Annotated in this window: 84 protein-coding genes and 1 tRNA gene (1 of these 85 running past the window's edge); 46 read left to right on the forward strand and 39 right to left on the reverse strand. The window is 42.6% G+C overall.

Features of this window, described 5'->3' with window-relative positions:
• Positions 1-300: 300 nt before the first annotated feature.
• Together H6541_08935 and H6541_08940 are read right to left on the reverse strand one after the other, a co-directional pair.
• Complete coding sequence (locus H6541_08935; GenBank protein ID MCB9015904.1) at positions 301-2385, reverse strand: hypothetical protein; 2085 nt, start codon at positions 2383-2385, stop codon at positions 301-303.
• A gap of 13 nt (positions 2386-2398) precedes the next feature.
• Complete coding sequence (locus tag H6541_08940) at positions 2399-3184, reverse strand: zinc-ribbon domain-containing protein (GenBank protein MCB9015905.1); 786 nt, start codon at positions 3182-3184, stop codon at positions 2399-2401.
• A 258-nt stretch (positions 3185-3442) separates the two neighbouring features.
• Between H6541_08940 and H6541_08945 the strand changes: the two genes are divergently transcribed.
• Both H6541_08945 and H6541_08950 read left to right on the forward strand, forming a co-directional pair.
• A complete protein-coding gene (locus tag H6541_08945; protein MCB9015906.1) occupies positions 3443-3931 on the forward strand; it encodes a hypothetical protein in 489 nt (162 codons plus the stop codon).
• A 253-nt stretch (positions 3932-4184) separates the two neighbouring features.
• Entirely contained in the window at positions 4185-4439 is a 255-nt protein-coding gene (locus H6541_08950) for a hypothetical protein (GenBank protein MCB9015907.1), read from the forward strand.
• 294 nt (positions 4440-4733) lie between these two features.
• Here H6541_08950 and H6541_08955 read toward each other — a convergent pair whose 3' ends face one another.
• The 5 genes from H6541_08955 to H6541_08975 all read right to left on the reverse strand — a co-directional run bounded on the left by H6541_08955 (position 4734) and on the right by H6541_08975 (position 11284).
• Entirely contained in the window at positions 4734-5219 is a 486-nt protein-coding gene (locus tag H6541_08955) for a hypothetical protein (protein MCB9015908.1), read from the reverse strand.
• 76 nt (positions 5220-5295) lie between these two features.
• A complete protein-coding gene (locus H6541_08960) occupies positions 5296-5775 on the reverse strand; it encodes a hypothetical protein (GenBank protein MCB9015909.1) in 480 nt (159 codons plus the stop codon).
• Positions 5776-6024: 249 nt separating this feature from the next.
• Entirely contained in the window at positions 6025-9270 is a 3246-nt protein-coding gene (locus H6541_08965) for a hypothetical protein (GenBank protein ID MCB9015910.1), read from the reverse strand.
• Positions 9271-9479: 209 nt separating this feature from the next.
• Complete coding sequence (locus H6541_08970; GenBank protein ID MCB9015911.1) at positions 9480-10220, reverse strand: response regulator transcription factor; 741 nt, start codon at positions 10218-10220, stop codon at positions 9480-9482.
• Entirely contained in the window at positions 10217-11284 is a 1068-nt protein-coding gene (locus H6541_08975; GenBank protein ID MCB9015912.1) for a histidine kinase, read from the reverse strand. Before H6541_08975 ends, H6541_08970 begins: the two co-directional genes overlap by 4 nt.
• A gap of 573 nt (positions 11285-11857) precedes the next feature.
• Between H6541_08975 and H6541_08980 the strand changes: the two genes are divergently transcribed.
• Complete coding sequence (locus tag H6541_08980; protein MCB9015913.1) at positions 11858-14290, forward strand: carboxypeptidase regulatory-like domain-containing protein; 2433 nt, start codon at positions 11858-11860, stop codon at positions 14288-14290.
• 139 nt (positions 14291-14429) lie between these two features.
• On the opposite strand, the gene H6541_08985 is transcribed toward H6541_08980, so the two are convergent.
• Positions 14430-14849: a DUF2721 domain-containing protein gene (locus tag H6541_08985; protein MCB9015914.1), complete on the reverse strand. Its 420-nt coding sequence runs from the start codon at positions 14847-14849 to the stop codon at positions 14430-14432.
• A 183-nt stretch (positions 14850-15032) separates the two neighbouring features.
• On the opposite strand from H6541_08985, the gene H6541_08990 reads away from it, so the two are divergent.
• The 5 genes from H6541_08990 to H6541_09010 all read left to right on the forward strand — a co-directional run bounded on the left by H6541_08990 (position 15033) and on the right by H6541_09010 (position 21801).
• Positions 15033-15308 carry a hypothetical protein gene (locus H6541_08990; GenBank protein ID MCB9015915.1) on the forward strand — a complete coding sequence of 92 codons (276 nt, stop codon included), beginning with the start codon at positions 15033-15035 and terminating at the stop codon, positions 15306-15308.
• Positions 15309-15541: 233 nt separating this feature from the next.
• Positions 15542-16504, forward strand: coding sequence for a transaldolase (gene tal, locus H6541_08995; GenBank protein MCB9015916.1), 963 nt, complete (start codon positions 15542-15544; stop codon positions 16502-16504).
• Positions 16505-16652: 148 nt separating this feature from the next.
• Positions 16653-17579: a sugar kinase gene (locus tag H6541_09000; protein ID MCB9015917.1), complete on the forward strand. Its 927-nt coding sequence runs from the start codon at positions 16653-16655 to the stop codon at positions 17577-17579.
• Positions 17580-17984: 405 nt separating this feature from the next.
• Complete coding sequence (locus tag H6541_09005) at positions 17985-20120, forward strand: elongation factor G (GenBank protein MCB9015918.1); 2136 nt, start codon at positions 17985-17987, stop codon at positions 20118-20120.
• A gap of 229 nt (positions 20121-20349) precedes the next feature.
• Positions 20350-21801, forward strand: coding sequence for a glycoside hydrolase family 30 protein (locus H6541_09010; protein MCB9015919.1), 1452 nt, complete (start codon positions 20350-20352; stop codon positions 21799-21801).
• Between the two features lie 141 nt (positions 21802-21942).
• On the opposite strand, the gene H6541_09015 is transcribed toward H6541_09010, so the two are convergent.
• The 4 genes from H6541_09015 to H6541_09030 form a co-directional block, all read right to left on the reverse strand.
• Positions 21943-23184 (reverse strand): 3-ketoacyl-CoA thiolase, encoded by a 1242-nt coding sequence (locus tag H6541_09015; protein MCB9015920.1) that lies wholly within the window; start codon positions 23182-23184, stop codon positions 21943-21945.
• A 19-nt stretch (positions 23185-23203) separates the two neighbouring features.
• Positions 23204-24541, reverse strand: a complete 1338-nt coding sequence (locus H6541_09020) for a 3-hydroxyacyl-CoA dehydrogenase family protein (protein ID MCB9015921.1) — start codon at positions 24539-24541, stop codon at positions 23204-23206.
• 164 nt (positions 24542-24705) lie between these two features.
• Positions 24706-25476 carry an enoyl-CoA hydratase/isomerase family protein gene (locus H6541_09025; protein ID MCB9015922.1) on the reverse strand — a complete coding sequence of 257 codons (771 nt, stop codon included), beginning with the start codon at positions 25474-25476 and terminating at the stop codon, positions 24706-24708.
• An 84-nt stretch (positions 25477-25560) separates the two neighbouring features.
• Positions 25561-26175: a hypothetical protein gene (locus tag H6541_09030; protein MCB9015923.1), complete on the reverse strand. Its 615-nt coding sequence runs from the start codon at positions 26173-26175 to the stop codon at positions 25561-25563.
• Positions 26176-26355: 180 nt separating this feature from the next.
• On the opposite strand from H6541_09030, the gene H6541_09035 reads away from it, so the two are divergent.
• From H6541_09035 to H6541_09065, 7 genes are read left to right on the forward strand one after another with little or no spacing between them, the layout of a single operon-like run.
• Positions 26356-26775, forward strand: a complete 420-nt coding sequence (locus H6541_09035) for a hotdog fold thioesterase (GenBank protein ID MCB9015924.1) — start codon at positions 26356-26358, stop codon at positions 26773-26775.
• 12 nt (positions 26776-26787) lie between these two features.
• Complete coding sequence (locus H6541_09040; protein ID MCB9015925.1) at positions 26788-27891, forward strand: isochorismate synthase; 1104 nt, start codon at positions 26788-26790, stop codon at positions 27889-27891.
• A gap of 10 nt (positions 27892-27901) precedes the next feature.
• Entirely contained in the window at positions 27902-29596 is a 1695-nt protein-coding gene (gene menD / locus H6541_09045) for a 2-succinyl-5-enolpyruvyl-6-hydroxy-3-cyclohexene-1-carboxylic-acid synthase (GenBank protein ID MCB9015926.1), read from the forward strand.
• Positions 29593-30417 carry a 1,4-dihydroxy-2-naphthoyl-CoA synthase gene (gene menB / locus H6541_09050; GenBank protein MCB9015927.1) on the forward strand — a complete coding sequence of 275 codons (825 nt, stop codon included), beginning with the start codon at positions 29593-29595 and terminating at the stop codon, positions 30415-30417. Before menD ends, menB begins: the two co-directional genes overlap by 4 nt.
• Positions 30418-30434: 17 nt before the next feature.
• A complete protein-coding gene (locus H6541_09055; GenBank protein MCB9015928.1) occupies positions 30435-31343 on the forward strand; it encodes a 1,4-dihydroxy-2-naphthoate polyprenyltransferase in 909 nt (302 codons plus the stop codon).
• Positions 31343-32395, forward strand: a complete 1053-nt coding sequence (locus H6541_09060) for an o-succinylbenzoate synthase (GenBank protein MCB9015929.1) — start codon at positions 31343-31345, stop codon at positions 32393-32395. The genes H6541_09055 and H6541_09060 overlap by 1 nt, the downstream gene beginning before the upstream one ends.
• Before the next feature lie 12 nt (positions 32396-32407).
• Entirely contained in the window at positions 32408-33508 is a 1101-nt protein-coding gene (locus H6541_09065; GenBank protein MCB9015930.1) for an AMP-binding protein, read from the forward strand.
• Between the two features lie 4 nt (positions 33509-33512).
• On the opposite strand, the gene tsaB is transcribed toward H6541_09065, so the two are convergent.
• The 3 genes from tsaB to H6541_09080 form a co-directional block, all read right to left on the reverse strand.
• On the reverse strand, positions 33513-34217 hold the full coding sequence (tsaB, locus tag H6541_09070; GenBank protein ID MCB9015931.1) for a tRNA (adenosine(37)-N6)-threonylcarbamoyltransferase complex dimerization subunit type 1 TsaB: 705 nt from the start codon (positions 34215-34217) through the stop codon (positions 33513-33515).
• Between the two features lie 11 nt (positions 34218-34228).
• Positions 34229-35581, reverse strand: coding sequence for an efflux RND transporter periplasmic adaptor subunit (locus H6541_09075; protein ID MCB9015932.1), 1353 nt, complete (start codon positions 35579-35581; stop codon positions 34229-34231).
• A 202-nt stretch (positions 35582-35783) separates the two neighbouring features.
• On the reverse strand, positions 35784-37217 hold the full coding sequence (locus H6541_09080; protein MCB9015933.1) for a TolC family protein: 1434 nt from the start codon (positions 37215-37217) through the stop codon (positions 35784-35786).
• Positions 37218-37545: 328 nt separating this feature from the next.
• Between H6541_09080 and H6541_09085 the strand changes: the two genes are divergently transcribed.
• From H6541_09085 to H6541_09100, 4 genes are read left to right on the forward strand one after another with little or no spacing between them, the layout of a single operon-like run.
• On the forward strand, positions 37546-39882 hold the full coding sequence (locus H6541_09085) for a T9SS type A sorting domain-containing protein (protein MCB9015934.1): 2337 nt from the start codon (positions 37546-37548) through the stop codon (positions 39880-39882).
• A gap of 3 nt (positions 39883-39885) precedes the next feature.
• Complete coding sequence (locus tag H6541_09090) at positions 39886-40578, forward strand: DNA alkylation repair protein (protein MCB9015935.1); 693 nt, start codon at positions 39886-39888, stop codon at positions 40576-40578.
• Entirely contained in the window at positions 40571-41119 is a 549-nt protein-coding gene (locus H6541_09095; GenBank protein MCB9015936.1) for a GNAT family N-acetyltransferase, read from the forward strand. Before H6541_09090 ends, H6541_09095 begins: the two co-directional genes overlap by 8 nt.
• A 37-nt stretch (positions 41120-41156) precedes the next feature.
• Positions 41157-41768, forward strand: coding sequence for a hypothetical protein (locus tag H6541_09100; GenBank protein MCB9015937.1), 612 nt, complete (start codon positions 41157-41159; stop codon positions 41766-41768).
• Position 41769: 1 nt separating this feature from the next.
• On the opposite strand, the gene H6541_09105 is transcribed toward H6541_09100, so the two are convergent.
• The 4 genes from H6541_09105 to asnS form a co-directional block, all read right to left on the reverse strand.
• Entirely contained in the window at positions 41770-42459 is a 690-nt protein-coding gene (locus H6541_09105; protein ID MCB9015938.1) for an outer membrane beta-barrel protein, read from the reverse strand.
• Between the two features lie 355 nt (positions 42460-42814).
• The gene (locus H6541_09110) at positions 42815-44941 is read right to left on the reverse strand and encodes a S9 family peptidase (GenBank protein MCB9015939.1); all 2127 of its coding nucleotides are present in this window, start codon (positions 44939-44941) and stop codon (positions 42815-42817) included.
• A gap of 249 nt (positions 44942-45190) precedes the next feature.
• A complete protein-coding gene (gene rpoN / locus H6541_09115) occupies positions 45191-46654 on the reverse strand; it encodes an RNA polymerase factor sigma-54 (protein MCB9015940.1) in 1464 nt (487 codons plus the stop codon).
• 155 nt (positions 46655-46809) lie between these two features.
• Positions 46810-48216: an asparagine--tRNA ligase gene (gene asnS, locus H6541_09120; GenBank protein ID MCB9015941.1), complete on the reverse strand. Its 1407-nt coding sequence runs from the start codon at positions 48214-48216 to the stop codon at positions 46810-46812.
• Positions 48217-48385: 169 nt separating this feature from the next.
• On the opposite strand from asnS, the gene H6541_09125 reads away from it, so the two are divergent.
• A complete protein-coding gene (locus H6541_09125; protein ID MCB9015942.1) occupies positions 48386-49477 on the forward strand; it encodes a bifunctional 3-deoxy-7-phosphoheptulonate synthase/chorismate mutase type II in 1092 nt (363 codons plus the stop codon).
• Between the two features lie 489 nt (positions 49478-49966).
• Here H6541_09125 and H6541_09130 read toward each other — a convergent pair whose 3' ends face one another.
• Positions 49967-50734: a hypothetical protein gene (locus tag H6541_09130; GenBank protein ID MCB9015943.1), complete on the reverse strand. Its 768-nt coding sequence runs from the start codon at positions 50732-50734 to the stop codon at positions 49967-49969.
• Between the two features lie 247 nt (positions 50735-50981).
• Here H6541_09130 and hflX point away from each other — a divergent pair, with 247 nt between their 5' ends.
• The 3 genes from hflX to H6541_09145 all read left to right on the forward strand — a co-directional run bounded on the left by hflX (position 50982) and on the right by H6541_09145 (position 53824).
• Positions 50982-52166 carry a GTPase HflX gene (gene hflX / locus H6541_09135; GenBank protein ID MCB9015944.1) on the forward strand — a complete coding sequence of 395 codons (1185 nt, stop codon included), beginning with the start codon at positions 50982-50984 and terminating at the stop codon, positions 52164-52166.
• A gap of 248 nt (positions 52167-52414) precedes the next feature.
• Positions 52415-52978, forward strand: a complete 564-nt coding sequence (locus H6541_09140) for an AAA family ATPase (protein ID MCB9015945.1) — start codon at positions 52415-52417, stop codon at positions 52976-52978.
• A 258-nt stretch (positions 52979-53236) separates the two neighbouring features.
• Positions 53237-53824: a hypothetical protein gene (locus H6541_09145; protein ID MCB9015946.1), complete on the forward strand. Its 588-nt coding sequence runs from the start codon at positions 53237-53239 to the stop codon at positions 53822-53824.
• Between the two features lie 227 nt (positions 53825-54051).
• Here H6541_09145 and H6541_09150 read toward each other — a convergent pair whose 3' ends face one another.
• From H6541_09150 to ruvB, 4 genes are all read right to left on the reverse strand, one after another.
• A complete protein-coding gene (locus H6541_09150; GenBank protein MCB9015947.1) occupies positions 54052-56901 on the reverse strand; it encodes an insulinase family protein in 2850 nt (949 codons plus the stop codon).
• Between the two features lie 62 nt (positions 56902-56963).
• Positions 56964-58226, reverse strand: coding sequence for an arginine deiminase (locus H6541_09155; protein ID MCB9015948.1), 1263 nt, complete (start codon positions 58224-58226; stop codon positions 56964-56966).
• The gene (gene queG / locus H6541_09160; protein ID MCB9015949.1) at positions 58219-59169 is read right to left on the reverse strand and encodes a tRNA epoxyqueuosine(34) reductase QueG; all 951 of its coding nucleotides are present in this window, start codon (positions 59167-59169) and stop codon (positions 58219-58221) included. The genes H6541_09155 and queG overlap by 8 nt, the downstream gene beginning before the upstream one ends.
• Positions 59170-59382: 213 nt before the next feature.
• Positions 59383-60405, reverse strand: coding sequence for a Holliday junction branch migration DNA helicase RuvB (gene ruvB, locus H6541_09165; GenBank protein MCB9015950.1), 1023 nt, complete (start codon positions 60403-60405; stop codon positions 59383-59385).
• A 222-nt stretch (positions 60406-60627) separates the two neighbouring features.
• Between ruvB and H6541_09170 the strand changes: the two genes are divergently transcribed.
• The 3 genes from H6541_09170 to H6541_09180 all read left to right on the forward strand — a co-directional run bounded on the left by H6541_09170 (position 60628) and on the right by H6541_09180 (position 63060).
• On the forward strand, positions 60628-61479 hold the full coding sequence (locus tag H6541_09170) for a universal stress protein (protein MCB9015951.1): 852 nt from the start codon (positions 60628-60630) through the stop codon (positions 61477-61479).
• Between the two features lie 100 nt (positions 61480-61579).
• Positions 61580-61987, forward strand: a complete 408-nt coding sequence (locus H6541_09175) for an SPOR domain-containing protein (GenBank protein MCB9015952.1) — start codon at positions 61580-61582, stop codon at positions 61985-61987.
• Between the two features lie 221 nt (positions 61988-62208).
• On the forward strand, positions 62209-63060 hold the full coding sequence (locus tag H6541_09180) for a universal stress protein (GenBank protein MCB9015953.1): 852 nt from the start codon (positions 62209-62211) through the stop codon (positions 63058-63060).
• Positions 63061-63166: 106 nt separating this feature from the next.
• On the opposite strand, the gene fbaA is transcribed toward H6541_09180, so the two are convergent.
• Positions 63167-64246: a class II fructose-bisphosphate aldolase gene (gene fbaA / locus H6541_09185; GenBank protein ID MCB9015954.1), complete on the reverse strand. Its 1080-nt coding sequence runs from the start codon at positions 64244-64246 to the stop codon at positions 63167-63169.
• Between the two features lie 140 nt (positions 64247-64386).
• Between fbaA and H6541_09190 the strand changes: the two genes are divergently transcribed.
• From H6541_09190 to H6541_09230, 9 genes are all read left to right on the forward strand, one after another.
• The gene (locus tag H6541_09190) at positions 64387-65268 is read left to right on the forward strand and encodes a hypothetical protein (protein ID MCB9015955.1); all 882 of its coding nucleotides are present in this window, start codon (positions 64387-64389) and stop codon (positions 65266-65268) included.
• A gap of 65 nt (positions 65269-65333) precedes the next feature.
• Positions 65334-65407: transfer RNA gene (locus tag H6541_09195), tRNA-Arg, on the forward strand.
• A gap of 443 nt (positions 65408-65850) precedes the next feature.
• The gene (locus H6541_09200) at positions 65851-67536 is read left to right on the forward strand and encodes a hypothetical protein (protein MCB9015956.1); all 1686 of its coding nucleotides are present in this window, start codon (positions 65851-65853) and stop codon (positions 67534-67536) included.
• Between the two features lie 20 nt (positions 67537-67556).
• Complete coding sequence (locus H6541_09205) at positions 67557-67970, forward strand: response regulator (GenBank protein ID MCB9015957.1); 414 nt, start codon at positions 67557-67559, stop codon at positions 67968-67970.
• A gap of 17 nt (positions 67971-67987) precedes the next feature.
• Complete coding sequence (locus H6541_09210) at positions 67988-69472, forward strand: PAS domain S-box protein (GenBank protein ID MCB9015958.1); 1485 nt, start codon at positions 67988-67990, stop codon at positions 69470-69472.
• Positions 69473-69938: 466 nt separating this feature from the next.
• Positions 69939-71438, forward strand: coding sequence for an acetyl-CoA carboxylase biotin carboxylase subunit (accC, locus tag H6541_09215; GenBank protein ID MCB9015959.1), 1500 nt, complete (start codon positions 69939-69941; stop codon positions 71436-71438).
• A 9-nt stretch (positions 71439-71447) separates the two neighbouring features.
• Positions 71448-71969, forward strand: coding sequence for a biotin attachment protein (locus tag H6541_09220; GenBank protein MCB9015960.1), 522 nt, complete (start codon positions 71448-71450; stop codon positions 71967-71969).
• Positions 71970-72109: 140 nt separating this feature from the next.
• The gene (locus H6541_09225) at positions 72110-73648 is read left to right on the forward strand and encodes an acyl-CoA carboxylase subunit beta (GenBank protein ID MCB9015961.1); all 1539 of its coding nucleotides are present in this window, start codon (positions 72110-72112) and stop codon (positions 73646-73648) included.
• A 277-nt stretch (positions 73649-73925) separates the two neighbouring features.
• Complete coding sequence (locus H6541_09230; GenBank protein MCB9015962.1) at positions 73926-75176, forward strand: M48 family metalloprotease; 1251 nt, start codon at positions 73926-73928, stop codon at positions 75174-75176.
• A 240-nt stretch (positions 75177-75416) separates the two neighbouring features.
• On the opposite strand, the gene H6541_09235 is transcribed toward H6541_09230, so the two are convergent.
• Both H6541_09235 and H6541_09240 read right to left on the reverse strand, forming a co-directional pair.
• Positions 75417-76931: a RagB/SusD family nutrient uptake outer membrane protein gene (locus H6541_09235; GenBank protein MCB9015963.1), complete on the reverse strand. Its 1515-nt coding sequence runs from the start codon at positions 76929-76931 to the stop codon at positions 75417-75419.
• 55 nt (positions 76932-76986) lie between these two features.
• Positions 76987-80103: a TonB-dependent receptor gene (locus H6541_09240; protein ID MCB9015964.1), complete on the reverse strand. Its 3117-nt coding sequence runs from the start codon at positions 80101-80103 to the stop codon at positions 76987-76989.
• A 242-nt stretch (positions 80104-80345) separates the two neighbouring features.
• On the opposite strand from H6541_09240, the gene H6541_09245 reads away from it, so the two are divergent.
• From H6541_09245 to H6541_09285, 9 genes are all read left to right on the forward strand, one after another.
• Positions 80346-81080 carry an NUDIX hydrolase gene (locus H6541_09245; GenBank protein MCB9015965.1) on the forward strand — a complete coding sequence of 245 codons (735 nt, stop codon included), beginning with the start codon at positions 80346-80348 and terminating at the stop codon, positions 81078-81080.
• 130 nt (positions 81081-81210) lie between these two features.
• Positions 81211-82827 (forward strand): MFS transporter, encoded by a 1617-nt coding sequence (locus tag H6541_09250; GenBank protein ID MCB9015966.1) that lies wholly within the window; start codon positions 81211-81213, stop codon positions 82825-82827.
• Positions 82828-82867: 40 nt separating this feature from the next.
• Positions 82868-85306 (forward strand): glycosyl transferase, encoded by a 2439-nt coding sequence (locus H6541_09255; GenBank protein ID MCB9015967.1) that lies wholly within the window; start codon positions 82868-82870, stop codon positions 85304-85306.
• Between the two features lie 81 nt (positions 85307-85387).
• Complete coding sequence (gene mgrA, locus H6541_09260) at positions 85388-86386, forward strand: L-glyceraldehyde 3-phosphate reductase (protein MCB9015968.1); 999 nt, start codon at positions 85388-85390, stop codon at positions 86384-86386.
• Positions 86387-86428: 42 nt separating this feature from the next.
• Positions 86429-87445: a glycoside hydrolase family 5 protein gene (locus tag H6541_09265; protein ID MCB9015969.1), complete on the forward strand. Its 1017-nt coding sequence runs from the start codon at positions 86429-86431 to the stop codon at positions 87443-87445.
• A gap of 81 nt (positions 87446-87526) precedes the next feature.
• On the forward strand, positions 87527-89839 hold the full coding sequence (bglX, locus tag H6541_09270) for a beta-glucosidase BglX (protein ID MCB9015970.1): 2313 nt from the start codon (positions 87527-87529) through the stop codon (positions 89837-89839).
• A gap of 246 nt (positions 89840-90085) precedes the next feature.
• Positions 90086-90985: an SMP-30/gluconolactonase/LRE family protein gene (locus H6541_09275; GenBank protein ID MCB9015971.1), complete on the forward strand. Its 900-nt coding sequence runs from the start codon at positions 90086-90088 to the stop codon at positions 90983-90985.
• Between the two features lie 79 nt (positions 90986-91064).
• A complete protein-coding gene (locus tag H6541_09280) occupies positions 91065-92123 on the forward strand; it encodes a galactose mutarotase (protein ID MCB9015972.1) in 1059 nt (352 codons plus the stop codon).
• Positions 92124-92306: 183 nt separating this feature from the next.
• A complete protein-coding gene (locus tag H6541_09285) occupies positions 92307-93908 on the forward strand; it encodes a glycosyltransferase family 39 protein (GenBank protein MCB9015973.1) in 1602 nt (533 codons plus the stop codon).
• Positions 93909-93989: 81 nt separating this feature from the next.
• Here the strand turns inward: H6541_09285 and fumC are convergent, their stop codons facing one another.
• The 12 genes from fumC to H6541_09345 all read right to left on the reverse strand — a co-directional run bounded on the left by fumC (position 93990) and on the right by H6541_09345 (position 109571).
• Positions 93990-95372, reverse strand: a complete 1383-nt coding sequence (gene fumC, locus H6541_09290; protein ID MCB9015974.1) for a class II fumarate hydratase — start codon at positions 95370-95372, stop codon at positions 93990-93992.
• A 42-nt stretch (positions 95373-95414) separates the two neighbouring features.
• The gene (locus H6541_09295) at positions 95415-95756 is read right to left on the reverse strand and encodes an arsenate reductase (GenBank protein MCB9015975.1); all 342 of its coding nucleotides are present in this window, start codon (positions 95754-95756) and stop codon (positions 95415-95417) included.
• A gap of 253 nt (positions 95757-96009) precedes the next feature.
• On the reverse strand, positions 96010-98895 hold the full coding sequence (locus tag H6541_09300) for a VCBS repeat-containing protein (GenBank protein MCB9015976.1): 2886 nt from the start codon (positions 98893-98895) through the stop codon (positions 96010-96012).
• A gap of 142 nt (positions 98896-99037) precedes the next feature.
• Positions 99038-99436 (reverse strand): response regulator transcription factor, encoded by a 399-nt coding sequence (locus tag H6541_09305; GenBank protein ID MCB9015977.1) that lies wholly within the window; start codon positions 99434-99436, stop codon positions 99038-99040.
• A 92-nt stretch (positions 99437-99528) separates the two neighbouring features.
• On the reverse strand, positions 99529-100182 hold the full coding sequence (locus H6541_09310) for a response regulator transcription factor (GenBank protein ID MCB9015978.1): 654 nt from the start codon (positions 100180-100182) through the stop codon (positions 99529-99531).
• A 5-nt stretch (positions 100183-100187) separates the two neighbouring features.
• Positions 100188-102653, reverse strand: coding sequence for a tetratricopeptide repeat protein (locus H6541_09315; GenBank protein ID MCB9015979.1), 2466 nt, complete (start codon positions 102651-102653; stop codon positions 100188-100190).
• Positions 102654-103146: 493 nt separating this feature from the next.
• Positions 103147-104242 (reverse strand): peptide chain release factor 2 gene (prfB, locus tag H6541_09320; protein ID MCB9015980.1). Its coding sequence is split into 2 segments (ribosomal slippage): positions 103147-104178 and positions 104180-104242, totalling 1095 coding nucleotides; the frame shifts between segments, so codons are not numbered across the junction.
• A gap of 3 nt (positions 104243-104245) precedes the next feature.
• Positions 104246-104716, reverse strand: a complete 471-nt coding sequence (locus tag H6541_09325; GenBank protein ID MCB9015981.1) for a RecX family transcriptional regulator — start codon at positions 104714-104716, stop codon at positions 104246-104248.
• A 108-nt stretch (positions 104717-104824) separates the two neighbouring features.
• On the reverse strand, positions 104825-105295 hold the full coding sequence (locus H6541_09330) for an FKBP-type peptidyl-prolyl cis-trans isomerase (GenBank protein MCB9015982.1): 471 nt from the start codon (positions 105293-105295) through the stop codon (positions 104825-104827).
• A 12-nt stretch (positions 105296-105307) separates the two neighbouring features.
• Positions 105308-106012, reverse strand: coding sequence for an NAD-dependent deacylase (locus tag H6541_09335; protein ID MCB9015983.1), 705 nt, complete (start codon positions 106010-106012; stop codon positions 105308-105310).
• 163 nt (positions 106013-106175) lie between these two features.
• Positions 106176-107120, reverse strand: a complete 945-nt coding sequence (mdh, locus tag H6541_09340) for a malate dehydrogenase (protein ID MCB9015984.1) — start codon at positions 107118-107120, stop codon at positions 106176-106178.
• A gap of 177 nt (positions 107121-107297) precedes the next feature.
• Positions 107298-109571, reverse strand: a complete 2274-nt coding sequence (locus H6541_09345) for an NADP-dependent malic enzyme (GenBank protein ID MCB9015985.1) — start codon at positions 109569-109571, stop codon at positions 107298-107300.
• 270 nt (positions 109572-109841) lie between these two features.
• Here H6541_09345 and ruvA point away from each other — a divergent pair, with 270 nt between their 5' ends.
• Together ruvA and sprA are read left to right on the forward strand one after the other, a co-directional pair.
• The gene (ruvA, locus tag H6541_09350; protein ID MCB9015986.1) at positions 109842-110426 is read left to right on the forward strand and encodes a Holliday junction branch migration protein RuvA; all 585 of its coding nucleotides are present in this window, start codon (positions 109842-109844) and stop codon (positions 110424-110426) included.
• Between the two features lie 130 nt (positions 110427-110556).
• Positions 110557-115343 carry the 5' portion of a cell surface protein SprA gene (gene sprA, locus H6541_09355; GenBank protein ID MCB9015987.1) on the forward strand. Its footprint extends 2455 nt past the window's final position, so the window shows 4787 of its 7242 coding nt (coding positions 1-4787); it begins with the start codon at positions 110557-110559; the stop codon falls past the right edge of the window.

Consider the following 115343-nt stretch of genomic DNA (forward strand, 5'->3'; position numbering starts at 1 on the left):
ATAAAATTCCGGGTTGATATGCGCAAAATGGCAGTATAAGACAAGCGTTTCCGCGCCCTGCGGTTACCGCTTCATGCATATATATTCACCGCAGCCTGCCGGGTTGGCAGCTTCTGACTTTAGTCTGAATATGATAAAGCATGGTTTAAACGACCTTTAAACGGCCTTTAAACCTCATTTAAACTGCACTTACATATCAGCATGAAAACTTATCTGTTGTTGTTGTAAGAAATATCCACATCAATAAAAGAGCGGGGAATCCATAAGTTTTTCCAGTCTTTATCTCGTTTCACAGATAAATTAGTTATCATATTTATATATCATGAGGCGAAAAAAAGAAGCAGGTATAAAAATACTATTCGGATTCAACCAATTCTTGCATCGCTCTACTTCCGAATGGTTGTAATTTATTCGATCTATGGATATTTCCTGTCCGGATGGGAAGAATTTAACCTTACGTTCCATTTTCACAATACTTTTCTGAAATTCAGGATCAGGTCTGAGATTGTCGCAATCCCAACCACGTCTGGAATAGTTATTATTCTCATCAATGGGAATATTTCTGACTTCAACATCAATCCATTCTTCTGAGTCTTTTACCCCATTATTATAATCGGTATAGTGAAAATGAGCCTTAAACCATAAAAGTTTCTCACTATTGTATTCCCCTTTCACCCAACCCTCACGCCCATCGTCACCAGGGAGTCTGCCTGAAAATAAATTGCCTTTTGAAATAACTATTGCTCTGGAAAGCTCAACAGAATTATAACCGTTTTTATACCAGGCTTGATGGTCATTTTTATAACCATTAACAGTAAAAGAAATATCAGCATAAAAAACAAATTCCAGTGTGTAAAAATCCCGTGTATCGGTTGTTGGCTTTACGGGTGCAGCCTGCATTTTCTTTTGCTCCGACTTCACCACCACACCCCCGAATTCAATTTCAGCATGAATCCAGGCATTGTCGGCGGGGGTAATTTTTCCCGAAAACCGGCCATTGCGGGCTTCAAACTTCCCGAGTTGGTCAAGCGTGGCTGTTTTAATCACCACCGGCCCATTGTAACGGATAGCTCTCGTGTACTCCTTGTCGGTTTTATGAACAATCTCGCCACTGATGCTTCCATCAGCAGCCAGCGAAGTGATTTTTACATTCAAATCAGGAATGTAAAGCCTGATGGCATTCAGGCCTGCTTCCTTTATGGCAGGAACAAGTACCGAAGCCAGCGATTTTACGCATGCTTCGTCAAGGTAGGGGTAAGTTTTGGAGATGGGATATTGGTTAAAAAACCAGGTATCGGTGCACAGCAATACCTCCTTGTTGCCCACATTGCGCCTGTAATAATTATTGGAATAGGTGGCAGCACTCAGTTTGGGCGAATTGTACACATAGTTTGGGTGCGTAATGGGTTTCACCACATTGCCCTTCCAGTCGGTGCCCGAAATGGTTTCATCGGTAAAAAAGTTTTCATTGGTAAAGGCTGCCAGTTTGTGGGCCACCTCCTGAATGGTAGTTGATTTCTCCAGCTTCAGCGCCAGGTCAGGATCAGCCTTGCCCGATTGAAATTCATCCAGCCCGGCCTCATTGTTGGTTTGAAATTCAGCCATCATTTCCTCATATGTGTCGGGGTTGCCAAAGTAAGACATTGTGCGGAAAGGGATGGAAGGATGGGCATCATTGCGCACATGAGAGGGGCAGCCATTGTCGGCAATCATGTGCAGGGTTTCGCCCAGCGACCGCCAGGCTTTGGCCATCAGGGCATTGCGCTTTTCAGGATCTTTTTCCTCCAAAGCTCCTTTCATAAATACTTTGCCGTTTTCCCAGGTATAATTGTGCTCCAGCGCCCCGAATGAACCTGCTTGCCCTACTGCCCACGAAACGCCATCGGTATGTGGATTGGTAAATTTAGTTTGAATCCAGTTGAGCAGTTTGCTGTTGACATCATCGGTCAGGTGTTTCTGGCCATCGGGGCGGGTGGGGTCGTAAAAGTGGCGAAAGCTTGCGGGAACCTCGGGCACATCGGCCGAATAACCACCATGCGCCATCCATTCAAGCGGTGTTTTCTCGCCTGCTTCTTCGGTGTAAGTAGTTTCACCATACAACCAGTTGGCCAAATCTTCGTGAAAACGGTCAATCTCAGAAGGATTGAACAGGCCGGGCTTGCTGATGTAATTGCCCCTGAGTTTCTGCTTATCGAATTTAAATTCATATAGCTTGAATTTCTTCATCGAAAAACTCTCTTTGTTATTTTTCTCAAGAAAAGCCTTGACAATAAATTTGTTGAGCGTAGGATGATTTTTTTGATTGCCGTAGCCCACAAACAAGGCCCACATTATCAATGCAGAAAGGATGACAACCGGCAGTGTGTATGTTTGAATATTTTTCATATCAGCTTATTTATCAAAATCTAACCAGTTTCCATTGTCCATCATCGCTCAGCGCAAACTCGGCCGTATATTTTTTCCCATTTACATCCATAAACTCATACAATGCATAAATAGGGGTTGAAATTTTAAGTTTGCGGGTGCTGAATGCTTTGGAATATTCACTCATATAGGGTTTGATTTCTTTAAATGCTTCTTTGTAGATTACCTGACTGCCCGGTGTAAGCATTTGCCTGAGCAGGGTGGTATCGGCACGGGCAAAAGCATCTTCCACCGTTTCAGCCGCTTGTTTCGGATCGCCTGTATCCACATTGGTTTCAGCAATGGCTGCTTCCGTAACCGTATCGTCCACTGAAACAATACCCGGAATATCAGTACCTGTCAGTTCTCCACTGCCCTTACCTGAAATACGCCCATCGTCGCCATAAAAATACAGGGCCGTTAGTGCAGCCACTATCAGCAGAACAAGCACCAGCAGCGATTTCCAGACACATCCGCCTTTCTTTTTTGGGCGAACCACCGGCGATACCGGCGGAGTGGCATAAACAGGAGGTGAAGAAGGGCCAGGCTTTGGCGCAGATTTAACCGGAGGATTGGCAGAATGAGCGGCAGGGGGTGTATGGCTGCTTACCTGACTTGCTGCAGAAGCACCGCAATGCGGGCAAAACTTTTCGTTTCCGGCAACAGGCCTGCGGCACACCGGACAGGCCCCTGAGTCTGGAATTCGCATTTGAGCACCACATTTGTTGCAAAATTTCGCCCCGGCCTTTAAAGTGTTGCCGCAATTGCTGCAAAATGACATATCAATAGTTTTATGAACTTACTTCTCTTACAAACTTGCGTGAGCAATTTATGAAAAAATAATGAAACCACACAAGCAACGAGAAGCGTTACAGCTTGCTGAACAGCACAATGCAGCTGAACAGCCCTTTCAGGTTGAAGTTACAAGCCTGAAAATGCCCCGGTTCAGCGCTTTCATGAAAAAAAAGCTTTATTATTGCAGGTATGCATCAAATTAATACGACCATGCTGATATTTATTTTCGTCACATCCGTTCACCATGTCTGACTCCTTTTCCCTCAACACCCTGAAAGGCCGCCTGGCCGAACACCTTGTTCAGGATTTGTTCAGCATGAACGGTTACAATGTGTTCAATTACGGGCTCGAAAGAACCCATCCGTTTTTGAGCAAAGAACTGAGAAATAACAACCATACCACCAGCCGGGCATTGCGTTTTATGCCCGACTTTGTGGTACAGAGCTCACTTACCGGCGATTTGTTTTATATGGAAGTAAAATTCAGGGCCAATGGCTGTTTTCGTTTTGACGATAAATTCAAGGACTACCCTTACAAAAACGCCTGGTTTGTGATCGTATCGCCCGACAAGATACAGTGCATGCACTATAAGCGGCTGAATGCAGGCTTTGGTATTGCTGCCGAAACCAACTACCGGCTAAGCAGTGTGCGCTCCTTTCACCTGAGCAAAGAGTCAATTGCAGAATACGAGGGCTATGCAAAGCAGGTGTTTCAGGGCTTTCAAAAAAAATAACAGGCCATTGCCTGGCTGCTATAGAGGTCGCCTGCATCATATGCTGAACGACAGGTAAAAAAACATTCATTCGCCGAAGGATTTCACATCCAAAATAACTATATTTGTATAATGCATCAGGGTTGACCATACCTGTACACCTGTTTTGTTTCAGGTGCTATAACACTTGCCGTTCCTGAATTTGCTGACTGAAGTTAATGCTGTATTCATCTGCCCTGCATTAAATATTTCTGCCTGTTTAATAGAAAGAACGATGAAAAAAACCTGCTTTGTACTTCTAGTGCTGGTTGCCGGCCCTTGCCACGCTGCCACCGGATCTGCCAGAGATGGCATTTGGGCTATACTTTCCGTTATCGGATTTTTATTGCTGCTGCTGGGCATCACTTCTCTTGCCGGCTTTGTGCGAAAATACCTGAAATCCACCAGGGCATCCAGGCTAAAACACCATGCTAACCTGACCGAAGACAAGGACTTACTGCTTCCTGAATCGGCCTTCACCCCCATATAAAAACACAGGCAAAGCGCTTGCCTCATGCCACACCTGAACTCTCCGGCCCTTTGGGCACTTGCGCATCAGCTCTCTGTACAAACACCAGCACCACAACCTCATTGCCGAACAGCCGTTTGGCATTTCGTTACTGCTCAAAAACACCACAGGTGAGTTTGAGAGATGACGTATGATAACATCCCTTCAAACCCACCTGAAAGATTGAATTTTGCCTGACTGCCTTTTAATGTGAAAAGGTCAGGGTAAATTACAGGCTTTAGCCTCGTCGGTTTCATTTACTTCAAATAAGCAGCATTATCGGTGGCTCTGGTCATTCACAATCTTTACGTTGAAGAGAGCCAGATCACTATTGCACGGCTCTGGCATCAGCTTAAGCTGCTTTCCACTCAGCACATAATACCGGTAAACGGGGTTGATAGGGGCAATTTCGCCGCTCAACGGGTCGTATTTGCTGCAATTGCTGCAATATCTGTAAAGGCGTTTCCCATTGCAAACACTGATAAGCTCCATAAAGGCCATACCGAGCGTATCTCCCCTGAGATTGATCAGGGGCATCACTTCAAATTGCCGTCCATTCAAACGATAAGCCTGAATGCTGTTGTTAGGCACTTTAATCAGCTGTCCTTCAGCAGTTAAAATACGGGTATTGGCAAATCCAGTCCGCATGGTCTCACATACATAAGTTTTGCCATCTGCCACCACGTAACCCTCTCTTTCAGATTCAGACATCAGCATCAAAGAGCACAAGGCCAATGCGATTGTTATCCATAAAGTTTTCATGATGTATCCTTTCCTTTCAGGTCAATTGCCTGATGATAATTGAATAAACACTTGCCCGCCAGTCAGCAAATGCGCTTCAGATAACGTCAATACCAAAGAATGGCAAAACGGTTGAGGCGTTCTTCTTGTTGATCTCAAGATAAAATCCGCCATCCTTAAACACGTAATAAGCTGTTTGTTGATGTGCCTTTTTATAGGTATTGTCCATCAAATCGCCACATTCACCGAACTCACAGTATTTGTAAAGTCTTAATCCATTGCGGGTAGTAACATATTCCATAAGGGCTGTTTGGCCGGTCATCTCTCCTTTGATGACTACGGGTAATCTTTCAAACAGGTGACCATTACAGAAGTATGCATCTACTTTTCTGAAGGGGATTTTAAGCGTGGTTCCATCTTCAAGTGTAATATTGGCACAAAACAATCCGGGGCGAACTTTTTCGCAGAAATACGTCTTGTCTCCGGATTTTACATAATTCAGGGTTTCATTTCCGGCATTGGCTTCCACCACAAAAGCGAACATAGCCAGCACCAGGATTGCAAATAACTTTTTCATGGTAAACTCCTCCGGTTTTTAGGTTGAACATTGAACATCATAAAATTACGCAACATGCACTGCCACAATCAAATGTATTCGTTTAACCAGCCAAAACAACCGCTTACCGACTCACCTGCCGCATCTGCTGACTTACAGATGAAAAACAGCTTTTGACCGAACAAAAGAGCACAAAACAGCACTCTTTACCCGGTAGAGGTAAAAAAAGTTTGGAAAAACTCCTTTACGGAAATGCAGGGGAAGCAGAGGCTAAACGATAACCGGAAAAAGCACCCTGAACTCGCTGCCTTTGCCGGCTTCGCTGTCAACCTGAATCATGCCGCCGTGTTTTTCGACCAGCTCTTTACACAAAATCAAGCCCAGCCCGGTGCCGGGCTCCTGATCAGTGCCTTTGGTTTTGCTGGAAACGTCGATATTGAACAGGTTTTTGGCTTTTTCGGCCGACATGCCAATGCCGTTATCTCTGACACTCAGCACACAAAAGCCTTTGCGCTCAGCAACAGAAATATGAATTTCGCCGTTGCGGTTGGTAAATTTAAGCGCATTGGTAAGCAGATTGCGCAGAATGGTTTTAACCATATTCACATCGGCCTGCACCGGCCGGCATTTGCTGTAAGAAGATTTAATGGCAATGTTCTTACGGTTTGCCTGAATCGTAACCAAATCAACACTTTCATCAACCAGTGGCTGAAGGTCAACCGCTTCAGGCATAAACACCATGGTTTCGGTTTGCGAACGCGCCCACAGCAAAAGGTTTTCGAGCAATTCATGCGCTTGTTGCGATGAAGTTCTGATATTTTCGAGGTTTTTCTGCAACTTGAGCGGATCAATGTTATTCAGGGTAATGAGCAGAATATCGGTCAGCCCGATAATGGTATTGAAAGGGTTGCGCAGATCGTGGCCAATGATAGAGAAGAAGCGATCCTTGGCTGCATTCAACTCTTTAAGCCGGGCATTTTTCTCCATGATTTCAGACTTCTGACGCTCAATCAGAAGGGTTCTCAGCCTTACCCGTTCTTCGAGCACCCGGCGTTGCCTTATCAGTTGCCTTTCGCGCAGCCTGATGTACACCCACACCAACAAAACCAGCAAAAAGACATAGGCCACATAAGCAACATTGCTTTTCCACCAGGGCGGGTAAACTATTATCTGAATGCTTACCCCTTTTTCATTCCACAGCCCATCGTTGTTACAACCTTTTACCCAAAGAGTGTAATCGCCGGGTGGCAGATTGGTAAACGAAACAAAATTGCGCGTTCCAATATCAATCCAGTTGTTATCCACTCCTTTCAGCATATAGGCGTAAGCATTTTTAGCCGGATTGGTAAATTCCATTGCTGCAAACTCAACTGTAAAGGTGTTATCGCGAAAGCTAAGTTCTACCGGATCAGCAGCCTCCAGGTTGAAGTAAGTTTTGACCCCTTCGGTAATTTTATAAACAGAGGTAATGGCTATCACCGGAATATGCGGATTGCTTTTGAGCGAATCGGGATAAAAAGAGTTAAAACCATTCATTCCGCCAAAAAACAGCTCCCCTTCTTTGCTGCGAAACGATGCCCTGAGGTTAAATTCGGGACTTTGCAAACCGTCTTCAACGGTATAATTGTAGAATTTATGGTGCGTGGCATCAAACCGGCACAAGCCATTGCCGGTGGCAAACCAAAGGGTATGATTTTTATCTTCAAGAATGCTGTAAACCAGATTTGCAGGAAAACCCTGTTCGCGCGAATAATACGTGAAAGTGCCGGTTTCTTTTGAATACCGGTTTACATAGGAATTGGTCCCTACCCAAATATCGCCATGCACATCCTGGCACAGGGCGGTAACAAAATTGTCGGACAATGAACCTGCTTTGCTCTCATCTTTCTTAAAATGTGTAATATCGCCTGTTTCAGCATCCATCATATCCAATCCGTTGATGGTACCAATCCAGATATCGCCCTCCCTGTCTTCGAGCACAGCGTAAACCAAACCAGCACTGATTTGATGGTCAGCCGGAGCATCAGTATAAAAATGCTCGGCAGGCTTCCCGTTTCGATAAAGTTTGTAAATGCCGTCATTGGTTGCTATCCAGAAATTTTCGTGCCTGTCCTGCATCATCATATTGATTCTGAGCCCTTCAAAATCAGGGAAACCAACTCCATGCAGCGCCACAGACGGACGGACAAAATTCCTGCGCTGTTTGTCAAAAACAACCAATCCGTCGCGTGTTCCCAGCCAGATGGTGTGCTGCCTGTCTTCAAAAATGGTGTGGACAAAGTCATTGGGAATATGGTTTCGGCCAGTGGCTTCAGCAGAATAATGCTCCACTTGGCCTGTTTCGCGGTTCAACAAATTAAGGCCCTGGCCCCAGTTGCCCACCCATATCAGGCCCTGTTCGTCTTTATAAATAGAGGCAATCACATTTCCGGCCAAATCAACTGAATAGGGAGAATCACTTTTACGGTAAAGCCTGAAATTGCGTTTCTTCAAATCAGTTTTATTCAGACCCGACAAAGTACCAATCCAGAGATTATCCGAATGATCAATCATCAGCGAAAGATTAATGTTATGATTCAACCCGCTTTTATCGGCGCTGAAGTTTTCGCACACCCATTTTCCGGCGGTGTTGCGGTGCATCCTGTTAAGCCCGCCCCCTTCTGTTGCAATCCAGAGATTGCCGCGCTTATCGGCAAGAATAGCCCGAATAAAGCTATGGCTGAGTGCAACATCGCTGTTCAAATCACTGTAATGACGAATCATTTTGGTGCTGCCCGGTTGTAATTGATTGAGCCCATCGGAGGTGCCAATCCATATATCACCGGCTTTATCCTGAAACAAAGCAGTAACCTGATCGTCAGAAAGACTTGCAGGATTTCCGGGCTGAGAGGTAAACACCCTGAAATTAGCCGATACGGGGTCAAACACGGCTAATCCCTTGGCAGAGCCCATCCATATATTTCCCTTTTCATCTTCAAGCAGTGGAATATTGTTGTCTTTGACACTTCCATCGAATGCAAGCGGACTGATAAAATGCTTAAACTGCATGGTTTCCGGGTTGCAAACAGAAAGCACCGGCGGTGTATTGATAAGTATATCGCCATTGCGGGCACAATCAACATCATAAACATAATCAGTAACCCTCAGGGCATAAGGAGTTTGATAAATTACCCGGACAAAGCGGTCTTCCTTTCTCAGATATTTAACCAATCCGCCCTTGGTCCCTATCCACAGGTCGGCATTTTTATCTTCAGCAATGGCAAAAATCCAGTTATTGGCGATGGAAGTGCTGTCGCCCGGAGCATAGGTATACACTTCAAACCCGTATCCATTAAACCTGTTAAGGCCGTTTTGCGTACCCACCCAAATAAAGCCCCTCGAATCCTGGTACATACAATTGACTACACTCTGTGAAAGTCCGTCGGCAATTGAATAGCCCAGAAATGTATATTGCTGCGCGCTGCACCATAAACATGACAGGAGAAAAAGCCCCGTAAAAATTGCTTTGATTTTCATCCTGTTTTCAGTGTTAAGCATTGCTGATTGGGCTGCCGGGTAGTTGCGCCTCACTCGCCGGCATAAACTCAAATCAAACTGGCGCAACCCGGGTTTACTTCATTCAAAAATACAAAACAGGAGGCAATATTCCTATTAAACTACTGCAAATAATACACTTATCAATTGAGGAATAAAGGCCAGGGGGAAAACAGAAAGACATCATAATTTCAAAAACCCTGGCGTTTGCCTTCAATCATATCAAAAAAATTCTTTTGATACGTGTCGCTGACAGGGATGGAACGATCGGCAATCTTGATATGCCTTCTTTCAACAAAATCAATTTTATCAATAGCCACAAAAAATGATTTATGCACCCTGCAAAAATGGGGCTCGGGTAAAACATCTTCAATTCCGCGGGCATTCATCAGGGTCATGATGCGGCGGCTGGTGGTTACAATACGCCAGTAATCGCCCATGCCTTCTACATAAAGCACTTCAGATGTCCGCACTCTTTCAATGCGAGTTTCTGTTTTAACAAAAAAATAATCTTTGACATTGAATTCCGGCTGATGGGCCGATGGATTTGTCTCAGCAAGCTTTTGCCCCTCATTCAACATGCGGTCATAAACCTTATCAATGGCTTTTAAGAACCGTTCGAATGAAATGGGCTTCAAAAGATAATCCGTCACATCCAGGTCAAATCCCTGCAGGGCATAGGCATCGTAGGCTGTAGTCAGAATCACAAATGGTTTAACTTTAAGTGCGTTCAGCAGCTGTATGCCGGTGAGCTCTTCCATCTGAATGTCAAGCAAAATAAGATCAACCTTGTTGTTGCGCAAATACTCGAGTGTATCTATGGCATTGCCAAAAGTATGCTGCAGGTTTAAAAAAGGCACTTTTTCGCAGTATTCCCTGATGATATCGAGGGCCAGGGGTTCATCGTCAATGGCTATACAATTTATTTTCATGTTTGCGGGGTTTTATTTGAAACAGGCCTTGCTGCTTCCTTCCAGATTTCAAGATTGACACTGAATTGTTCCTCATTCTGTGTAATGGTGAGCTTATGCCGGCCCGGATAGGTAAGTTCAAGCCTTCGCCTGATATTAGCCAGGCCGATGCCGCTATAAATTTCACTTTCAGGAAGTTTTGTCCTTTTCAGGTAATTGACCACACTGAAAACGATGCCTTCCTTACCGGCAAACAGGCGGATGATAATTCCGGGACTGTGCAATTTGCTGCTGTGTTTAAACGCATTTTCAACAAACGAAATCAGCAACATTGGCGCAATAAGGTGACCTTCAGGGTTTCCTTCAATCTGCAGCGAAACAAAATCGGGGTGACTGATGCGAAGTTTCTGCAGTTCAATAAAGCTTTTCAGGTAATCCAACTCCTTATCCAGCGGCACTTTATCAGCAGAAGCATCAAAAAACATATACCGCATAACCGATGACAGTTTCATAACCGCAGCCGGTGCCAAATCTGATTTTTTATAAACCAGTGAATAGATATTGTTGAGTGTATTGAAAAGAAAATGCGGATTAACCTGCGACCGTAAAAGGGCCAGTTCACTTGCCTGCCGCTGGTTTATCAACTCATCCTTTTGTTTCTGCGATTCAAAAGCGTGAATCATAAAACGGATAAGAACAGCATATATGCCGGTAATGATAACCAGCCGCAGATTATTCCAGACATACATCCATTTAAACACCAGTTCGGCTCCGTCCTTGTTGCCGGGAAGTTTCCAAAAGATAAGTTCAAGCGGTGTTCTGATGGCAGTGAGCAACAACAAAACAATCATCCCTGCCATGATGGCCACCAACTTATATCTGAATTTCATCAACACCGGAAACAAGAGATAAATCACATAAAACGACACAACATTGAGCATGGTGTTAATAAAAACATCCTTTAAATACTGATTGTTATATAACCAGGATGCTTCATACTGTCCGATATACAAAGGAAATAATGACTGGTTTACAATATAAAACCAGAAGAAGAAGTGAATGAGCAGGATATTTTTCCTTTTCATCAGTAAATAATTTTGATTTTAAAGGTCTGATGGAACCCACATGTTTGAAAATTAATTTCATCTGTGTTAGCGAACGCAATTCATGTGGGTTTCATTTTAATATTGTTTTGCCAATGATGGTTGCCTATCAAATTTAAGCAAAATAATGAATTTCAAGACCATAAACCACCATCAAATCGACAAAACACGTGGTTTAACCGCCAAAATGAAAGTCTGATTCTGTAAAAGGGGGTAACAGGCATATCGCATTTTCATTAAAAAATAATAAGCTTCTACCCAAAGTAAAGCACTATCGCGCTGTACTGCCAACGACCTGAATATTTTCATCACAACGCCTGTGATTCATAAAATTATTTTACTTAACGGCCATATTTAATGTCATAAATCTGTTTCCAAATGAATTTTGACCCGCATTTATAGTGGCTACAATACAATTAAATCTAACTTTGTACATTCATAAAAGGTAGTTGCAAATCAAAAGGATAGTGAATTAAAAGAAGATTTTCTTTCTGAAATCACATCGTCAGTATTTTGCAGCCATCAGATTTATTCATCATTCTAATTAACAATGGCATGAAAAAAACTTTTACTCTTTTACTTGTTATGGCCTGCCTTTGGGCGCAGGCGCAGTACAGCACTCCCGGCACCGGGGTATCGTGGAATCTTGACTCGCTGGTCACCAACTCGGCAGGTGCCGTTATTCTGAACGGCGATCACTACGAAGTAACTTCCACCATTCTGATTCTCCCCTCCGACTCACTCAGTATCCTGGACAATGTTACTGTATTTTTTCATGACCTGACTGGCATTGAGTCGTCGGGAATACTCACCATTGATGCACCATCCGAAGCATTGTTCACAGCCATCGACAGCACTTCTGCCAATAAATGGCGCGGCATAAAACTGGAGTCGGGGCATGTCACCAACATTAAAAACGCCAGCTTCAGATTTGGCGGAGGAATGCGCGTCATTGCCGGCACTTTCTCTATCGACGGAAGTACATTCTATAAAAATTACTACAAATCAGGCTCTACATCAGGCTCTTATGCTTCAAGTGCAGCCCTCGACATTTCAGGGCTGGCCAGTGTAACCAATTGTTCCTTTACCTACAATCAGCGCGGAGCTATTGCTTCAGGTTCAAACATAGCCTGCAGGGCCAATATTCGCAACAACTATATTTTCGGAAACACAACAGAGAATTCAAATCGCCCGCAAATCAACATGGGCCCGGCTGGCGAAAATGATACTACCTTTATTGTTGGCAACACAGTTATTGGCAACGGCAACACCTCATCGGGGGGCATTGCCTATTCATCGCTGGTGGGTGTAGCCGGCAATGTGGTGATTGAATCCAACGTGGTTGACTTAAACCGCTATGGCATCACCCTTACAGGAAGCCCCATCAACGGCGCCATTCGCTACAATACCATCACCAACAACAACATTCAGGGCGACCCGAACCTGGGAGGAAGCGGCATCAATTTTACGGCTTCAAGTGCTTCTTCTAACCTGCAGGCAATGGTTACAGGCAACATCATCAGTGGAAACCTGTGGGGCATTACCATTATCGGATATCCGCAGGTAAATATGGGCGACAGCACAGCAGCCACTTTTAATCCTGGCGGCAACCAGTTTTCCGACAACGGAAACGGCGGCATCCTTTACGACCTTTACAATAACGGCCCGGTTATACAAAAAGCCATGTACAATTGCTGGGGTGTAGCAACACAGGATTCGGCCAGTATTGAAACCGTGGTGGTACATGCGGTTGACAATGCCACACTCGGACTGGTAAAATTTATGCCTTCATGCGCCTATCCAACCATTTTTACTGTTGAAAACGCATCAGGCTCACCGCTTCAGCAGGTTGAAATCAGCATCGAAAACTTTGAACAAACCCTCTATACCAATGCCAGCGGAACGGCAGAAGCAATGTTATCACCGGGCAATCACCTTTTTACAGCCTCACTTGCAGGATACAATACCTACAATGGCAACTTTACCGTTACTGCCGGCACCAACCATGTAAATGTTACCCTGACCAACAGCAGCAACTATTTGCTGACTTTTCATGTAACTGATACAGATATGGCTCCGCTGGCCGGCGCCGAAATTTCCGTTGCTTCTCAAACCCTCACCACCAACAGCGAAGGAATGGCAACCATTACCCTGGGCAATGGCACATATCCTTATACCGTTTCGAAAGAAGGATATATCAGTGAAAACGGAAGTGCAGTTATTGCCAATGGAAATACTGACGTAAATGTTCAGCTCACTGCCGTTGTAATACCCACCTTTGTCCTTAGTTTTCAGGTAAACAATGCAGATGGACAACCCCTTGAAGGAGTTTCAATTGAAATAGAAGGTCAGCCTGAACCATTGCTCACCAACAGTGCCGGAACAGTTACCATTGAACTGCCTGACGGCACATATAGCTATAACGCTTCACTGCAGAATTACGAAACCTATACCGGCTCAGTTGAAATTGCCGGAGCCAATGTAACTGAAAACATTGTACTTCAGCCCGACACCACCAGCCTTTATACTGTGACATTCACCGTTGATTCCAACATGGGTTTACTCAGCGGCGCCGAAATTACCATCAATGGTGAAACACTTACAACCAACGACAATGGTGTGGCTACTATCCAGCTAACCAACGGCACCTGGCCATATACGGTTACGGCCATTGATTTTATCACAGAAGAAGGCTCACTCACCGTATGGGGTGCTGATGTAAATGAATCTGTTTACCTTCTGCTCACAGGCATCAGCCAGCCTCAGCACGAAACATTCACCATTTACCCCAATCCGGTAACCAACCGCCTTTATATCAAAGGCAATCAAGCAGATGCAGTTGAAATTTATTCACAACAAGGTACTCTTTTGCAACAATACAAATCAGTAAAAGGCTCCATCAACCTGAGCGGACTGGGGCAGGGAACTTATCTCATCCGCCTTATTTCAGGCAGCGAAGTGGTAAGTAAAACCATTGTAAAACAATAGATTTGATAACATAAACCGAAAGGGGACTCTTCATATCAGAGTCCCTTTTTTTTTATTTTTCCTGAAAACAGTAATAAAAAACGAGCCGTTGTATTGCGGACCAGGTACTTTGCGAGCAATTTTTATAATTCAGGCTGAATTAAGCTTCTGAGTGTTTCGTTTGCTCCTGCTCCATATCGCCAAGATGCAAATCAAGCGCTTTGACCGAAATCTGAATCTCATAAATTGAAATTGCCAAAGAAACAAGCATCATAATCAGCGCAACGCCAAAAATAAGAATGGCCACCGACAATTCTCCCACAAAGATGAGAAACATGGTGCCCACGCATAAAAACAGGCTGCCCACACCCAGCATCTGCATGTACTTTGTCAGGTACAACCGCTTCCTGAGATTGGCAATCTGGCCTTCGAGCAATTCATTTGGATCTGCGCTGAACTTCTCGTGAAGACCTCTGATAAGGCTGGCATAGCCCAAAAAACGGTTGGTATACGCCAGTAAAATAAGTGAAATAGCTGAAAACAGCAGGGCCGGTGTCGTAAGTGTAATTTGTTCGTGCATGATACATTTTTTGTGAATCAACAATCAAATCCATCATTCCTCTCTGGTTCTTCCGGTAAATGTACAAAAGAAATCCAGCCTGACTATTGCCTTTAGCCATTGAGTGCATCATCATGCAAAAACATAAATATTGACTGGCAGGGCTCACAAAAATTGCTTATATTTGTGTATATCAGCTTATAAATGATGGAAAACGCACATTCAACACCTCATCCTCATGCCAATGGAAGCGACTTTTCCCGGTTTATGCAGATGGGCGATGATTTTATGAAAATTGAATTGCTCAGACCTGCCATTAAATGGTACAACAAAGCGCTTGCATTGGGCATAGAAACCGAAAAAGTTAATCAGCGCCTTGATGAATGCCAAAGGCAACTGGCATTTGAAAACAGGGTAATTGCCATTCTATGTGCCATTGCAGCCCTGCTTTCGGGACTCTGGATGGTGTTCGGCCAATAGGCTGTTTACCATATTCAGGTATTCGGTCCTCACCCGTAATGAACTTCCTGTCAGGCCAAACAAACCGGTAAATCTCAGTAATACCTGCACTCTTTCTGTTTGAAGACACGTGCATAGCAGCACAGCCATTGTATAAAAAACAGGATTCCTTGACATTAAAAAAAATCAAAAAGGTCATTATCCTTCCACTTTTTCACAAGTTGTTTACCTTTGCACCGCAAAACAACAAGCTTATGAACGCCCTTGAACAACTAAAAAAATTCACCCGCGTGGTGGCCGATACCGGCGATTTTGAATCGATGATTGCTTACCGCCCTGTAGATGCAACGACCAATCCTTCGTTGATTTACGCTTCGGCGAAAGATGCAAAATACCGTCATCTGGCAGCTCAGGCAGCCGCCGAAGCCAAAACACTTAGCCAGGACAAAGCCACGCAACTTTCGCTTTGCCTCGATCGTGTTGCTGTGAATTTCGGACTTGAAATCCTGAAAATTGTTCCGGGTCGCGTCAGCACTGAAGTAGATGCCCGCTTATCGTTCGACACCGAAGCTACCATTGCCAAAGCCCGGGAACTGATAAGGCTTTACGAAGCTGCAGGAATCTCGCGTGAGCGTATCCTGATTAAAGTAGCTGCAACCTGGGAAGGCATCCGTGCCGCCGAACAGCTTGAAAAAGAAGGCATCCACTGCAACCTCACCCTTTTGTTTTCAAAAATACAGGCCATCGCTTGTGCAGAAGCCGGCATTACATTGATTTCGCCTTTCGTAGGCCGTATTCTTGACTGGTACAAAAAAGAAAAAGATCTTACCGGTATCACGCCCGACCAGGATCCCGGCGTTATTTCCGTTACCGAAATATTCAATTATTACAAAAAGTTTGGATATACCACCGAAGTAATGGGAGCCAGTTTCCGCAACAAAGGCGAAATTACCGCACTTGCCGGATGTGACCTGCTCACCATTGCCCCTTCGCTGCTCAAAGAACTGGAAGAATCAAATGAAGTGACCGAGCTGAAACTCGACGCGAACAAAGCCTCAGGCCTGCCCATCACCCGCATTGATATCAATGAAAAATCATTCCGCTGGCTGATGAACGAAGACGCCATGGCCACCGAAAAGCTGGCCGAAGGAATCAGAAAATTCACGGTAGACCTTTTAAAGCTGGAAGACTTTCTGAAACAGGAGTTTCTGAATTAGGTTACCCGGATTATTTATATACCTTTGCATCCGCTGAAAAACAAGCTATGAAATCACTTCACTTCTTGTTTTTCAGTTTGTTGCATGACTTTTAGCCTCAAGCTACAGGTCTGTTTTTTTTTATTTTTTACCTCTTATTTTTAAAACCATGAGCTTAGTCGTTGTCGGAACAGTTGCTTTTGATGCCATTGAAACCCCTTTCGGAAAAACCGATAAAATTCTCGGCGGTGCAGGAACCTTTATCGGACTTGCAGCCGGAAAACTTAAAGTTGATGCAAAAATTGTCTCCGTAATCGGTGGCGATTTCCCTCAGGAATATCTTGATTTGTTAAATGCCAACGGCGTTGAAACATCAGGAATAGAAATCATCAGGGAAGGCAAAACATTTTTCTGGTCGGGCCGCTATCATAACGACATGAATTCGCGCGACACACTGGCCACCGAACTCAACGTACTGGCCGATTTCAATCCGGTACTACCTGAATCATATAAAAGTGCAGAGTTTCTGATGCTGGGCAACCTGACCCCGCAAATTCAGAAAAGCGTAATTGAACAATTCCCGGTAAGACCCAGACTCATTGTAATGGACACCATGAATTACTGGATGGACAGCGCCTGGGACGACCTGATTGAAGTCATTGGCATGGTTGACGTTCTTACCATCAACGACGAAGAGGCGCGTCAGCTCTCGGGAGAATACTCGCTTGTAAAAGCAGCCCGTAAAATACTCACAATGGGACCTCAATATCTGGTTATAAAAAAAGGGGAACACGGAGCCCTGCTTTTCCACAAAGACAGTGTATTTTTTGCTCCTGCCCTGCCGCTTGAAGACGTATTTGACCCCACCGGGGCAGGCGATACATTTGCCGGCGGATTTATTGGCTATATAGCCAAAACAGGTGACATTTCATTCGAAAACATGAAACGTGCCATCATCTGCGGTTCAGCAATGGCGTCATTTACTGTCGAAAAATTCGGCACCGAAGGCCTGCAGTCCATTCACAACGGAGTACTGAACGACAGAATCAGACAATTCTCCGACCTGGTACAATTCGACATCGATCTGGTAGATTAACAAAACCAACGGGGCATTTACCATTTAAACAGTTACAGGAAAGCCTGACAGCATCAAGCCTTCCTGTAACCAAAATATTCAGCTCCCGGCCAACCTGTATTTCATCTGCATCATACCGCCCGAAAAGTGCTGTACCGGCGCCCTAGACCTGCCTTGTGAAACGACCGGAATAAATCATCAGGAAATACAAAGGCAGAGGCACGCCGGATGACAGTTCAAAACTGGCGGGCAATCAGTTATTTATCTTTCAGCTACACCCTGAGCCTTTCATTTATAAGGACAGTCAGGGTGTAAAACGCTTGTGCATAATCATTCTATTTTAATCATACATTTTGTTATTATGAAGATTTTTATAACTTTGTCGACCTTTCAGATAAGAAATAATTATCATAACTTGCTAAAAACATGAAGGTTTACAAAACAAATGAGTTAAGGAATGTTGTACTCATAGGTGGTGCAAAAACCGGCAAAACGACCTTGTCGGAATCCATGCTGTTCGAGGGAGGCCTGATAACCAGGCGCGGAACTGTTGAAGATAAAAATACTGTATCGGACTATCGCGAAATTGAGCTGGAGCGCCAGAATTCAGTTTCGTCAACTGTCTTATATCTTGAACATAAAGGCAATAAAATTAATATTATAGACGCCCCGGGTTTTGATGATTTTATAGGTGAAGTTGTTACCGGCCTGAATGTTGCCGACACTGCATTTATGGTAGTTAATGCCCAGAATGGTGTTGAAGTTGGTACTGAAATCAACTGGAGACAAGCCGCAAAAATCGGCACACCCATTGTATTTCTGGCCAACCATCTTGAACACGAAAATTCAAGCTTTGAAGAAACCCTTCGCCAACTGAAAACTCAGTTTGGAGGAAGTGTTATTCCTGTTCAGTATCCTGTAAATGAAGGTACCGGATTTAATGCCATTATCGACCTGCTTCAGCAGAAGATGCTGAAATACCCCAGTGGTGGTGGAAAAGCTGAAGTTCTTGACATTCCTGCTGATCAGAAAGATAAAGCAGAAGAAATGACAAATGAACTGATTGAAGCTGCTGCTGAAAATGACGAATCACTCATGGAAACATTCTTTGAGAATGGCACCCTGACAGAAGAAGAACTCAAACGCGGACTTAAGCTCGGTATTCAAAATCGTGGCATGTTCCCGCTGATGTGCGTGGCTTCAAAACCTAATTTTGGCGTTGACCGTCTGCTCGATTTCACCATTGATTATCTGCCCGCTCCGGACGAAATGCCCGGCCGCAAAACAAAAGATGGCCAGGAACTGAAATGCAATGCCACAGAGCCTACATCTGCCTTTATTTTCAAAACTTCAATTGAAGAACACCTGGGCGAAATTTCCTATTTTAAAGTTTACGCTGGTGAAATTACTGAGGCAATGGACCTCGTAAATGGCGTTAGCAATTCGAAGGAACGCATCCCTCAGCTATTTGCTGTAGCCGGTAAAAAACGCGAAAAACTGGAAAAAGCAGTTGCCGGAGATATCGCAGCTACCATTAAGCTGAAAAACAGCCGTACCAACACTACACTGAACAATCCCAAAAATTCAGGTGTTGTGATTGAACCGATTGAATATCCTGCACCACGTATCACTATGGCTTTAAGGCCAAAGAATACAGCAGATGATGAAAAACTCGGCGCTGCCCTTACCGAAATTCAGAAGGTAGACCCTACCCTCTCTGTTGAATACTCAAAAGAGCTCAAACAAATCATTATGCGTGGTCAGGGTGAATTGCACCTGAACATCGCCAAATGGCATCTCGAAAATATCGAGAAAATCATGATTGAGTTTTACGCTCCGAAAATTCCATACCGCGAAACCATCACCAAGAGTGCAAAAGCCATGTACCGCCACAAAAAACAATCAGGTGGTTCAGGTCAGTTTGGAGAGGTTCATATGCTTATCCAGCCTTACACCGAAGATATGACTCCTCAGAAAGAGTTCCCTATCAGAGGTACTGAAGAGCACAGCCTTCCATGGGGCGGTAAGCTTATCTTCAACAACTGTATCGTGGGAGGTTCTATCGATGCACGCTTCCAGCCGGCCATTCTCAAAGGTATTATGGAAAAAATCGAAGAAGGCCCACTTACCGGATCTTATGCCCGTGATATCGTTGTGAATATTTACGACGGTAAAATGCACCCGGTTGACTCCAACGAGCTTGCATTTAAACTTGCTGGCCGTCAGGCATTTAAAGAAGCATTTAAAAATGCAGGACCTAAAATCCTTGAGCCAATTTATGATGTGGAAGTCATGGTTCCAGCCGATCGCATGGGCGATATCATGACCGACCTTCAGGGTCGCCGCGCCATCATTATGGGAATGGACAGCGAAGGCAATTACCAGAAAATCAGAGCAAAAGTGCCCCTTGCTGAAATGAACCGCTACTCCACCGCCCTGAGTTCACTCACCAGCGGAAGCGGAACATACTCACTCAAGTTTGCTGAATATGCCCAGGTTCCCGGAGATGTTCAGACTGCCCTGCTCAAAGCCTACGAAGAACAGGAAAAAGAAGAAGAATAAACGACTTCTTGCCATTATACTCAAAAGCCATCCTTCCCCGGATGGCTTTTTTTTATTACCTTAAAATACCCCTCAATTATCAACACACCTTTAGCAATCAAAATAAGCAAAGTGCCAACAAAGTAATTTAAAAGATGTTATCTTTGCCTTATGATTGTTAGTGTTCATATAACACCAAGCCGTTGCTCCCAATCAATCACCAATAGTTTTAAAGACAAACAGACCATTTATGAAACACTTAATTTCAGGGATTGTGCTCATCGCGCTGGCACAATTTGCGATGGGTCAGAACAGCCCTCAAACAAAACCAGCAGACAATTCCTCTGCCGTAAAAGTATACACCACAGCTGAAAACAGCCAATACAGGCTTTCGCAAACAGCTACACTCGCGTTTGAGAAAACAGGACAGCCGCTTGAGACAGAAATCTGTGTATTTGTTGATCCTGAGCGGACTTTTCAAACTTTCCTGGGAATTGGTGGTGCCATTACGGATGCATCAGCCGAAACGTTTTACAAGCTTCCGGCCGAAAAGCAAAAAGAGGTGCTAACGGCTTATTTTGATCAGCAAAAAGGCATTGGCTATACACTTTTGCGCACCAACATGAACAGCTGCGACTTCTCAAGCGAAAGCTACACCTATGTCAATGATGGCGACACAGATTTAAAATCATTTTCAATTGACGTGGACAAACGGTATAAAATTCCGCTTATCAAACAGGCCATGGTTACTGCCGGAGGTACTCTTCCCCTGTTTGTCAGCCCGTGGAGCCCCCCGGCCTGGATGAAAACCAACAACAATATGCTGCAAGGCGGGAAACTCAAGCCTGAGTTCTATCAGAGTTGGGCCAATTATTATGTAAAATACATCAACAGCCTTGAAAAAGAGGGTGTACCGGTGTGGGGATTGAGCATTCAGAATGAACCTATGGCTAAACAGACCTGGGAGAGCTGCATTTACACGGCCGAAGAAGAACGTGACTTCCTTAAAAAATACCTCGGCCCTACTATGCACAAAGCCGGACTGGCTGAAAAAAACATCATTATGTGGGATCATAACCGCGACCTGATATACCAACGCGCACAAACCTACTTTTCGGATCCTGAAGTTGCCTCATATGCATGGGGCATAGGCTTCCACTGGTATGAGGACTGGAGTGGCGGACTGCCTGTATTTGAAAATGTACGCAGGGTACAGGAGGCTTTTCCTGATGAAAACATCCTTTTCACCGAAGGCTGCGCCGAAAGTTTTAATGCTGAACGTTACGAAGCATGGGTGTTGGGCGAAGAATATGGCCGCTCCATGATACATGATTTTAATAACGGTTCTGTTGGCTGGACTGACTGGAATATTCTGCTGGATGAATTCGGCGGCCCGAACCACGTGGGTAATTTCTGCTTTGCCCCTATGCATGGGAATACCAAAACAGGAAATTTAACCTTCACCAATTCATATTATTACATTGGTCATTTCTCAAAATTTATCAGGCCGGGCGCCAAAAGAATTATAGCCTCACCCAGTCGCAGCCAGTTGATTGCCACTGCTTTTAAAAACACCGACGGCAGCGTGGCCGTGGTTGTGATGAATGAGAGCGACAAGGCACTGGATTACAAGTTGTGGGTTTCTGGCAAAGCTGTTCAGGTAAACAGTTTGCCCCATTCAATTGCCACGCTGGTATTCTGAAACAAGCATAGAAACGCTCTGAATAAAACCGCAGTAGTAACATCTTAAAATAAAACATCCGGCACGATACGTACCGGATGTTTTATTTTAAAGCCAATAATTATCAGCAGTGTATAACCAAATCTGTCTTTTAAAGAAGCCCTATACTGTTTTCCTGTAAACAATGGCCACCACTGTTTTATCATCGCCACCCATATTGATGGATAAACCATAAGGCTTATCAGCCGGGATGTTGATTTGTGCAGCACCAGCACGGCCGGTCATCTGCTCCCAAATAGTTACGGCCTGATGAACGCCGGTAGCTCCGGTAGGATGTCCCCAGCCAATCAAGCCACCGGTAGTATTCACGGGAATTTTTCCGTTACGTGCTGTATGTCCTTCAAGCACAAAATCGGCGCCTTTTCCATCTTCAGCCAGTCCGATAGCTTCCATTCCTAAGATTCCGGCAATACTGAAACAGTCGTGGGTTTCAACGGTAGCAAGCTGGCTGGCTGTAATACCTGCCGATGCAAGAGCTATTTTGGCAGCCTGAGCAATGGTGGTGAGTTTGGTTAAATCCCCGGGCAGCGAAGTAATATCATCAACGGCATGACCAATAGCCACTACCTCCACTGCATCCTTAAGCGCAATACCAGTTCGTTTCAATCCCTCTTCTGTTACAATGGCAATGGCTGAGGCGCCATCTGAAACTTTAGAGCAATCAAACACATTCAGGTGATCGGTAAATGTTTTAGGATTGGGTTCCATCAACCCCTGGGCTTCCAAATCAGCAACTTTATTATCAAACTCCTGGGCTGTTGGGCAAAGTCTGGCATTTTCAACAGCATTGCTGTACCACTTTGCCATAGCTTTGCGGGCCTTTTCGCGCCCTATTTTCTGATAATAAGCACCCGCCCTGTCGCTGAACTGCCCCGGAAAAAAGTAAGCATGTCCGGCTTTGCGACGTGCGAACCAACCGGCACCGGCAAGAATATCAGCGCCGTAAATGGCTTTCACCGTGTTTTGCACTTCAACACCCAGGGCAAGCACAACTTCGGCTGAGCCTGACAGCACCGACTTGATTGCGCTCACCAGTGCCAGGCCTCCGGAAGCACAGGCCCCTTCCACACGCAACGAGGGTTTATATTTCAGACCTTCATCAATCATTGGCATAAACGCACCCAAATGTGCCTGCTTGTTGAAGCGCGAGGCCATAAAATTACCAACCACGCCTTCGTCAACACGGGCAGCTCCTCCAATCTGGCTTAGCGTTCCTTGTCCGGCCTCTTTGATATAGTGCTCCAGACCAGGGCGTTCTTTTTTAGGATTAAATTCTTTGCGTCCGGTTCCCATTGAAATGGTATTGTATCCGGCAACCATATATATTTTTTTGTGTGGTTTCATCGAAAATTGATTTTAGAAACTAATTAACAAATTCGTTCACAGGACCATAGGCATGAAAGAAGCCGGTAAGCAGCACCGTATTTACATCGGCAGATGTAGCAGCTACCCCGTCGCTCACCAGTTTCAGGCCGATTTCTTTCGACCGGCGGGCATAAGCCAGTGCGAGGACTGCTCCGTTTTCGGCTGAATTTTTATAATCGGCAAATGCCAAAGCAGCAACGGCATCGCGATCGGCTGCCTTTACCAGATTTTTCCAGGGAATGGCTGTTGCCGGAACAGCGCCAAGCCATTGATCAGCCTTGCCGGCAAAAGTGCTTATGGCCACATATTCAGCAGTTTCTGCACAATAAACTGCAACCGGCCGTCCTTTTTCATATTTCAGGAAACCATCTTTCTGGCTTCCGTCAGAAAACTGACCACCTTTCACCTCTTTGGCAAAGAGCTCATCAAGAAGCGCACTGTGCAAATCTTCGTCAGGCATATATGGGTTCATCACGTTCAGGATAAATCTGACCACATCCACGCCCACATAATCAATCAGTTGAAAAATGCCCATCGGCCGCATCAGGTAATCCTGACTAATTTTGTTCATCACATAAACAGCTTCATGCAAAGGCATGATGGATGATAGTTTGGACGCTTCCTGAATGGCATAAATAGCATCGCGCATAAAATGGCCATTACCGATAAAACCAGCGATATCGTTAGATGAAACAATAACCTTGCGCATATTTTTGGCGAGCTGAAGCGCAAATTCCTTCATACCTTCAGGGTTGGCTTCAATGGTAATCAGTTCCACCAGCTTCTGTACAGCCGGAGGATTGTAAAAGTGAAAACCAAGAATTCGTCCGTCAAGTGCAGCATCCTGGTTCAAACCACCGATGGGAACGGACGATGTATTGGTAAAAAACCAGGGCTGATTCGGATTGTTTTCGTTAATCTGCCTGAAAAGCTTGGTTTTGAGCGCTGCGTTTTCGCTTACCGCTTCAAATACAAGTGTACTTTCATAGGCAACTTCCATGCGTGTTCCGGGTCTTATGAGGCTCATCACATCATTGACATAAGCGTCAATAATATCCCCGTTTTCAATTAAATCCTTCCGTTCAGCATAAAGATTACGAAGTAAAACAGTCTTTTTCTCGGCAGCTTTCAGCACCTGAGCCCTGATGTACTTCATCAGCCCGGGAAGTGCAACGGAAGTCACATCTACGGCATTTATAACAAAATGTTTGTCTTTATTGGCAGGCTGCAGCATCTGATCAGCAGCCTCCAGAGCCGTCAGGAGCAGAATGCCACTTCCCATTTTTCCGGCAGCTCCCAGCACGGTTACATTTGATAGTCTTTCGGTGTAATTCATTGGTGTGTTTATGTGTTGTTTATATTAATAACTATAATCTTGCAGAACGAACAGCTTTTTAAAAACCAGCAAGAGAAAAAGCCTTACCATTGATTACAGGATACAGTCAAATAAAGCTTCATCACACGATTTGATTTTTTAGGCACATTTCTGGCTGGCGATGTTTACTTCCACTCTGGTTTTCGTTTTTCAAGAAATGCTTTCATACCGAGTTCTCCTTCGTTGCCAAAAGGATCACCAAAGTGGGTTTGCTCCAATTCTTCGCCGGCAGCATAACTCATTTCCACTCCCTGACGGGTAACTTCCTTCACAAGTTTCACTGCCAACGGGCCTTTTGAAGCAATCACCTCGGCCAGGCGACGGGCTTCGGTCAGAAGATTTTCAGGTTCGGTTACCTTTTGAACCAAACGCATGGAAAGAGCTTCGGCTGCAGTAATCGCTTCGCCGGTGGTAAGCAGGTAAAGGGCATCTGCCAGATTGGTAAGCCTGGGCAAACGCTGAGTACCAGCATAACCTGGAATCAACCCCAGGTTAACCTCGGGTTGTCCGAACCGGGCATTAGAAGCAGCGATTCTGAAATCACAGGCCATCGCCAGTTCCATACCTCCGCCTAAAGCAAAACCATTTACAGCAGCAATTACCGGAAAGGGCAATTGCCCGAGACGGTTAAACACAGCCTGCCCTTTGGCAGAAAAACCTCTTGCTTCGTTCGGGTGCATATGAACCATTTCGGCAATATCAGCGCCGGCCACAAAGGCTTTTCCTTCGCCGGTAATAATAAGAGAGCGAATGCCAGGCACTTCTGAAATTTCGGTAATAAACCGATCCATTTCATCAAAAAAAGTTGAATTGAGCGCATTGAGCGCCTGTGGTCTGCTGATGGTTAAAATGGCACAATGGCCATCTATAACCGGCTTAAGGATTGAATATTCCATAATCGATATCGCGCCTGCAGCGCTTTGGGTTTAGATTTAATAAATATGAACACAGACTGATTTAACAAGCATCCAACGGCACCTTTAATGGAAGTGCTTCCGGTTTTCGGGTATCTGCCTGTAAAAATTACAATCTTCAATTTCTTTGCTAAATGCCAGCCAATCAATCATTTCAAGCGCTGCTTCATGACTCAGACTATCCATTTGGGTACGACAAGTTACATGAAACTTTTTGCTTTTTGCTGACTTAGCCTGATCTGATTCCAGGTCAGCCTTACCCATCTCACGTTGTAAAATATTTTCCTTCAGCTCAATATCAGCCATCGCCTCAGTATCAGAAACATAGATAAAAATAACCCTCACATGTTTAAAGTAGCCGGATTGAAGGAAAGGCAGAAATCCCCAGAAACTAGATCGTTTGAGACGCCTGCTGCTTGAAAAGATATTCAGCCGGTTATTCAATTTTGACTCTTTTTCGCGTCCTTCCATTTTTCCGAAAGGTTGCCGCTGTGCAGCCGGCAAAAGATTGACCCGGGAAATCAGGCCATGAAGGTCTTGAACAAACGCCAGGTACAATTCGCCATATTTGGCAAAATTCTCCTGTATCCTGGTGTACTTCTGTTGAATCCTTTCCGATCTTGAAATGGATTCATCCGGTGGCTTTTGAAATTTTTCGGCTTCTTCTAACCAATGTGGCATCGTAAACAGAATTGGTTTTCAAACCTAATACAAATTCTGATGTTAACATATAAAAAGACGAAAAAATATATGCACCTGGTGCTGTTTTTCCCCGGATAATTGATAGTTTATGCTTAATTTTCGTGCAACTAAGCAACAATTTTATTGTTTTCAGTATCACCCATTAACTCATTCAAACTCATGCTTACCACTTTAACACTTGAACAAATGAATGCCCTGTCGGAAGGCACCCTGATGCAACAACTGGGCATTGTATATACTGAAATAGGGCCTGATTATCTTTGTGGTTCCATGCCCGTTGACCGCCGCACCAAACAGCCGGCCGGCCTGTTGCATGGAGGCGCCTCTGCAGCGCTGGCCGAAACGCTGGGAAGCATGGGTTCCATGTCAATAGTTGACCTGGAAAAACAGTCTATTGTGGGTATTGAGGTGAATGCCAATCATATCAGAAGTGTAACAGAAGGTCATGTGCACGGGAAAGCCACACTGGTCATGCGTTCGAGAAAACTGCATGTATGGGAAATAAAAATCACCAATGATGCAGGCAGCCTTGTTTGCCTCTCCAGGCTAACGATTATGGTTTTGAATAAAGACAAATAAGCCCGTTTTTCTATGTTGGAATCAAAAAAAAGAAGCATAACAGGTTTAAGAGAATCATTTCTTGAAACCGGACGTGCGTTTGTGACCTATCGTTTCCCGGGGACAACGGAACAGATGATTATGTCGGGCCATGTTAATTTATTGCCCGAAAACAATTTCAGCCATCTGATATCAGGCAGGCTTGGTTTTCTGATGGCTGGCTTTAACAGCTCCACACCGCCACTCTGGCTGGAAGCAGATTATTTCAGTCGTTATCCTGCAAGCGAAAAACTTCAACCGGCACCAATTTCCGAAACTTTACCGCTATTGCCCCTGATTGATGTTTATGAAGTATCTGAAACAGACTATATTCAACAAGTTGAAAAGGTCACAACTGAGTTAAAGAGCGGTAAAGCCGGAAAAGTAGTTTTATCCCGAATGATGACTACCCCTTTTGAAAACCCCTATTCTGCCCCTGCTTTGTTCGACTGGCTTTGTCATACACACCAGGAGGCTTTTGTTTATCTGGCATTTTTACCTCCGCATGGTCTCTGGATGGGCGCTACACCGGAAAAACTCCTGACTTATAAAGAACAAACCGTATCAACCATGGCCCTTGCAGGTACACGCAAAGTACAATCATCAAACGAGTGGACCAGAAAAGAATATTCAGAGCACGCCTTTGTATCCAGTTATATTCAAGAAAAACTCGAAAAAACACACTGCATTAACATTGAGCATTCAGCGCCATACACGGTGAGGGCAGGCAAGGCTGAACATCTGAGAACTGATTTCACCGCAAAATGTTCACGCCATCAGGCCGCTGAATTGATAAAAGAGCTGCACCCGACACCGGCAGTTTGTGGCATGCCTGTGAATGAAGCCTTAAGAATTATCGGCCAGACAGAAAGCCATGAGCGATCTTACTATACCGGCTTTCTGGGCCCGGTTGGGAATGAAACCATCAACCTGTTTGTTAACCTTCGCTGTATGCAGCTTATCAAAGAAAAAGCCATTATTTATGCCGGAGGAGGCCTCACTGCCGATTCAAATCCACAGGCAGAATGGGACGAAACCGTACTTAAAAGCGGAACCATGATGGCTGCAATCGAAAAAATGCGGAATTTAGCAAACTGATTTCAATGCCATGAGTAAAGAAAAGGAACAAATAAGCCTGCTTGCCGTTTTAATGGCAGAAAAAGGCATTTCAAACATTGTAGTCTCACCCGGCTCGCGCAATGCGCCAGCAATTATCATGTTGGCACAACATCAGAAACTCAACCTTATCAGCATTGCTGATGAGCGTAGTGCCGGATTCTTTGCCTTAGGCATAGCGCTGAAATCTCAAAAGCCGGTTGCATTGCTTTGTACCTCGGGCAGTGCCGCACTCAATTACGCCCCGGCCATTGCTGAAGCATATTACCAAAAAGTCCCGCTCCTGGTAATTACTGCTGACCGGCCTGTTGAATGGATAGATCAGGGAGATGGCCAAACCATCAGGCAGGAAAGAATTTTTGCCAATTATATCCGAAAAAGTTTCAATCTGCCGGTCTCAACGGAGAAGCCGGAAAATATCTGGTTTGCGACACGTATCATTAACGAAGCCATTGACAGATGCTTATTTCCGGCAGCCGGGCCGGTGCATATAAACCTGCCTTTGGCCGAACCACTTTATCAAATTGATGCCAGTAGTTATCTGACTCAGGCCGCTATTATCAGCATGGCCGGTATTGAAAGCAAACTCCCAGCCAAACAGCTTGCCGTCGTGGCTGAAACCTGGAACAATGCCGCATCTAAACTTATACTGGTCGGGCAGCTGCAACCTTCTGAGCTTTTACAGGACAGTTTAAACCATCTGGCTAATGATCCATCGGTCATTGTACTCACCGAAACAACATCCAATCTTTCAAACCAGGGCTTTATTGCATGCATCGATCAGGTAATTGACGGCCTGAATGAAACAGAGAAAGCCCAGATAAAACCCGAAATACTTCTTACATTCGGCGGAGCCGTAGTTTCAAAAAAGGTAAAAGCACTGCTGCGCAAATTGAAGCCAGCTGCACACTGGCATATCAGCAACGACCCTGAAGAATTTTATCAGGACACTTACCAGTCGCTTAGTTTACACATACCCGTTTCAGCTGAATCATTTCTGACACAACTTTCAGCCAATACACAACAAAAAGAGAGCCCTTACCGTGAGCGGTGGAACAGCTTAAAGCTTATAAGAAATAAGAAACACCTGCAGTATATAAATTCTCTTGACTTTTGCGACATGCAGGTTTTTGACATGCTCTTCAAGCACATACCTGCCGGCACTGATATACATCTGGCTAACAGCACTCCTGTAAGATATGCGCAACTTTTTGAGCACAAAAACAAATACTGCTTTTTTGCAAACCGGGGCACAAGCGGAATTGATGGTTGCGTATCTACAGCGGCAGGAGCTGCCTATGTGGCAGATAAACCAGTTAGTGTGATTACAGGCGACATTGGCTTTTTTTATGACAGCAATGCGCTTTGGAACCAAAATCTGAACACCTGTTTCCGCATCATCATTATCAATAACGGAGGTGGAAATATATTCAGAATAATTGACGGACCATCTGATTACGATCAGCTCGAGACTTTTATTGAAACCGCGCACCAACACACAGCAGAAGGGCTGGCTCACAATTTTGGCCTCCGGTATTTTAAGGCTGACAGTCAATCTTCGCTCAGCCTTGCTTTGAATGAGTTTTACAATTACAATAATGCCGGAGCCGCAATGCTCGAAATAATAACACCAAACATATTAAGTGCTAAAGTGTTAAAAGATTACTTTAAATACATGCATACATGACAACAACAAGAAACTGGACAACAATAAAGACTTACGAAGAGATCAAGTTCGATTTTTTTGAAGGTATCGCCCGTATCACCATCAATCGCCCACGCTATCATAATGCTTTTACCCCTGACACGGTAAATGAGATGATTGACGCCATGCGATACAGTCGCGAAGCAGATGAGATTGGAGTAGTCGTCATTACCGGCGAAGGAGACAAGGCCTTTTGCAGCGGTGGCGACCAAAACATTAAAGGAGTTGGCGGCTATGTGGGCAAGGATGGCATCCCGCGCCTCAATGTTCTCGACCTTCAGAAACTCATCAGATCATTGCCCAAACCGGTAGTGGCCATGGTTAATGGTTATGCCATCGGCGGCGGCCATGTATTACATGTCGTATGCGATTTGAGTATCGCTTCAGAAAATGCCATTTTCGGCCAAACCGGGCCAAAAGTAGGCAGTTTTGACGGTGGATTTGGATCATCTTACCTCGCCCGTATAGTTGGTCAGAAAAAAGCGCGTGAAATCTGGTTTCTGTGCAGGCAATATTCAGCCCGGGAGGCACTGGAAATGGGACTCGTAAACAAAGTTGTACCTTTCAGTCAACTCGAAGACGAAGTAGTAGACTGGTGTAAAACAATGATGGAAAGAAGTCCGTTGGCTTTACGCATGCTCAAAATGTCGATGAATGCAGAACTTGACGGACAAACCGGTATTCAGGAGCTGGCAGGTAATGCCACACTTCTCTATTATCTTACCGAAGAAGCCCAGGAAGGGAAGCATGCATTTCTTGAAAAACGCAAACCTGATTTCAGCAAGTTCCCGAAGTTCCCTTGATTACGGGCCATAATAAGATGACAAAAAATAAATTAAATGCCTGGGTTCACGCCATTCGGTTGCGTACGCTGCCTTTGGCTTTTTCAAGTTCGCTGCTCGGAAGTTTTATCGCTTATTTCGACCAGTCCTTTAAGTGGAGTGTACTTTGGATGGCTTTACTTACCACGCTGTTTTTACAGATTCTGTCTAACCTGGCCAATGATTACGGTGATTCTAAAAACGGAGCCGACAACAGCGAAAGAGTTGGTCCGCAAAGGGCAGTGCAGAGTGGCATTATCACAGCCAAAGAAATGCGCATTGCAGTTATCATGACCAGTTTACTTGCATTTATATCCGGCATTTTGCTTATCGGAGCCGGCATCGGATTTTCTGTATCGCTCAAGTGGCTTATGTTTTTGCTGCTTGGCATAGGGGCACTCGGTGCGGCCATCAATTACACAGTAGGCAAAAAACCATACGGCTATATGGGGTTTGGCGATTTATTTGTCTTTCTGTTTTTTGGATTAACAGGTGTTTTAGGCACTTACTACCTGCATACCGGCCAGTTTTATGCAGGCCTGTTACTCCCGGCAACTGCCATGGGGTTATTAAGCACTGCAGTACTCAACCTTAACAATATGCGCGATGTTGAAGGTGACGGGCGTGCAGGCAAACGCACGCTGGTTGTAATCATGGGACCTTCAATGGCCCGCGTTTATCATCTGCTGCTGATCATCGGAGCTCCGCTTGCTTTAACGGGCTATACCCTGCTGAATTATCGCGGGCCCGGGCAATTTATCTTCCTGATTACTTTGCCGGTTCTGTTGTTGCATCTGAAGGTGGTTTTCAGAACCAAAGAACCTTCAGCGCTCGACCCTCAGCTTAAAAGACTGGCACTTACTACTTTTGCAACAGTCATTATTTTTGGTTTCGGTATGATTATCTGATGATAAACGCAAGGTACACAAAGTACAGTCTTCATTTCAGGACGCCCGCAGGTACGTCCCGGGGTACACTATTGAGTAAGGACAGTTGGTTTATCCTGGTGAATGATGATATGCATCCTCAAATAACCGGAATAGGTGAATGCAGCATCCTGAAAGGCCTCAGTATGGATGACCGGCCTGATATTGAAGATATGCTGAAGCTGATTTGTGCCGCACCCCTGGAAATATGGGAAAGAAGAGATAGTGCTCTTGCTGAATGGCCGGCACTTCGCTCAGGCCTTGAAATGGCCCTGCTCGATTTGAAAAACGGTGGACAACAATTACTTTTTCCCTCTGCATTTACACAGTCCCTAAAATCAATTCCCATCAACGGGCTGGTGTGGATGGGCCAACCGGATTATATGCTTCAGCAGATTGATGAAAAAATAAACAGTGGTTTCAGGGTCATTAAAATGAAAATCGGAGCCATTGATTTTAATGAAGAGCTCCATTTGCTCAGCTATATCAGGAATCAGTACAATAAATCAGCGATTGAAATCAGGGTTGATGCCAACGGCGCCTTTGCTCCGGAAGAAGCACCTGACAAGCTCAATCAGCTGGCACGTTTCGACATTCACTCCATTGAGCAGCCCATCAAAGCCGGCCAGTTTGCAATAATGGCTGAATTATGCAGGCAATCACCCATTCCCATAGCTCTTGACGAAGAATTGATTGGTATTCCATCCCATCATCAGGCGAAAGCATTACTTCAAACAATTCATCCACAATATATTATCCTTAAACCTTCATTATTAGGCGGCTTCGAAGCATCAGAAAAATGGATAAAACTGGCTGACGATTTGGGTATTGGTTGGTGGGTAACCTCAGCCCTTGAATCAAACATTGGATTGAATGCCATTGCGCAGTGGACAGCCACGCTTAACAGCTCCATGCCGCAGGGGCTGGGTACCGGCAGTTTGTTCACCAACAATATTCCAGCGCCTCTGAAAATAAAAAACGGCGCTTTACATGCCGAAAGCAGCATCTCATGGGATGTATCAGCCATACTTTAACCCGAATCCACCATGTTTGATATTCCTGACAAACTTATTTTAAACGGGCAGACCTACAAGGGGAAAACACTGCTGCAACTGGCAGCAGATCTACAAGCCAAAGAAAAAACAGAGCAGGAAAAATCACTGGGAAAATTCATCAGCCATTGGGTTGACAAGCAAGATTTTGTTAAAGTGAAAACATCAGGTTCTACCGGGAAGCCTAAAATAATTAAGCTGAAGAAAAGCGCCCTGTTGGCCTCAGCCTCCATGACCACGGGCTTTCTCCGGCTCAATTCCGGACAAACAGCACTGCTGTGCCTGAATACACATTTTATTGCAGGTATCATGATGGTGGTGAGGGCCATGCAAATGGAATTAAATTTAATAACAGTCGCACCCGATGGATTCCCGCTAAACAACCTGCCCGACAACCAACCGGTTGACTTTGCAGCTATGGTGCCCGCTCAGGTTTTTAACTCAATAAACCACCCCGCATCAAGGCGCAAACTGGAATCTATTGGCACGCTGATTATCGGCGGCGCGCCAATAAGTCCCTCACTTGAAGAATCAATAGCGGGCTTATCCGGCAAAATTTATGCAACGTTTGGCATGACAGAAACCATTTCGCACATTGCCCTTCGCAGAATTAATGGCCCTGAAAGGAAAGAAACCTACACCTTATTGCCAGACATCACCATGGAAACCGATGAGCGGGGATGTCTTATTGCCTGTGTTCCATACCTTGATGAGAGCAGGATTGTAACCAATGACCTTATCAGAATAGAAACGCCCACAACGTTTCAATGGCTGGGGCGGGCCGACAATGTCATCAACAGTGGTGGCTTAAAGTTGATACCTGAAGAAATTGAAAAAAAAATAACGCCCTTTTTGACTTCGCGTTTCTTTATTGCGGCTCAGCCCGATACCAAGCTTGGCGAAATACCGGTTCTCATCATTGAATCTGCAACGCCGGTTTCAGCATCTGAAAAAGAAGCCTTGCTGAGCAGAATAAAAACAGTGCTTGCCAAAAGTGAATTGCCAAAATACATATGGCAATCCAGTCAGTTTGCTGAAACAAGCAACGGAAAAATTAACCGCTCGAAGAGCGTTGAGAATCTGCAGGCCAGGTAAACAATTAAAACAGCCCCTTCACTTTAGGCTTGCCGGCAATAAAATCTTTGAGATAAAAAGGCTCAAAATAAGCCACATCTTCAAAAGCACCTGAATGAAATTGTCGTTGCGCTATCTGATTCATATATGCCGACGACACTGTAAAATTATCTTGAAAAGTGATGTTCGGGTGATGGAGCACTTCGCGACATTTATCAGCGCCATCTCCTGCAATAATCAAATGATATCCGGCCAACAAATCGTTAAACGAATCACCTGTAATAACACTGGCGGCAGTTTCACTTACCACTTGCAGTTGTTCGTCAAAAACAGCGGTGTACACTTCCATGCGGCGGGCATCAATCATGGGAACATACAAAACCGGCAACTGAAAACTGAGTTCCTTTGATTTCTGCTTCATCCCGCAGGCCATGCTTTCAAGAGTAGAGATACCAATAAGTGGTTTATCAAGCGCATAACATAAACCTTTGGCTGTTGACACGCCAATGCGCAAGCCTGTGTACGAACCAGGGCCTTTGCTTACAGCTACAGCATCAAGCTGACGTTTGTCCACGCCTGTTTCTTTCAGTATCTCATCAATAAAAACAGCCACCACTCGTGCGTGAGAATTTACCTCGCTGCTTTCTCTGATGGCGAGAATATCATTTTCATTTGTTAAACTCACACTGCAAACTGAAGTTGCAGTTTCAATATTCAGGATCAAAGCCATTTTCTTACCAACTATTTTTTCTTAAACAACTCAGCTTTATCAACCACTTTTACTTTATCGCCATCTTTGAGCGATTTGGAGACTGCGCGGTAAGGACCACTCACTACTTCATCACCAGCCTTTAAGCCATCAGTAATAATAATGTATGTATTATCCTGAATGCCTGTTTTCACCTTCTGAAGAACAACAGCACCTTCTTTAACCAGGAACACATATTCCTGAACGGGCTCATCATTGCGTGCCATTTCTTCTGACTTTTGCACCTGCTTATCGTCCTGCTTGCCACTCATTGAAGTTGTATCATTGCGGGTGGTTACTGACTGAATAGGCACAGTTAACATATTAAGGGCCGTTTCGGTTTGAATATCAACGGTAGCCGACATGCCCGGCCTGAAGGGTGACGCATTGGGCGATTCTTCAGGAATCAGGTCGCCATACGACTCGGGCAGCATTCTGATTTTGACATCAAAATTGGTGACCTGATCAGCTGTTAAACCTGTAACATTGGCCGAAGTTGCAATCTCGGTAACAATTCCCTTAAACTTGCGATTAAGGTATGAATCCACTTCAACCAGTGCAGTATCGTTCAGTGCAACGCGTACAATATCGTTCTCATTCACACTCACAATCACTTCCATCATAGCCAGATTGGCAATACGCAAAATCTCGGTACCGGCAGAAAACTGTGAAGCACCGGCTACACGTTCGCCCTTTTCAACATTCAGTTTCGAAATGGTTCCTGACACTGGAGCGTATATATTTGTTTTATATAAATTTTCGGCAGCTTCTTTCACAGATGCTTCAGCACTTTTAACCGAAAAATCAGAAGCTTTCACATTCTCTTCGGCAGCTGTAACTTCGGCTTTGGCAACTTCAAAAGCCGATTTTGCCGCATCATATTCAGAGGCAGAAATTGCCTTTTCTTTCCACAAACGCTCATTGCGTTCAAAACTGGCTTTTGCATTGATAAACTGAGCCTGAACCTGTGCTACACGCGCCCGTGAATTGGCAAGATTGGCCTTTTGAGTATTCAGACTGGCCAGAATACGATCGTAGGTTGAGGTGTAAATTTTCGGATCAATCTTAGCCAGCAAGTCACCTGCCTTTACCTGATCTCCTTCCTTTATATATACTTCAATCACTTCGCCGCTTACGTCAGGTGAAATTTTGACTTCGGCTTCAGGCTGAATCTTCCCGTTGGCCGAAACCGTTTCAATAATGGAACGCAACTCCGCTTTTTCAGTTGTAACTTCAGTTATATCTTCTTTGCCTATAAGGCCCTGCTTACGGGCAATGGCCAAAAAAATAATCACCAGTACAATTGCGGCAATACCAATTCTGATCAGATTCTTCCTTTTTTTCATCGATCTGTAGTTTCCTTTGTTGATGTATTTTTATGCTCTTGTCCTGTCCATCTCTCAACTGGCCGGAACAGAGTATTCTTTCTTTTCTTTTCAAACAAAATTAAAGCACTTAAGTTAATCTTAACAGCCCTATTGCATGAAAAGTAAAAACCGCCCGGCAATTAGCAGGGACGGTTAAATAAATTATCGACAAACCATTACGCTATTTGAGTGAAAGTGGTCTGCCCATGTAAAAGTCCAGAACTGTGGTTTTAAAAATAAAGTCAAATTTACTTTGTAATTGCTCTGATTCAGCATTCGACAAATCTTTTTTGGCATTATTGTAATCAACAGAGTTCATGATGCCCACATCAAATTTTTGTTCAGCATAGCGGAAAGACTCCCTGGTAGCATTCACTTTCTTTTCGGCAGCATGATATTGTTTAAGCGAAGCCCTTGCATCGGCCCAGGCCTGTTGAATGGTCTTGCGCAATTGCAGTTTCTGAACTTCAAGATCAATCTTTGAATTATCGAGCGCAATTTTAGCCTTGCTCACATTGGTGCGACTTTGCCAGCCGTTTAAAATCGGAATGGTCAAATAAAGTCCGATTGACTGGTTATTGTTATCAGATATCTGGTCGCTCCACGCTTTTGTTTTATAGGTATAATCAAACGAATTGGCATAAACATCGAGGTTGGCTGCATCGGGATTTAAGGCATACCCAATCAACTGTGGCTGCCCCGGAAGTACCTGATCAACAATCTGACTGGCTCCTGAATAACCTGTACCCCAGCTTCCGCTCAACGAAAGTGACGGGTAATAACCACCCTTTGCACGGGCCAGTTGTTTTTCGCTGCCAAGCAAGCGATATTCAGCAGCTTTGATTTCGGGCATGTTAGCCTGAGCGTAAGTAAATATCTGGTCAGGATTTGCAACCAAAGAAGGCTCGCCATCTATATTTAAAGCCGGAACCTCTATATCAAAACCATCAGCAGAGGGCAAATCGAGCAACTGACTTAGGGTAAGCAGTGATAGTTCCAGGTTATTCTCAGCCTCAATCAGGCTTGATTCCTCAACGGCATATTGCGCCTCAATGGTATAGGAATCGCCTTGCGCCATGGTACCGGCATCCACCAGCTTTTTCATTCTTTCCACCTGCTGACGGGTAATGTCAAGCTGGTTTGTACGGATTAAAACCAATTCCTTGTAGAACAAAACCTGCATGTAAAAAGTAGCAATGTTGATAGACATATCATTCATGTACTTGTCTGCATCCTGCTGACTGGCCATCAGGTTTAACTGGCTTTGCTTTATGCTGTTAAGCTTTTGAAAGCCATTAAACAAAGTAACTCCACTTTGCAGGTAAAAGTTATTGGATTGCGTTCTGCTTGTAGCAAACTGATTGGTGTAACGGTCAACCGTTTGCCCGTAGTTATAGGCGTGCGTGGCATTTCCGGTGATACCAGGCAGCAAATCGAGTTTCGACTGCAGCAAATCGGCCTTTGCACTTTCAACAAGCAGCATTTGCTGTTTTACCTGTAAATTATTGGTGAGTGCATGGTTTACGCATTGTTCAAGTGTCCACACCTGTTGTGAACTCGCACTTAAGCTAATCAGCGCAAATAGTATTGCAAAAAAGGCATTTGGTTTTCTCATCTCCTGTTGATTTTCCTTGGTTGTTGCTGTTTATTGCCCTGGTTAAGGGTAACAAACGAAAATGCATTGTATAAAGACCGTGCCACACATGCTATCATACTGATTCAACGTGTATTACAAAATAATAACCGCATACAAATTGTTCAGTATCGCTCAGTGCGGGTTCATTTCTGAACACCCGGCGAGGGCTGTTTGTTTTAAACGCTTTGTAATCTGCTAAAGTATTGATCAAATTTATACTTTTGAATTCTTTAATTGGATTAAATTTACAAAAATTATTAATTCCCTGTTTTCAGGGTCTATATTGCACTATCCCACCCCTTTGATTATGAAAACAGTTTTTAGGATTTCAGTAGCTTTGACGCTTATCCTGCTTACAGGGTTACAACTGACAGCGCAAAAAACACAGGCTCCGGCGCTGAGCGATACAATTGATGTTACACATTACGGCCTGCACCTGACAGTTACCGACTTTACCAACCATATAATCACCGGCCAGGCACAAGTAACATTTACCACACCACTGAACAATATCCATTTTCTGCCGCTTGAACTCAAGCAACTACAGGTTGATTCAGTAAAAAATGCCGATAACATACAACTGAGCTTTACCCACACAGGCGACCTTTTAAGGATAAGTCTGGATGAGGCGATATCGGTCAACGACACATCCATGGTTGTCGTTTATTATCATGGCACTCCTTTCCATGAATCATGGGGCGGTTTTCACTTCTCGGGAAGTTACGCCTTTAACCTGGGAGTAGGATTTGTTTCTGTGCCACACAACCTGGGCAAAGCATGGTTTCCCTGTATTGATGATTTTATTGATCGCGCTTATTACGATTATTACATCACTGTTGAAAACGACAAAACGGCTGTATGTGGCGGATTACTGCAATCTGTAGCACCTGTCAACGATCAGACCAGGCTTTTTCACTGGAAATCAGACCGCACTTTACCCACTTATCTGGCGTCGGTAGCCGTTGGGCCTTATTCGCTGGTATCCGACTCCTTTTCAGGAATGCAAGCTGAAATACCTGTTACCTATTATGTAAGGCCTTCTGACACCACCCGCGCGCGGGGCAGTTTCCTGAATATGCCCCTGATTGCAGGAAATTTTGAAGAAGCCTTTGGCCCTTATCCTTTTCAGCGCATTGGAATTACCGGAACATCGCTGGGCGCCATGGAACATGCTGAAAATATTTTTTATCCAAATGGAAGTATCAATGGCAATTTATCTGACGAATGGCTTTACACCCATGAACTCTCTCACATGTGGTTTGGGAACAAGGTAACCTGTTCGTCAGATGCTGATATGTGGTTAAATGAGGGATGGGCCCGCTGGTGCGAAACCCTATACCGCGAAAAGCTTTACGGAACAGAATCTGCCAAAAACAATATGCGTTCGCTCATGCGAAACGTGCTTCAATACATTCACACGACCGAAGGTGGATACCGGCCATTATCGCCCATGCCATCAGAATATACATATGGCGATAATGTATACGACAAAGGTGGAATGACAGTGCATGCCCTTCGCGGATATATGGGCGATAGCCTGTTTTTTAACGGCGTGCAAACCTACCTCAGCACATTTGCCTTTAAACCAGCGTCATCCTATGATTTACGCGATGCGCTTTCGGCTTCATCCGGAATTGATTTAACTGACTTCTTCAACTTTCATGTTTTCGGGCCGGGATTCAACCAGTGCTCAGTTGATTCTTTCAAAGTATATCCGGCCGGAAATGAATTCGACATTGAGGTCTTTATGAAACAGCGACTGAAAGGCACCGATGTTTATGCAATGGACTGCCGCTCTGAACTTGCCTTTATGAATGATTTGTGGCAAACTGAAACCCGCAAAATCAGCTTCCAGGGTTCGCATGGTTCAGCCCTATTCAGGCTCCCTTTTATCCCGGCTTTGGTCATGACCGACCTGAATGAAAAATCGGGTGACGCTACAACCGACCAATACAAAATCATCAAAACCACCGGACTTTATGACTTTACTGACACTTTTTTCAAACTTGACGTAACCGAAATAAGTGATTCAGCTTTTGTAAGAATAACACACAATTGGGTGCCACCCGACAGCCTCCGCATACCACAGTCAGGATTAAAGCTGAGCGACTACCGCTACTGGAGTGTTGAAGGCATTTTCCCTGAAGGATTTCATGCTACCGGCAGATTTTCATATAACAGAAACGGATATCTTGACAACACTTTGTTAACCAATTCGGCTGATTCACTGGTAATCCTTTACCGGCCTGATGCTTCTTCCGATTGGATGCCGGTTTCATTCACAAAAACGGGACCCTGGCAAATTGGCACCATTTATGTTCCGCAGCTCAGACCCGGTGATTACACGCTGGCCGTTTGGGATGCTGTTTATGTGGGAAGCAACCTTATACCTGATGATGATCAATTATTCAGGGTATACCCCAACCCGGCAACAGGCGTTGTGAATATCGAAACAAATGCCAGGCACACCGGCGTTCTTTCAATACATGACACATCGGGAAAACTTGTTTATTTAACTGATGTTGCCGCTGAAAATCAGCATTTTCGCTGGAACTGCTCCCTCAATAACCGGGGCACATATTTGGTCTCCCTTATTTCCAGCCAGGGATGCACATCCAGTAAAAAGATTCTTATTCAGCCCTGAACCATGAATCCAGAAAAATACGCCGGGTTACTGCAACAGCATTTTGCATTTCATAAAAATGAATATAATGCAGAGCGCATGAGTAAATATATGCTCAATAAGTTCGAATTTTTTGGTATTCAGTCACCTCTCAGAAAACAACTAGCCGCCTCATTTATACACGAGCATGGCATTCCAGCCCCTGAACAGCTTGCCGAAACAGCAGGCATTATCTGGCAATTGCCTCAGCGTGAGCTGCATTATGTTATCATGGAGATATGTTCACGTAAACCCTATATGGCCGACAGCAACCGATATGAACTTTACAAATTTATGATTACCACCCATTCATGGTGGGACACTGTTGATTATATTGCCTCAAACCTGGTCGGAGCCTGGTTGATAAAACATAAAGACAAAACAAACGTTGTAACACATGACCTGATGACATCAGGGAACATGTGGCTTCAGAGAACTGCTTTACTTTTTCAGCTTAAATACCGCCAATCGACTGACAGCAGGATGTTGTTTGAATTTATTGAACAACTGGCCGTTTCCAATGAATTCTTTATCAGAAAAGCCATTGGCTGGGCACTGCGCGAATATTCCAAAACCTGTCCGGAAATAGTTCTGGCTTTTGTCAATAATCATGAATTATCGGGGTTAAGCAAGCGCGAGGCCCTCAGAATAATGAATAAAAACCAAGGAAATGAATGAAATAGCAGCAACCACATGGTGGATGCAAATGACCCAAAAACCAGCCGCTGGAACAACTGTTCCATTGCCTGAAGGCTGCACAGTAATACGTGCTTTAAACCCCAACAGGGCTTACTACCTTTATCTGTACACTTCGGTTGGCCGGCCTTACCAGTGGTATAACCGGCTGATGATGCCTGCAGATGAGCTTCAGGGATTACTTGAAGATAAAAACACTGAGATTTATGTACTTTATTTAAACGGCGTTCCGGCTGGTTTCGCTGAGTTTGATGTGGCTGCTGAAAAAAGTACCGAAATGGTTTACTTTGGGTTGGGCTGCGACTTTACCGGACGCGGACTTGGCAAACCGTTTTTACAGTGGTGTATTGACAAAGCCTGGCAGAGGCCTATCAACCGTCTGTGGTTGCACACCTGCAACCTTGATCATGCAGCTGCACTCTCGCTTTACCAGAAAGCAGGGTTTATAATTTACGATCAGGACACCATCATGCAACAAACACCAGATCCTGAAGATGACCCCTACCGCCTCCTTCCCTGGTAAAATGATAACCGCAATACATTATGCTAAAACAAACTGAATGGAAAACAAAATAGCACAATTTTTCTCCTGGGTATTGCACCCGATGATGATGCCAACCTACGCCATGTTATTGCTTTTTAACCAGAATGCATATTTTGTATTGATATTGCCTCAAAAACTAAAGCTGATGCTGGCCGGTCTGATTTTCGCCAACACATTTATATTACCGCTCATTTTTATCTGGATGATGCGCAAAAGAGGCATCATCAGCAGCCTGCAAATGCCATTGCGCAGCGAGCGTACATTTCCGTTTGCCATAACTGCGTTGTTTTACATTGCCACATTCATCATGATGCGTAACCTCGGATTGCCTAACCTTTATGAATTATTCATTATTGGCGGAACCGTGTTGATTATCATTGCCCTGATTGTGAACCTCTTCTGGAAAATAAGCATTCATATGCTGGGTATGGGCGGCCTGCTCGGAGGCTTTATCGGGCTTTCGTTGCTATCGTATATTGATGCCCGCGGACTGATTGTTTCATTGATGGCCCTGTCGGGCGCTGTCGGGTTTGCCCGCTTAAAACTGAACACCCACAACTCAGCCCAGGTTTATGCCGGCTTCGCTGCGGGTGTAATTATCATGTTAAGCGTTTTGTCTTTTCTGTAAATCAGAAAGGCCGAAGTGATATTCCAACAGAAACAGGATAAATCTGAGGTCCGAAATTTTCTTCAAAAACCTTGGTAATAGAATAAAATCCTGTCACACATATCCATTTGTAACCAATCTGAATGGTAGGACCTATGCGCCACGACTGAAAGTTTGGCAAACTGCTTTCTTTTACTTTCAAATCACTTCCATCGGCAAAATCATCGCCTTTATATTTTGTATGGGCATTGAGCAAAAAACCGGCTTTGATTCCGATTGCCACTTTAAATCCACCTTCGGTCTTAAACCTGAGTTCAGCAGGAATGTCAAGATAAGTTAGTGAAACCTTATTTTTCTTGTATTTAAGACTCTGTTCGGTATCTGTAGTTTTCTCAGGTATTTTAGAGAAAAAAGAAACCCCCGATGTATCGCTAAGCATGCCGTCGCTAAATAAGTTATGCATCCCCAGGCCAGCCCCGATAGCAAAAGCAAAATTGCTCTCTTTGATAGGATAAGTGTACATCCCATAAATATTTGCGCCCTGATTGATGGTTCTGAAACTGATATCATCCGGTGCATCCATCACAATATCATTAAAAATGTCGACACCCATTGAGAATTTCTTACTAAACAGGTTGTCAGCACTTTTCTGAGCCTGCGAAGCCATCGAAAAGGCTATGAAAGCCATCATTATAAATAAGGTACGTTTCATCGTTATTTTTTTTTATGATTTGCCCGGTTTTCTAATCTTACATGCATAAGACGGCCAGCCAGGAGTGACGAAATCAAAAGTCCGTTACAAAGATAGGAAAAATGATGAAGACTGCCCGATAAAGCAAATCAGGGAAACCCGGTATAAATGATAAAAAATCATAAAAACGCCTTCTTTGTCCGGAATCAATTCATTTACAAAACATTAAACTACCATTAGAAATAAACCTCAGGCTGAGTTTTCTTCAGCCAGTCCACAATAAAAAGAAACCCTGACGGATTATTGATAAATCCGCCAGGGTAAATAACAGGTTGCAATACAACCTACAACATGGAATAACCGTTTTTAGGCAGAGTTATTCTGTAATCCCTACCCTGTTCAGGATAAAAGCGACTTCAAAGGCTGTTTCTTTAAGCGCATCAAACCGGCCGGTTGCGCCACCATGGCCGGACTCCATATTGGTTTTAAGTAAAAGAATATTGTCATCTGTTTTCAAGGCTCTGAGTTTGGCCACAAATTTGGCAGGTTCATGGTAGCCAACCTGAGAATCGTTAAGTCCGCCTGTTACGAGCATATTGGGATAATTCTGTGCTTTTACATTGTCGTAAGGTGAGTATGACAGCATATACCGGTAATACTCCTCCTCATTTGGATTTCCCCACTCTTCATATTCCTGAGTGGTAAGCGGCAAGCTGCTGTCAAGCATGGTATTGATCACATCTACAAAAGGCACTTGCGCCACCACAGTATTGAACAGGTCTGGTCGCATATTCACCACTGCTCCCATCAGCAAACCACCTGCGCTTCCACCCATAATGGCCAGCTTTGAGGAGGTAGTGAGCTGATCAGCAATCAGTTTTTCGCCGCAGGCAATAAAATCAGTGAAAGTGTTTTTCTTATTCAGCAGCTTGCCATCTTCATACCATTGTTCGCCCATATCACTTCCACCTCTGATTTGAGCAATGGCAAATACAAAGCCCCTGTCAATCAAACTATAAAAACTTGAGATAAAGTATGCGTCAGAGCTGGCTCCGTATGAACCGTAAGAATAGAGCAGTGCCGGATTGCTACCGTCTTTTTTCAGTGATTTTTTATACACTACTGACATCGGTACTTTTACGCCATCAGTTGCTGTAGCCCAAATACGTTCAACGGTATAATCATCGGGATGAAAACCTCCGGGAATTTCCTGCTGTTTAAGCAATGTACTTTTACCACTTTCCATGTCATAGTCGTACACACTGGCAGGCCGGTTAAGTGAAGTATATCCATAGCGAAGGTTAGTGGAATTGTACTCAGGAGTTCCACTGGTGTATGCAGTATAAACGGGTTCAGGAAAACTGATGGTATTCAGTTTGCCATCACGCAAACCCAGCACTTTAATCTCAACCAGTCCGTTTTTGCGGATTTCAGCAGCCAGATAATGCTGAAACACCTCAAGACCTTCAATTTTAGCATCTTTATCATGAGGAATCATCACTTTCCATGTGGCTCGATTTTCAAAACCTTTCAAGGGTGCTTCATACACCATAGAATTCAGATGCTCTCTATCCTTATACTGAATAAAAAACTTATCCTTGTGATGAAAAACATGATATTCAACATCTTTTGTCCGGGGCACAAAAACTTTAAATGCCCCCAGGGGTTCACTGGCTGGTAAATACAAATATTCAGATGTTGTAAAACTGGCCGATGAAATAAAAATAAAGTCATTGGTTTTACTTTTCTCAACATTGAGGATAAACTGCTCATCAGGTTCTTCAAACACCATCACATCAGCTTTTGTGTCGCCTAAAGTGTGACGGTATACCCTGTAAGCTCTGAGTGCATCATTTCCTATTGTATAAAACAGCGTTTGGTTATCATTGGCCCAGGCAAAGCTCTGCACTTTGTCAATGCTCACCGGCAAATCCTGACCGGTTTTCAGGTCACGTACTTTAAGGGTAAAATCAGCATATGAACCTGTTTCATTTGCCAGATAAGCCACCAGATTGTTGTCAGTACTCACATCATAACCGGCAAAAATATAAGCCTGTTTCCCTTCAGCCAGTTTGTTTACATCAAAAATTACTTCTTCGGGAGCCGACACACTCCCTTTTTTACGGCAATAAATCCGGTATTGTTTCCCTTCTTCGGTACGCGAATAATAAAAATATCCATGATTGAGCTGCGGCACTGTTTCATCCGTCTCTTTGATGCGACCTTTCATTTCGGCAAACAATTTTTCCTGAAGCGGCACTGTTGATTTCATTACAGTATCGCAATAGGCATTTTCAGCATTCAGATAATCAATCACTTCCGGATTGGTTTTATCTTTTAGCCAGTAATAATTATCGGTACGGGTGTTGCCAAATTCGGTAAATAATACCGGTTCTGTTTTGGCAACCGGTGCAGGAGGAAAATCGCTTTGGTTGGTTATTTTCACAGTGTTAACGGGTGTTTGTTTGCAGGCTGCCAGGCTGAGCGCCAGGGCAAAAACCATTACTGGCAGAGATACTATATGTCGTGTATCTGCGTGAAGCCTGTTAAAATAATGAGCTGTTTGTGACATAAAAAGAAGGTTTGCTTTACAAGATGTAAATTTAGATAAAAGATACATCACAAACCGCCAGGTATTTGCACAATTTTGAGAAAGGGAACTTACAACAACACAGGAAATTTGTAATAGAAAGATAGCCCCCTGTTGATTTTGACAACACAAATTGCATCCCTGACCGGTTTAAAACAAATTTTAGAGCTCCTTTCTAAGCCTGGCAACCGGAATATTTAATTGCTCGCGGTATTTGGCAACGGTGCGGCGGGCGATGTTATACCCTTTTTCTTTCAGGATATCGGTTAATTGTTCATCGGTTAGAGGCTTTCCCTTTTCTTCACCCTCGATACAATCGGAGAGAATTTTCTTGATTTCGCGGGTGGAAACTTCCTCGCCCGAATCGGTTGACATGGATTCCGAAAAGAAACTCTTGAGCAGAAACGTGCCAAAAGGTGTCTGTACGTATTTTGAATTGGCCACGCGCGAAATGGTTGAAATATCCAGCCCGACAATCTCCGCGATATCCTTCAAAATCATGGGGCGCAACCTTGTTTCGTCGCCAGTCAGAAAGTAATCGCGCTGATATTCCATAATAGCACTCATGGTGACATACAAGGTATTTTGCCTTTGTTTGATGGCATCAATAAACCACTTGGCTGAATCTATTTTTTGCTTGATAAACATAACCGCATCTTTCTGGCTATTGCTTTTCGATTTGCTTTCAGCATAAGTTTCGAGCATATCAACATAGGTGCGGCTCAAGCGCAACTCAGGCATATTGCGCGAATTAACCTGAAGTTCAAGCTCTTCATCTTTGCTGTAAACAAAGAAATCAGGCATGATATATTGATTTCCGCGGGTAGTTTCGCCCACAGAGTTACCGGGTTTAGGATTCAGTTTGAGGATTTCGTTAACTGCTTCACGTAAATCCTCTTCACTAACGCGGGCTTTTTTCGAAATTTTGTCGTAATGCTTTTTGGTAAGTTCATCAAAATAACGCTCAATCAGCAGGATAGCCAGCACAACAGACGGGGTAGGCTCAATGCGTCTTAACTGAATAAGCAGGCACTCGCGCAAATCGCGTGCCCCAACACCCGGCGGGTCAAATTCCTGCACAACCTGCAACATTTGATTTAACTCCTCGGGGGTTGTCATGATATTCTGACTAAAGGCCAGGTCATCAACCATCGCATTGAGAGGCCGGTTCAGATAGCCGGAATCATCGAGATTTCCAATGATATAAGAAGCAATCTGCATCTGCGTTTCGTTCAGCCGCCGCAACCCGAGCTGTGAAATCAACATTTCGTGAAAACTAATACCAGAGGCATAAGGCACATCGCGGCGCTCATCATCGGCACTTGAATTATTGGCATTCAGGCGGTAAGCCGGAATATCATCATCATCCAGATAGTCGGTAATATCAAAATCATCGCGCTCACGTTCCAGTTCATCAACCGGATCGGGCTCAGTATCAGGAATCTGTTCATCAGCATCGGTACTCATCTCAGGGTCTCCGGCGTCTTCAAGAGCAGGATTTTCTTCAATTTCCTGTTTGATTCGCTGTTCCAGAGCAATAGATGGAATCTGCAGCAATTTCATAAGCAGAATCTGCTGCGGCGACAGTTTCTGAAGTAGTTTCTGCTGAAGTTTCTGGGTTAACATCTGATTCCTTTATTAGTCCTGAAAATTACTGAAAAGTTACAAAAATAATGCGTCAGATTAAAAACGCAAAAAATTGTTGTTTAGTACCGCTTTATATTCGCTTTTGATTACTATTTATAACAGTTACAGCCAGGAAGTAACCCCCTGACTACTACTTAAAATTCAGCATTCATCGGTGTTCTTGGGAAAGGAATTACATCACGGATGTTGGCCATGCCTGTTACAAACAAAATCAGGCGTTCGAAACCGAGACCAAAGCCAGCATGTGGCGCTGTACCAAACCTGCGGGTATCCAAATACCACCATATATCCTTTTCAGGAATGCCCATTTCGCTGCATCGGGTAGTAAGTTTTTCGAGAATTTCTTCGCGCTGCGAACCGCCGATGATTTCACCAATGCGGGGAAATAAAACATCCATTGCTCTTACTGTTTTCCCATCTTCATTTTGTTTCATGTAGAATGCCTTGATGTTTTTGGGATAATCAGTCAGGATTACCGGACGTTTAAAATGCTTTTCAACCAGAAAACGTTCATGCTCACTTTGTAGATCTGTACCCCAATCAACCGGGTATTCAAATTTCTGACCGGAAGCTTTCAGAATCTCAATGCCTTCGGTATAAGTAAGACGTTTAAAATCATTGTTCACCACAAATTTCAGCCTTTCAATCAGCTCATTGTCATACATTTTATTGAGGAACTCAAGGTCGTCGAAGCAATGTTCGAGTGCATAGCCTACCAGATATTTGAGAAAATCTTCGGCCAAATCCATGTTATCCACAATGTCGTAAAAAGCCATTTCAGGTTCTATCATCCAGAACTCGGCCAGATGGCGTGGTGTATTTGAATTTTCGGCCCGGAAAGTGGGTCCGAAAGTATAGATGTTTGACAGAGCCAGTGCGCCCAGCTCACCTTCAAGTTGCCCCGAAACAGTAAGATTGGTGGCTTTACCGAAAAAGTCCTGTCCAAAATCCACCTCACCGGTTTCGGTAAGTGGTGGATTTTTGGCGTCAAGTGTAGTAACGCGAAACATGGCTCCGGCACCTTCTGCATCAGAACCGGTTACGATGGGTGTGTGCAGATAATAAAACCCGTGGTCGTTAAAATATTTATGAATGGCAAATGCCATGGCATGACGGATACGCAAAACAGCACCGAATGTGTTGGTACGGGGCCTGAGGTGAGCAATTTCGCGCAAAAACTCCAGTGTATGACCTTTTTTCTGAAGCGGATATGTTTCAGCATCAGCTGTACCATAAACTTCAATTTCTTTGGCCTGAATTTCAACCGCCTGGCCCTGACCTGGTGATTCGACCAATAGCCCGTTTACCGAAATACAGGCTCCGGTTGTAATCAGTTTCATCGTTTGCTCGTCAAAACCAGCCAGGTCAACAACAATCTGAATATTATGAATAATGGAACCATCGTTCAGTGCAATAAAAGCCACATTTTTATTTCCGCGTTTGGTTCGCACCCATCCTTTCAGGTTAACCATGTTACCAGCGCCTATCTGTTCCCACTGGCGAAGTACATCCGCAATTTTTGTTCTTTTGAGCGATTCCATTATTGGTTTATTATTGATTGTCAATATGATAAATTTACCCGGCCTGAATCTTGCGGCAAGGAGGTGGCAAAGTTAAGAAAATTCCGGTTCTGAAAAGCGAGCTTTACTGACATGTACTGCCCTGCCTGTGAGCCGGAAAGATTTATTACTTTTGCAAAAAAAACGCCCTATGGACTTTCAGCCACTGCATGTATGGATACCCGGCAGCACCCAACCACTGGTCATTGCTGGCCCTTGCAGTGCCGAAACCGAAGAGCAGGTGATGATTACAGCCCAGGCAATCAGTCAGATACCACAGGTAAAAGTATTCAGGGCCGGAATCTGGAAGCCCAGAACACGCCCCGGTACCTTCGAAGGCGTTGGCGTTGATGGGTTGCGCTGGCTTAAAAGAGTAAAAAAGGAAACCGGACTTTTAACCACAGTTGAAGTAGCCAGCCCCCAGCATGTACAGGAAGCTCTTGCACATAATATTGATATTCTGTGGATTGGAGCCCGTACCGTTGTTAATCCATTTTCCATGCAGGAACTTTCAGAAAGCCTTGCCGGAATTGACATTCCGGTTATGGTAAAAAACCCGGTAAATCCTGACCTGGGACTTTGGATAGGCGCCATTGAGCGGCTTTACAAAAACGGACTTCACCGGATTGCTGCCATTCACCGTGGATTTTATCAATTTGAAAAAACGCAATACCGCAATGCTCCGCAGTGGGAAATTCCCATTGAACTGATGCGGCAAATGCCCGGCCTGCCGGTAATTTGTGATCCGAGCCATATTGGCGGCAACCGGAAACTGCTGCAACAAATATCGCAACAAGCCCTTGACCTGGAAATGCAGGGACTGATGATTGAAACCCACCCTAACCCTGATCTTGCCTGGACTGATGCTGCGCAGCAGGTTACACCTGCAACATTAGATCAAATTCTTAATCAGCTGATTTTACGCGACCAGACAGGCAGTCGTGAATTTGAACGTTCGCTTGAAGAATTGCGCCTCGAAATTGACCAGATTGACTACGAAATGATTCAACTTCTGGCCAAAAGAATGCATATTGCCGAAGAAATGGGCCTTTATAAGTATACCCATAACATCACCATCCTTCAACTGCAACGCTGGAAAAAACTATTTGCCGACCGTATCAAAAAAGGCCGCAAAGCAGGCCTCGATACCAAATTTCTGGCAGCACTGCTTCAATTGGTACACGAACAGTCTATTCAAATTCAGACAGAGGTGATGAACCAACCCTCCTCAAAAAAACATTAGAACCCAAGGGCATGTCTGCATTATTTACTGCACATTAATCATGTGACTTATTTCATTTATATACACACACTTACCTACTATAAGATTATCCATTAATTGCACATTTCTAACATTTGCTTTATTCGCATTACAATATAATTACTTAAAAAGAAGAATATGAAAAACCTATTTTTAGGATTGTCATAGAACGGATGAACGGCATTTACATTCCCAAAAGAGGTAAGCGCAGAAAATGACCCGAATACTGCAATCATTTTGGCGCCAACAACCATTTTATGTACCTTTTATACAGGTAAACCATGACCAGTTGCAAAATTGATATGGAATAAAATGCAACAACATTTTTAACACCCAAACTAACACTTTGTATTACTCAAATGCCTTCTCAGTAAAGGAAACAGACTTGCGACTACGTCCGTTTCAGATTATTATATCTGCAAAGATGATTTTCTAACACGGGTGAAGCATTCTCACGGATTCCGAAGCACTTCAGAACACATACCCTATTCCGCCTGACAATCTGAAAGAATACATTTTAATTCCCCGGCCGTTTGCTGAATAAGCCGATTCTTCCTGCATATGAAACCGGCCCGTTGAACCGATAAGAGTGGATGGAAGGTCAGAAGCCAGCCTCAGGGTAAGATACACGCCCGATTTTGTGATTCTTGCATTCCAGCACCCTTCAAGGCTGAAATGCAACTGAGGATGTGGCACAACCTTATCAATCCCGTACAAAGCACTTATATTTTGATCCATTGAAAACCTGATTGGATAAAGACAGCCTGCCGAAAGCCCTATAAAAAAACCATAAGGAAGATTTTCATCATAATTTCCCAAATATAGCATGGCCATCAGGCTTGTAGAAATGGTGGACACATAGGCCAAATGGAATTCTTCATCACTGTTAAGCCGTATCAGGCCAATATCCTGATAAAAGTAACCAAGCCGGCCTTCAAGCCTCAATCTGCTATTCCGGTAATATCCAACAACCATTTCAACAGGTATTGTGGTTTTAAATCCCGGCCTGAAATGCTGCAAATGATTAAAGTACAAAGAATCATATCCTCCTGATATCTCTGCCTGATGGTCAAAAGGCCCAAAGTGCGATTGGGAACCTATATTGATTTCGTAATAGTATAATGGCAAACTTTTGGATGGTTGTGCAAACAGGAGCGAACTATACAGGATTCCCCACAGGAATATCACACCTGCAACGGGCAAATATTTGCGGAAGCTGAACAAGGTTTTTCTGTTCATTACCTGCAAATCATTCAGTTTTTGAAAGCTGATTGATTGATAATCAAATATAATGAATAATCAGGGCAATTCCAATAATCAGGCAGAATAAAACCCCAAAAGCTCAAAAGACCATCCGTGCTTCCAGCCTGAACCGTCCATCCATGATACACGAAAAATTGAATTGAAATTGTATTCTCACTATTCTTGATAAACATCAAACCATTACATTATCTTTGCACCGCTTTATTTTATACATAATTTATTGATGTTTAACACTTCCCCTGAAATTGAAACTGCTGTACTTGTCGGACTTATTACTAACCGGCAGGATGAAACCCTGGTAAACGAAACGCTTGACGAGCTCGATTTTTTACTTGAAACAGCCGGAGGCCTTTCTGTAAAACGATTTGTTCAAAAGCTTGATAAACCGGACTCACGCACATTTGTTGGTTCAGGAAAACTGGAAGAAATCAGTGCATTCATCAAGGCCGAGAAGGTAGCAACCGTTGTTTTTGATGACGAGCTAAGCCCGTCGCAGCTGCGCAACATTGAACGTGAACTCGGATGCAAGGTGCTTGACCGCACCACCCTTATTCTGGATATTTTTGCCAAACGGGCCCGAACTGCTACTGCCAGAACCCAGGTAGAACTTGCACAGCTACAATATCTCTTACCCAGGCTTTCGCGCATGTGGACTCACCTTGAAAAGCAACGCGGAGGTATAGGAATGCGTGGCCCGGGTGAAAAGGAAATTGAAACCGACCGCCGCATTATCCGCGATAAAATATCACTGCTCAAAGAAAAGCTAAAAGATATTGACAAACAAAAAGTTACGCAACGCAGTGGCCGCGAAAAGCTGGTAAGAGTCGCTTTAATTGGTTATACCAACGTTGGAAAATCAACCCTGATGAATCTTCTGAGCAAATCAGAAGTATTTGCTGAAAACAAGCTATTTGCCACCCTTGATACCACCGTTCGGAAAATGGTTATAGACAACCTGCCCTTTTTACTTACAGATACGGTAGGATTTATCCGCAAACTTCCCCATAGCCTGGTTGAATCGTTTAAATCAACCCTTGATGAAGTACGTGAGGCCGATTTGCTCCTGCATGTGGTTGACATTTCGCATCCCGGATTCGAAGACCAGATTGAAGTAGTAAACCAAACCCTGGCCGATATCAAGGCTTCTGACAAACCCGTGATGATGGTTTTCAATAAAGTAGATGCCTATTCATTTGTTGAAAAGGAAGAAAGCGACCTGAGCCCGGCAACCCGCGAAAATATAACACTTGACGAGTTAAAGCGGACCTGGATTGCCAAAGTAAACAACCCTGCCCAGTTTATTTCAGCCACCAAAAAGTTGCACATCGACGAGTTCAGATCGGCCCTGTACACAGCTATCCGCGATATTCACGTGGTCAGATACCCTTACAATAAATTGTTGTATTAATTCTCCGGTTAAACGCTTTATGCGCTTTTACTAACTGCAGCACATCTTCCTGTTTAGCTGAAATTAATCTCAGGTAATAGTAAAAATACACCCCTGACTTTCCGCCCATATCAGCAAACCTGACTTCTGTTATCATCAGGTTATTCCGGTTTGTAAACGATGTTTAAAATATCCGTTGCCTGTATGAAGAATATCTGCATAAAATCCGCTCAATTTATACCTTTGCAGCGAAAAATAATGAATTGAATATGATTATTATAGGAATAACAGGAACATTGGGCGCCGGCAAAGGAACCATTGTTGATTATCTGCTCAGAGAAAAAGGATACAGCCATTTCTCTGTCCGTGAATTTATAAGCAAAGAAATTATCCGTCGGGGGCTGCCGGTAAACAGAGACAGTATGGTAATAGTAGCCAACGATCTGCGCACATCCCATTCTCCCAGCTATATTGTAGATTGTTTGTTTGATGAGGCCCTTGCAACCGGGAAAAATTGTGTAATTGAAAGCATACGTACACCAGGAGAGGTGGTCTCATTAAGAAAAAACGGTAATTTTCACCTTTTTGCAGTGGATGCCGAAGCGAAAGCAAGATATAACAGAATTTATCTGAGGCAATCAGAAACTGACACCATTGATTTTGAGACATTTTTGGCCAACGAAGCCAGGGAAATGAATTCTGATGACCCCAACCACCAGAACCTGAAGAAATGCATTGAAATGGCCGATTTTGCTTTTAATAACGATGGAACCGTTGAAATGCTTGAAAATCAGGTTGAAATGGCACTGGCAAAAATCAAGGAAGTTGAATAAATAAAAAGCTGTTCCACTTTTTTGGAACTTGCTCGGAAGGCACACATTTTCTGAGCCTGCAGAAGTAACACAAAGACACCAGAATGTTCAAATGAATTATAACCTGGCATGTAAAATGAGTAGATTGTTTATAAAGGTCCTGCCTAAATATTGTTTCACAGGCTTTTAAGAAAACAACATTCACAAAAAACAAGCCTGACAGAAAATTACTTTTCGGAGGAGACCCACACATAAATACTTCTATAACCCAGAAATACTATGAAAACCTTTTCCATTCTCAGCGTCTCTTTCCTTAATCTGGCCATGGCCATTTATTATTATTGGCTTATTTACAATAAAAAAATAAAGCCGGCCCTGGCCATGTGGGTTTTCTTCACCCTTGCTGTGGGCATAAGCCTAATGACTTATATGAAACAAGGGAATTACAGTTTGTGGGATAATGTACTCAACACGACTGACTTATTTTTTGTAAGCTCAGTAGCACTTTCAATATTACTATTCGGTGACCGCAGCACCCGTTTCAACAAATTTGACCTGGGGTGTGTTCTTGTCGTTATTTTAATCCTCATATTCTGGCTGTTCACCCAAAACCACCTGATTACCAACCTAATGGTTCAGGGCATACTGGTCATTGCTTATTTCCCGGTATTAAAGCGAATGGCCACTACCAAAGAAAATAATGAAAGCTACCTGATTTGGGCCGGAATGCTCCTGACATCCTTGCTGGCTTTGATTTCAACAAAAGGCGGACTGGCTTTGATATACACAGGGAGAGCAGTTGTCTGCATTGTGCTGCTGATGATGTTCATGATTTGGACGGATAAAAATGCCGGGAAAAGGATATAAAATATTTCATCCGGCGTTAATAGCAGCAATAAAGAAAAGTTATCAGTAAACATTTAAAAGCTGACCGTTTACAAAACCACCAGAATTTGCTTTATTCACAGAAGCAATTTTCATTTATAGATGTAAATTGAACAAGACAGCGTTTATGCTGAGAATTAACACGTTAATATAGTTTGGACAGGGTCACCTGCAACGGTGCCCCTGTCCATTCAAAACAAGCAGATTTGTCACTTAACAATACGGTTGCCTTCCATATCAACCAGAACCGGTTCGCCCAGTCCGGCTTCTTTCAGACGATCAAACTGGGTGCGGGCATCTCCCACAATAACATAAACCATTTTTTCAGGATTTACATACTTGCTGTAAACCGATTTTGCTTCCTCAATATTGATTTTTTCAGCCTTCAGTTCTTCCTGTTTAACATAATCAACCGGTAATCCGAAGCTGCTGATTTCCTGAAGCATACCCATGAGACTATTGATGGTTTCAAATTTACCGGCATTGGAACGAATCGTTGCATTACGCGTAATTTCGAGATCTTCAGCCGAATAGTCATTACCAAAGCTTCCCAGTATCTGATTGAAAAGCTGAACAGATTCGAGCGTATACATCGATTGTACACTTGAACTGGCCACAAAAGGACCCGGGATTGTTCGTGGCATGAAAAACGAATATGCTCCGTAGGTGTAGCCTTTTTCAAGACGAAGAACTTCAAATAATTTTGAGCCGCTGCCATCGCCAAGTTTGTAATTAACAAAAGTGGCCGGGAAATAATCAGGGTTGTTGCGCGACATTGCCAAGGAACCAATCATAATCACTGATTGTTTGGCATTCGGAACATCAACAAAATAAATCTGTGCCTTTTCCGGAGTCGCCGGAAGCTGGTATTCAGGAAGGCTGATTTCCCGTTTAGCCCATTTCTGCTCGAGGTTGGCAATTGACTTTAAGGCTGATTCACGCGTTACATCACCTGCAATATGAAAACTGGCCACTGACGGTGAGAAATAAGCGTTATAATAATCCTTCAAATCCTGCAATGTAATACTTTCAACCGACGCGATAGTTCCGGTAATGGGCTTTGAGAAAATATGATTCTCGCCATAAAGCATTTTATAGAAAACATTGCCGGCAATTGCATTTGGATTGGCATTGCGTTGGGCAATACCGCTGATGGCAGCTTGCTTAAGGCGACTAAATTCCTTTTCGTCCCAACGTGGCTGCATCAGAATTTCTTCAACCAGTTGCAACACAGCGTTATAATTACGGGCAAGGCAATTGGCGGTAATGGTCATGTTCTCAGCTCCGGCACTCACATCCACACTGGCGCCTAATTGTCCAATAGCTTCTTCCAGTTCTTCAGGTGTTTTAGCAGCTGTTCCTTCCATCATCAAATCAGACAACAGCCTGGCAACACCGGGTTTTGCAGGATTTTCGCACAACTGCCCTCCGTTAAAACGTATACTGAATTGAACCAGTGGCAGCTCATGGCTTTCAATGCCATAAACTTTCATTCCGTTTGATAAGGCGGATGTAAAAACAGCCGGTGTATTCAACAAAGGTTTAGGCCCAAGGGGTGGTTCAATTGTACGATCAAAAGTAGTTTTGGTGCGCTCAAACTTTTCTTCAACCTCTTCCATTCCTTCGGCTTGAGAACCTGAATTTTCAATCGACTCTTCCACAACTGCAGCTTTTTCGGAGCCATCGAGAGCCAATTCGGGCTTTCCTTTAGGCACGAAGCTGGTAGCTAAGAAATTATGGCCTTTGATATAGGTATTATAAACCCTGATTACATCTTCACGGGTCACAGCATTGAGCAATCTGACATCATCCATCATACGGGCAGGGTCGCCTCCAAAAACGTTGGATTGAACCAATTGAAATGATTTGCCCAACAAACTGGCAATGCTGTTATAAAACGATGTTTCGCGCAGGTTTTTGATGCGCTGCATATCCTGATCAGTAAAACCGTTCTTTTCAAACTGTCTGAAACCTTCATTGATGGCTTCGTTTACCTGATCAAGGTCAACGCCTTCAAAAGCTCTTACAACAATGTTGAATTTGCCGGCAAGCTCCATCGGATTATTATATACCATTACTTTAGGCGCAAGTTTCCTGTTTTCGACAATCTCTTTGTAAAGGGGAGCTTTTTTACCATCGGCCAACAGGTCTGCTAAAACCTCAAGAGCATATGAATCAGGATGATACGTTTCTACTGAAGGAAAAACCATATTAAGTTCAGGAAGCCTGGCAAAGTTGTCTTCATGATAAAATTTCTTTGTTACAGTTAGCCTGGCCGGCATGGGATTCATCGTTTCGGGCTTGGTGCGTGCTTTAAACTCGCCAAAATATTTCTGCACCAGACTTTTGACTTCACGCTCATCAAAGTCACCGGCAATCACCATGGTAGCGTTATTAACACAATAATATTTATCATAAAACTCGCGTACATCGTCGAGGGTGGCACTTCTGAGGTCGTCCATTGAACCTATAACCTGCCATGAATAAGGATGCCCCTGACCATACAGGTTTTGATCAATCACATAGCCCGTATGTCCGTAAGGCTGATTATCAACACGCTGACGTTTTTCGTTGATCACAATATCCTTTTCACGTGCCAGCGCCAGCTCGGTAACAGTATTGATTAGAAAACCCATACGATCGCTTTCCATCCACATGATTTTTTCCAGCGCATCTTTAGGAACTACTTCGTAATAAACGGTACCATCATTCCAGGTGCCGCCGTTAAAAGTTCCGCCGAGGTCGTCAATTTTCTTGAAAAACACGCCTTTTCCAACATTTTCCGAGTTTTGGAACAACATATGTTCAAAGAAGTGTGCAAAACCGGTTTTGCCCTGCTTTTCGCGGCTTGAACCTACATGGTAAAGTATAGCCACCGAAACCACCGGATCTGAATGGTCGGGGTGCAGCACCACTTCAAGGCCATTATCAAGTTTATACTTGGTAAAATCAACGCTGAAATCACCAGCGCCACGTGTTTGTGCTTCTGTATCGGATATTCCGAACATCATTGAGCCGGATAGCATTCCCATAGTCAGTAGTTTTGAAAAAAGCTTCATATCGGTGAGTAATTGATGTATATATGTTTGGCTATTAATTTTTGCTTAAAAGTACACTTATTTTACCAATCGACCGATGCCCTGCGCACAGGCATGGTCATACAGCGGCAACCACCGCCACCACGCGAAAGCTCAGCACCTTCAATGGCGATAACACATTTTTCATAAGCATTGATATCAGCCTTTCCATTGACAATATCTTTGGCTTTGACGATAGAGAACCCGTTTTTATTCATTTCTTCCAGGGTATAAACATTTCGGCCATAGCCCATTACTTTACCCGGGGCAATGGCGAAAAAATTGGCGCCGCTGTGCCATTGCTCACGCTCCTGCGTAACAACATCACGTGAACCTCCGCAGTTAATGGTTTTCAAATCCATGCCCAATCCCCTGAGGGCAGTTGGTATATCCTTCTCTTCTGTAATTTTGACCTTACCATTGTCAATTGTAATATGAATGGTAAGGAATCGGCTCGAACGTAAAATAAGCGGTTCGTAAATCATACAGGTATCCTTATCGAGAAAAGTAAAAACCATGTCGAGATGGATAAATGATTCAGGTTCATAAGGCAATTCCTGCACGATAATATGGCGGGTTTTACGCTCTTTTTTATAGTGGTCAACTAAAAAATCTATTCCTTTGGGAGTTGAGCGCAATCCGGTACCAACCAGTACAATATCCTCGCGGGCTATCAGAAAATCACCTCCTTCAAAACTAAAATCCTTACATAAATTGCGACTTGACAAAGGGTTAACCGTTTGCGTAATAAATGTGGGATGATAATCAAAAATGGCTTCCATTATAATGGATTCCCTGTCGCGCACACGGCTGGCCATTTTACTGATAAACACCTGGTCGCCAATGGATATGGAGGCATCGCGGGTAAAAAAGAAGTTATGAAGCGGTTCCATTTCAAAACGTTCCTTGCTCAGAAATTTTGACAGGTTGTCGCGGTCAAGTTCCACCCCTTCGATAAAGGCACTGGTAAGAGCCGCAGGATCCATATCCAGCAATTTTTCGCGGATATTGTCAACCCTTTCATGATCGGCAATACGGTTTACCAATCCGGTTTTTACCTTATCATTTTTCAGAATATCTGTCAATAAATCGCGTACCTGAAAAGTACGTGTGACTTTATCGAGCACGCCCCTGAACTGAGCATATTCATTGCCTGCAACGCTCAGGTTTAAAATATCGCTATAAAGCGCTTTCTGCACAGTATTGGGCGTCATGTTTTCTACTTCATTTCCGGGTGTATGAAGCACAACACCTTCAAGTACACCAATCTCAGACCTTACATCAACGCTTAATTTCTCACTATTCATTTTGTTCCTTTTCATTATTGCCGGCAAAGCTAATGCTATTTTTTAGTTTAAGAAAACCAGTCCGTTTCAGAGCAGAACGTCCAAATATCTCATTAAACAGGGGTTTATCCATTTTTTCCCACTCTTCAACGCTCCACTCCAACCAGTTAGCTTTAGCATGAAATTGAGGTTCAGCGTGAATAATGGAGAATTTGTTCCAGGGACAAACGTCCTGACAAATATCGCAGCCAAAAATCCAGTTGTCTGTTTTACCCTTAAATTCTGCCCCAATTTCATCTTTCAGCTCAATGGTAAGATAAGAAATACATCGATTGGCATCGAGTTGCCTGGGGCCAATAATGGCTCCTGTCGGGCAGGCATCCATACATCGGGTACAATCTCCACAATAACTTCCGCCAAAAGGCAAGTCATATTCCAACTCAAGGTCGGTAATCAGTTCAGCCAAAAAAAAGAAAGATCCATTTCGCCGGCTGATGAGCATGGTATTTTTCCCTATCCATCCTATACCAGAATTAACAGCCCATGCCCTGTCAAGGACAGGGGCAGAATCGACAAAAATGCGGTAATTGATTTCACCTGCTTCGGCTTTCAAATCTTCAGCCAGGCGTTGAAGTTTTTCTTTTATCACAAAGTGATAATCAGCTCCTCTGGCATACTTCGAAATTTTCAGCGGCGCAGGTTGATTCACAACAGGCTCCGGAAAATAACTATACATAAATGAGACCACTGATTGGGCATTGTCAACAAGCAGCCGGGGGTCAAGTCGTTTGTCAAAATGATTTTCCATATACCGCATCCGGCCATGCATCCCCTTTTTCAACCAGTCTTCAAGTCGTGATGCTTCTTCGTCAAGCCTTCGTGCCTGGCTGACACCGCAAAACGAAAAGCCCAGAGATGCGGCATTTTGCTTAATAAAGTGTGTAAGCCGGGCTTTTTCCTGCATAACAACCGTATGAATATTGTTTTAACGAATTAAATGCTCATATTTAAGCGATTAATACGATAACCGACACTCAATGAAATGCATAAAAAAGCCAATAGCACCAAATATTTTCACCATAGCCATTCATTTGAGCCCAGTAACTTCATTAAGAAATCATTCACATTCAATTATTCAGTCACAAAAGTCACAGCATAAATATAGCTGTTCATTCAATCAGAATAGTTCAGACTGGCTTCCGGGCTTTATTTTGCCCAGGTGAGAGTATGCCATAGGCGTTACTTCTCTGCCACGCGGGGTTCGCATCAGATAACCTTCCTGAATCAGGAAAGGTTCATAAACTTCTTCAATTGTACCGGAATCTTCGCCAACAGCAGTTGCAATAGTGGTAAGGCCAACCGGCCCTCCCCTGAATTTATCAATAATGGTAGTCAAAATCTTGTTGTCCATTTCATCCAACCCGTTTTTATCTACCTGTAGGGCAGCCAAACTGAATTGCGAAATAGCCAAATCTATATCGCCATTGCCTTTAATTTGTGCAAAATCACGTACTCTGCGCAAAAGCAGATTAGCAATACGAGGGGTTCCACGGCTGCGCCGGGCAATTTCAGAAGCCGCATTGCTGCTGATTTTCACGCGAAGGATTCCGGCCGAACGAACAATTATCCGTTCAAGGGTGGCAGCATCATAGTATGAAAGACGTGCATTTATACCAAAGCGCGACCGGAGCGGTGCTGTAAGCAGTCCTGACCGGGTAGTGGCTCCAACGAGCGTGAAAGGGCTGAGGGCAATCTGCACACTTCTTGCATTGGGGCCGGTTTCAATCATTATGTCAATGCGAAAATCTTCCATTGCCGAATAGAGGTACTCTTCCACTACCGGGCTAAGTCGATGTATTTCGTCAATAAATAGCACATCATTGGGTTCAAGATTGGTAAGCAAACCAGCCAAATCTCCGGGCTTATCAAGCACCGGCCCTGAAGTAATCCGGATATTAACACCCAATTCATTGGCTATGATGTGAGAAAGGGTTGTTTTTCCCAAACCGGGAGGGCCATGCAACAATACATGGTCAAGAGACTCGCCCCGAAGTTTAGCCGCCTGAACAAAAACCCTCAGATTTTCTACAACACCGGGCTGCCCCGAGAAGTCAGTAAAATCGGAAGGACGCAATACCTTTTCGATCTCTTTTTCAGCCGGGCTCAGGTATTCATTCGAAGCATCGAGGTTTTGATTCATAATTACTGAATTGAAAAGCAAAGATAAGAAAATAGGTTGATGCAGAGAACTCCCTCTGTACGCTCGGTCTCATTGTGATTTGGCTTCTGTTGTCTCACATTCAGGCCTTGAGCATTTCAGACTACACTCATTTCAAAAATGTTAAACTACTTAAGCCTCTGATGCTCTGATTAAAGAAAAAATTAATACATTAGCCCTCTGTATCACCAACACCAAACCGCCATGAAAGACATCGTTGTAGCCATTGATTTTTCAAAGGGCTCCCTCCATGCCCTTGATTATGCCATTGAGTTTGCCAATCATATAAAAAGCAGTGTTGTGATGGTTTGGGTTGACAGCCACACCAACCAGGACTTTGCTTTTTCGTCTGAGGTAAATGAGTTTCGCGAAGAGGCCAATAAAAACCTTGATGAGATTTTAAAGGCAAACAAGGGCAGACTTAAATATGGCAAGTTGAGTTATAAACTCAGGAAAGGCAAAGTTTATCAGGAGATGGCCAATCAGGCCAAGTTCAGCGATGCTTCACTTATCATTGCCGGAACACATGGAGTTACCGGCTATGAAGAATTTTGGATTGGCAGTAATGCCTACCGGATTGTGTCCTATGCCCCCTGTCCTGTAATTACAGTAAGACACGACTTCAATATTACCCCGCAGGGTATCAGCAGCATTGTACTTCCGGTAGACAGTACGCTTGATACATTACAAAAAGTGCCTTTTACCATTGAGATTGCTAAAATTTTTGGTGCTGACGTCCATTTGCTCGCGTTGAACACCACAAGCATAAAAACCATGCAACGCAAAGTTGAAAATTATGCCAGGCAAGCTCAGAAATTCATGGAAGAGGCAGGTGTAAACTACAGTACCGAAACCATTCTGTCTGATAACATTACCAATGCAGCCATCGAATATGCACAAAAAGTGGAAGCAGACATGATCGCCATTATGACCGAACAGGAAACAACGGCTTCTAATATTCTGCTTGGCCCGTTTGCGCAGCAAATGGTAAACTTTTCACCAATTCCGGTGTTAAGTATTCAGCCACGTGAAATATATGCTATTTCAACCCGTTAATCCTACGTAATCCCAATTGTATAATTTTGCAGGTAAATGCCTGAAAAAGGTTTTCCATCAGGCAAGCATTGTAAAACCATAAACTGATTTCAACTAACGAATGAGAAAATTAGGTGCTTTATTCTTCCTCATATTTGCCGGCATATATTCCTTCGCACAATCCGGGGAAGTAGAGGTTATTTCAGATCCACGCATAAACCAGCTTGTTGAAAAGCATATTTATCTGAACCAGCATCAAAGCACCCTGGAAGGCTGGAGGGTTCAGATCTTTTTTGATTCAGGAGCCAACTCAAAACGCAGGGCCAGCGATGTACTTAACCGGTTTTCATCTGTTTACCCTGATACACAGGCATATCTTTCATTTAAAGAGCCCTATTACCGGGTAAGGGTAGGCGATTTCCGTTCGAGGCTCGAAGCCGAAGGGTTTAAAAAAACAATACAAGCAGAATATCCCAACGCATTTGCAACCTCTGACATGATTAACCCTCCAGTTCTGAAAAATGAATAATTCGGCTTTTCGAATTATTTGCCTGAATCATTGAATAAGTTAATAAGCATACAATATAATTTTAACCGTTTGCCAGTTTCGATTTGATTGATTATAAATAAGTGACGCTTGAGCCAAATGCAGGAAAGGTAAATTATTCTCCTGATTTAGTTTTGCAAGAGTAAAGTAATTTGGTTAAATTAGCAGTAACATTGCCTGACAGCCACTTAATACGCCTAGCCATGAGAACCATCATTTCAGCCGTCGATTTTTCTGACTGCTCAATCAATGCCCTGGAGCATGCAGTCAATATTGCCAGGCATTCAAAAGCCAACCTTCTTATGTTATGGGTTAATAATCCATATACGACCAAAACCATCCTGTCTTCTGATTTATCAGATGATTTGGTGGAAGAAGTTGAGCATCAGTTCACCAGATTGATCAACAAGTATAGTCCGCAACTGCCCGACTCAAAAATTGATTACATCATCAGAGAAGGTAAAGTATACAAAGAAGTGGTAAACCAGGCCAGGGAATCAGATGCCTGGCTGATTGTAGCAGGAACACATGGTTCTTCCGGCTTTGAAGAACTCTGGATGGGCAGCAATGCCAATCGCATTGTTACTGCAGCCCCATGCCCCATTATTACCATTCGTGCAGGCGTAGAAATCAGCCGTGACCTGAAACTTATCGTTATGCCCATCGACAGTACAATGGAAACCCGGCAGAAAGTACCATTTACGGCCGAACTTGCCCAGGCATTTAATGCTGACATTCATGTACTTGCCGTATATACCACTACGGTTGATGATGTGAGGGGAAGAGTGCTTAGCTATGCCAAACAAGCCTGTAAATATCTGAAAGAAAGCGGTGTTAACAACCAGCTGATTGAAGTTGATGCTGAAAATTTAAGCACAACTACCATGGAATATGCAAAACAGGTAAATGCCAATCTTATTTCCATAATGACCGAACAGGAAAAAACCGCCATTAATCTTTGGCTGGGACCATACGCCCAGCAAATGGTGCATCATTCTCCTATTCCCGTATTAAGCATCCATCCAAAAGAGATTCTTATCTCAATGGGTTATTAAAAAAGGCTGCTTTCGAAAAAAAACAATTGAAAATATTTCGTTTAAAAAGACCATAACACAAAAAAAGCCCCGTTCAGTATCAGAGCGGGGCTTTTTTATTATCAGGTTAGTTTCTGTCAAGACTATTCAGGTCTTCAAAAGCAATTTTCAACCTTGCAATCATGGTTTTCTGAGCTTCATTTAACCATTTACGCGGGTCGTAATACTTTTTATTGGGTTTGTCGTCGCCTTCCGGATTGCCAATCTGGGCCTGAAGATAACCTTCATTCTTTTTATAGTAATTCATAATGCCTTCCCATGTAGCCCATTGGGTATCGGTATCAATATTCATTTTAACTACCCCATAAGAAATGGCCTCACGAATTTCTTCGCGGCTTGAACCGGACCCCCCGTGAAAAACAAAATTCACCGGCTTTTCTGTAGTATTGTATTTCTTTTGAATATAATCCTGTGAATTTTTAAGGATAACGGGCTGAAGTTTCACATTTCCGGGCTTATACACACCATGTACATTGCCAAAAGAAGCCGCAATGGTGAAACGATCGCTGATCTTACTCAGGGTTTCAAAGGCATAAGCCACATCTTCAGGCTGAGTATACAGCTTTGAGCTATCCACGCTGGTATTGTCAACCCCGTCTTCTTCGCCGCCGGTAACACCCAGCTCAATTTCAAGCGTCATGCCCATTTTGCTCATCCGCGCCAGATATTTGCTGCAGATTTCGATATTTTCTTCCAGGCTTTCTTCCGAAAGATCAAGCATGTGCGAGCTGAAAAGGGGTTTTCCAGTTTCCTTAAAGTGCTTTTCACCAGCATCGAGGAGCCCATCTATCCAAGGTAGCAGTTTTTTGGCAGCATGGTCAGTATGAAGAATAACCGGCACTCCATAAGCTTCGGCAAGCAGATGTACATGTTTCGCTCCGGAAACAGCACCTGCTATTGCAGCACGTTCGCCTTCATTACTCAGAAACTTACCGGCATAAAAATGGGCACCACCATTAGAAAACTGAATAATAACAGGCGAATTCACTTCTTTTGCAGCCTGCATTACTGCATTTACCGAGTCGGTACCAACAACATTTACTGCCGGCATTGCAAAACCATTGGCCTTAGCAATACGGAAGATCTCCTGTACATCATTTCCTGTAGCCACACCTGGCTTTACCTTATCGAAAATTCTTTCTGACATGTTAATGTTTGATTTAATTGAACTGAATGATTTATCTTCGCAAAGGTAATCATAATTGAACAATTTTATTTTCTTTGTGCGGATAAAACCAGCTTATTTTATTGCCTAACGCTCTATTTTTCCGCTATATACTTCATAATATGTCATTTCAGATTAAAATACGCGAACTTATTTCCGACAACTATTCGGGTTCGGCTGCCATACTCGAAAAAATCATTAAAAGCATTCAAACTTACATTAACAGTCGAGATATTGATCCTGAGTATCTGCGTTCAAACCTCAATGCTGTAGTTACTCATTTCCCTGATTTGGCAGTGCTTCATCACTTTATGCAGCAGTTTTTCGATCTGCTCGATCAGGCTGAACACAACGCATGGAGCAAAGAGAGGATGATTATCAGAATTGAGCAATTTATCAAGGAATATAATCATACCTGGAGCGAAAGCATTGGTCAGGCTGCCGAAAAAATGGAACGACTGGTTAAATTTCAGAATAAAAAAATCCTGCTGCACAGCAACAGCTCAAGTATTCATGTATTGTTTGAACATCTGGCAACTCACAACATATTCCCATCTGTATATCAAACCATGTCAGGCCCGGTATTTGAAGGAAAGCTACAGGCAAGAGCTCTCAGCGATTTAGGGTGCAAAGTCCATTTTATCAACGAAGCAGCTATCGGAAGATTTATTCATGAAGTAGATTTTGCTGTTATGGGAGCCGACAATGTATTTACCGACGGCTTTACAAACAAGATAGGAACCTACCCTATTGCGCTGGTTTGCCGCGAAGCAAACAAACCCTTTTATGTCATCTGCGATTCACGAAAACGCTCGCCAGTTGATTTTAAAAGCCGGATTGCATCACTTTTTGAACCACAACAGCCCGGTGGCGACCTTTGGAAAAACCCGCCAAAAGCAATCACACCGGTTAATTATTACTTCGAATTTACACCCAAAAACCTGGTAACTGCCTGTTTCTTTGAAGATACATGGTGGAACTTATCAGAAGAAGGAAACCAATAAAAAACGATATTAACAACTTGATTTGCTACAGAAGCTCAAAAGATGTAAATTTGCAGCCTGAATAAGGCCCCGTAGTTCAGCTGAATAGAATGTCAGATTCCGGTTCTGAAGGTCACAGGTTTGAATCCTGTCGGGGTCACGCTCAAAAGCCACCAAAATCTGGTGGCTTTTTTTTATCTTTTTCTGTTAAATATACCGGCTTTAAACCTCTGTTACCACAAAGCTTTTCAGGAAAACCCAAGAGTTTTTTCCGGCAAGCAACAGGCAGATACTAACTTTATTTCCCTTGTTTGATAAAACCATCCGGTGAAACCCCAAGTGAAACCCCTCAAAAAAACAAGCCGAATCCGGCCATTATAATTTTGGATAAACGTCACGCAAAGCCAATAGAAATATGTTAAATTTCAGGAAAAATCATGAAGAGAATCATTTTCAGGCCTCATCAAACAACATTAGATTTATAAGTTTTCATGTAATCGCTTTTTTGAGGTTACTTTCTTTAAATAATGACATTATTATGCAAGGAAGCCCCCTGAAAATGAAACTTTTTAAATTTACTCCTTGAACGACTAAAGCCTGAATATGAAAACTCAGAATAAACTGCTAATCATTCTGCTTATTACAGCCTTAATACTTTTTGCAGGATTTTTAACCATCATGCAAATTCAAAAAAAGCAAAACTCAATTCTTGTAAATTCAGGAATTGAACAACAAAATTCGATTCTTAGAACAGCCATTACAGCAAAATCTGAAACCATCTACTCCACTCTCTATGACTACACTTATTGGGATGATTTAGTCAATTATCTGAATGATCGAAATGAAGCTTTTGCTCAGGATAACATTTATACCTTATTCAATTCCTTTAATGTAAATGAGGTATTAATGTATGACAAATCATTGCAAACAGCTTTTGAAGCAGAGCTATACGATACCATTGAATCGATTCCTGAACCAATATCTGCCGAGGTTTTCCCTACACTATACCACGAAAATTTTATTAAATACTATATAACCACCAAACGGGGCGTACTGGAAATGCAAGGCGCTACCATGCACCGTTCAAACGACGAAGCCCGCAAACAACCCCCTCAGGGTTATTTCTTTATGGGAAGATTATTGGATAGCACCTATCTGAGCAGCCTTGAAAATCTGACAGGAGGAAAAATCAGCATTTTGTTGACCAGCGTTGATTCTGTAAGCCTGAACGGAAATAAAATCACCACAAGTTATCCGTTAAATGGATTTGACGGGCAGCCTGTTGCCTGGTTGCAACTTGAAAAAGAATATAGCATTGTAACTGTCTTTCGTCAATTAACCAGAATATCAACCTGGTTTCTGGCTACACTTATAACTGCCATCCTCATTATTTTCTTTTTTGCATTCAACTCACTTGTAAACAAGCCCTTGAACATAGTATCACAGGCGCTTCACCTGAAAGGCAAAAACGAAAGACTAAAACTTATGAGCCTCAAAAGTGAATTTAAACAGATAGGGGCAATGATTGAAACCTATTTCGAGCAAACTGAAAAACTTGAAACAGAAATTGAAGTGCGTAAAAAAGCAGAAGCACAGAAAGAAAAGCTGATTGCCGAATTAGACAATGCCAACCGCGAACTAAAAGACTTTGCCTACATTGTTTCTCATGATTTAAAAGCCCCTCTGAGGGCAATAGGTTCCATTTCGCAATGGATATATGCCGATTATGCCGATAAAATTGACGATGATGGCAAGATGCAACTCGACTTGCTGTTGAATCGCGTAAACCGGATGCAGGCTTTAATCGAAGGGGTCTTGTCCTATTCAAGAGTTACCCGTGTAAAAGAGGAGAATGAATTAATGGATCTTAACAAGGTAGTTCATGAAGCCATTGAAATGATTGCCCCTCCTGAAAAATTCAAAATAACGGTTGACAAAAACCTGCCTGTTGTTTCGTTTGGACCAACCCGTATTTTACAGATTTTTGAGAATCTGCTCAGCAATGCCGTAAAATACAATGACAAAGAAGTCGGAGAAATCCATATCCGGTGCCAAGATTTAGGAAACGAGTGGGAATTATCAGTATCTGACAACGGACCGGGCATTGAGGAAAAGTATTACGATAAAATTTTCCAAATCTTCCAAACCCTGAAAGCACGCGATGAATATGAAAGTACAGGTATTGGTTTAACAATCGTAAAAAAAATAATTGAAAGTAATGGAGGCAGAATTACAGTTAAATCTGTGCCGGGTGAGGGAATTACTTTTAATTTTACCATCTTAAAATAAAAACAAATCCAGATTGACCCATGATAAAGAATAAACCAATTTTGTTGGTCGAAGACGACATGATTGATGCCATGACAGTAAAAAGGGCACTGAAGGAACTCAATATTCTAAATCCTGTTGTAACCGTTGAAAACGGTGAAGAAGCGCTTACCTACCTCAGAGATTCTGAAAACGAAAAGCCAGGCATCATTTTGCTTGATTTGAACATGCCCAGGATGAATGGCATCGAATTTTTGGGAATTGCAAAAAAGGATGATAACCTGAAACTGATTCCGGTTATTGTACTAACGACTTCACTTGATGAAATTGACCGGGTCGACACCTTTAATCTTGGCGTAGCCGGTTATATGGTTAAACCTGTTGATTACAAAAAATTCGTCGAGGTGATAAAGGCCATTAAACTTTATTGGTCGCTTAGTGAATTGCCGGGATAATTGAAATTTAAACTAAAATGACTGACAACAAACTCAAGGTACTTTATATTGAGGACGATTTGGTTGACCAAATGGCCTTTAAAAGATTTATGAAAGAACAGGATTTGCCGTATTTGCTCACCACGGCAGGTTCTGTCAAATCAGCGCGTGAAGTATTTCAGAATAATGAATTTGATGTTGTTATCTCTGACTTTTTACTGGGCGATGGCAACTCATTTGAATTTCTTCCCGAGTTTATTAAAACAGGCACGCCGGTTATTCTGGTAACAGGAACCGGCGATGAAGATATTGCCGTTAAAGCAATTAAATTAGGGGCCAGTGATTATGTCATTAAAGACATTGAGTATAACCACCTGAAAATGCTCCCTTTAATTGTTGAAAGCACACTGCGTAACAAAAAAACTGCTGAGCAAATCAAAAAACTCAGCATGGCTGTTGAGCAAAGCCCTAGTATGCTTATAATGACCGATGAAAATGGCATTATTAATTATATAAATCCACGCGTTACAGAAATTACCGGATATATACCCCAGGAACTTATTGGAAGCAGCTTACTGGAACACCTCCAAACATACAATACAGCAGAAATAATTCAGGAAATGAGAGACATCCTGAATAGTGGTGGCAAGTGGCATGGCACTACACGTCATCAGCGTAAATCCGGCGAACTTTTTTTTGAAGCAACCACCATTTCACCATTTTACAATGATGAAGGGCATCTCACTGGCTACATAAAAGTGGCGGAAGATATTACAGAAAAAAAGAAGGCTGAAGAAGCAATAAAAAAATACTCGGATGACCTTCGTGAAAGCAATGCCAGCAAAGATAAAATGTTCTCTATCATAGCACATGACCTGAGAACACCGTTTAATGGACTGATGGCATTCTCCGACATCCTTTCAACCGATTACGATTCGTTGAGCAAAGAAGAGGTTCAGGAGTATATTGAAGTAATCAGAGACCTGAGCCGCAACACTTTTAATCTGCTTGAAAAACTGCTGCAATGGTCAAGGTTACAAACCGGCCGAATGGAATATAAACCTACAAACTTTAATTTCAACGATCTGGTAAAGGCCGTAATTGAGCTGCTTATTGCCAATGCCATGGGAAAAGGCATTAAATTAACCAGCCATATTGAACCTGAACTTAATATTTTTGGCGACCTGAATATGGCACATGCTATTTTGCGCAATCTAACCTCAAATGCCATTAAATTCACCTCTCAAGACGGAACAGTTAATATAACTGCACATTCAATCTCTGAAAATGAGGCAGAAATTACCGTGTCTGACACTGGCATTGGCATGAATCAAAAGCAAATAGACAACCTGTTTAAGGTTGATTATCAACACAGTACCAAAGGAACAAAAGGAGAAGAAGGAACAGGATTAGGGCTCTTATTGTGTAAGGAATTTGTTGATAGAAATGGCGGAAATATAAGAGTTGAAAGCGAAGCCGGAGCAGGCTGCAAGTTTATTTTTACGCTACCTAAAGCCCAATAAAACTTCCCTGTTTCTTTTGATTTTCCTCGTGTCGTTCAATTTTCTGCAATTGTTGGAAATTCAGGAAAGCCATTCCTTCAAATTATGATGACTGGTTCAATGAAAAACAATTTCCAATCGTAGCTCCCTCTATATTTTTCTTTCATCACCTTCAAAAATTCACCATAACAATCATTACTTTGTTCGAATGCCTGATAAATTAATATATCCGGTTATTCTTATACTCCCATCTTTATACATACATATTCCTGTATTTCAAGCATTAAAGGTCGATATTAAATCAAATAAACGCCCTGCAAAGCCCGAATTCGAATGATGTTTTTCGGTAAATAATAAAAAAAATGTTGATTTCCGGAATTCATTTGTTAAATTTGATTTAACAAATGAGCGGTTTATCTGTTTAAAAAACATCCGAAGCCGGAAAAATTCTTTAGCTAAATCAGCAATAAAGTTATCATCAGTTTCTATGATAAAAAAAGTTCTTGTTGCCAATCGCGGTGAAATAGCAGTTCGCATCATGCGTTCCTGCCGCGAAATGGGCATTCCCACTGTAGCAGTATTTTCTGATGCCGATCGTTCGGCCATGCACGTACGTTATGCCGATGAAGCCTGGCATATAGGGCCAGCACCATCGGTAGAAAGCTACCTTAACATTGATCGGATTATTGAGGCAGCAAAAAAATCAAAAGCTGATGCCATACATCCCGGTTATGGGTTTTTATCTGAAAACGCTGCATTTTCTGCACGTTGCAAAGCGGAGGGGATTGAATTTATAGGCCCCAATCCGGATGCAATCCTGAAGATGGGAGATAAAATTACAGCCCGCAAGACGATGATTGCAGCAGGTGTTCCTGTAGTACCCGGCACCGTCGATAAAATCACCGACTTTGAAGCTGCCAAAAAAACCATTCATGAAATAGGCCTTCCTGTGATGATAAAGGCCTCAGCAGGGGGCGGCGGAAAGGGGATGCGACTCGTTAAGCAGGAAGAAGAAATAGAAAGTTCGCTGCGAGGAGCCCGCTCTGAAGCAAAGTCAGCTTTTGGCGATGATGCAGTTTACATCGAAAAATACATTGAATCGCCCCATCATATTGAGTTTCAAATACTGGCAGATAAACACGGCAACGCCATACATCTTTTTGAACGCGAATGCTCAGTACAACGACGTCATCAAAAGGTGATTGAAGAAACCCCTTCGCCCTTGTTAACCCCGGCCATCAGAGCCGAGATGGGAGCTCATGCAGTAGCTGCTGCCAAAGCAGCGCATTACCATGGCGCCGGAACAATTGAGTTTATTGTAGACGATAACCTCAACTACTACTTTCTTGAAATGAATACCCGCCTTCAGGTAGAGCACCCTATTACTGAACGTGTAGTTGGCGTTGACCTGGTAAAGGAAATGATAAACATTGCCAATGGCTTAGAACTACCATTTAAACAGGAAGATCTAAAACAAAACGGCCATGCTGTTGAATGCCGGATTTATGCAGAAGATCCTGAAAAGAATTTTATGCCAAGCCCCGGAACTATTCGTCATATATCTGAACCTTTGGGCCTTGGTGTCAGACATGATGGCTATGTATATGAAGGCTATACCATTCCGATTTATTACGATCCCATGATTTCAAAACTGATTGTGTGGGCTGGCACGCGTGAAGAAGCCATTAATCGTATGAGCAGAGCATTACAGGAGTATAAAATTACAGGTGTCAAAACTTCCATCCCATTTCTGGCCCGCATTATGGAAGCACCGGTTTTTCGCTCAGGAAAATACAATACTCACTTTATTGAAGAAAACAAAGAATTCCTTTTTGGCCAGCATGATTGCGATGGAGTATGCGAAGATATCGCCCTGATAGCCACATATCTGGAGCATACCAGCAAACTAGAGAAAATTAAAACGGGTGCAAACGCTGTAACTACCACCAGCCGCTGGAAAGACCCGCAACGTCAGGCCTACATATAAACTATTCTTATGGCACTAGAAATCAATATTGACGGGCGAAATGCCATTGTCACCGAATTAAGCAGAAACGGCAATCTGGTAACGATTCAGGTTGATGATGAAGTGTATGAAATTGATGCACTTAAGGTTGGAGAAGGAATTTATTCAATGATTTACAAGGGGCGCTCTTACAACATTGAAATGATTGAAAGCGGTTCCCCCAGACACTACACCGTAAACTCATTTCATAGTTCTTATGATGTTGAAGTGATTGACGCACAAACACGATACCTCAGAAGCCGTTCAAAAGGCGACACTGGAGATTCAGGAAACACCATAGTATCCCCAATGCCAGGAAAAGTGGTGAAAATACCTGTAAAACCGGGCGAAACCGTAGTTGCCGGACAAACTCTGATTATTGTTTCAGCCATGAAAATGGAAAGTGAGTTTAAAGCCAAAAGCGCAGGTGTAGTTAAAACAATAAACACAGCAGAAGGTGAAACCATTGAAGCGAATAAAGTGTTGGTTGTGGTTGAACCAGCAATAGACTGAGTGTCTGAAACAGGCAATCTGCAAATGAACAGATAAGAAAACATTGATGCTCAATGGCTTTATAAAACCTGCCAACCCCAAACAGCCAATCAATTACCTGAACTCTTTGATTTATTAATTCAGCATTTATACTTGAGTTTATGTCAAATCTGGATGAAATTTACCGCAAACTGGAAGAACGTAACCACCAGGCCGAGCTTGGAGGAGGTAAAGAACGCATTGAAAAATTACATAAGACCGGACGGAAAACGGCCCGCGAACGAATAGAAATGCTGCTTGACCCCGGCACATTTGTAGAGTTTGATCGCTTTGTAGTTCACCGGGCCCGGGACTTTGACATGGAGAAAAACCTGATCTCAGGTGACGGCGTAGTCAGTGGCCATGGGAAAATTGATGGACGACTGGTATATGTCTTTGCTCAGGATTTTACCGTCTTCGGAGGAACTCTGAGCCGCGCCAATGCGGATAAGATTATTAAGATAATGGATTTAGCCCTTAAAATGGGGGCTCCAGTTATTGGGCTCAACGATTCAGGCGGTGCCCGGATACAGGAAGGGGTGGAAAGCCTGGGCGGATATGCCGACATCTTTTACCGGAATGTAATGAGCAGCGGTGTAATTCCTCAAATTTCAGCCATACTTGGCGCATGCGCCGGCGGGGCAGTTTACAGTCCGGCTATCACCGATTTTATTCTGATGACCAAAGACACCAGTTACATGTTTGTTACAGGACCTGACGTCATCAAAACGGTAACTCACGAAGAGGTTTCAAAAGAAGATCTTGGCGGTGCCATGACGCACAATGCGAAAAGCGGTGTAGCCCATCTGATTGCAGATGACGACGAACAGGCCATGATGATGATTCGCGAATTGATGAGTTTTTTGCCCTCCAATAACATGGAGGAGCCTCCGCGCATAAAGTCAACAGACGATCCAAACCGTGAAGACGAAAAACTTCAGGAAATTGTGCCGTTTGATCCCAACAAACCATATGACATGAAAGAAATTATTCATAGTGTGGTGGACGACGGTAATTTTATGGAAACCATGCCCCACTATGCCGGCAATATCCTTACAGGATTTGCCCGTTTTGACGGGAAACCAGTTGGTATAGTCGCCAATCAGCCCGCTTTTCTGGCAGGTGTACTCGATATCAACAGTTCCGTCAAAGCAGCCCGTTTTGTGCGCTTTTGCGACGCTTTTAATATTCCATTGGTTACTTTTGTTGACGTTCCCGGGTTTTTGCCAGGCACTGCTCAGGAGTTTGGCGGCATCATTAAACACGGCGCCAAACTGCTCTACGCCTATGCTGAAGCAACCGTTGCCAAGATAACGGTGATCACCCGCAAAGCTTATGGCGGAGCGTATGATGTGATGTCGAGCAAACACATTGGGGCAGATGTAAATTTCGCATGGCCCACTGCCGAAATTGCCGTAATGGGCGCAGACGGGGCTGTGAATATTATTTTCCGCGACAAACTTACCGATGAAGATAAAGCCAAAGCAGTGAAAGACTATCGCGATGTGTTTGCCAGCCCATACAAAGCTGCTGAATTGGGATATATCGACGAAATCATATACCCCAGACACACCCGCCGCAAACTAATTCAGGCGCTTGAAATGTGTGCCAATAAGCGAAAATCAAACCCGCCAAGAAAACATGGCAACATTCCTTTGTAAAACGCCACATTTGCAATGATATAAAAACTCCCCGTAACAAAATTTACCGGGGAGTTTTTTTTATACATAGCCTCCTTTTCCCAAAAGACACTACATCCCTTCCACATGATACAACAACTAAAAACACTGTTTCAATATTCCTGACAAGTCAACCCTATATTTTATGTTTGTATTCAATAAATTAATTGCTGTTTAACAAATATTGAACAATCTCTTATCCTATCTTTGGTTAGTAAAAACAACCAACAGGTTTTCAAAACTAAAATACAGGACTGGCATGGAACAACTAAGCATTGGCCTCGAAATGGAGGCGTATCTGAAAGACCAGATTTATGAAGCGTTGCAAGGCGATGTAATTCAATCAATCTTGCATGAAGCAAAGTACAATCCCACCAACAATTACCTGCGTAATATGCTCGAAGGAAACAGTTTTAAAGTTGACAGCAGTATTTCGCCCAAGCTTTACAGCATTTTCAATGCAGTAAAAGATCAACTTGGGTTTGAAGAAGCTGTTGATTTTTATGTAACCAGCGACGCACAATTGAATGCTTTTGCAGTATCGCGCAATGAAGAAAACGAGCCTCACATCATCAACATCAATTCTTCACTATTAAACCTGATGAGCGACGATGAACTGAGATTTATCATCGGCCACGAAATGGGGCATCTTATCAGCAGAAATGCCGACCTGCTCAAACTGATTTATTTTATATTTCCGCCAAGTACCGAAATACCGGGTATGCTTCAGCATAAAATCAGACTTTGGAAACAATTGTCAGAACTTACTGCCGACCGGTATGGATTTATGGTTTGCCCTGATGTACCTGTTTGTGTTTCCGCCTTCTTCAAACTTGCGTCAGGCGTTGATTTGCAGAGGGTTGACCTAAACATTGAAGCTTTTATTGCCGATAATGAAAAACGACTTGAATACTTTAAAAAAGACAAGGGAATCAACATTGCCTCGCACCCGGTTAATCTTATCAGGGTAAAAGCAATACAGCTGTTTTCACGTTATGAAGTTTTCAACACAAACACTGTTACAGAATCCAGGCTAAATTCAGAACAGCTTGGCGCTGAAATGAACGAACTGACCACCATTCTTGAAAAAATAAAGGAATCTGAGCTCGATCTTTATCTCTACCATTTTATCGCTGCAGCCGGAGTTATTATGTCGGGCGCAGACGAAAACTATGACGAAAAGGAAGTAGAAGCCATTCTGCAGGAACTTTCTGAGTTTATTATTTTTCCAAAATATTTTATGGACCAGATAATTGAAAGTGGCAAAGTGATGGACATTTTTAACGATTCAATCAATAAAATACTGAGTATCAGCCCCGGCTCACGTGAAAGCATGCTGTATTATTTGGTTAAAATAGCCTTATCCGATAAAAAGATAATGGACAATGAGATAGGATTTATTTTTGATGTGGGCACCAAAGCTTTTGGTTACTCACGTACCGAGGTGGCCCAGATATTTGCCAACACCATCCAGCAACGCTTTATGCCAGGCATTCAGGCATTGAGTTAATAGCACCAATGGATATCACGTTGAGTATTGCATGATGACAAAAGCTCAAATTGATCTATACGAGAAAACGAGTGATTAAATGATAATTCAAAAAATAAACCGTGTCTTAAAGGTAAGACACGGTTTATTTTTTTTGCACATAACAATTGGTTTCCATTGCTTTAAAAAAAGAAAGCGGGATTACTATAAAGTAACCCCGCATTTCTAACACCAACCTACCAACATTAATTAAACATAATACTAATAATTGTTATTCTGAGTAGCCTGTGCATTGTTTCTCATTTCATCCTGTGGGATTGGATAAAACTCATGTTTCCCTGCTACAAATCCTAAAGGACCTAATACAGATGGAGCATCACCCCAACGGATAAGGTCGAGATAACGAACACCTTCAAAACACAACTCAAGTTTACGTTCATTTTTTATTGCAGTCATAATGTCACCCTGGAAAGGACCCAAGTGGGCTCTGTTTCTAACACGGGTGAGATATTGAGCAGCTTTTGTATCATTTCCGGCCATATGGTTAGCTTCAGCAGCCATTAAGAGTACATCAGCGAAACGAATCAAACGAAGGTTTGTACCGTAGTTTAATTCAGGAACAGCACCACTTTCGCCATTGGTTTCATCCATGCGGGTTCCATATTTAACGCGGATACATCCGTCCCAACCGTAAGAGTCTTCATTGGTCCAATCGCCACCCTGAGCTCTTAAATCGGCTAATGAAAGGATAGAAGCAGGTTTTCTAACTGTGTCACCAGCGGCAACAAAAGCATCATACAAACTTTGTTTCGGGTAATTGAAACCCCATCCCCCAATAAGTCCGGTTTCACCTGGCTGGAAATAATCGCCACGGGGGCCGGTAAGCTGCCAAGTAATATTATTTTCCATAGGCCTTGCACCACCCCACTGGAAAGTACCCCAATCGTATCCCATACTGGTAACGTATGAAACTTCAAAAAGGGATTCAATACCAAATTCTGAGTCTTTCAGGAATAAAGTTGAGTAATCCTGCTGAAGGTCATATTCTTCAGAACCTATAACTAATTCGAAAGCGGCAGCAGATTCTTCATACTTTTTATTATAAAGATATGCCTTTCCGAGAAGTGCCTGAGCGGCACCCTTTGAAGCTCTGAAAGCATCCTGCGGCGCATACTGACTTTTTAACGGAAGATCAGTAATGGCTTCGTTGAGGTCTTTGGCAATTTGAGCATAAATGGCATCAGCACCAGCAAATGGCTGACCATAATCGCTGGGAGCAAGCTCAGCAAGAATAAGTGGGCCATTACCAAACATAGAAACAATTTCGAAATAATAATAAGCACGCAGGAATTTAGCTTCTGCAATGATTTGTTTGCGCAAATCGGTTTCAGGCTTTACATTATTGATTACCAGATTAGCACGATAGATTCCAAAATAGTTTGATTGCCATACTGCAGTAATAGGAGCATTGCTGGGTCCAAATGTGTAATTACCCAATTCCTGATAAGGAGGCTGGTCTCCAGCATCACCCCCACCCACATTTGATTCATCGGATGGGAAGGTTTTTACCAGATAAGCGCTGTTCCAGTCGCGAGCATTCATCCACTGAAGGATATCGTACGTGGCCATGATGGCTTTGGTAGCATCCTCATCAGTTTTATAAAACAGCTCTACTGACATTTTACCAATAGGATCAACTTCCAAGAAGTCTTTCTGGCATGCTGGTAGCAACGAAATCATGGCCAGAAATAATAAAACTTTACCTTGAGTTTTCATTTTTAATATTTTTAGTGTTGACACTTTTAATGTTTATGAATCCCAGATTTCACTGTTAGAGTGTGCATGACAAACCAAACAGGATCTTACGTGGGGTGGGGTAGAAACCGCGGTCAATTCCCTGGCCGTTATCTTTACCAGTACCGGTTGCAGGATCCATTCCGGGATAATTGGTAAATGTGAAATAATCATCAAGTGAAACATAAAGTCTCAGGTTCTGAATTTTGTTTTTCAACATTTCTTTAGGAACAGTATAACCTAACTGAATTTGTCTGATTCTTACGTAAGAACCTTTAAACACCATCAGGTCGCTATTGTAGATATATGGATTTGACTGATCAGCTCTTGGCCTTTCGTTGGTACTTCCTTCACCTGTCCATCTTTCATCAAAGAAGAACTGAGGGCGATTTGAAGTAGATCTGTCATAACGATTCCATCCCAACAACACATCCTGGCCGTGAACACCCTGGAGGAACATTCTCAAGTCAAAACCTGAATAAGAGAAGCTCAGATTTGCACCCCACATGAATTTTGGATGAGGGCTTCCGATATTGGTCTGGTCTTCAGAATTGATAAGATTATCACCATTGGTATTTACAACGATAGGATCTCCCGGAACTGGATTGTAACCAGCCAAACCACCATTATCAGCTTTATAAGCATCAATTTCAGCTTGATTCTGGAAAATACCGGCAGTCTGATAGCCGCGGAAATACCATACAGGCTGATTCAGTTCAAGGTAAGTGGTTGTCCATCCGGTTCCAACACTGGTACCACCTACTCTGTCGAGCAGCGGGTTCAGGAAAGTAACTTCATTTTTAAGCCAAGTAAAGTTAGAGCTGATGTCATACTTTAATTTGTTGTCATAATCTCTGTAACCAAGTTCAAGTTCAACTCCTTTATTGCTAACATCACCAGCATTAACAAACGGAGCCTTATTACCTACTGAAGGAGGAGGAGTTCCGGGAACGAGAAGATCTCTGGTAACCTTGTTGAAATAATCGAAGCCCAAGGTTAATTTATTACCCAACATATTCATGTCGAAACCAAGGTCAGTTTGTTCACTGGTAGCCCAGGTAAGTTCAGGGTTTGCAAGCAATTCGGGTTCAGCACCGGTATAAAATCCACCACCTGGTTTTGGATACTGAATACCTGAAGCGGTAATCAAAGAGCGGAACTGGTCAGGACCTAATCCGGAAAGGTTACCGTTAGTACCCCATGAAGCTCTTACTTTGAAAAAGTCAACAAAACTTACATTCCAGAAATTCTCATGCGAAACAATCCATCCGGCAGAAACTGAAGGGAAGTTGCCCCATCTCTGATCAGGATGTAATAAAGAAGTACCATCACGACGAATAATGGCACTTAACAGATATTTACCATCATATTCATATGAAGCGCGTGCAAAATACGAAGAGGTACGGGTATCTAATAAATTTCCACTTACTTTACCATCAATTTCCACATCTCCATGCTGAGCAAAGTTATCGTCTTCAGCGAACATAGGTCCTGACTGAGTATTGATAAATTTATGGGTGTATTGTTTGGCTGAAATACCAGCTACAGCGCTAACATTGTGTTTATCACCAAAAGTTTTGTCATAAGAAACATAATTTTCCCACATCCAGGTAAACCAGGTGTTGGTATTGTCTCTTACGTTTGCCTGAGTGTTCATTCTTTCTGAAGAGAACCAATAGGTTGGGAACCAAGTGTGATAGAGCTGATTGTTAATATCAGCACTGGCACGGCTGGTAATTTTAAAACCTTTCCAGCTGTCATCACCTAATGTTACATAAGCATTACCCATAAATTTATCTTCCTTGGTATCGCCTCTGGCAATTTCAATCATAGCCAGCGGATTGGCGATTTCACCTTTTACATAGGGAGATAGGCCGTAGTACAAACCATCAGAATTCTGAACCAGTGTATTGCCAGCAGTTAAAGCATCCTGAGCGAAATCAGGTAAAGCACCACTATAGGTAACAGGAGTCAAGGGATCCATCATTAAAGCAGATGAAACAATTCCTCCAAATTCAGAATCTTCAGAAATAGCATTTTTCTTGGTATGACTATATGTCATATTGGTTCCGACTTTTACCCAGGGTTTAAGTTGCTGAGTAATATTAGCACGCATAGAAATACGTTCGTAGTGTGATTTATCATCACCAATAACACCATTCTGACCGGTATAAGAACCGGAAACGTAGTAATTACCTTTATCAGTTGCACCACTAAAAGCAAGGTGATGTCTCTGAATCATAGCTGAACTTAAGATTTGATCCATCCAGTCGGTGTTAATACTTGAGCCGGCAGGGATTTCAACGCCTACGTTGGCTTCATTCATCCAGGTTGCATAACTAGCAGCATCCATAGGTTTTGTATAGTCACCTACACTTTGTGAACCAACCTGCAACGAATACTCTATTTTACCAGGGCCTTTGGCTCCGCTTTTGGTTGTAATAAGAACTACACCATTTGCAGCTTCAGCACCATAAATAGCAGCAGAGGCAGCATCCTTTAATACGGTAACTGACTCAACATCATTCGGTTCAAGGTTATCAATATTACCTGTAGCCATACCGTCAACCACATACAGTGGCTGTACATTTCCGTTGGTAGCAACACCGCGTATTACAACCTTCTGGCCTGCTCCGGGAGATCCGGAAGTGCTGGTAACATTTACACCGGCAATACGTCCCTGAATTGCTTCATTTACGTTTGTTGTAGGCAATTGGGCAAGCTGTTTGTTATCCAGCTTGGCAATGGCACCAGTAATGTTTGACCTTTTTTGACTACCGTAACCAACCACAAGAACCTCACTAAGTCCAACAACACTCTCTTTTAAAACAATAATTTCTTTTACTCCAGGTTTTACTTCTTTTTCAATAGTTTCAAAACCAACCATTGAAAAAGTAAGAACAACCTTTGTTTTAGCTGAGCTTAATGTAAAAGTTCCGTCTAATCCAGAAATAGTACCATTAGAGGTACCCTTCTCAATTACATTGACACCAGGAATGGGTTCTCCGTTTTCACTTTGAACCTTTCCGTTATAGCTGGACACCTGCTGAGCACTTAAAGTAAGTGCAATACTTATAAAAAACATTCCTGTCAGGAAGAATGCTTTTTTTGCCCGGGTGTTCAGTCCAATTAAATTGTAAATAACTGATTTCATAAATGACCCTCGTTTTTTAGTTAATGTAAAAAGTACACAAAGGCAAAAATACACAAAAAATGTTAAAAGCAAACTTCTGACCAATTATTTTATTATTTATACTCTTTCTAAATTACCAAATTGGTATATAATTGTTTGTCAGCCACATAAAATATTTCATTAGTTCAAAAAATTTCCTGATATTTGCATTTTCGATTAAAAAGTGAATAGTTTTGCATTGTGTATTAAATACGCATTTAATCATGGAAGAGTTTATAAATAATATTTCGGTTGACTGTGTCATATTCGGCTTTAACAATAAAACGCTGAATGTACTCCTTACCAAACGCGAATTAAAAGATCCGGACACCGGGGAAATTATATTCACGGATTATACTGTGCAAGGCCACCATGTACTTAAAGGTGAAAACATCAACGATGCAGCTGTCAGAGTTCTAAAAGACAAAACCGGGCTCGACAACATTTATCTTGAACAGTTCTACACATTTGGCGAAACAAATCGTGTACTTAAAGACAGAGACCAGCTCTGGATTAAGAAAAGATTCCCGATGGTTGAGGATCACGTAATTTCTATTGGATTCTGCGCCTTGGTTGACAGTTTAAAAGTTATTCCTGACAAACAGCACCCCGAAACCCTCTGGATGCCTGTTGACAACTTACCGGAACTTGGATTCGACCATGAAAAAATGATTCATATGGCACTGGAGTTCCTTCGGAACAAACTACGTTTAGAACCTATTGGATTTGAATTGCTGCCCGAAAAATTTACGCTGACCCAATTGCAAAACCTCTATGAAGCCATACTGGGAATCAACCTCGACAGAAGAAATTTCTGGAAAAAGATATCTCAGATGAAATACGTCATTGCACTTGACGAAAAACAAAAAGGAGTTGCCCACAAACCTGCTCAGGTCTTTATTTTCAGTAAAGACGTTTATGAGCGGACTAAAAAAGATAAACTTGATTTTTCTTATTGACAATCTGTCTGTGCAAGAGCCTTAAGCTTGTTGTTACCAGACACCCATAATTGTGAAACTAAACCGAAACATGGACTTTTCATCTCATCAAACATCCTGCTGTTAAACCTTACAATTTATTTCTCCAATTATGCCAGACGTAAACAAGATTACCCTTAAAGAGAAAATTGGTTATGCATTGGGCGATGGCGCGGCAAACATTGCCTGGCGTGCAGTTGCCACCTTTCTTTTCGTGTTTTACACAGATGTTTTTGGTATAAGCCCCGTTGCAGTCGGATTATTGATGCTCGTTGCCCGGTTTAGCGATGGCATTACCGATATCCTGATGGGTGTTATTGGCGACAGAACAAATACCAGATATGGAAAATTCCGCCCATGGATATTATGGACGGCTATTCCATTGGGCATTGTTTTATCCTTATTATTTACCACTCCGGATTTAAACTCTACCGGTAAAATTATCTACGCCTACGTAACCTATATTTTGTTTACATTGATTTACACTGCCAACAACATTCCGTATGGCGCCTTAATGGCAGTCATCACAGGTGATGACAAAGAAAGGACGATTCTGGGATCATATCGCATGGTAGGCGCTTTTGCAGGCGGCATGATTGTTCAGGGAGCCTTGTTGTTTCTGGTTGCTCATTTCGGCAATGTTAACCCTACTATAGAAGTTAACAACCTCGACACCAAAAAATTCCAGGTTACTGTATCTGTATTGAAAACAGTAGAAAACGCAAACATTAAAACCAAAGACGGCATTGCCTTATTTACCAGAATAAGCCCGGCAGATACAGGCAAAACCTATGAGCCTTTAAATTCAGTCAGCCTTTCACTGACACCCGGCACAAAATATGTATTTCTTGCTACAGGCGAAGAAAATCTGACTCCCCAAAAAATCTCGGTAATTGATCAAAAACGGGGATACAGCAATTCTATATATATCATGTCTGTTTTCCTGTCGTTCTTTATGTTCATTACTTTTTACACAACGCGTGAAAGAGTTCAGCCACCGAAAGAACAAAAAACAAACCTAAAACAGGACTTGAAAGATCTGGTAAGGAATAAACCCTGGCTGGTTCTTTTGATTATCGGTCTCTTGTTTAACATTTACAATGCCACCAAGCAAGGTATAGTTGTCATATATTTTACCCATTACCTCAACAATCAGTTATTGGCCGGCTCTTACCTGGTAGGGCTCATGCTTGCATCCATAGCCGGTGCCATAGCAACAGGGCCATTGGGCAAAAAACTCGGCAAAAGAACCCTTTTTATTTACGCCTTGATTTTTTCGGCCCTGGTAAATGTCCTTATTGTCTTTTGCGGGCCCCATGACATCTACCCCATTTTTGCAATAGGAATGATTTCAGAATTCGCTGCAGCTATATTTCCCACCTTGTTTTTTGCCATGCTTGGCGATGCTGCTGATTATTCTGAATACAAAAACGGACGAAGGGCCACAGGGCTTATCTATTCAGCCGGGTCTTTTGCCTCAAAATTCGGCGGAGGTCTCGCCGGCGCCATTATTGGCTTGCTGCTTGGGGTCTTTAACTATAACGGACAAGATTCATCGGCAATACAGGGAGCTATTCCTGGAATCATCATGCTGATGAGCTGGATTCCTGCACTCATTGCTTTGTTGGCCGCTGCGCTTATGACAATGTATCCGCTGACTCAGCAAAAAATGGATGAAATCACTACAGAACTAACCAATAGAAGAACTATTGAGGAGCACTCCAAATAACTACTAAATCTATTTTTAACATTAAGCATTTCACACTCATATGAAATTCGGACATTTCGACGACAACCAAAAGGAATACGTGATTACCAACCCGCAAACTCCTTTCCCATGGATAAACTATCTGGGCACTGGCGGGTTTTTCAGCATTGTTTCTAATACCGGCGGAGGGTATAGCTTTTATAAAGATGCACGTCTGAGAAGAATTACGCGAAACAGATACAACAATGTGCCTGTTGATGACGGAGGTAAGTATTTTTACATTAATGACGGTGGCAACATTTGGTCGCCGGGTTGGAAGCCTGTTAAAACAGCACTTAGCAAATATGAATGTCGTCATGGACTTGGCTATTCAAAAATAACTGGCACCTTGCATCAACTTGAGGCAGAAGTCCTCTATTTTGTTCCTCTTCAATTCGATGGTGAAGTTATCCGGGTAAGGCTTCAGAATAAAAGTTCAGAAAATAAGCACATCAAGCTCCACTCTTTTGCAGAATGGGCCTTATGGGATGCACTTGACGATATGACCAACTTCCAGCGTAACCTCAGCACAGGCGAAGTTGAGATTGAAGGCTCCTGCATTTATCACAAAACAGAATACCGCGAACGCCGCAATCACTATGCTTTTTACTCCGTTAACAGTGAAATAAACGGCTTTGATACAGACAGGGAAACCTTTTTGGGCGCATACAATGGCTTTGACAACCCCGAAATGGTTCGAAACGGTAGCTGTGGTCATTCTGTGGCACACGGATGGTCACCGGTTGCGTCGCATTTTATTGAAATGGAACTAGAACCCGGCGAAACAAAAGAGTATGTTTTTGTTCTTGGCTATGTTGAAAACAATAACGATGAAAAGTTTTCTGCTCCCAACGTAATCAACAAAACAAAAGCCCGTCAGATGATTTCGCAGTTTGAAACTTCTGAACAGGTTGAAACTGCATTGAAACAACTTCGTGATTCATGGACAACGCTGCTGGGCACATTCAATGTAAAATCAGGAGATGAAAAGCTTGACAGGATGGTAAACATCTGGAATCAGTATCAATCCATGATTACATACTACTTCTCAAGGAGCACATCATATTTTGAATCAGGAATAGGCAGGGGAATGGGATTCCGCGATTCCAACCAGGATATCATTGGCATGGTTCACCTGGCTCCCGAACTGGCGCGTCAACGCATCATTGATTTAGCCAGCACACAGCTTGAAGACGGAAGTGCCTATCATCAATATCAGCCCCTGACTAAAAAAGGAAACCACGAAGTTGGCGGCAACTTTAATGACGACCCGCTTTGGCTAATTCTTTCTGTATCTGCATATCTGAAAGAAACCGGCGACTGGTCATTACTCGACTACCACGCCCCTTTTAACAACAATGGCAACGAAAGTTCAATTTTTGAACACATCAAAAGGTCGTTTTATCATGTTGTTAATAACCTTGGACCGCACAACCTCCCGTTAATTGGCAGGGCCGACTGGAACGATTGCCTCAATCTGAATTGTTTTTCAGAAACTCCGGGCGAATCATTTCAAACAACCAACAATAAAATTGGCAAAACCGCTGAGTCGGTTATGATAGCCGGAATGTTTGTTCTTTATGGCAAAGAGTATGTTCGGATATGCCAGCTGACCGGACGAAGCGCTGAAGCCACAGAAGCTCAGCATCACATCAACAACATGAAATCCGCCATAGACGCATACGGCTGGGATGGAGAATGGTTTTTAAGAGCTTACGATTATTATGGCAACAAAGTCGGAAGTAAAGAAAATGATGAAGGGCAGATTTTTATCGAATCTCAGGGATTTTGTATTATGGCAGGTATAGGCATTGAAGATGGACGTGCAAAACAAGCCTTAAAAAGTGTTGAAGACAGATTAGCTACACCCTATGGCATTGTTTTATTAAACCCGGCCTATACAAAGTACCATCTGAACCTTGGCGAAATCACAACTTACCCTCCCGGATATAAAGAAAACGCCGGTATCTTCTGCCACAATAACCCCTGGATAATTATTGCCGAAACCCTGGTTGGCAATGGAGATAAAGCATTTGACTACTATAAACGAATTACGCCAGCTTACCTTGAAGACATCAGTGAATTGCACAAGACCGAGCCATATGTATACTCCCAGATGATTGCCGGTAAGGATTCAGCAAAACCAGGGGAAGCTAAAAACTCATGGCTGACCGGAACTGCAGCATGGAATCTTTACACTGTAAGCCAATATATTCTCGGCATACAACCAGACTACGACGGACTATCAGTGAATCCGTGTATTCCAGACGAGTGGGAGAATTTTGAAATTACACGTAAGTTCAGAGGTGCGATTTACAAAATTACCGTGGTAAACAACAAAAAAAGTGAAACAGGAATCAGCAAGGTAACTGTTGACGGCGAAAGTTATTCTTCTAACCTGCTGCCTGTTTTTGAGCCGGGAACAACCCATACCATAGTTTATGAAATTGGTAAATCATAAACACCTTTCATTTTAGATTGCTTAAAATCTAAGGTTCAGTGAGCGCCAGAAATCATTAAACTAACTTTCAAACCCTTTTCAATGAATAAGACTTATTCAGCAAATAGTGAGCGTTACCATAAAATGAAATACACCCGCTGCGGGAAAAGCGGAATATTGCTTCCAGCCATATCACTTGGCCTGTGGCATAATTTCGGTTTTGCCGACAATTACAACAACGCGCGTGAAATAATTCGCAGCGCTTTCGACCAGGGAGTTACTCATTTTGATTTGGCCAATAATTATGGACCTCCTGCCGGTTCAGCTGAAGAGGTGTTCGGCTCCATCCTGAAAAAAGACTTTGCGAATTACAGGGATGAAATGCTTATCACAACTAAAGCCGGCTATGACATGTGGGATGGGCCTTATGGAGAATGGGGCTCACGCAAGTATCTGGTTGCAAGTTTAAATCAAAGCCTGAAACGCCTGGGACTTGACTATGTTGACATTTTTTATTCTCATAGGTTCGACCCTGACACACCGCTTGAAGAAACCATGATGGCACTTGATTTTATTGTTAAAAGCGGTAAAGCATTGTATGCCGGAATCTCAAATTACACGGCTGAACAAACAACAGAAGCCCTGCAAATATTAAAAAAACTCGGTACGCCATGTCTTATTCATCAGGCAAGGTATTCAATGATTGACAGGACCGTTGAAAACGGCTTGCTTGACGTACTTGACAAAAATGGCGTTGGATTCGTAGCCTACTCTCCGCTGGCCCAGGGTGTGCTAACAGACAGGTATCTGAAAGGAATTCCTTCGGATTCACGTGCATCAAAAGCTCACTTTCTCAAGCCAGAATACTTGACTCCCGAACTTATTGCCAATGTTGGCAAACTCAACAACATTGCCCAGCAAAGAGGCCAAAGTCTTGCTCAAATGGCAACAGCATGGCTGCTGAAAGACCACCGGGTAACCTCGGTAATTGTAGGGGTCAGCTCGGTAAGGCAATTAAACGACAACTTGGAAACGCTAAAAAATGTTTCGTTTTCGCCAGAAGAAGAAGCTAAAATTAACACCATACTTGCCCGTTTTTAATTGAGCCTGAACTGTTCATTAAAAAATAAAACAACTGCTGATATGAAAAAAACAATTTGGATTTGCACATTAATAGCCAGCCTGATATGCTTAAAAAGTGAAGCATTCGGACAAAAAGTTACAGCCTGGGAACAATGCGCCAGGATGGGAAGAGGTGTAAATATAATCGGTTACGACACCGCGCTCTGGAAAGATCACACAAAGGGCAGGTTTAAAGAATCCTATTTTAAAAAGATTAAAGATGCAGGTTTTTCAACTATCAGAATTAACCTTTTTGCATTTTCAGGCATGGATAGCAACTACATCCTTAACCCAAAATGGCTTGAAACACTTGACTGGGCCGTACAAAAAGGTCTGGAAGCACAACTCATGGTAATTCTCGACATGCATGAATACAATGCCATGGCTGACGACCCCATTGCCAAGAAGGAAATGTTTATGTCGGTATGGAGGCAACTGGCTCCCAGATATAAAAATCAGCCTGAAAATGTTATATTTGAAATTTTAAACGAACCTAATCAGAAACTTACTGTTGATTTATGGAACGAATACCTGGCCGATGCCATTAAGTTGATTAGGCAAACAAATCCTGACAGGACTTTAATTATAGGCCCTGGCAACTGGAATGGCATCGAAAGTTTGCCAACGCTAAAGCTACCTGCCGATGACAGAAACATTATTGCTACTGTTCATTTTTACCAACCTATGCCTTTTACACACCAGGGGGCTTATTGGACCAATGAATTCAAAAACCTCAGCGGTATAAAATGGACTGGCTCAGCAGAGGAAAAAGCTGATGTAGAAACCAAATTTAAACAGGTGTATGATTGGTCAAAAGCAAACGACAGACCCATATTTTTGGGTGAATTCGGCGCTTATGATAAAGGCGACATGGAATCACGGGCACGGTACACTTCACATGTGGCACGGACCGCCGAAAAGTTTGGATTCAGTTGGGCATACTGGCAATTCGACAGCGACTTTATCGTTTATGACATAGCCAGAGAAGCATGGGTTGAACCCATTTTAAATGCTTTAATGAACGTTGAAACAAAATAGTAAGCTCACAACAGGCATTCGTTTCAGTAAATGCATTGTTGTCCGATTATTCGAAAATATTCACGTAAAAAGATGAAACCTATGACCAAAAACACACAGAAGATATTGGTTCAGTATTTTTTATCTGCTATTGTACTTCTAATTGCAGGCAGCTGTAACCAGGTATCAGATAACAAGTCCGACAGAGCTATGGATCAGAAAATAAGCGAATTAATTTCCAAAATGACTTTGGAAGAAAAAGTCGGGCAGTTAAATCAGCTATCAAATCCTTACCAGCAAACCGGCACCGGAGAAGCGTCTGAGCACAACGAAAGCTTTGACGAAATGGTTGCCAATGGAGAAGTGGGGAGCTTTTTAAATGTCCTGGGGGTTGATGAGACAATGCGATTGCAAAAAATTGCTGTAGAAAAATCGCGACTGGGCATTCCGCTCATATTTGGATATGATGTTATACATGGTTACAAAACATTGTTTCCTGTACCGCTTGCTGAAGCTGCCAGTTTCGACCGTTCAATGATGGAAAAAAGTGCCCGAATTGCTGCTATTGAATCAGCAGCTAACGGCCTGCACTGGACATTTGCCCCAATGGTTGACATTTCGCGCGACCCAAGGTGGGGGCGCATCATGGAAGGGGCCGGCGAAGACGTTTATCTGGGCGAACAGGCAGCCATTGCCCGTGTTCACGGATTTCAGGGAAAAAATCTTTCTGATGCCAATACCATTGCAGCCTGCGCCAAACATTTTGCTGCATATGGAGCTGCCATCGGAGGCCGTGATTACAATGCTGTTGATATGTCGGAACGCCAATTGCGTGAAGTATATCTGCCACCTTACAAAGCAGCTGTTGATGCAGGTGTGGCAACCTTCATGTCATCATTTAACACACTGAACGGCATTCCGGCTTCAGGCAGCCGCTGGTTACAAACCGAAATCCTTCGACACGAATGGGGCTTTGATGGCTTTGTCGTTTCCGATTGGAATTCGCTGGGCGAAATGATGTTCCATGGCAATGTTGCTTCTGAATACGAGGTGGGATATCGGGGAGTTGATGCAGGGGTTGATATGGATATGGAAGGCCGTATTTACATCAATCAGGTAAAACAACTGCTTGATGATAAAAAAATCAGCATTACCCAGATTGACGAGATGGTAACCCGTGTTCTGCGGATTAAATTCAGACTCGGGCTGTTTGACAATCCTTTCCAGTATTGTGATAAACAAAAGGAGAAAGAATTAACCATGCACCCCGATCATCTGGCCGCTTCACGCGAAGTTGCTGAAAAGTCAATCGTTTTACTTAAAAACGAAAACAAAACACTCCCCATAACCAGCAACGTAAAGCGAATAGCTGTCATCGGGCCGCTTGCCAATGACAAGGATGCCCCTTTGGGCAACTGGCGTGGCAATGCTACCCCTAACACCGCTGTTTCGTTACTTGAAGGGATGAAAGCAACAGCGGGCAGCAACTATGAAATCATGTATGCTGAAGGTTGTAAACTTACAACCAATGAAGAGCTGAATTTCTTTACCCAGTTAGCAGTAAACACCACAGACCGCAGCGGGTTTGCCGAAGCAATTGCTACAGCTAAAAAAGCTGATGTTGTTGTTATGGCTTTAGGAGAAACAGCATATATGTCGGGAGAATGCCGAAGCTATGCTGATATCTCACTGAAAGGCTTGCAACTTGAGCTGCTACGCGAAATCAGAAAAACCGGCAAACCAATCATACTCACCCTTTTCACCGGGCGCCCCCTTGTTCTTACCGATGTGGTTGAACATACTGACGCCATTCTCAATTGCTGGCTGCTGGGCACTGAATCAGGCAATGCTATTGCCAATGTATTGTTTGGTAAATACAATCCATCAGGAAAGCTGCCTGCATCCTTCCCTTATCATGTTGGTCAGATACCAGTATATTACGAGCAAATGAATACCGGAAGACCTTACAATCCCAATCCGGAAGGATTTAGTTCCAAATACCGCGATATCCCCAATGCGCCTCTTTTTGCTTTTGGTTACGGATTAAGCTATACAACATTTGAATATAGCAACCTCAAACTGAGCGCTACAAAAATCAACTTGAATGAGAAGCTTACAGTAAAAGCCACTATCACCAATACAGGCGAATACAACGGCGAAGAAGTGGCTCAGCTTTATATCCGCGATGTGGTGGGTAATGGAGTTTCACGTCCTCTTCTGCAACTCAAGGGATTCGAAAAAATCATGATTGAGAAAGGTAGTAGCAAAGAAGTTACCTTTGATATTTCGCCCTCAGATCTCGCTTTCTTCAGAATGGATAATAAGTTTGCTCCTGAAGCCGGAAAATTCGAAGTATTCGTTGGAACTTCTTCTGACAATCTGAAGCTTAAAGGCGAATTTGACCTTGTTGAATAAACAAAGTCTGTTGTCCAATCGCAAATGAGAAACCAAATAATGTCCGGGCTAACTAAAGTGTATATAATGAAATAGCAAAGCCAGACAAAGCATCGGGGCTTGGATGGATAAACCATTTAAGCCCCGTAATTTTTCTAAAGAGTAGTGCTCACACCTCTTTTCATCATATGAAATCAGAATTTCATCAATATTCCATTCTGAAAAACACCAACTTTGTTGTACCGATCAATGTCAATATAAGGCTCTATGTTTAAAACACTTTCGTTTATTCTCTGTCTGCTTGTACCGGCATTTATAAGCGCTTCAAACCCACATGAGCACAAAATGGTGGCTCGTGGCGCCAAATTGGTAAAACTTGCCGGCGGGTTTGGATTTACTGAAGGGCCCATAGCTGACAAAACAGGCAATGTTTATTTTACTGATCAGCCAAACAATCAAATTCTCATTTGGACGATCAATCATGAATTGCTCACTTTTACGCAGAACTCAGGCAGGGCAAACGGGCTTTATTTTGACAAGCAGGGAAATCTTCTTTCGTGCTCCGACATGGAAAATGAATTATGGAGCTTTTCACCAGACAAAGTACATAAGGTATTAATTTCATCATTCAATGAGAAAAGGCTGAACGGACCCAACGATTTATGGATTCATCCTGATGGCAGCATTTACTTTACCGACCCTTTATATGTCCGCCCATATTGGACACGAAATTCAGAATCGGAACAGAATGGCGAATACGTTTACTATCTGTCGCCTGATTACAAGAATCTAAAACCTGTTTGCACGGATCTTGTAAAACCCAATGGCATTATTGGCACACCTGACGGAAAAAAGCTTTACGTGGCCGACATTGGAGCCAACAAAACTTACGTGTACAATATTTTGCCCGATGGCTCACTGCACAACAAAAGAGTTTTTGCGCCTATTGGTTCAGATGGAATGACCATTGACTGTAAGGGCAATATCTATGTAACCGGTGACGGCGTTACCATCTTTAACTCAAAAGGGAAAAAAATTGATCATATTGAAGTAGAAGCCAACTGGACAGCCAATGTTTGTTTTGGAGGCAAGGACATGAAAACCCTTTTCATTACTGCTTCTGAAAACCTCTATTCCATTGAAATGAAAGTAAAAGGGGTAAAATAAAACCATTATTGTGAAAAAGAGTCAGCACTGAGCTTCCCTAAAAAATTAGCGTCTACTTTTGCAAGCCAAATCAATATCCATGAAACACCTTTGCACCACTCTCAAAAAAAGCTTTCAGGGTAAAAATCTGAAACTGTTTACCCTGTCAAACGATAATAACGTTGAAGTAAAAATCACCAATTACGGAGCAACCATCACATCCATACGTACCCCGGATAACGAAGGGAATTTTGATGAAATTGCACTTGGCTTTGACAATCCGGAAGAATATCTTACTGATTTTTATATCAACAACTGCCCTTACTTTGGTGCCATTGCCGGCAGATATGCGAATCGTATAGCCAAAGGTCAACTGAATATAGAAGGAAAAACCTATCAGCTTGCCACCAATAACCTGGGCAATGCACTGCACGGTGGAATAAAAGGATTTGACAAACAGTTCTGGGACGGAAATCTGATTGCGGGAGAGAACTATGTTGGAGTTGAGCTCACCTATCTTAGCCCGCACCTTGAAGAAGGTTATCCGGGAAACTTATTTGTTAAAGTAATTTATATCCTTAACAATAAGAATGAGCTTGAAATACAATTCAATGCCACTACCGACGAAGCAACGGCTTTAAACCTGACTAACCACACTTATTTTAATCTTAGTGGTTGCCAAAGCCCGGTTACAGATCATTATCTTATCATAAACAGTAATCGCATGATAGAGGTTGACAACCTTATACCAACAGGGCAAATCATTGATATTTCGGGAACAGATTACGACTTTAGTCAGGAAAAACTTATTGGACTTGATATTGACAAACTTCCCATTGGGTATGATATCGGCTATGCAATTGATGCAGAACCAAATAAAGTTAAGTCTGCAGCTTATTTAAAAGACAAAAACAGTGGACGCACGCTTGAAATCTTAACCAGCGAACCCTCCATCCAACTGTATACCGGTTACTTTATTCCTGATGTTAAAGGACATAAAGGCAACAAATATGGCAAATATATGGGAGTGGCTCTTGAAACACAGCATTACCCCGATTCTCCTAACCACCCAAATTTCCCGGATACACAACTTCAACCAGGAGATACTTTCAGCAGCAAAACCATATTCCGATTCGGAACTTTGACAAAACAACAATAAAAACCGGATTGACTACTTTCAGATAACCGGCAGATTATTGTCTCAAGCTTAAAGCAAATCAGCATTTCAACATTTGATTCGGGTAAGTTATCTGACTTATGAAAATGGCATTGTGCATGAATTACACTGCCTGAAGCGGATGGATGATTATTTCGTAAGTTTGCATTATTATTCCCTTCACTGATGACTGCTGATTTTCTGAAAAAATATCGATTGTGGATTTTATTGCTGGTATCAGCAATAAGCCGCTTGTTCATTGCGGCCTTTACCGAACTGGGAAACGATGAGGTATATTATATCAATTACGCGCTATTTCCTGATTTAAGCCATTTTGACCACCCCCCAATGGTTGGCTGGTTCATCCAACTATTCAGCCTGAACCTGCTGTTCGAAAATGAGTTTTTTATACGACTTGGCGCTGTGGTTGCCGGCACGCTCAACACCTGGGCAATATACCTTATCGGAAAAAAAATAAAAGACGCACAAACAGGATGGTACGCTGCATTGCTCTACACTTCTTCATTCTATTGCTTTGTCATCGCCGGTATTTTTATCATGCCTGATGCGCCGCAATCTCTTTTCTGGTTGTTTTCTGTTTACTTTCTGCTGACAATTGCAAAAGAAGGTCCATTAAGCAGCAAAGCCCACAAAGCAATGCTTGGATTTGGCATTTCAGCCGGCCTGGCAATGCTATCAAAGTATACCTCAGTTTTCCTGTTTACAGGTGCAGGAATTTATATCATTATTTTCCAGCAAAGATGGCTGCGCCAATGGCAGCTTTATGCAACTATTCTCATTTCCCTGTTGTTATTCCTGCCTGTTATCATCTGGAACCTGCATTACAACTTCATCAGCTTTACATTTCACAGCGACAGGGTTGAAGTAATAAAAACAATACTCCGCCCCGACCTCTTTGCCATAGAGTTAGGAGGCCAGATTTTTTATAACAATCCAATTAATTTTGCACTTACTCTTTTAGGACTGACCGCATTTTTTAGAGGCAAGTTAACAGAACAGAAAGCTGAAATGAGGATGCTGATATCCATATCATTGCCTGTAATACTTCTGTTTCTCGGATTCTCATTATTCCGGCGCACTTTACCCCACTGGACCGGTCCGGCTTATATGACACTTATACCACTGGCAGCTCTCTATATCAGGACTTTAACCCACGAAGGATTAACCGGGAAATTATTTGCAAAACCAACCAAATATGCATTGATATTTCTTACAATTGTAATATCAGTGGCGCTGTTACAGATTCACGAAGGATGGTTTCTGAACAAAGGTATAAACGTCACAACAGGAAAAAGGCTCGGGATGAAAGACATAACCCTGGATATGTATGGCTGGAAACAGTTAAACAAAGGTTTTGAGTCTGTTTATAAACAGGATACAGCTACAGGTCATATGCGCAAAGATGCCATAATCCTTTCGCAACGCTGGTTTCCTGCGGCCAATCTTGACTATTATGTTGCCAGACCGCTTCATATGAAGTTACTGACCCTGGCTGAAGTTGAACGTACACATAAGTACGCCTGGATTACACAATATCGCGGAGGGTTTTATCAAGGCATGGATGCTTATTATTTCTCCTCCAGTTATGATTTCTCAGACCCAAATTCAATATATAAAGACTACTTTATCCGCATTGAACAACCCGATACGATTCCTGTATATAAAAACAACCGGCTGGTTATGTATCATTATGTGTGGCGGCTGCGGGGACTGCTGACCATACCACCCGACAAACTTACCGGTAAAAATATTGTTTCAGGTCAGTAGCCTGCTACAATTATAAGTTAAAAAGAGCCCGCATCAGTTATATGATGCGGGCTCTTTTATCTTAAAAAATTCATTCTAAAGTTAGATCATTTTCGAAGGATCAACCCATTCATCAAACTGCTCGCTGGTAAGCAAGCCGAGCTCTATGGCAGCTTCGCGCAATGTTGAGCCTTCGGCATGTGCCTTTTTAGCGATTTTTGCTGCATTTTCGTAACCAATATGCGTGTTAAGTGCTGTTACCAGCATGAGTGAATTTTCGAGATTTCGTTTAATAAACGGTTCATTAGCCTCGATACCCACCGCACAGTTATCGTTAAAAGAAACACATGCATCGCCCAAAAGACGAGCTGCCATAAGCAGATTGTAAATAATCACCGGTTTGAAAACATTCAGTTGAAAATGTCCTTGCATTGCTCCAACATTAATAGCTGCATCACAACCGATAACCTGGGCACAAACCATGGTAAGTGCTTCATTCTGTGTTGGATTTACTTTGCCAGGCATAATAGACGAGCCGGGCTCATTGGCCGGAAGGATAAGCTCGCCGATTCCACAACGCGGTCCAGAAGCAAGCAGCCTGGTATCGTTACCAATTTTCATCAGACTTACAGCCAATGTTTTAAGCGCGCCAGAGGTTTCTACCATGGCGTCATGTGCAGCAAGAGATTCAAACTTATTGTCAGCACTTACAAATGGATATCCTGAAAGTTCGGCAATTTTAAAAGCAACCAGGTTGGAATATCCTTTAGGCGTATTAATGCCGGTACCAACAGCTGTTCCTCCAAGAGCCAGTTCGGCCAAATGAGGCAAAGTATTACGCAAAGCTTTAATTCCATGTTCAAGTTGAGAGGCATAACCCGAAAATTCCTGTCCAAGAGTGAGTGGCGTGGCATCCATCAAATGCGTACGACCAATCTTCACAATGCTTTTAAACGCTTCAGCTTTGGCAGCCAGTGTTTTACGAAGTTTCTCCACTCCCGGGATGGTTACATCAACAACCATCTTATAAGCTGCAATCGACATGGCAGTTGGGAAAGTATCATTTGATGATTGGGATTTGTTGACATCATCATTCGGATGCACCGGGCTTTTTCCTTCGCCCAGTACTCCCCCGGCAAGCACATGTGCCCGGTTAGAGATCACCTCATTTACATTCATATTAGACTGGGTTCCTGAGCCGGTTTGCCAAACGACCAATGGAAATTGATCATCCAGTTTACCTTCAAGAATTTCATCACATACTTTGCCGATAAGCTCAGCCTTCTCCATTGAAAGCACCCCTAAATCGCGATTAGTAAAAGCAGCTGCCTTTTTCAGTATCGCAAAAGCTTTTATAATTTCCTTAGGCATGGTGCCATCACCAATTTTAAAATTCGTCAGCGAGCGTTGCGTTTGAGCTCCCCAGTATTTGTCAGCGGGAACCTCAATGTTTCCCATTGTGTCATGTTCAATTCTGGTTTTCATTTTATGTATGATTAAATTCAACTTAGGTCTTTTGTAAAAAAATTAAAGTATTGTTTCAACATTTGTGGCAGGATCTGCTATAACAGCCTGCTGATTGTGCACAACTATCGGCCTTTTAATCAACCGTGGATTTTCTGAAAGAACGTTTAACCATTCCTCATCAGTCAGTTCTTTCCCTTTCAGATGTTCCTTAAAATAATCTTCCTGGATACGTACCAAATCATATGGCTTTAATCCAAGTAATGCTACCAAATCCTTAAGTTCAGAAACCGATATTCCTTCGCGGATATATTCCTTAACTATGGGTTCATTGCACCGGGTTTTTACATATTCAAGTCCGGCTCTTGATTTCCTGCATTTGGGGTTATGGTAAACTATAGTCATCACATTTTGTTTTGAAAAAGTCTGTGTATGAAGATATTGGCAACAACAGCCAAATCAACTTTTGAATTTCAAACAAGATAGCAAAGATAAAACAAAGACAGGACTTAATTAAGCCCTGTCTTTGTTAATTTAAGCCGAGCAGTTGCCAGCTCTACTTATTCATACCCAAAGTTGCACATTATTAAGCAATCTCAGGTATTGCCCACTCAATCAACCAAGTATTTTCAATAACCAAAAATACGAAAGTGATTATTTATTTGACCACAATAAGTTTTCCTGAAGCAGTGTATCCCATTCCTGCAACTCTTAGCATATAAACGCCTTGCTGAAGATTATTAAACCTTACCACATCAGAGCTGCCTGGCATCAGATAAACTTCAGTATTCATAATTACCTGACCTACCTGATTGAAAACTGTAACCATATAATTCCCTGAAACAGCTGAATTTAAGGAGATAAAACCATTTCCGGCAGAAGGATTCGGGTAAACATTGAATGCACATTTTGAAACTTCCGGATTTGTCAGACCAACTGTACCTGCATTCACTATAACACTCCATACCTGAACGTCGGTTCCATTTTCAGCAGTTACAGTATAATTTACCGGTCCAGCTGAGAAATCTACAGCCTCTCCTGAAGCAGGAACTACGCTAGCGCCTTCGGAAACCAAAACCACAGGTGTGAGAGCAGTAAGAGAAGCTCCAAAAGGAATATGCGCAGTTACAGTATGATTCACAGCGTCTATGACAGCTGCTTCGGTTTGATTTATCAGTTCAAAAGCAACAATATCAGTTTCGCTGTTAGGTAAAATTTCGGCAGTTACAGTCACTACCCAAACCTGAATGTCACCATTTTCGGCAGTTACGGTATAATTTACCGGCCCGTTCGAAAAATCAACCGTTGCTCCAGAAGCAGGATTAATGGTTGCACCGTCCGATACGGTAATTACAGGGGCTAATGCTGAAAGGTTTGTTCCACTGGTTACTTCACAGGTAACAGTGTGGTTTTGGGCGTTAATGACCGCGGCACCGGTTTGATTAGTCAATACGAAGGTAAGAATATCGTTTTCGTTATTTAAAATCACCTGTTCGGTTACAGTCACTACCCAAACCTGAATGTCACCATTTTCGGCAGTTACGGTATAATTTACCGGCCCGTTCGAAAAATCAACCGTTGCTCCAGAAGCAGGATTAATGGTTGCACCGTCCGATACGGTAATTACAGGGGCTAATGCTGAAAGGTTTGTTCCACTGGTTACTTCACAGGTAACAGTGTGGTTTTGGGCGTTAATGACCGCGGCACCGGTTTGATTAGTCAATACGAAGGTAAGAATATCATTTTCGTTATTTAAAATCACCTGTTCGGTTACAGTCACCACCCAAACCTGAATGTCACCATTTTCGGCAGTTACGGTATAATTTACCGGCCCGTTCGAAAAATCAACCGTTGCTCCAGAAGCAGGATTAATGGTTGCACCGTTTGATACGGTAATTACAGGAGCTAATGCTGAAAGGTTTGTTCCACTGGTTACTTCACAGGTAACAGTGTGGTTTTGGGCGTTAATGACCGCGGCACCGGTTTGATTAGTCAATACGAAGGTAAGAATGTTGTTTTCGTTATTAAGACCGGTTGGTTCAGTAACCACAAGAATCTGGTTAATGGAAGGATTCTCAATAACCTGATGAATACCTGAAGGCCAATTGATGGTAATGCTGTCAATAGATGCCTGCGCACCAATACCAAACATTTGAGCAAGACTGCTTCCGCAATATTGGCCAGAAGTAGAAGAGACTTCGCGTGTTTGAGCAACTCCGTTTGCATAACATTTAACTCTTGCCCCAATGGCCGAGCGATTAGAAACAACACCAACCAAACGAACTGTGAGCCAATTATTTGATCCACCATTGTTCTGATAAAGACCGTGAATCAATGTAGTTGAATAAGATGGTGTAAAAATATCGGGATATCCGTTATGATCATAGTCGGCAATTGAAGAACAGTAATCTCTAAGAGGAGTGGTGGTAGCTTCATCAGCAGGCTGATTTGTAAAAGTTTCATCACCATTATTCAGATAGAGATAATTTAAGCGCCTGGTACTGCTGCCGTTATTGGATACGGTGAGGTCAAGGAAACCGTCATTATTCATATCCAGCCATGCTGAACCAAACGATGCACCTCCATCAATAGAAGGGGCGGCATTTACAAGGGTAAAGTTTCCCGCTCCATTATTCTTGTACAGAAAATTGTGCTTAACATCGGCAAAATCATTAACAGAGACAAACAAATCCAGCCAGCCATCATTGTTAAAATCACCCCATGAAGCGCCTTGAGTTAGCGCCAAATCATTTACAATAAGAGCTGTAGTATTTTTAGTAAAAGTACCATCACCGTTATTATGGTACAGGCAGTCGTTTTGTCCGGGAAGTTCTGAGTAGAAGTAATTCACTACAAACAAATCCTGGAATCCGTCGTTGTCGTAATCGGCCCAGCTGGCTGAATAAGTATTAAAATTATCGGTAACAATTTCACCTTCAGTAATTTTTGCAAACGTTCCATCTCCATTATTATGATATAGACAATTGGCTTCTGTGAAGTTGGAAACATAAAGATCGAGGAATCCATCATTGTCGTAATCGGCCCAGGCTGCGCCGAGCGACCATCCCTGGTCAGTAACTATGGCGCCATCAGTAATTCTGGTAAATACCCCATTCCCATCGTTTCTGAAAAGGAAATTTTGCGAGGCCTCCGGTCCGTTATTGCCGGTATTGCAAATATATAAATCAATATTGCCATCATTGTTATAATCGCCCCATGAACAGGCAATAGAAGGCCCGTCATTGTTATAGATAGCATTGTCAGTATCTTCGGTAAAAGTACCATCTCCATTGTTTGTAAACAGTGAGGTATGATAAGTGTCACTGTCAACAATAATTACATCATCAAACCCATCACCATTGTAGTCAGCCCATGAAGCACAATAAGGTTTTTTAGGAGTTTCCACAAGTGTACCGCTCAATACTTTTGTAAAATATTGTGCAGCAACTGGTTGCGCCAGATATAATACAAAGCCAATTAAAATCAAGCTTGTTCGCAGTATTAAGCTGCTTCGTCGCAAATTCAATGTGTAGTTTGTCTTCATAATGGTTATAGTTATGTTATTTTGAGATTCGGGAAACAGACCCTTACCAGTAAATTAAATCTTCTGCCACAAAATTACCTCACAACAAATCAGGCTGTAAGCGTATTTTTACCTGATTTAACAAAAGTTCACTTTTTAATTATCACCAAAGTTTGAGCTCGGTTGGAAAATAAACTCTTCCCTGCATTACCGTTTGGTAAGCATCTTTTAGCTGCAGAAGTGTTGGTGGTTTAAGAATAAAACCTTTTGCTCCGGCATTCATGGCGTCTCTGTAATACTTTTCCTCACCAAACATGGTAAGGAAAATAATCCTGAGCTGAGGATTTTGCTTTAAAGCCAGAACAGCAGCATCCATTCCACTGATACCCGGCAACCTGATATCCATAAATATAACATCAGGCAATATTTCATCGATTGTATTGAGAAATTGCTCTCCATCAACCAACTCAACTACTTCCTTCACTTCCGGAATTTCCTGAATCATCAGATTCAACCCCTTTCGAAATGCAGTGTGATCGTCAACTATTAATACTTTCGACATAGTAAAATCAATTGTCGACAAATATAGAATGGCACACAGAGGTTAAACAGCGTATAAATACGTGTTGTAAGAACAATAAAATAAAAGCGGGACTATATTTCAACCAAATGATTGCGAATAGAGTAGATGACCAAATCCACTACATTTCTGGTGGCTGTTTTTGCAATTAAATTAGCTCTGTGCCCTTCAACTGTACGGGGGCTTATAAACAGTTTATCAGCAATTTCCTGGGTCGTTAAACCATTTACTATCAATTTAAGCACATCCAGTTCCCGTTCGCTGAGCCTTTCATTCAAATCGTCGAGAAATATCCCCGGTTCTGCGGTAGATTTCCATTGTGCAATGTCAACCATCATTTCCGGCGAGAAATAGGTTTGCCCGTTGCAAACCTGACGTATGGCATTTTCAAGTTCTTCCCTGTTTGTGTTTTTTTGTAAAAATCCACACACTCCGGCTTCAGCCATCAATCTGAGGTATTTATGTTCACCAAACATGGTAAGCGCAATCACTCTCAATTCAGGATATTTCTCCATTGCAATTTTAGTAGCTTCCACCCCGTTCATTACCGGCATTTTAATATCCATCAGCACAACATCGGGCATTATTTGTTCAAGTAATGATAAAAATTCCGCCCCATTGGCGGCTTCACCTATTACTTTAAACTCATTACACTCATTGAGCATGATGCCAAGTCCTTTCAGGAAGATGGCATGATCATCAACCAACATTATTCTGAATATTTTCATAAGCATCAACCCGTTGTTTGGTTATGGTCTTTATCAGTATCTTCAGGCAATGTAACCTTAATAACTGAAACAAAATTATGGCCAGGCTCTGAGAAAAATGCACAAGTTCCGTTTACAGATTTCACCCGGCTGATGATATTTGACAAACCAAGGCCCTGAGAGCGGGATGACAGCATTTTTTGAACATCAAAACCAATCCCGTTGTCAGTATAAATGACTTCAAATTGATCTTCTTTTTTGATTAAGTCAATGCCGATTTTGCTGGCCGATGCGTGTTTCAATGTGTTATTGATAAGCTCGCTGATGACCCTGTACAGCGCGACCTCGGTTTGTTTAGGTAATCTATCGACTGATTTATCAACCTTCAAATCAACCCGTATGGTATTGGTTTTGTTTATTTTTTCAACATACACAGAAAGTGCTTCGATGAGGCCAAAATCATTTAAAAGATTAGGTGTGAGATTATTGGCAATTTCGCGGGTACTTTTAATTGACTCCTGCAAAAGCTCATCCGTCATTTTAATAAACTTACCCTGCTCTAATGGATTTCCCATACGGGCAGCAATAAGTTCGAGATGAATTTTAACAGTGGAAAGTAAAGGCCCCAAGCCATCATGTAAATCTTCCGAAAATCTTGCTCTTTCCCGCTCCTCCGTCTCAATAGTATTCCGTAATATCCGTTGTTCAATCAATTTCCGGTCGGTGATATTTCTGACAACCGCAATCAATCCTCTGGCAATGCCCTCTGTATCATAAATAATGGCCGTTTTTAACTCGCCCGAAAAAGTACTACCATCCTTTCGTTGCATTACAAATTGTGCATCTCTAACATCTTCACCCTTAAAAAGGGATTGAATATGTTCAACCGTACGGGTCCGATCCGATTCAACAATCCAATCGGTGATAGAAGTGCCTGTTATAGCCTCCATTTCGTGAACCCGAAACAACGATTTGCTTTGTTGGCTTGCAAAAACAATAACCCCATCGGTATTTGTTTCGATAACCGCATCAGGTGATGCACTGACGAGTTTTCTGTACATTTCTTCACTTTCACGCAATGCCACTTCAGCCTGCTTGCGCTCAGTTATGTCCTGCAACGTGCCTTGAACAAGAACAGGAACTCCCTCCCTGTTTCTTGACACCTCGCCATGAATGCTGATATATTTTGAAACTTTTCCGTTGTTCATCAGCCTGAAGTCAAAAGCAAAGTCTTCCATCTGATCAAAATCTCTTCTAAAAATTCTTTGCAGGTCAGGTCTGTCATCAGGGTGCGTTGCTCTAAGTATCGATTTCATATTCAATTCCCTGCCCGAAAGTCCAAGAACAATTGGCAGCTCATCTGACCAATCAGGTTTATTTTGCACCAAGTCCCAATCCCAGCTTCCTGAACGCCCAATTCTTTGCGCTTCTTTGAGTTTGAGCTGGTTTGAGAGCAAATCGCGGGTACGGAGTTTGACAAGGGATTCCAGTTCGACACTCAACTTCTTTTTCACCCTGTAGCGAAAGAAAAGAATTACCACTATTATCAGAACCAGAACAGAAATATAAATAAAAGAATTACGGAGACTTCTTTCCTTTGCTATTTGCAGTTTCTGGAGTGCATTTTCCTTTTCCTTGTGTTCTGTTTCATACTTTACCTGCATTTCAGCTATTGACCTTGTATTCTCCGTAGTGAAAATACGATCCTTCAGGGCATCGTATTTCTTAAAAAAATCGTCAAATAATGCATAGTTTCCCACAGCACTATAATACTTTGTCATCGATCTGTAGCTAAAAAGCAAAACATCCTGTGAATCTAACTTTTCAGCAATCTGCAAGGCCTGATTGAAATAGAAAAATGCCATTGGAAAATTATTCATCAGCAAATAAGTTTCGCCCAAAGTATTGGAAATATAGGATATATCCCAGAGTCGCCCCATGTGCATACTAATTTTCAGGGCTTTACTATCACATTCAAGCGATTTTAACAGTTCTCCATTGTCGCGGTAAACCATCGCCAGATTATTTAATGCACTGCTAAGGCCAATAGAATCGTGAAGTTTTTCGTGCAAATCAACTGACTGGTTCAATATTTCAAAAGCTTTATTTTTATCTCCAAGCGTAGCATACAAACTTCCCATATTGATCAGAATAGCCGCTTCCATTTTAATATTTTCAGCTTTTCTGACCAAAACCAATGACCTGTTATAATAATCAAGGGCTTTATTGACATTATTTAATGCATAAAAAACATTAGCTATACTGTTCAGGGTTGTTCCTATTTTGTATGGATCTCCCTTCTTTTCTCTTATTTCAAGTGACTTATATAAGTAATCAAGAGATGTTTCAAATGAATTTGCGTAAAAATAGGCTACACCCAAATTGTGATAAACATCGGCTGTTTCAGCTTCATTTCCAAGGTTTTCGGCTAATTGCAATGATAATTTCCCAAAATATATACTGCTATCTGGCGATATTTTCCAGTAGGACATGGAAAGACTGTTTAAGATTTTGAGTTTCTCCGTTGAATCAGAAATACCGGAATTCAAGCGTTTGTTTAAGCTGTCAATATGTGTTTCGAGCCCATCAGAAGCTTGTCCGATAAATGAACAAAGCCCTAAAAACAGGCATAACAAAACAGAAAGGCCGTAAAATCCAGATTTCCAATATTTAATCATCATCCCTGTAAATTAAAATCCCGGCTAAAAAAGTGTGATCGCAGGCATCATCAGCCAGCGGAGCTAAAGGCAATAAAAGTATAAATTATCGGACTATAAAAACCTCTGCAAAATACTTACATTGACTTTTGGCAAAAAATCCCTGCTGTTTTACACTGACATGCAGTTGCATGACACATCATAGAAAAGTCAAAGAGTGAAACACGGATACCTGATATCATCTATGTTTCACTCTTTAATGAAGTTATCATAAGAAAGAAGATGTTAAATCATCGTTCTATCAATGCTCAGGAAGAAATTCACTTTATTAAATAGCATCTCTCCCAAATTCCATCAGGTAAGCTTTAATAAAATCGTTGAGATCTCCGTCAAGCACACCTGATGTATCACTGGTTTCGTAATCAGTTCTCAAATCTTTAACCAGTTTGTAAGGATGCAAAACGTAACTGCGGATTTGAGATCCCCATTCAATTTTCTTTTTCTTTCCTTCAATTACAGCAATGGCTTCCTTCTTTTTGCGGAGCTCAATTTCATAAAGCTGTGACTTCAGCATTTGAATAGCTTTTTCGCGATTTTGTCCTTGCGAGCGCGTTTCCTGACATTCGATAACAATACCTGACGGTTCATGTTTCAAGCGAACGGCTGTTTCAACTTTATTTACATTTTGGCCACCCGGGCCACTTGAACGGAAAGTATCCCAGGTAATATCAGAAGCATTGATTTGAATGTCAATATTATCATCTACAACTGGATAAACATATACTGAAGCAAAAGAAGTATGACGTTTGTTGGCAGAATCAAAAGGCGACAATCTCACAAGTCGGTGAACACCGTTTTCGCTTTTAAGATAGCCAAATGCATTATCGCCTTCAAACTCAATAGTGACAGATTTTATGCCGGCGACATCACCTTCATGCATATCAAGTTCTTTCACTTTGTATTTGTTACGCTCACCATATCTGACATACATCCGCATGAGCATTTCAGCCCAGTCATTACTTTCAGTACCACCAGCTCCGGCGTTTATCTGCAGAATAGCACTCAGGCGATCTTCCTCATTGCTAAGCATATTACGCAATTCGAGGTCTTCAACCTTAATAAGTGTATCTGCAAACTGCTTATCCAAATCAGCTTCTGTTGCTTCTTCGGCTTCAAAAAAATCAAACATCACCATCAAATCCTCGCAGGAAGCCGAAGCTGCCTGAAAATCATTGGTCCATCTTTTCTTTTCCTGAATTGACTTTAAAAGCACTTCAGCCTTTTTAGGCTCATCCCAGAAGCCAGGCTGATGAGAAACTGATTCCTCTTCCTTTATTTGTTCTAACTTGGAATCAATGTCAAAGGAACCTCCTTAAAGCATCGAGCCTTTTCTGAATATCAGCTAACTGATCTCTTTGCACCATAATTTAAGCTTCCTTCATTTTAACCAATTCATCAATAATCTGCATAACCAACTCAGGCTCATACCCTTTGGCAACAGCAGGTTTGGCCAAACGATGTTTAAAAAGCATCATATTTGATCTGTCGGTAACAGAAATTTTGTGTTCTACCATACTTACAATTACACGACGATACTCCTCTTCATCGATTTCGCTCAACCCGATTTTAATTTTATCATCAGATATCTGACGGGCTTTTAATTCGCCAATAATGCGGGCACGACCCCATTTTTTGTTCCTGAATTTACCACCAGCATACAACTTGGCATATCTTTCTTCATCAATAAAACCTTCTTCCTGAAGATGACTGATGATTTTTTCACTGTTTTCTTCGGAAATCCCGCTTGCCTGGCTGTGAATCCTCACTTCAACAAGGCAACGTTCCTGCATGGCACACCAGCGGCGCAGTTTAGCCAATTGTTTTTGAAATTCTTTCATATCTACCCTATTTAAACATTAAATTTTGATGCAAATATACATTTTCGGATCGAAAATTCAAAATTTTATTCCGGAAAGCTCTGATGCAATTGCGAATACAGTTTTTTTCTATTTTATATTAATCAGATGAATATCGAATATGAGAACAGAATTTGCAGGGACTCCGGCCATAGCCGTTGATCCATAAGCTAAACCGGACGGAATATACAAAGTTCCCTTACCTCCTTTGCCAAATAGCTGAAGACCCTCACGCCATCCCTGGATTACGTTGGCCAACGGAAACGTAGGTGCTGAACCTGAATAAGAAGATTCAAATTCTTCATCATTCAAAAAATACCCTTTGTAATGTACTGTTACTTTCGAGGTAAGATCAGGCTTTTCATCACTTCCGGGCACTGTAATCGTATAGTATAAACCCGAAGCAGTTTTCATGGCCTGAATGTCTTTTTTTTCCAAATATTCTCTGATGAGCTTATCATCCTTCTCTGCGTAATTATCTTCTTTGGCACAAGACGATACGAGCACAAACAACAAAATTAAAAAAGATAAGTTTGTTTTAAGAAATGCCAGTTTGTTCATAGTTCAACATGTTTAATTGATTTCCAATTCTGCTAAAAGCTGACTCACAATTTCAGGCACGCCTTTACCAGCCATTTTTTGAATAAAAGTAAGGTTCCTGATCCCCTGAACATTCAGATTACCCGGATCGATAAGAAAGATGCGACAGTGTGCAGGAGCATAATGCAACAGTCCGGCTGCGGGATATACCAATAACGAAGTTCCGATTACAAGCAAAATATCAGCTTCAGAGGTCATAACGGCAGCATCCTCAATGAGAGGCACTTCCTCGCCGAACCAGACAATGTGCGGTCGCAGCTGTGAGCCATTGTTGCACAGGTCGCCCATTTTCAGTTTGCCATATCCGATATCAAATACCTGGCCTGACAGATCAGAGCTTCTGGCCTTTGTCAGCTCTCCATGCAAATGAAGAACATTGGCAGATCCAGCCCTTTCATGCAGGTCATCCACATTCTGCGTAATAATTTGAACCTGATACTTTTCCTCCAGACGTACCAATGCATAATGTGCCGCATTGGGTTCAACTTCTGCCAGTTGCATCCGTCTTTTGTTATAAAAATCAAGTACGAGCTCAGGATTTTTAAGCCATGCGTCGTAAGTTGCCACGTCTTCAATCCTGTAGTTTTCCCAAAGCCCATCATGGTCACGAAAAGTTTTAATCCCACTTTCAGCGCTAATACCGGCTCCGGAAAGCACCACAACTTTTTTTGACATCATTCAGATTTTGGAGCAAAAATAATAAAATTATATTGCGACCAATATTAGAAAAAAAGAAAGTAAAGACCATGAATAAAATGACTGTGAACTCATTACTTCATAAAAATATAGAGCCGCCAACAATGATTGATGCTGACGGCTCTACAGAGAATAACGAATTTGATTAATCTTCAAACAAATTCATGTCATCCAGAATTTTCATTACACTTTTTACTGATTTGGCTGATTCCTCAAGCATTTTCTTCTCGTCCTTATTCAGATTCAGCTCAATAATCTCTTCAATTCCTTTAGATCCCAATTTCACCGGCACTCCCATATAAACATCATTGAGGCCGTATTCGCCATTAAGTAGTGCGCAAACCGGGAAAATACGTTTCTGGTCATCCACAATAGCTTCAACCATTTGAGCAGCAGCAGCGCCAGGAGCATACCAAGCCGAAGTTCCCATCAGGTTTACGAGTTCTCCACCCCCTTTTTTGGTTCTTTCAACAATTTTATCAATTTCCTCCTTGTTGAGTAAATCGGTTACCGGTATACCAGCAATAGAAGTAAACCGTGGTAATGGAACCATGGTATCGCCATGCCCGCCAAGCAAAAGTGAGTGTATATCTTTGGGAGATACATCCAAAGCTTCAGCCAAAAAGGCTTTGTAACGGCCGGTATCAAGAATACCTGCCATACCAAATACCCGGCTTGAATGTTTACGTGCTGCACGATAGGCGGCATAAGTCATAACATCAAGCGGATTTGACACAACAATGATAATCGCTTCAGGCGAGTACTTTACTACCTTTTCGGTAACTTCTTTGACAATTGTTGCATTGGTTTTAATCAGGTCATCGCGACTCATACCGGGTTTACGTGGCAATCCTGAGGTTATAACCACAATTGAAGAGCCCTTGGTTTTAAGGTAATCATTGGTTACACCAACTACCCTGCTATTGAAATTGTTGATGGAAGATGTTTGCCAGATATCCAGTGCTTTTCCTTCAGCAACTCCTTCTTTTATATCAACTAATACCACTTCCCGGGTCAGATCTTTGTGCGCTATAACGTTGGCACAGGTGGCGCCTACATTTCCAGCGCCGATTACAGTGATTTTCTTCATAATCAAGATTTATTTGTTCAATTAATAAACCGGTTTTCAGCATCAGCTTTCCACTTCGGATATTTAGAAACAAAAGTACGATTTTCGATATAATTTTAGGTCAATTAAAAAAAGAACGCACAAAATATTTTCCTTAACCATCGCGATTCAACTGAATGATTGATAAACAATAACATGCTAATAGCCTTTGCTTTGCGCATCAATCACGGCAAGGGTAACCATATTTACAATTTCGGAAACGCTGGATCCCAACTGTAGCACGTGAATAGATTTATTCATTCCCATCAGAATTGGCCCGATAGCCTCGGCACCACCCATTTCCTGCATCAGCTTGTAAGCAATATTACCTGCCGTAAGATAAGGAAATATAAGGGTATTGGCAGGAGCACCAACCAGTTTCGAAAAAGGAAAATTCTCGCGCAAGAGCTGACTGTTAAGCGCAAAATTGGCCTGCAAATCACCATCAACAATCAAATTGGGGTGTTCAAGATGTAACTTTTCAACAGCATTTCTAACGAGTAAAGGAATATTTCCTTCAACTGAACCAAAATTAGAATATGAAAGCATGGCAATTCGTGGCTCAATATTAAATTGTTTTACCACTCTGGCAGTCTGAAGTGTAATCTCAACCAGGGTATCAACATCGGGATTCATATTAACGGTAGTATCAGCGAAGAAGAAAGGCCCTTTTTTAGTAAGCATAATATACATGCCTGAAACAATATTAGCCCCCTTTTCTTTACCAATAATGCGAAGGGCAGGCCGGATAGTGGCCGGATAGCTGCTGGTCAGACCAGAAATCATGGCATCAGCCACTCCATTTTCCACCAAACTCGGGCCAAAATAATTGCGGTGAGTCATCATGTCGCAAGCTGCAGCCATAGTAAGTCCTCTGCGTTTTCGTTTTTCATAAAACTGAGTCGCATAATGCAGCCGCCGTTCGTTTTCTTCGGGACACTTTGGATCGATAATTTCAACACCATCCAGCTCGAGGTCATGCGTTTTGATAAGATCCGTTATAACATCGCGATTTCCAAGAAGTATTGGAACTGCAATACCATCATCAACAGCAATTTCGGCAGCTTTCAGTATTTTATAGTTTTCAGCTTCGGCAAATACCACCCTTTTCGGATTTTTCTTTGCCCGGGCCTTTATCTGCCTGATTAATGGATTTGACAGTCCCAACCTTTTTATGAGTTCATCAGAATAGGCTTCCCAATTCTCAATTGGTTTTCTGGCAACCCCCGAATCCATGGCGGCCCTAGCAACCGCCGGAGCTATATGCGTAATCAAACGGGGATCGCTGGGCTTCGGAATGATGTATTCTTTTCCGAATTTCAGGTTTGTAACCTGATATGCAACATTAACTTCCTCAGGAACAGGCTGCTTGGCAAGATCGGCAAGAGCATGAGCTGCAGCAAGTTTCATTTCTTCATTAATTGCCGAAGCCCTTACGTCAAGGGCCCCTCTGAAAATATAGGGAAATCCTAAAACATTGTTAACCTGATTGGGAAAATCGGAACGACCAGTACCCATAATAATATCAGGACGCGTTGCAACAGCCAAATCATAAGAAATTTCCGGAACCGGATTGGCCAATGCAAAAACAATGGGATTTTCGTTCATACTAAGCAGCATTTCAGGCGTAACAACGCCGGCCACTGACAAGCCCAAAAACATATCAGCTCCAACCATGGCTTCAGCAAGCGTATTGATATTGCGTTGGGTTATAAACTGCTGTTTGATTGGATTTAAATCTTTTCGGTCTTTATTTAAAACACCTTTTGAATCAGCAACCACCAGGTTTTCGGCCTTAACCCCCAGAGAAAGGTATAATCTGGAGCATGAAACAGCTGCTGCTCCTGCTCCGTTTACAACTACCTTAATATCTTCAATCTTCTTTCCGTTAATAAGCAGCGCATTCAAAAGCCCTGCCGATGTAATGATGGCAGTCCCATGCTGATCGTCATGCATCACCGGGATATCGAGCATGGCTTTAAGCCTTTCTTCAATTTCAAAACATTCAGGGGCTTTGATGTCCTCCAAATTAATTCCTCCGAAAGTAGGAGCAATAGCTTTGACAGTATTGATAACTCCCTCCACAGATTTATCATTGATTTCAATATCAAAAACATCAATATCAGCAAATATTTTAAAGAGCAGCCCTTTGCCTTCCATTACAGGTTTACCAGCTTCAGGGCCAATATCACCCAACCCAAGCACTGCAGTTCCGTTAGATATAACGGCAACAAGATTTCCTTTGGCGGTGTATTTATAAACATCGTCAGGATTATTTTTTATCTCAAGGCAAGGCTCGGCAACACCCGGGCTGTATGCCAAAGACAAATCATATTGAGATTGGTGGGGTTTGGTAGGTATAACTTCAATTTTTCCCGGTCTGCCATCGGCATGATAGGCCAGTGCGTTTTTACGGCTTAAAGGAATCTTCATATAATACAGGTTTTGAGATTTGTTTATTAAAACAAATAATCATGATGAGATCTTACAAATTTAATCAACCCATAGACCAAAGCATAATAAAATGGCTACAAAATCCTTTCAAAATTCAATTTAGAGCTATTCCAGATAATGTCCGGCTCAGAAAGGCAGGCATTACAGCCACACCATAATTTTTATATAAAAACCCAACATTAAAACAATAATTGGCAGGGTTAAACAATTATCCCTATTTTTGTCGGTTAACAGGATATAAACTTCGCTATGTACGCTTTTATTGAAGGAAAAATCAGCGAAATCAGTCCCGCATCCGTAGTCATTGACTGCCATGGGGTGGGTTATGATATATCTATATCTGTAAACACTTTTTCGCAAATAAAGGAGATGACCAGCTGCCGGCTGTTAACTCATTTGGCTGTGCGCGAAGACGCGATGGTGCTTTTTGGCTTTGCAGATGAGAATGAGCGGATACTATTCAGAAACCTGATTTCTGTATCGGGTGTCGGGGCAGGAACTGCACGCCTTATCTTATCGTCTCTTTCGCCTGATGAGTTAACCGAAGCAATTGTCAGCAGCAAGGTAACGGTTTTGCAAAGAGTAAAAGGTATTGGCGGTAAAACAGCCCAGCGAATTATCATTGATCTTAAAGACAAGCTTGCCAAAGATGCCGGTTTAAGAGAAATTTTAGGAAGTCCGCACAATACAAAGAAGGAAGAGGCGTTATCTGCTTTATCAATGTTAGGCTTTAATAAAACGCTGGCTGAGAAGACCATTGATAAAATTTTGAAAGACGAAAGCGCTTCAATCACAGTTGAACAACTGATTAAGAGTGCACTAAAAATATTATAGGCAATAAACAAAGAGTAACCAGGAAAATGGACATCCTGTAATCAACATTTACAGGCAGACTTCAGGCCGGAAGTAAAATTCAGATTCTTTGTTATTCATAGTTTTATCACACATTAAACACTGAAGTTCCTTGGAGCGCATTGTAAAATATTCATTAAGAGTTTTTGTATTGTTATTTGTTGTTTCTATTGCATGGGGCATCCCTGCATCACCTTACAGTCTTAATTACCAAGACCTGAAAGAGAACAACCATACACCACCAGACACCACTTCGCCAGGGGGTGATTTACGATATCCAATTCCGGCTAATGAACCCGGAGAACCTCAGGTGCCAGAAGATAAAAACAAAATTTTCCTGGGTAATCCTTCAAATTTCTCGGAAGATTTTATCTACGACCCCACAACCAATACATATAACTATATTCAAAAAGCGGGCGAATTAAGACTAACTTCTCCTACCCCATACAGCCTCGAAGAGTATAAAAAGCTTGACCTTGACCGCTCTTTGCAAAATTACTGGCGCGACAAAGCTGTTGCATCAGGTGGAGCCAGCCGGACAGGAATCATCCCTCAAATACACATCGGTGGAGAAGTTTTCGACCGCATTTTTGGAGGAAACACCATTGACATCCGCCCTCAGGGAAGCGCAGAAGTGACTTTTGGCATTTTATCAAACCGACGCGACGATCCGGCTCTTGACATAAGACAAAGACGGACAACCAACTTTGACTTCCAGCAACGCATTCAAATGAGTGTAATGGCTAAAATCGGAGATAAAATTGAATTCAATACCAACTACAATACTGAAGCTACTTTTGAATTTGAACAAAAGCTTAAATTAAAATACGAAGGCAAGGAAGATGAAATCATTAAACTTATTGAAGCTGGTGATGTAACTTTTCCGCTTAACAGCACCCTGATTACTGGCAGTCAAAGCCTTTTCGGCCTGAAAACCCAGCTCCAGTTTGGCCGTGCAACCGTTACAGGTGTTTTTTCACAGCAGAAAAGTGAAACCTCAACCATAACCGTGCAGGGAGGAGCCCAAACCAGCAAGTTTAGCCTCAAAGCACTTGACTATGAAGAAAACAAACACTTTTTCCTGTCGCAATACTTTGCTGACAACTACGACAATGCACTAAGCACACTTCCAATCGTTAATTCAAATATTAACATTACCAAAATTGAAGTTTGGCTTACCAATATAGGCCCTGCCGTAACTGACAACAGAAATATTGTTGCCTTTATGGATTTGGCCGAACGCAACCCATACAATCATACTATCTTATCAAACCCCGGACCTGCATACCCCAGTAACAGTTCAAACGATCTGCTGACAAAATTTGACACAACCATTATCCGAAATATCAACCGGGTTACCGATTACCTCACAGGCTCTCCATTTGGATACGTTTCAGGCCTTGATTTCGATAAAGTTGAAAACGCCCGCAAACTTAACAGCAGCGAATACAGTTTCAACTCAAAATTAGGATTTATCTCGCTGAATTCGACGATAAACCCTGATCAGGTTTTGGCTGTTGCTTACCAGTACACTGTAATTGGTGATGACAAAATATACCAGGTGGGTGAATTTTCTGATGAAGGAATTACGCCTCCATCCTGCCTGATGGTAAAATTACTTAAAAGTTCAGCACTGAACACCAAGGTTCCGTTATGGAATCTGATGATGAAAAATGTATATAACATCGGGGCATTTCAACTTAACCGTGAAGATTTTATCCTGAACATTCTTTACTCTGGGAACGAAAATACTGTACCTACAGGCTATTTCACTGAAGGGCCTGAGGGTGTGAAAGGTATTCCGCTTATCCGGGTTTTCAATTTCGACAATCTGGACCCACAATCAAACCCGCCTCATGACGGTATGTTTGACTTTCTTGACAATGCAGCCCGGCAGGGAGGTACAATTCAATCATCAAACGGGCGAGTCTTTTTCACTATCAGAGAGCCATTTGGCAGTTACTTGCGTCAAAAGCTCAATGACCAGCAACTTGCCAACAAATATTGCTACGATTCACTCTACACCCTTACCAAAAGCGGTGCACAGCAATATCCCGACAAAAACCGCTATATTCTTGAAGGTCAATATAAATCATCGTCCGGATCAGAAATCTCTCTCAACGCACTCAATGTTCCACAGGGTTCGGTCAGAGTTACTGCCGGAGGCATTCCTTTGAACGAAAATGTGGATTATACCGTCGATTATACACTAGGACGTGTAAAAATTATTAACGAAGGAATCCTGAATTCGGGCACTCCTGTGAGTATTTCGCTCGAAAACAATGCCAGTTTCAACCTGCAAACCCAAACTTTAATGGGGATGCATGTTGATTACAAAGTGAACAAAGATTTTCTTATTGGCGCGACCCTCCTGAATTTGCATGAACGACCATTGACTCAAAAAACCAACTTTGGACAAGAGCCAATTTCCAATACCATGTGGGGAATGGATTTCAGTTATCAGACTGAATCCATGTTATTGACAAAGCTGATTGACAAGCTGCCATTCTATAGTACCAAAGCCCCCTCACGTATCCAGGTAAATGGAGAATTTGCACATTTTATTCCTGGTCACTCAAAAGCAGTAGGCAAAACCGGAACCTCCTACATTGACGATTTTGAAGGAGCCAAATCTACCATTGACCTGAAAAATGTGGGCACATGGTTTTTAGCCAGCACACCTCAAGGACAAACTTCACGTGATATGTTTCCTGAAGCTGCTCCGGGCTCTGGCCTGAATTATGGATTTAACCGATCAAAACTTGCATGGTATACAATTGATCCACTGTTTTATGACAGAAACAGCAATCTAAGACCCAAAAATATCAGCAAGAATGAGTTGTCACGAAACTCTGTCAGGCTGGTTCGCGAAACGGAAGTATTTCCGAATGCCGACCCACCCAACGGACAACCCATGAACTTATCGGTACTCAATCTGGCTTTCTTCCCCGAAGAAAAAGGACCTTATAACTTTGACGTGCTTCCTACAGGGGTTTCTAAAGGACTTTCAGAAAATGGCACGCTCTTATTCCCCAGAACCCGCTGGGGAGGAATTATGCGCAAAATAGAATCTACTGACTTTGAAGCCTCCAATGTTGAATATATAGAATTCTGGATGATGGATCCATTCTCAGAAAATCCGCAACATTCAGGAGGTGACTTGTATTTCAATCTGGGCGATATTTCAGAGGACATTCTGCGCGACGGACGGAAAAGCTATGAAAACGGGCTGCCTACCTCAGCTGAAGTAAAAAATGTAGACACAACAATCTGGGGACGGGTTCCTACCCTGCAGGCACTTGTAAATTCATTTGACAACGACATTGCTGCAAGACCTTTTCAGGATGTAGGATATGACGGTTTACGTGATGATGACGAACGGACATTTTTCGAAAGCAACTATCTGAGCCTGATCGCCAACCAATATGGTACAGCTTCCGAGGCCTATTTAAACGCTTTTAACGACCCCGCCAATGACAATTACCACTTTTTCCGTGGTGCAGATTATGATGCAGATCCAAAATACAGCAGTGTAACTGAAAGGTACAAAATGTATAATGGAGTAGAAGGCAACTCACCAGCCTCCGAACAATCTGCCGAGCAATTTCAGACACAAGCCACCACACTGCCCAACGTTGAAGATATCAACAAAGACAATACGCTTAATGAGCAGGAACGCTACTTCCAGTACAAGGTAAGGCTAAGCCCCGACCACATGAATGTTGGCGAAAATTACATCACCGACGTGTATGAAGCAGTTGATATTCCTCTTGAAAACGGCACTAAAGGCAATGTAAAATGGTATCAGTTTAAAGTTCCGGTTCAAAGCCCCGACCTGGTTGTGGGAAATATTCAGGACTTTAAAAGCATCAGGTTTATGCGTATGTTCCTGAAGAATTTCGACGAATCCGTTGTCTTGCGTTTTGCAACACTCGAGCTCGTTAGAGGGGAATGGCGTAAATATTACAGCAATCTGCTGCAACCCGGCGAATATATTCCCGATCCCAACCAGAGCGAAACCAGCTTCGACATCTCAACTGTTAGTATTGAAGAGAATGGAAGCAGGGATCCAATACCTTATGTACTTCCTCCTGACATTGACCGCGAAATTAATGTTGGAACCACCAATTACCAACGACTCAACGAACAGGCTATGGTGTTAAAAGTTTGCAACCTGCTCGACGGAGATGCCCGGGGAACCTACAAAACCACTGATTTTGACTTCAGGCAGTACAAAAAAATGAAGATGTACATTCATGCTGAAAAGTCAATAGCTGAAAAAGAACTGAAAAAAGGCGACTTAACCGTCTTCGTAAGAATTGGCTCTGACTTTACAGAGAACTATTATGAATATGAGGTCCCGATTGAATTCACGCCCTGGGGAACAACTGCTGTTAATGACAGGTTAATCTGGCCCGATGCCAATCGTATGGAAATAGAGTTGGCCAAACTTGTTGAAGCCAAGCAAAAACGCAATGACGCGATGGGACAGCCAGGCTCCATGATAACCGTTCTCACTCCTTACGAAGTTTATGATGGTGAAAATAAGATTACGGTGGTGGGTATGCCCAGCCTGAGTGATGTTAAGGCTTTTCTCATTGGTGTCAGAAACCCTAAAAAACAAATGATTACAGACCTGGATGATGGCTATGAAAAATGTGCCGAAATCTGGGTAAATGAGCTGAGATTAACCGATTTTGATGAGAAAAGCGGCTTTGCCGCAACTGCACGTATTGCAGCAAACCTGGCCGATTTAGGTAATGTTGTTGTTTCGGGCAGCTATTCAACTCCTGGATTCGGGAGCATTGAAAAAAAGGTAAATGAACGGCAGCAGGAAGCCAACAGCCAGTTTGATGTGGCTACCAATATTCAGCTGGGTAAATTCTTCCCTGAAAAAAG

This window comes from Lentimicrobiaceae bacterium, assembly GCA_020636745.1.
In the GTDB taxonomy this organism is placed as follows: Bacteria; Bacteroidota; Bacteroidia; order Bacteroidales; family Lentimicrobiaceae; genus Lentimicrobium.

Excerpts from the sequence above, each read along its gene's own strand:
- H6541_08935 (MCB9015904.1), bottom strand. The coding sequence starts at position 2,385 with ATGAAAAATATTCAAACATACACACTGCCGGTTGTCATCCTTTCTGCA.
- H6541_08940 (MCB9015905.1), bottom strand. The coding sequence starts at position 3,184 with ATGTCATTTTGCAGCAATTGCGGCAACACTTTAAAGGCCGGGGCGAAA.
- H6541_08945 (MCB9015906.1), top strand. The coding sequence starts at position 3,443 with ATGTCTGACTCCTTTTCCCTCAACACCCTGAAAGGCCGCCTGGCCGAA.
- H6541_08950 (MCB9015907.1), top strand. The coding sequence starts at position 4,185 with ATGAAAAAAACCTGCTTTGTACTTCTAGTGCTGGTTGCCGGCCCTTGC.
- H6541_08955 (MCB9015908.1), bottom strand. The coding sequence starts at position 5,219 with ATGAAAACTTTATGGATAACAATCGCATTGGCCTTGTGCTCTTTGATG.
- H6541_08960 (MCB9015909.1), bottom strand. The coding sequence starts at position 5,775 with ATGAAAAAGTTATTTGCAATCCTGGTGCTGGCTATGTTCGCTTTTGTG.
- H6541_08965 (MCB9015910.1), bottom strand. The coding sequence starts at position 9,270 with ATGAAAATCAAAGCAATTTTTACGGGGCTTTTTCTCCTGTCATGTTTA.
- H6541_08970 (MCB9015911.1), bottom strand. The coding sequence starts at position 10,220 with ATGAAAATAAATTGTATAGCCATTGACGATGAACCCCTGGCCCTCGAT.
- H6541_08975 (MCB9015912.1), bottom strand. The coding sequence starts at position 11,284 with ATGAAAAGGAAAAATATCCTGCTCATTCACTTCTTCTTCTGGTTTTAT.
- H6541_08980 (MCB9015913.1), top strand. The coding sequence starts at position 11,858 with ATGAAAAAAACTTTTACTCTTTTACTTGTTATGGCCTGCCTTTGGGCG.
- H6541_08985 (MCB9015914.1), bottom strand. The coding sequence starts at position 14,849 with ATGCACGAACAAATTACACTTACGACACCGGCCCTGCTGTTTTCAGCT.
- H6541_08990 (MCB9015915.1), top strand. The coding sequence starts at position 15,033 with ATGATGGAAAACGCACATTCAACACCTCATCCTCATGCCAATGGAAGC.
- tal (MCB9015916.1), top strand. The coding sequence starts at position 15,542 with ATGAACGCCCTTGAACAACTAAAAAAATTCACCCGCGTGGTGGCCGAT.
- H6541_09000 (MCB9015917.1), top strand. The coding sequence starts at position 16,653 with ATGAGCTTAGTCGTTGTCGGAACAGTTGCTTTTGATGCCATTGAAACC.
- H6541_09005 (MCB9015918.1), top strand. The coding sequence starts at position 17,985 with ATGAAGGTTTACAAAACAAATGAGTTAAGGAATGTTGTACTCATAGGT.
- H6541_09010 (MCB9015919.1), top strand. The coding sequence starts at position 20,350 with ATGAAACACTTAATTTCAGGGATTGTGCTCATCGCGCTGGCACAATTT.
- H6541_09015 (MCB9015920.1), bottom strand. The coding sequence starts at position 23,184 with ATGAAACCACACAAAAAAATATATATGGTTGCCGGATACAATACCATT.
- H6541_09020 (MCB9015921.1), bottom strand. The coding sequence starts at position 24,541 with ATGAATTACACCGAAAGACTATCAAATGTAACCGTGCTGGGAGCTGCC.
- H6541_09025 (MCB9015922.1), bottom strand. The coding sequence starts at position 25,476 with ATGGAATATTCAATCCTTAAGCCGGTTATAGATGGCCATTGTGCCATT.
- H6541_09030 (MCB9015923.1), bottom strand. The coding sequence starts at position 26,175 with ATGCCACATTGGTTAGAAGAAGCCGAAAAATTTCAAAAGCCACCGGAT.
- H6541_09035 (MCB9015924.1), top strand. The coding sequence starts at position 26,356 with ATGCTTACCACTTTAACACTTGAACAAATGAATGCCCTGTCGGAAGGC.
- H6541_09040 (MCB9015925.1), top strand. The coding sequence starts at position 26,788 with ATGTTGGAATCAAAAAAAAGAAGCATAACAGGTTTAAGAGAATCATTT.
- menD (MCB9015926.1), top strand. The coding sequence starts at position 27,902 with ATGAGTAAAGAAAAGGAACAAATAAGCCTGCTTGCCGTTTTAATGGCA.
- menB (MCB9015927.1), top strand. The coding sequence starts at position 29,593 with ATGACAACAACAAGAAACTGGACAACAATAAAGACTTACGAAGAGATC.
- H6541_09055 (MCB9015928.1), top strand. The coding sequence starts at position 30,435 with ATGACAAAAAATAAATTAAATGCCTGGGTTCACGCCATTCGGTTGCGT.
- H6541_09060 (MCB9015929.1), top strand. The coding sequence starts at position 31,343 with ATGATAAACGCAAGGTACACAAAGTACAGTCTTCATTTCAGGACGCCC.
- H6541_09065 (MCB9015930.1), top strand. The coding sequence starts at position 32,408 with ATGTTTGATATTCCTGACAAACTTATTTTAAACGGGCAGACCTACAAG.
- tsaB (MCB9015931.1), bottom strand. The coding sequence starts at position 34,217 with ATGGCTTTGATCCTGAATATTGAAACTGCAACTTCAGTTTGCAGTGTG.
- H6541_09075 (MCB9015932.1), bottom strand. The coding sequence starts at position 35,581 with ATGAAAAAAAGGAAGAATCTGATCAGAATTGGTATTGCCGCAATTGTA.
- H6541_09080 (MCB9015933.1), bottom strand. The coding sequence starts at position 37,217 with ATGAGAAAACCAAATGCCTTTTTTGCAATACTATTTGCGCTGATTAGC.
- H6541_09085 (MCB9015934.1), top strand. The coding sequence starts at position 37,546 with ATGAAAACAGTTTTTAGGATTTCAGTAGCTTTGACGCTTATCCTGCTT.
- H6541_09090 (MCB9015935.1), top strand. The coding sequence starts at position 39,886 with ATGAATCCAGAAAAATACGCCGGGTTACTGCAACAGCATTTTGCATTT.
- H6541_09095 (MCB9015936.1), top strand. The coding sequence starts at position 40,571 with ATGAATGAAATAGCAGCAACCACATGGTGGATGCAAATGACCCAAAAA.
- H6541_09100 (MCB9015937.1), top strand. The coding sequence starts at position 41,157 with ATGGAAAACAAAATAGCACAATTTTTCTCCTGGGTATTGCACCCGATG.
- H6541_09105 (MCB9015938.1), bottom strand. The coding sequence starts at position 42,459 with ATGAAACGTACCTTATTTATAATGATGGCTTTCATAGCCTTTTCGATG.
- H6541_09110 (MCB9015939.1), bottom strand. The coding sequence starts at position 44,941 with ATGGTTTTTGCCCTGGCGCTCAGCCTGGCAGCCTGCAAACAAACACCC.
- rpoN (MCB9015940.1), bottom strand. The coding sequence starts at position 46,654 with ATGTTAACCCAGAAACTTCAGCAGAAACTACTTCAGAAACTGTCGCCG.
- asnS (MCB9015941.1), bottom strand. The coding sequence starts at position 48,216 with ATGGAATCGCTCAAAAGAACAAAAATTGCGGATGTACTTCGCCAGTGG.
- H6541_09125 (MCB9015942.1), top strand. The coding sequence starts at position 48,386 with ATGGACTTTCAGCCACTGCATGTATGGATACCCGGCAGCACCCAACCA.
- H6541_09130 (MCB9015943.1), bottom strand. The coding sequence starts at position 50,734 with ATGAACAGAAAAACCTTGTTCAGCTTCCGCAAATATTTGCCCGTTGCA.
- hflX (MCB9015944.1), top strand. The coding sequence starts at position 50,982 with ATGTTTAACACTTCCCCTGAAATTGAAACTGCTGTACTTGTCGGACTT.
- H6541_09140 (MCB9015945.1), top strand. The coding sequence starts at position 52,415 with ATGATTATTATAGGAATAACAGGAACATTGGGCGCCGGCAAAGGAACC.
- H6541_09145 (MCB9015946.1), top strand. The coding sequence starts at position 53,237 with ATGAAAACCTTTTCCATTCTCAGCGTCTCTTTCCTTAATCTGGCCATG.
- H6541_09150 (MCB9015947.1), bottom strand. The coding sequence starts at position 56,901 with ATGAAGCTTTTTTCAAAACTACTGACTATGGGAATGCTATCCGGCTCA.
- H6541_09155 (MCB9015948.1), bottom strand. The coding sequence starts at position 58,226 with ATGAATAGTGAGAAATTAAGCGTTGATGTAAGGTCTGAGATTGGTGTA.
- queG (MCB9015949.1), bottom strand. The coding sequence starts at position 59,169 with ATGCAGGAAAAAGCCCGGCTTACACACTTTATTAAGCAAAATGCCGCA.
- ruvB (MCB9015950.1), bottom strand. The coding sequence starts at position 60,405 with ATGAATCAAAACCTCGATGCTTCGAATGAATACCTGAGCCCGGCTGAA.
- H6541_09170 (MCB9015951.1), top strand. The coding sequence starts at position 60,628 with ATGAAAGACATCGTTGTAGCCATTGATTTTTCAAAGGGCTCCCTCCAT.
- H6541_09175 (MCB9015952.1), top strand. The coding sequence starts at position 61,580 with ATGAGAAAATTAGGTGCTTTATTCTTCCTCATATTTGCCGGCATATAT.
- H6541_09180 (MCB9015953.1), top strand. The coding sequence starts at position 62,209 with ATGAGAACCATCATTTCAGCCGTCGATTTTTCTGACTGCTCAATCAAT.
- fbaA (MCB9015954.1), bottom strand. The coding sequence starts at position 64,246 with ATGTCAGAAAGAATTTTCGATAAGGTAAAGCCAGGTGTGGCTACAGGA.
- H6541_09190 (MCB9015955.1), top strand. The coding sequence starts at position 64,387 with ATGTCATTTCAGATTAAAATACGCGAACTTATTTCCGACAACTATTCG.
- H6541_09200 (MCB9015956.1), top strand. The coding sequence starts at position 65,851 with ATGAAAACTCAGAATAAACTGCTAATCATTCTGCTTATTACAGCCTTA.
- H6541_09205 (MCB9015957.1), top strand. The coding sequence starts at position 67,557 with ATGATAAAGAATAAACCAATTTTGTTGGTCGAAGACGACATGATTGAT.
- H6541_09210 (MCB9015958.1), top strand. The coding sequence starts at position 67,988 with ATGACTGACAACAAACTCAAGGTACTTTATATTGAGGACGATTTGGTT.
- accC (MCB9015959.1), top strand. The coding sequence starts at position 69,939 with ATGATAAAAAAAGTTCTTGTTGCCAATCGCGGTGAAATAGCAGTTCGC.
- H6541_09220 (MCB9015960.1), top strand. The coding sequence starts at position 71,448 with ATGGCACTAGAAATCAATATTGACGGGCGAAATGCCATTGTCACCGAA.
- H6541_09225 (MCB9015961.1), top strand. The coding sequence starts at position 72,110 with ATGTCAAATCTGGATGAAATTTACCGCAAACTGGAAGAACGTAACCAC.
- H6541_09230 (MCB9015962.1), top strand. The coding sequence starts at position 73,926 with ATGGAACAACTAAGCATTGGCCTCGAAATGGAGGCGTATCTGAAAGAC.
- H6541_09235 (MCB9015963.1), bottom strand. The coding sequence starts at position 76,931 with ATGAAAACTCAAGGTAAAGTTTTATTATTTCTGGCCATGATTTCGTTG.
- H6541_09240 (MCB9015964.1), bottom strand. The coding sequence starts at position 80,103 with ATGAAATCAGTTATTTACAATTTAATTGGACTGAACACCCGGGCAAAA.
- H6541_09245 (MCB9015965.1), top strand. The coding sequence starts at position 80,346 with ATGGAAGAGTTTATAAATAATATTTCGGTTGACTGTGTCATATTCGGC.
- H6541_09250 (MCB9015966.1), top strand. The coding sequence starts at position 81,211 with ATGCCAGACGTAAACAAGATTACCCTTAAAGAGAAAATTGGTTATGCA.
- H6541_09255 (MCB9015967.1), top strand. The coding sequence starts at position 82,868 with ATGAAATTCGGACATTTCGACGACAACCAAAAGGAATACGTGATTACC.
- mgrA (MCB9015968.1), top strand. The coding sequence starts at position 85,388 with ATGAATAAGACTTATTCAGCAAATAGTGAGCGTTACCATAAAATGAAA.
- H6541_09265 (MCB9015969.1), top strand. The coding sequence starts at position 86,429 with ATGAAAAAAACAATTTGGATTTGCACATTAATAGCCAGCCTGATATGC.
- bglX (MCB9015970.1), top strand. The coding sequence starts at position 87,527 with ATGACCAAAAACACACAGAAGATATTGGTTCAGTATTTTTTATCTGCT.
- H6541_09275 (MCB9015971.1), top strand. The coding sequence starts at position 90,086 with ATGTTTAAAACACTTTCGTTTATTCTCTGTCTGCTTGTACCGGCATTT.
- H6541_09280 (MCB9015972.1), top strand. The coding sequence starts at position 91,065 with ATGAAACACCTTTGCACCACTCTCAAAAAAAGCTTTCAGGGTAAAAAT.
- H6541_09285 (MCB9015973.1), top strand. The coding sequence starts at position 92,307 with ATGACTGCTGATTTTCTGAAAAAATATCGATTGTGGATTTTATTGCTG.
- fumC (MCB9015974.1), bottom strand. The coding sequence starts at position 95,372 with ATGAAAACCAGAATTGAACATGACACAATGGGAAACATTGAGGTTCCC.
- H6541_09295 (MCB9015975.1), bottom strand. The coding sequence starts at position 95,756 with ATGACTATAGTTTACCATAACCCCAAATGCAGGAAATCAAGAGCCGGA.
- H6541_09300 (MCB9015976.1), bottom strand. The coding sequence starts at position 98,895 with ATGAAGACAAACTACACATTGAATTTGCGACGAAGCAGCTTAATACTG.
- H6541_09305 (MCB9015977.1), bottom strand. The coding sequence starts at position 99,436 with ATGTCGAAAGTATTAATAGTTGACGATCACACTGCATTTCGAAAGGGG.
- H6541_09310 (MCB9015978.1), bottom strand. The coding sequence starts at position 100,182 with ATGAAAATATTCAGAATAATGTTGGTTGATGATCATGCCATCTTCCTG.
- H6541_09315 (MCB9015979.1), bottom strand. The coding sequence starts at position 102,653 with ATGTCCTACTGGAAAATATCGCCAGATAGCAGTATATATTTTGGGAAA.
- H6541_09325 (MCB9015981.1), bottom strand. The coding sequence starts at position 104,716 with ATGAAAGAATTTCAAAAACAATTGGCTAAACTGCGCCGCTGGTGTGCC.
- H6541_09330 (MCB9015982.1), bottom strand. The coding sequence starts at position 105,295 with ATGAACAAACTGGCATTTCTTAAAACAAACTTATCTTTTTTAATTTTG.
- H6541_09335 (MCB9015983.1), bottom strand. The coding sequence starts at position 106,012 with ATGATGTCAAAAAAAGTTGTGGTGCTTTCCGGAGCCGGTATTAGCGCT.
- mdh (MCB9015984.1), bottom strand. The coding sequence starts at position 107,120 with ATGAAGAAAATCACTGTAATCGGCGCTGGAAATGTAGGCGCCACCTGT.
- H6541_09345 (MCB9015985.1), bottom strand. The coding sequence starts at position 109,571 with ATGAAGATTCCTTTAAGCCGTAAAAACGCACTGGCCTATCATGCCGAT.
- ruvA (MCB9015986.1), top strand. The coding sequence starts at position 109,842 with ATGTACGCTTTTATTGAAGGAAAAATCAGCGAAATCAGTCCCGCATCC.